A 115,343-nucleotide genomic window follows, 5' to 3' on the forward strand; every position below is an offset into this window, starting at 1 on the left:
GAACTGCCATCCTCCCGTCATAAGCCAATCAGTCCATGAGAAGAAAAAGCGCTTCTCACGGCCTGCTCGTCTTATGCTACTCGGATGGCTGCCTTTCTAAAGGTATTAGATAATTCTTAACGGGTTTCGATCTTCATTCTGCTTTTAACTTGGCTACTTATGAAAGGCACCGTTCTCCGCATTTGTTGGTCCAGCTGCGAACTGACACCTTCGGTCATAAGCCAATCACCATCAAAAGGCAAGAGCGGCCTTTTGATGCCGCTTTTCTTATGCCTTTCAGGTGTCTGCTTTTCAGGAGTATGTGAATAAATAAAAAAGCTAGGCAATCAGCCTAGCTCACATAAATTATATCGCTTAGAAAGGCACCGTTCTAAGCTTTTTGAGTTGTCCAGCTGCAAGCTGAGACCCTCGAGTCATAAGCCAATCAGTCCATGAGAAGAAAGAGCGCTTCTCACGGCCAGCTCGTCTTATGCTTTTCGGGTCTCTGCCTTCCTTTGGATTTTGGGATTGTTAATCTGTTTTCCGCATCATTGTGTGCACTAAAAGTAGTTTTTAGGAAGGCACCGCTTTCCGCATTTCAAGTTAACAGTTATCAATCTCCAGGTTCTCTACCGGCCACCATTCGAAGCCGTCTTTTTCGAGGAGCTGGTCGGCTACTTGCGGGCCGTCGGTTCCTGCTGCATAGTTAGGGAAGGTGGTTTCTTTTGTGTTTTCCCATACTTCTGAGATGGTATCTACAAACTTCCAGGATAGGGCAACTTCATCCCAGTGTGTAAAGTTCGTTGCGTCGCCTCTCATGCTATCGTAAAGAAGTTTTTCGTAAGCTTCAGGTGTGTTCATACGGTCAATGCTTTGGTTTGCAGTGCTGAGTTGTACTGGAGTGGTCTCCATTCCTGAGCCTGATTTTTTGGCATTGAGATGAAGGGTAACTCCTTCTTCCGGCTGAATGTGGATCACAAGAAGATTTGGAGTTAATTTTTCGTCCGTATCTTTATTGTAATAAAGGTTCATTGGGATGTCTTTGAATTGAACCACGATTTTTGTTGATTTGGAACCAAGTCTCTTTCCTGTTCTAATGTAGAACGGCACTCCAGCCCAGCGGAAGTTGTCGATGACAAGTTTTCCGGCGACGTAGGTCTCTGTGTTGGATTCTGGATCCACCATTGGCTCTGTGCGGTATGCAGGAACACCTTCGCCTTTAATGGTCCCTGCATCATATTGTCCTCTTACGAAATACTGGTCCACTTCCTCTAAGCTCATAGGGCGCAGAGATCTGAGTGCACGAACTTTTTCGCTGCGGATTTCTTCTGTATTTAATTTGATAGGGGGTTCCATAGCGAGCAAAGCAACCATCTGAAGCATATGGTTCTGCACCATATCTCTGAGTGCACCGCTTTTTTCGTAATAGCGGCCCCGTTCTTCCACTCCCAGGGTTTCACTTGAAGTTACCTGGATATTAGAAATATATCGATTATTCCACAGTGGTTCAAATAAAGCGTTGGCAAAACGGATGACTTGGATATTCTGTACCATTGCTTTACCAAGATAATGGTCAATACGATAGATTTCTTCTTCAGCGAAAGCCTGTCTCAATCTGTTATTCAATTCTTGAGCTGATTCAAAATCATGGCCGAATGGTTTTTCGATTACAAGCCTTTTGTATCCGGCCGTATCCGTTAATCCGTCTGATTTTAGATGATCGCCGATTGTCCCAAAAAATTCTGGAGCCATTGCAAGGTAAAACAAACGGTTGCCTTCAAGCCCGTACTGCTCATCAAGCTTGTTTGCGAGTTCCCTCAATTGTATGTATGAACTAGAATCAGTCACATCATGAGATTGGTAATAAAAATGGGATGCGAATTCGTCAAGCCCATCCTGCTCACCAGTGAATTCTACAATGGATTTCTTAACTGAATCCTGGAACTCATTAAGAGTTAACGATCTGCGCGCTACTCCTAAAACGGCAAAACGGTCAGTTAATCTTCCTTTTTTATATAAACGGTACAAGGAAGGGAAGAGCTTTCTATGGGCTAAATCTCCGGTTGCGCCGAATATCATAATTAATGCTGTTGGTGTATTATTTTCTGTCACAATAGGAACCTCACTTTTAATTAGACCTTTGGTTTAAAACTCCTATACAATTTTAATAATTGTGCTACCTTTAATCAAATATTATAACCTGCTTTTTCTATTCTTTTTCCTGTATGGGCAGTTTATGCTTCTGACACCTTCCTTTTTTTATCACAACCTGTGCTTAGTCCAATCATATTCTGACAGTTTTCATTACAGCAGAATATAAAGTAAAATAAATGAATACAAAGTAAGGGATTGGGGGCACCAGAGTTGGATTTTGTTTTTTTAGGAACAGGTGCAGGGGTTCCTGCAAAAGGAAGAAATGTGACGAGCATAGCTTTACAGCTTCTTGAAGAAAGAGGTGCTGTCTGGCTGTTTGACTGCGGAGAAGCGACACAGCACCAGATCCTCAGCACACCTGTAAAACCACGAAAGATAGAAAAAATATTTATTACCCATTTACATGGTGACCATATTTTTGGTCTGCCAGGATTTCTCGGAAGCAGGTCTTTCCAGGGCGGAACCACAGAGCTGATTGTTTATGGGCCTAAAGGCATTTCAGAGTTTATCCATACAAGCCTTAGAATGAGCGAAACGCACCTTAAATATCCTTTAAAGGTAATGGAAATAGAAGAGGGTCTTATTTTTGAAGATCATCAGTTTACCGTCGAAGCAAAACTGCTGGAGCATGCACTGCCTACATATGGCTTCCGCATCATTGAAAAAGACCGGCCGGGCATGTTAAAAGCGGAAAAATTAAAAGAGATGGGGATTTCCCCGGGGCCTGTATATCGAAAACTTAAACAGGGAGAGACCGTGCAATTAGAAGACGGAAGGATTCTAAACGGCGCAGATTATCTGGACGAGCCCCAAAAAGGCCGGATTATCACGATTCTTGGGGATACGAGATACTGTGAAAATGCTGCAATTTTAGCCCAGGATGCGGACTACCTCATACACGAGGCTACATTTTCAGCTGACGAAGAAAAGATGGCGCGCGATTATTGGCATTCGACAACGAGACAAGCGGCATTAACGGCCAAGAAAGCAGGCGCCGCCAACCTGATCCTGACGCATATTAGTTCAAGGTATACAGGAGATGCTGTTAAGCAGCTTCTGATAGAGGCGAAAGAAATATTTTTCAATACCATTGTAGCGGAGGATTTAATGAAGGTGAAAATTCCGCTGAACGGGAAAGGGGCGGAAGGAATTGAATAAAAAAATCTATCTTGTCCGCCATGCAAAGGCTGAAGGACAGCCCTTTGAATCGCCTCTAACCGAGCTTGGGAGAGTGCAGGGAGAAAAACTGGTTCAATTTTTTGACTCTATACCTATTGACCGTGTTATTTCGAGTCCTTTTACAAGAGCAATTGAAACGATTGATCCTCTAGCACGTGAAAGAGGGCTGAAGGTAGAAATTGACGACCGTCTATCCGAGCGGGTCCTCAGCTCAGCAATGGCTGATAATTGGCAGGAGCTCCTGAGGGCGAGCTTCTTGGATATGGAAAGCACCTTAGAAGGCGGCGAGTCTAACATCTCCGGCTTAAAAAGAGTACAATCTCTCCTAGAAGAAATAACAGCCTCAGACCATCAAACGATTGTCCTCGTCAGCCATGGCAATTTAAGCACTCTCCTGCTTCACCATTTTGATAAAAGGTATGGCTTTGAGGATTTAATGAAAATGTCAAATCCGGATGTTTTTGAAATCAGTATAAGTGCGGACTCAGCTGAAGTCAGGAGAATCTGGCAGGACTAGGTGCGTTTTACATGATCATAGAATGTGTTCCTTGTTTTTTCGACGAAACTAGTCCCTGAGGAGGAAACTGTCTGGATAAAACGAAGGTGATGGCTTATTTCAGTGCCTGCGGTGAGGATTCCCTTTGGCAGAAGTAACCAATGTCCTCGGTATCGAAGCTACAGAATCATATGAAAAGGGAGACCAAATTGAAAGCCCCGTTATTCCGGGTCGGAGGGCAGCAAACCTTCGATACAGAAAAGAAACAGATTGGACCTTAAGTACCGTTTACCAAGAGTCGTATGATAATAAACAGGCAGTTACAATTCATTCTGCAGCTGCTTATAGGGAGTCAGAGGAATTACAGAAGCTCAAGCAGAGATACTGTTTAGAATTTCTTATTATGGTGGTAATCCAAGTGGAAAATAACGAACAACCTGCAATGTACTTACAGAAAGATTTAACAGATTTTGCTAGATTAATTCAAGCCGAAATCCATTTTGATTTATATATATACAGTTAAGGAAAACGCTGTCAGAGCAACTATCAACAGCGTTTTCTAATGAAAATAGAGCTTGCCAGAGCATTTCTAAAGTCGTTAGAATTCTTGATGGGACCTTACTTAAGCCGCATGCTCTCTAAATGTATCTGTTCACTCAAGTTTTCTCCTAGTTGCTTGGATTGCCGGGAAGCTTCCTTGATACATGAAATAACTGCGTCATGAACCCCCAGCTGGTCAAGTACTTTTATTCCTGCTTCCGTTGTCCCGCCTGGGCTCGTCACTTCTTTCCTCAGCAGCTGAGGCGATTTTGAGGTAGACTGAAGCATTTCGGCTGCCCCGATCAGTGTTTGGATGGTCAGGTCTTTTGCCGTATGATCCTCAAGTCCGATTTCCCGTGCAGATGTCATCATAGCTTCAGCCAGATAATAAATATACGCCGGCCCGCTGCCAGAAAGGCCTGTAACTGCATCTAGCTGCTGTTCCTCTACGAGCGCAACAAGTCCGATTGTTTGAAACATATTCATTACCGCTGAAAGCTGCTGTTCGCTGACAAGTTCATTGATGGCCATCGCTGTGGCAGATTTTCCTATAGCTGCCGAGGTATTTGGCATGACTCTGATAATCGAAGTTTTCCTGCCTATAATTTTTTCGATACAGTCCATTGATACTCCCGCGGCGACAGAGATAATGAGTGTGTCATTGCTTATAAATGCTTTCGCTGCGGACAAAGCCGTAATTACATCCTTCGGTTTAACGGCAAGGATGACTGTTTTGGTACCTGCCAGAAGATCATTCATCTGCTGGACCGGGGTGATTCCATACTCCTGCTGCAAAAATGCCAGTCTATCGCAATCACTTTTATTAATCACATGTATATCCAGAGGATTTAAAATGCCCTTTGCTGTTATTCCAGAAATAATTGCTTCAGCCATAGAACCCCCGCCGATAAATGCAAGCTTATTCATTATAAATCCTCCTTTTTATTCGAAACGGTGTTCGTTCCTCTTTTATAATTTTCACAAACTTTGTTGTTATTGAACAAGGGGGGTGATTGGAACGTGTGGATCCTCGCTTTACGCGGGGCGGGCGCTGAGTCTCCTCGACTTTGCCTGTGGGGTCTCACCTGTCCCGCAGGAGCCTCGCTCGTTACGTTCCAATCAATCTGTTTAACAATAGGATTAGTTCAAAGTACTTATTAAAAAAATAACAATCTTTTAGAGCTTTTTGTAAAATAAGCTCTTTTAAACTTGCCTGTTGATTTCCACTGCAGGCACTCGCTTTCCGCGGGGCGGTCCGGGAGCCTCCTCGGCGTTCACGCCTGTGGGGTCTCCCTTGACCCGCTTTACCCGCAGGAGTCTCGCACCTTCCGCTACAATCAACACAGTGAAAATTAAAAATGAACTTTAACATAGTCATAAAATAAAAAAACCCTCCATCCTCATAAAAAGGACGAAAGGTTTGCTTCCGTGGTACCACCTTTGTTCATCTCCTCGAGCAGTCCGCTGAGTCGATGCACTTTGATCCGATAACGCCGGATGAAACGATAGGTTTTCCTAAAGGCTCATAAGGTAGGTTCAATGAAATAGGGGGACTATGAAGCCTTTCAGCCGGTGAGCTTCACTCTCTTTTGCCGTATTTCATTTACTGGTCTTATTCATTGCCGCAACAATGTTTAATTTTACATGTGATTATGCATGATAAACAGGCTCTCTGTCAATGTAAAGTTTTTTAAATAATGAAAAAAGTCAATCTTCGTTATAGGAATATAATGACAACCTTAAGCCGAAACGTTAAACTTATAGTATTAATTTTTTCTTTTTGAGAAGAAAATATACTTATATCTATATAAATATAATTCCTGAGGGAGACCGATTTATGCCTCAAAGTAAAACTGATATCATAAAACTTACACTTCCTACTCCATTTGCGGTTGGGGATGTGCATGCCTACTTATTAAAAGGTGACGTTCTTACTTTAATAGATACCGGAACCAAAACGGACAAATCCCGGCAGGCACTTGAACAGGGCTTGGAAATGCAGGGCTATCGGCTGAGTGATATCGAACAGATTCTGATCACACATCACCACCCGGATCATGCGGGGGGTGCCGATTTTCTCTCTCCTGACCTGCCATTCGTCGGCCATAAGAATAACCAGCGCTGGCTTACATTAAGCGATGAATTTCTTCAGGAGCATGATGAATTCTTTTATACACACTCTAAAATACTTGGAGTGCCTCCGGAGTATATCGGATTTATCAAATATCTGCGGCAGTCATTAAAATTTTCATCTAACAGAACTCTAACCGGTTATTTGCAAAACGGGGACGCTGTACCCGGGCACCCAGGCTGGCAGGTCGTTGAAACATTGGGACACGCCCAGAGCCATATTTCCCTTTATAGAGAAACGGACGGAAGGTTAATTGGGGGAGACCATCTGCTTGCAAAAATATCCCCGAATCCCTTAATAGAACCGCCTTTAGTAAAAGGGGAAGAGAGGGCGAAATCGCTCCTTCAATATAACCAGTCTATAAAAGAACTGTATGACCTCCCGATATCGCTAGTCTATCCGGGTCACGGAGAGAACATAACGGATGTACGGGATGTGATAAACAGAAACCTGAACCGTCAGCATGAAAGAGCGATGACTGTAAAGGGAATGATAAAAGAAAAACCTTCCACGGCCTTCGAACTTTGCAGCAGATTGTTCCCTAAAGTGTTCATGAAAGAACCAGGTCTTACGCTGTCCGAAACCATCGGTCAGCTCGACTATCTTCTGGACCGGGAAGATATCCGATTGGAAGAAACGGAAACGGGTATCCTATACACATTGAATAATCGCGCCGAGGGGTGAAATACATGACGGACGTTTTAAGAGATAAATACATAGCAGTCACTGGGGCATCCGGTGGGATTGGCAGAGAAATCGCAATAAAAGCTGCCCAAAGAGGAGCCCACCTTATTTTGATGGCCAGGAGTCAGGGAAAACTGGAACAGCTGAAGCAGGAAATTACTTCCCGTTATAGTGTGGAAGCCCATGTATACAAGCTGGATGTAGGCGATCTTAAACAGGTGGAACACACTTTTGCCAGGGTGCTGTCCGAGATTGGCCGAATTGATATCCTAGTAAATAATGCTGGATTTGGAGTGTTCAAGAACGCCCACGAAGTAGACCTGGAAGAAGCCAAAAATATGTTTGATGTAAATGTTTTAGGCCTTGCAGCGTGCACGAAGATGGTCCTGCCTTATATGAAAGCCCGAAAGTCGGGCCATATTATCAACATTGCATCACAGGCAGGAAAAATCGCTTCACCTAAATCAAGCATCTATTCAGCAACAAAACATGCAGTGTTAGGCTACACGAACAGTCTACGCATGGAACTCGTGGACGATCATATCTTTGTCACCAGCGTTAACCCGGGGCCGATTGCTACTAATTTTTTCGCCATTGCTGATGAATCCGGATCATACGTCAAAAACGTTCAGCGCTTTATGCTGAAACCAGACTTTGTTGCAGAGAAAGTAGTAGCCGCGATGCTTACCAAAAAGCGCGAAATCAATCTTCCCGGCTGGATGAACCTGGGCAGCATCTTTTTCTCCCTTTTTCCAAAAACTTTCGAGCGGGTAGGGAAGAGGTTTGTATTTAAGAAGTAAGTGGTTTGAAGGATGTGGTGTGGAGGCGGGTTCTGGGGGAATTGTTGAAGGAATCTCTATAGACATTGAGATAGGACTAATCCTGGTGGGAGCCTGATCTCTCGGGTAAGTATTAATCCTCAGGGAATGAGTATACTCGGGGATAAGCATACTTAACTTTCGGGGGATGAGTATAGCCTTAGGGAATGAGCATATCTCTCGGGGGATAGGCAACCCACGGGTGATAAGCATAACCCTCAAGTGATAAGCATAACCCTCTGGAAACAAGCATAACCATCTTTAGATAAGCATACAATCCTTGAAGATAAGCATAAACCCGAAGAACTTAAGCATAAACTCGACAAACCTAAGCATAAACTTAAAAAAGATAAGCATAAATTCGACAAACCTAAGCATACATGTAAAAAAGCCAGGCATTAACCTGGAGTTTACAACTAGAAGCCTGTATAGAGTGCGGGTTTCACACATTTTATTGTGCCAAGAGCCTATTTCATTATGAAAATAGGCTTATTTTCATGAAAAACCTGACTTTTTTACTGTTTTGACCTTCAAAAAGAATACGTAGTAGAATGCCAGTGCTTGGAGCTTGGTTTACGCTTCCCCTTCCAGCCTCTTTTCAGGAGCTCCTTGGCAATCAGCATATTAAAAAATCCATGGCCAACCAATACTATGCTGCCATGCTGCTCGGAATACCGGATCAGTATAGCTGCGGCTTCTGAGGCCCTTGTTTTTGCGTCAGCCAATGACTCGCACCGGTCTGAATATCCAGCAAACCATAAACATCTAAAAACCACAGCCCATATACTTGGATTCAGTTTTAATCTGAATACGGACTTTAGTGGAACGGGTAATTCTGTTTCCCGAAATAAAGAATCCGACATAGGTTTTACGGCGGGATTAAGGAATGCGGCAGAATGTCTGGATCTTTTTAACGTGCTGGTAAGGACCACATGGGCAGCTGCTATTTTTTCAATCGTTTCTAATGGGAAAAAGTCCGCTTGCAAGACACCATTATGATCATATTGTTCCACCCAGTTTCTAAACTCTTTATAAAGCATTGGCTTATTCTCCAGCCACATGGATTTACCATGTCTGACTAATGTAATTTTCATACCTTAACCTCTGTATAAAGTCTCTCATTCATTATTTTAAACAATTCTCTTAACAAAAGAAATATCTTCCATTAACCGGTTTTTTTATCTATAATTTAACAAAATATGAAAGGACGGGAATCCCCTCTATCCGGCGGTATTTGGAGATAAGGGTGCTAAGCCGGTTAAAAAATATGGTAGCACGAGCAATTGCCGAGCTTCTTGTGGGTACAGAGAGCCGGCAGCGGTCGTTTTGGCTCTCATGTGGAAGCTAGTTACAACAATCTGGAAGAACTCGCACTGCTAAAAGAAGGAGTGGAAATATGCAAGATATTAAAGTCAAGGGTTTCAGCTGGGCAGGGGATGAGGCCCCATTCTTAGACAATCCTCATGTTGTAGAGCATGAAGGATTTATGATCGGCCGCTATGGCGGCAATTTAAAAGCAGGCGGCACAAAAAATGAGGATGGCTGTCTCACCTGGAGCAGCTCACAGGGTAATTGGGAATTTGCAGCGATTCTCGATGGACATAACTCTTCTGAAAGTGTCCAGCTGGTTCTTGGGACACTGCAGCAGGAAAAGGAGCTGATCTTCCAGGCTCTGTCACAGCCTCTTAACAGATGCTTTAATGTACTCGAATCTGCTATTCTAAAAATCTTTCAGAATCCGGGATTTCTGAAAAGGTGCCGTACCGTCCGGGGAGAGACGAACTGCCTTTTAACGGCTAGAAAAGATAAATATCTCTGGTGGTTCTCTATTGGCGATAACCTTCTCTATTTGTTTCATCACGAATTGTCTGAATTTGGGCAGCATGAGCTGATACAGCGCAGCTTCTACGAGTGGGTCGGTTTTGTAAACACATTTGAACTTGAAGTTCCATGCTACTCAACAGGGAGAAAAGAGCTTAGAAAGGGGAAGAATCATATTCTGTTAGCAACAGACGGGCTGGTGGAATGTCCAGGTGAACCTTACCGGGACTCTAAGGCTGTAAAAGCTGTTTTTTCCCGTCATGCTTTTCCCAAAGATGGCATGCAGGAGCTCTTGGACACAGTACATAAAAATCAAGGCACGGATAGTGCTACGATTGTTTCCTGGTTTGCTGATATAGATCAGGCCGCATCTTATGCCAGCGATCAGTTTAAGATCAAGTCCGTTTAAAGTTGAACGGGCTTTTTTGTTTTTTCTAAAAGAGGTATTCCGCATATTACTCAGCTAATCGTCAATTAGCGTTTACCTTCACTATTTAATAAAGTCCACCCTCCTGTAAGGGGGGCTAGTCCTATAGTACTGATTTTTTCATCCATCCTGCCCTTTATGTTGAAAATTGTAAGTAAATTTCCATTGAATACGAACGTGTATTCGTTTAAGATTATGGGTATAATAACTTACGAACATATATTCTGGTATTTAGTGGAGGGAAAGTCATGGTCGATTACAGCACATTGCCTCAGCATTCTATATTGTGTGTAGATATGAAGAGCTTTTATGCAAGCTGCTCGGCCGTTATGCTCGGTCTTGATCCTCTCAATTGCTATCTTGCGGTAGTGGGCGATGTAGATCGTACGGGAAGCGTCGTGCTCGCGGCGTCTCCTAAGATGAAGACGGAATTTGGGATTAAAACCGGATCGAGGATGTTTGAAATTCCAAACGATCCCCGCATACATGTGGTAGAGCCGAAGATGGGCACTTATCTGCGGATTTCAACGGAAATAACCCGGCTTTTTCATCGGTATGTGCCCAAGGAAGCCATTCATACATACAGTGTCGATGAAAGCTTCTTAAAAGTCGATGGGGCTCTGCCGCTGTGGGGGGATGCTTATACCATCGCTAAAAAAATAAAGGATGAAATTGAGCGGGAGTTTCAGCTTCCATGTGCTGTAGGAATAGGGCCTAATCTGCTGCTGGCTAAGCTGTGCCTGGATCTTGAAGCAAAGAAGAAGGGGATTGCGGAGTGGAAGTATGAGGATGTGGAACGCAAGCTGTGGCCGCTCTCCCCGCTGAGCGAAATGTGGGGAATCGGCAGGCGGATGCAGAAAAATCTGAATGGGATGGGCATTTTTACAGTAGGCCAGCTCGCGAACTACAGCCTTGAAAAACTTGAAGCGAAGTTTGGAGTCATGGGCAATCAGCTTTACTATCATGCCTGGGGCGTCGATTTATCCGACATCGGAGCCCCGATCATGGAGGGGCAGATCAGCTTTGGGAAAAGCCAGATCCTTCTTAGGGATTATAAGGAGGAAAAGGAAATCAAACACGTGATCCTGGAAATGTGCGAGGAGGTTGCGAGGCGGGCGAGATCGCACCGGAAAGCAGGAAGGACGGTGAGCTTTGGGGTCGGATACAGCCAGGATGAGTTTGGCGGCGGGTTTCACCGGTCCCGGACCGTCGAGGAGCCGACCAACATTACCATGGATTTGTACCGGATCTGCCTTCAGCTTTTCAAAGAAAATTATTCCGGCAAAACAGTGAGGCAGATATCGATTGCACTTTCGAATATTGTAGACGATAAAGAAATGCAGCTGACGCTGTTTGATCCGAATCGCTGGAAGAAAAGGGAGCTTGGGTATACGGTGGATTCACTCCGAAGGAAGTTCGGGCCGAAATCGCTTCTTCGTGCGGTCTCCTATACTGAAGCAGGTACGGCCGTGTATCGCAGTAAGCTTCTCGGCGGACATAAAGCGTAAATTTAAGGAGGGAACCCAATGATTCGGGATCGGGGAAGAATAAAATGGACGTCGATGATGCTGCCTGAACATGTTAAACTGCTTCGTGACTGGGCGCACGAGGACACATATGAAGAACAGGCCGAGACGGACGAACAGCAGATGGAACAAATGAATATGGTTATCGGCGAAGCGATGGAGCAGGGGAAGGATGTAACGATTACTTACTATGCCAATCACCGCCACAATTTATTGATTGGCTCCATTCACTATTATAATGATTGGGAGAAAAAACTGCATGTGGTTGACCGGTTCAGCGACCCCCACTATTTGCGCCTGGCTGAGATTGTAGATGTCCAATTTGCGGATGAATAATAATCAGTGTCTGCCGGCTGATTAGACTGTCGAGGGATTTTTCCGGCATGCAGAAAGTCGCGGAGCGAGATAGAAGGAAGATCCCGGCGGGCTTTCTGCTGAAGAAGGCGGGAGCTTTTTTTGAAAAGAGAAGTGCCAGCCATGCTTCCTAATATGGCCATTAAGTCATTCGCGTACAGCTTATGGAGGACGGTGTAGACCAAGGGGCTGAATACCGCTTCGGCCATGATAAAATGTTTGAATTCAGAACGGGTCACCGCGTGGAACACAATCTTCCTGGATCTAAACTTCATATACCGGACGTCCTCTCTGCTGCAAAAGTTCATTCATAAAACATATGCCAGGTTCATCCCAAGATGACCTATATACAAAAAAAGAAGCTGAATGTTCAGCTTCGGTTGAAAGCTTATTCGCCCTCAGAGGGTTTTGGAGCGCGTACAGCCGACGTAAATTTTCCTTTGTGGGAAGCATCGCAGTAAGGAAGGTTACTTGACAGTCCACAGCGGCATAAAGAGAAGGCTGGTTTCGCTGGAAACGCATTTCCCTCTGCATCGATTAATTCAACATCACCCGTTACACGGAGCCCCCCGTTATCCATCACCTTAATTTGCACCTTTGACACAGGCAGCCACCCTTTCTGAAAAGTCATTTTAATTATATCCTACCGTAAGTCGTAAGAATTTTAAATCCTTTTCTTAGGTGTTACTATAATAGCAGGAGGGCAGGGTCCTCTCTAACATAAACCCTGAATAAAGGAGTCTTGAATATGCAGATTGAGTGGACTACGGAAGCACAAAATAAGCTGGCTGAAAAAATGAGGGGCAGATCCGGATTCCTTAAATTAAAGTATGATACAGAAGGATGCGGCTGTGTGGTAAGCGGAGTAACGGCTTTATGGCTGGAATCGGACCTTACAACGGGAGAAGAGGTAGTCATAACAAATGCAGGGCCGCTGTATATCGAAAAGTCCAAAACTATTTTCCTGGACGACAGGATGAAAATAAGCTATATCGAAGACAGTAATTGTTTCAGATTGGCAAGCCCAAGCCAAATTATCAATCCACGTTTAAATTTTTTTGATTATACCAGTTAAAACGAAAGGCCGGCTGCGCCATGCAGCCGGCCTTTCTACATTATAAAACAAATTCTTGAAGAAATTCGTCAATGGCTTGTTCATAGTCTTGTTTATTTTCATTATAGGATTGGGCATGAGCCCCTTTTCTGGCTATGAAAAGCCTTTTCGGTCCTTGTTTAGCTTGATACAGGTCTGTGCTCATCTCAGGGAGAATGAAGGTATCATCTGCACTATGAATGAAAAGGACGGGTTTTTTTATGTTTTCTACATACTTAATCGGAGACACTTCTTCTATGGAGTACCTGTCTCGCATTTTTAAAAAAAATCTGCCGATGGGAAGGACCATCCAGGGCGGAAGCGGTACCTCTGACCTTAAATTATGCTTAAGCTGTTCTGTGAAATCTGAAAAAGGACAGTCTGCAATATAAAAATCAGCTCGGTCTTCCATCATTCCTGCATAAAGAAGGGCTGTAACCGCACCCATTGATTCACCGTGTATTCCAACGATGATGTCCTCTCCTTCCCGTTTCCGTAATTCATTAATGACAGCGGCAAGGTCATATTTTTCATAATGGCCGTAACTGCTGGTAACGCCGCCGGATTCACCATGTCTCCGATGATCGTAGATGACGGCATTAAAGCCGCGTTTAACAAACATATTCATATATTTAATCGAGTTTATCTTGCTTTCTGTAATACCGTGGCAAAAAACCATCCACTTCCTGCTTTTGTGAGGATGAATCCATACACAATGTAGCGAATACCCGAATGAAGATGGTATAGAAAGAGCTGTTTTTGGAAGAGCTTCATATTCTGCCTGGATATACCTCTTGGCTTGAATTTCCCTCTCACGAATAAAGGCATCATCCTTCTTTTTCATGAACATTACACGGCTGGAGAAATAAAGGCCGATGCCAATTATATAAGAGAGAATGCTGAAAAGCGCCATCCACCATTTTTTTGTGTTTTTCATAAAGGCCTCCGGATGGAAAGAATTACTAGATATTTTACCATAGGTGAGCATACTAAAAGCAAATTCTATCTGAAAGCTATAAGAAACAGTGGCTGATGGTCCTTAAACCAATAGGAATGTACTCTTATTCCCCATATGGGCAAAGACTCTTTCGCGCAGGCCACTCTTAAATGGCTCAAATGATTTTTCTAAAAAATGAAGTTTGGCATTGCCATTAAAAAAGCTCCATATAATACTTTCAAATAGGGCAGATTCATCCCGTATTTGGTGCTTTAGGGCAATTAAATTTTATATGATACAATTGTTTTCCTTACGTGTACCATTCATTCCTAATGATGCAATAAAACAATTGGCGCAGGCCAGGCGGGTGCATCCTCATTCAAAAAATCATGATATACTAATGGAAGTTAGAGGGGGAGTTTCCATGAAGAAAAGACCAAAACACCAAAAACCAAATCAAACACATAAACGTAAAGAAATCGATGATATTAAAATGACACTCGGTGATTTTATTAATCAAGATATGCTGTCGAAGCTGAAGGAAGCACAAAATGAGCTGACAGAAAAAGAGCGGTTCACGAAAGAACAAGAAGAGCAGCGTAAGAAAGAAGAAAGAAGGCAGCGGGAGAAAAACAAGAGTTTTGAAGATCTGCTTAATGAAAGTACAGCCGACTGGCGCAAATTTAAATAACACGAGGCAAAGCATAAGCCGCCCTATATGGGCGGCTTATGCTTTCTATCCGTTCCTATGCTCCGTATAAATGTCCGCTTTACTGATGGCCTTAATCCCGCGTAATTCAGCCTCATTTAGGGGCTTTCCATTTGCGGCCTTAATATTTTCTTTAAGCTGTGCAGCTGTGCTCGCTCCCGGGATACAAGAAGCTACTGAGCTGTGTGCAAGAATATATTGTAAGGCGACTTCGTTCAGCGTCCGGTCCGGGAAGAGTTTGTTCAATTCATTCAGCGTCTGTTCAAGCTCTTCATAGCTGTAGTATAGATACCCGTCCTGCTTCACTTTTCCAGAAGCTTTTTCAAGCATCTTACTGGTTAAAAGTCCCTTGGCCACAGGCCCGCGGGCAATTAAGCTGATCTGCTTTTGATCATATAAGGGCATGAACTCCTCAGGGCGCCTGTCCAGAATGCTGTATTGCATCATATTCGAGACAAGGCCGGCCGCTTTTTCAACAAATCTGCCAATCACGTTAGGCCTGATGGATGAAATTCCATAGTAACGAATATAGCCTTCCTTTTTCAGTTCCTCAAAAGCCTCAATCGTTTCCTCGATATTGTCTTCAAGAGTTCCGCCGTGCAGCTGGTATAAATCAATATAATCTGTCTGAAGGCGCTGAAGGCTCATCTTTACTGCGCTCTTAATGTGGGTTTTTGAAGGATCCCACGTCCAGCCGTCTCGATTCTGATTCCATTTGTTGCCTACCTTTGTAGCAATAATGACTTTATCCCGGACAGGCTTTAGAGCTTTGCCGACAATTGATTCATTTTCACCCCTATCATATAAATCTGCCGTATCAAAATAATTAATTCCTTCATCTAATGCAGTTTGAATGATTTGGGCTGCGCTATTATAATCCGTTCCAAGTGACATACAGCCAAGCCCCAGTTTGCTCACGTATAAATCTGATGTGCCAATTCTGCGAGTTTCCACAATTCAACGCCCCTTTTTTCTATGCTTCACTGATATATACCCAATATTTTAGCCTACACCGCAAGAATCCTCAAATAATTGGGAAATATAGCAGGGGAGCCGACCTGAGGCTAAACAGTTCTATTTGATCCGCTTCAAGGGTGTTTTAGTTTCTGGCGTATGAAGCGAACTTATCCAATCTATCATTAAAGTATGGGTGCGTGAATATTCGAGTAGTTTTCGCTTTATTTCCCAGGCTTTGCCGGTCAGGATAATGCTCTTGTCTGCTACGTAAACCTTCATATGACTACCTCCAATCTAGTTATGTTAGAATGTATGAACAAGCGGTAGGTTAATAGAACATAGGAGTGTAAATGATCATGAAAAATTTAGAAGAGAAAACAATAGCCACTACTCAAATTTTTTCCGGAAGAATTGTGTCCCTTCAGGTGGATAAAGTAGAACTGCCTGATGGAAAAACGAGTACACGGGAAATAGTGAAACATCCTGGTGCAGTAGCCATTATTGCCATTACACCAGAAAATAAAATCGTTCTTGTGGAGCAGTATCGTAAGCCGATGGAAAGAACGTTAGTAGAAATTCCTGCCGGGAAGCTGGAAAAAGGGGAAGATCCACTGATCACTGCAGTCAGGGAGCTGGAAGAGGAAACCGGCTATGAGTGTGAAAAAATGGAGTATTTAACGGGCTTTTATACTTCGCCAGGGTTTGCGGATGAGCTCATACATGTTTACCTGGCGACGGGGTTAAATAAGAAGGAAAATGCGGCATCGCTGGATGAAGACGAGTTTGTTGAAATCCTGGAAGTAACCCGGGAGGAAATGGAACAGCTTATGAAGGAACAAAAAATATATGATGCCAAGACGGTTTATGCCCTTCAATATTTGCAGCTCGAGGCAGCAGCTCAAAGTAAATGAACACCTATTATGCAGATCTTCATATCCATATAGGGAGAACCAAGAGTGGACAGGCAGTCAAAATTACAGGAGCAAAATCCTTAACCCTGGCAACTATTCTAGAAACTGCTAATTACCGAAAAGGGCTTGATATAATAGGCATCATAGACTCCCATTCCCCTGAAGTGATAGAGGAAATGGAGGAAATGATAAACTCCGGTTCCTTAACGGAACTTAATGGCGGTGGTTTACAATACAGGGATCTAGTCTTGATCCCGGGCTCAGAGATTGAAATCTATGATGAAAATTGTAAAGGCCCCATTCATGTGCTTGCCTATTTTCCTGATTTGGATGCTATGAAACAGTTTTCTAGCTGGATGGAACAACATTTGAAAAATATTCGCTTAAGTTCTCAGCGAATATATGTGAATGCAGTAATTCTTCAGCAAAAGGTGAAGGAGCTGAGGGGGCTTTTTATTCCGGCCCATGTGTTTACCCCTTTTAAAAGTCTGTTTGGAAAAGGAGTTTCTAAAAGCCTGCAAGAGGTTTTTGATCCCGATTTAATAGATGGAATTGAACTGGGGTTAAGCTCTGATACATATATGGCCGAGGGAATGAAAGAGTTAAATCCTTATGTATTCTTAACTAATTCAGATGCCCATTCCCTGGGTAAGATTGCCAGAGAGTATCAGGCACTCGAATTAGCTGAACCGTCTTTTGAAGAGTTTTCTTTGGCACTTAAGGAACAAGAAGGCCGCAGGGTTGCAACGAACTATGGCTTAAACCCGCTCTTGGGAAAATACCATGAAACCGTTTGCTCGAAATGCCATGAAAAAGTCACGGCCCATAAGGAGAGTTGCAGCTGCGGGGGAACGGTGTTTATTAAAGGAGTGGCAAGCAGGATCGAGGAATTAAAAAGCTACTTCCCAAACCCCGTTCCGAGAAAGAGGCCGCCTTATATTCATCAAGTGCCCCTGGAGTTTATTCCGGGACTTGGACCTAAGCTGATGGAGAAGCTGCTGGATGCATTTGGCACAGAGATGGGAATTCTCCATAGAGCCGGCGCTGCGGATCTAAAGAATGTGGTGCCGGAAAAGATTGCGGAATATATAGACCTTGCCAGGAAAGGGCAGCTCCTCATAGAAGCCGGAGGCGGGGGACGTTATGGAAGGGTAAGGAACCTAAATCAACAACGAGAATAAAAAAAAGCGAAAAAGCGGTGCCATCCCTAAGAACGTTGAATTTGCTTCCCGCTAAAACCGGAGTTATGACCTGCGGTTGTGGGAAAGCTCGATTATCGGAACAGTGACCAGTGCGGTAGCTGTATCGAGCTTCGAATATGATTCTTGTAAGCGCATCCGGCTTAGGATAAGTAAATCTGCATCCCTGAAGGATCCTGAGTCCGTAAAGTCTCGAAGTATCCGCATGTCTTTAAGACAGCTTTATAGATAACTCCTCAGGGTTGTATGCCCGCTGGTTTAAATAATCGGGATTTTTAAAAGCCCTTTAATGTACGGATCATTTAACCGAATCAGGAGGGCGGGTAAACAATATGGTTAATAATTCTATTAAAGTCATTTTTACTATTTTTTTCATAAAAACCACAGCAGTTTCATTTTCAGGAGATTATCGAAGCCTGACGATTTGGGGCAGCTAAGAATATTTGCTGGTGCAGAATGGCGGTTATCAAACTGCTTAAGAAAATAATAAAAACGGAACAGAGGAAAGCGAAGGCTTTCTCTGTTCCGTTTTTACTGATTCTTGATTTTGGAGTAGACACATGTACCTCTAAGGCGCGTACCGTCGGCGCTCAATGAATGGTTTCGCATAATGCCATCTAAATGAAAACCCAGCTTTTCGGGGATTCTTCGGCTTGCTGTATTTTCAGGATCACAGCGGATTTCCACTCTCTTGGCACCATAAAATTCAAATGCAAATTGAGTCAGCGCTGCCGCTGCTTCAGTGATGTACCCTTTTTTGGCAAAGCGGGTATCGACCCAATAGCCAATTTCAAACTTCGGAATGTCCCAATCCATTCGGTGGAGTCCTGCGCTGCCAATAAATTGATCATCTTTTTTCCTGTAAATATGGAGGCGGATGTCTTCTCTTAAAATGAATCTTGCATAGGATTTTCTGATCCCTTCTTCAATCTCCTCCAAAGACATGGTTTTGTGCGCAAAGGGAAGCCACTGGCTGAGTTCGTTTTTAGAAGCTTGAATCGCTTCTAATACGTTTTGTCCATCACCGGCCTGACAGGGACGTATGTATAATCTCTCGGATTCAATCCTTTCAGGGAAATCTAGTAACATAGGATTCATGCCTCTTTATACCTCCTGAACCTGTAAATTGCTAGAAATTATATCACGGACCTGCATGGGAGGACAGATATTTTTTCATTTCAGCAGTCATATTTACAAGTTGGTTTTACATATAATCTATCAAGCCAATCGGGAGGAAGAGAAATGAAAAAAAAATCCGCAGTTACTTTTGCAGCAATTAATCATATCAAAGAACATTCCTCACTATACCTTTTTATTACTATTTTATTTTTAATGGGAGTTATATTTGGAGCCATTGTTGTTAATAGTTTAAGTTTCAGCCAGAAGGAAGACCTGTTCTATTATTTATCGCAGTTTTTTGGGCAAGTGAAGCAGGGAAGAGTGGATACTATTGACGGGATCTTTTGGCAGACGGTTAATCATAACGTAAAATATGTAGGTTTGATCTGGATCCTCGGTATTTCTATCATCGGTCTTCCTATCATTTTAATTTTATTGTTCCTAAAAGGAATGGTAGTTGGATTCACAGTAGGCTTTTTAGTCAATCAAATGGGTTTAAATGGGTTCCTGCTTGCTTTTGTTTCTATATTCCCTCAGAATATCATGATTATTCCAGTATTTATTCTCATTACAACGCTGGCTTTATCTCTGTCTATAAAAATGATCCGGAGATTATTCATGGGTCAGCTCAGAGATCCTTTGAAGCCTGTTATTATAAAGTACTTCCTGTCGTTTGCCTGTGCAGCAGCGGTCATTTTGGCAGCAGGAGCCGTTGAGACATATGTTTCCCCACAGCTGATGAAACACGTAGTCAGCCTTGTAGGCAGTAAATAATAATTATTAAATGATAATAATTACATTCTCTTGTTTATAATAATTATATTTTGACACTCCTCCCTCATTTGTTATAATAAGAAAGACAGCGGCGAGGGAGGGAGAAAGTTATGGAAAGCAGGATAGAACGAATAAAGAAACTGTTGCACTCGTCCAGTTATAAATTAACTCCTCAAAGAGAAGCTACCGTCCGGGTTTTGCTTGAAAACGAAGAGGATCATTTAAGTGCAGAAGATGTATACCTCCTAGTAAAAGAGAAATCGCCAGAAATTGGATTAGCAACTGTATATCGGACACTTGAATTATTAACTGAACTAAAGATTGTTGATAAAATTAATTTTGGTGACGGAGTATCCCGCTATGACCTGAGACAGGAAGGCGCGGCACATTTTCACCATCATTTAGTATGTATAGAATGCGGCGCTGTAGATGAAATCCAGGAAGATTTGCTGGGTGAGGTTGAGACAGTGGTTGAGCGTGACTGGAACTTTAAGATCAAGGATCACAGGCTGACATTTCATGGAATCTGCCATAGATGCCAGGCGAAAGTAGAAAAGGCCGAAGATTCCCAATCTGCTATAAACATAACCTTATAATTCAGATCAGCCTTTTCCTAGTCTTTGGAAAAGGTTTATTAGTATGAAAATGTTGTTTTAGGACACCGTTCTTAGGTATAAATCTTGTCCCTCTGGGCATAGATTGAATTAGGATCAAGAACGGAGGACCGTCCTATGAAGTATTCTGCTAATTTGATTTTTCATACGGCAAAGGTATTTATATTATTTGTAAGTTTTACGATGCTTTTTTATTTCGGCATGATCTGGCTGAATCAGGAATACAAAGATTACCATCGGTACGATGAACCAAAAGGGACAGCAGTAAAGGTATCAAGCTCAGTTCAATCTGCTGAAGGGAATTGGTTTGACCGGCTTCTGCTGTTCTATAAGAATGGGGAGTAAATGAATGCAGGACCAAATAAGAGACTTTCTTCATTTTCTAACAGTGGAAAAGGGGCTCTCACATAATACCATTATCTCCTATGAACGAGATTTAAAGTCTTATTTGAAATTCCTTATGAATGTTGAACAAATACAGGATTGGAACAGCTGTCAGCGGGTCAGCATCATTCATTTTTTGTCTCACCTGAAAGGACAGGGGAAATCCTCCAAAACACTTGCACGGCATATCGCGTCCATTCGTTCTTTTCACCAATTTCTGCTAAGGGAAAAGGCTGCGGACCATGATCCTTCTGTACATATAGAAAGCCCTCAGGCTGAAAGAAGTCTGCCAAAGGTGTTAAGCATGGAAGAAGTGGAGGCTCTCCTGGCAGCTCCCAAGACGGATAACCCATTGGGACTTAGGGATAAAGCAATGCTCGAAGTGTTATATGCGACCGGTATGCGTGTAAGCGAGCTTATCTCATTAGAACTAACAGACGTACATACAAATATGGGTTTTGTGAGATGTGTAGGGAAAGGAAACAAAGAAAGAATTATTCCAATAGGACAGGCTGCACTGCAGGCAATCGATGATTATCTTAATAAGGGCCGACATTTGCTTGTTAAAAAGAAAAACAAAAATGATTCATTATTTTTAAATCATCATGGCAGCAAGCTTACAAGGCAGGGCTATTGGAAAATTCTTAAAAAGCTTTCGCAGGAAGCAAAGATTGAAAAAGAACTTACACCGCATACTTTGAGACATTCGTTTGCTACACATCTTCTGATCAATGGAGCAGATCTTAGAGCTGTTCAGGAGATGCTTGGGCATGCTGATATTTCAACCACCCAGATTTATACGCATGTTACCAATGTCAGGCTTAAAGATGTATATACGAAATTCCATCCAAGAGCATAGAGCAAAGCAGCCAGAAAATTCTCTGGCTGCTTTCGTTTTGAGGACAGAAAAATGCGTTTCCTCTGAAAAAGGATGCCGAAAACTAGATTCCTATTTTTTAAACTTTTTCATTGTTAAATAGATATCCAATCGTATAAAATGAGGTTGTCAGACTTCTGACGTTATACATAATGTATTCGGTTAAATTACATTCCTGTGGGTATCATACAAGTAAAATACGTAAGTTGTAGATTTGGAGGAGATCGTATGAAACAAAATAAAACATTCAAACGGGTCTTTCTGGTTGTCATGGATTCCGTTGGAATTGGAGAAGCCCCGGATGCAAAAAAATTTGGCGATGAAGGATCCGATACGCTGGGACATATTGCGGAGCGCATGAACGGTCTGAACATGCCTGTGATGGCAGAGCTTGGACTCTCCAATATCAGACCCATCCAAGGTCTAGAAAAAGCGGAAAAACCTAAAGCTTTCTATACCAAGATGCAGGAAGCATCTAATGGAAAAGATACGATGACAGGTCATTGGGAAATTATGGGGCTTAATATACAGACTCCGTTTCAAGTGTTTCCTGAAGGCTTTCCAGCAGAGCTGATCCAGGAGCTGGAATCGAAAACAGGCAGGAAGGTCATTGGGAATAAACCTGCAAGCGGAACGGAAATTCTGGATGAACTGGGGAAAGAACATATGGATACAGGTGCGTTGATTGTGTACACTTCAGCGGATTCTGTATTGCAGATTGCAGCACATGAGGGAATTGTACCTCTGGATGAATTATATTCAATTTGTAAAATTGCGCGGGAAATGACTTTAAGAGATGAATATATGGTCGGAAGAGTCATAGCGAGACCGTTTATCGGTGAACCTGGTAATTTTAAAAGAACGCCTAACCGCCATGATTATGCCCTTAAGCCTTTCGGCCGCACAGTGATGAATGAATTGAAGGATGCAGGGCTGGATGTACTCTCTATTGGGAAAATAGCCGATATTTATGATGGAGAAGGAATTACAGAATCTTTCCGTACCACTTCTAATATGGATGGAATGGATAAATTAAACCAAACGCTGGGTATGGATTTCACTGGTCTTAGCTTCTTGAATCTGGTTGATTTTGATGCCGCTTTCGGCCATAGACGCGATCCGATGGGCTATGGGAAAGCGCTTGAAGAATTTGATGCCAGACTGCCTGAAGTGTTAGGGAAAATGAAAGACGATGACCTGCTTATCATCACGGCAGATCACGGGAATGATCCTGTACACCATGGAACAGACCATACACGTGAGTATGTTCCTTTGATTGTTCATTATAAGGGAATAAGAGAAGGGAAAGAGCTTTCTGTAAAAGAAACATTTGCTGACATTGGGGCAACCATTGCGGATAACTTTAACGTGAAAATGCCCGAGAATGGCAAGAGTTTCCTGGCAGAAATCCAGGGAGAGGAGATTTAAAACATGTATGAAAAGCTAAATGAGGCAGCTGGTTATTTAAAGCAAAAATTTCAGGATACACCTGAAATAGGCCTGATATTAGGTTCGGGACTTGGTGTTCTTGCCAATGAAATTGAAAATGAAGTGAAAATTCCATACGAGGAAATCCCGAATTTTCCAGTATCAACTGTTGAAGGGCATGCAGGACAGTTAGTGTATGGCGACTTAGCCGGGAAGAAAGTAATTGCCATGCAGGGCAGATTTCATTTTTATGAAGGATATACGATGGACCAGGTTACGTTCCCAGTCCGTGTCATGAAGCTCTTAGGGGTCGAAAAGATTATTGTTACAAATGCTGCCGGCGGAGTGAATGAAGGCTTTGAAGCAGGCGATTTGATGATAATTACCGATCATATCAATTTCACAGGTACGAATCCGCTGATCGGACCGAATGACAGCAAGTTTGGTGTTAGATTTCCGGACATGTCGGAAGCATACTCTAAAGAGTATCAGCATATAGCTAAAAAAGCTGCTGAAGGTCTGGGCATTTCTCTTAAGGAAGGTGTTTATATGGGTCTTTCAGGGCCGACATATGAAACTCCTGCTGAAGTAAGAATGGCCCGGATTCTTGGTGGAGATGCCGTAGGAATGTCAACGGTTCCAGAGGTTATTGTGGCACGCCATTCCGGGATCCCGGTACTGGGGATTTCATGCATCACCAATATGGCAGCCGGAATTCTAGATCAGCCTCTTTCCCATGATGAAGTAATAGAAACTACTGAAAAAGTAAAGGCTAGTTTCCTAAACCTAATCAAAGCGATCGTCAAGGAGCTTCCTTAATACAGTTCGGGCTGAATGATTCAGACATTAACATAAGGTCCGTATAAATAATTCGTTATGTTAAAGGTATGGTTGAATTAGTTGGAGAAAAGGACCGGGACTCGTGGGGAACATCCGGAACCTCGCATGCTAAATCGCAAAGAGGCTCACAAAGGGCCGCAAAAAGCGAAGGCCTGCGCTAAAAAACTGGCCAACTTAGCATAGCAAAATAACTAAAAGTGGTGATTTCCGTGAGAATGGTTGATTTAATTGAAAAAAAACGAGATGGCGGAGAGCTATCAGCCGAAGAAATACAGTTTATCATTAAGGGATATACAGATGGAAGCATTCCTGATTATCAAATGAGTGCCCTTTCCATGGCCATCTACTTTAAGGACATGACTCATCAAGAAAGAGCAGACCTAACGATGGCTATGGTTCAATCTGGTGATCAAATTGATTTATCCCCAATTAAAGGAATCAAAGTAGATAAACACAGTACCGGCGGTGTGGGGGATACCACCACGCTTGTCCTGGGTCCGCTTGTAGCATCACTTGGTGTTCCGGTTGCGAAAATGTCAGGCCGCGGCCTTGGTCACACTGGAGGCACAATTGATAAGCTGGAATCTGTTGCAGGATTCCATGTTGAAATAGAAAATCAGGAATTCATAGATTTGGTTAATAAAAACCAAATAGCTGTTATAGGGCAAAGCGGAAACCTTACTCCTGCAGACAAAAAACTATATGCACTTAGGGACGTTACGGCGACAGTTGACAGCATCCCGCTTATTGCCAGCTCCATTATGTCGAAGAAAATTGCTGCAGGTGCTGACGCGATTGTGTTAGATGTTAAAACAGGTGCCGGAGCTTTTATGAAAACGCTTGAAGATTCAAGATTCTTAGCAAGTGCAATGGTAAGCATCGGAAATAATACAGGCAGAAAAACGATGGCAGTTATCTCGGACATGAGCCAGCCTTTAGGGTTCGCAATCGGAAATGCGTTAGAAGTGAAAGAAGCGATCGATACGCTAAAAGGTGAAGGCCCCGAAGACTTAACCGAACTTTGCCTCACACTGGGCAGCCATATGGTTCTTCTTGCTGAGAAAGCGGATTCTTTGGAAGAGGCAAGAGAAAAACTAATCCAAACGATGAAGAATGGTTCAGGTCTGCAGACATTCAAGACGTTCCTTGAATCACAGGGCGGCGATTCTTCAGTAGTCGATCAGCCTGAGAAACTTCCGCAGGCTCAATTTAAAATAGAAGTAGAAGCACAGGAAGATGGTTACGTATCAGAAATGACTGCCGATGAAATTGGCACGGCAGCTATGCTTCTTGGAGCAGGAAGAGCTACAAAAGAATCAGAAATTGATCTGGCAGTAGGCCTTATGCTCAATAAAAAGATAGGTGACCGTGTTCAAAAAGGCGACTCTCTTGTTACCATTCATAGTAACTTTGAAGACGTCAGCCAGGTCAAAAGCCTGCTGCTTGAACATATAAAAGTAACGAAAAATCCTGTACAGAAACCAGTCCTTATTTATGAGGAAATAACAGGATAAAAAGAAAGCTCTTTCACACATTGGTGTGGGAGAGCTTTTTTCAGTGGGCGGCCAGATAGGTAAGGACTTGTAGTCCTAGCCATAATACAATGCTATCACTAGCAGTATCCTCACATAAAACTCCGGTTCTCTACATAAAACTTTGTTTCCCCACATAAAATATCGGTTACGCCACATAAAACATCGTTTTCCCCCCATAAAACACCGGTTCCCCCTCATAAAATTCCGTTTCCCCCCATAAAACTCCATTTACCCCTCATAAAGCTCCATTTACCCCTCTTAAACTCAGGAATTCAATTTTTAGAGTAGGCGAAGGGCCGTCATTAGAGAATGATCAATCACTTAAGCACTTATTCCGCAAAAAAATGGAGGCTGATCACCGTATTTTTCTAAGATTAATCTCTATCTCACAAAAATCGAAAATTCAAAAGGAAAGCGCTGATTAAGCAAGAAATAAGCCTATTAAAAATTAACTTTCTTATTCTTCCGCTTGTATAAATTTGGCTGAAATGGAAAAAATGAAGGCTGTTAGTTAAATTCAAGGTTCTCGGAAATTCCAATCGATAATAGGAGGGTATGGCATGAAACGCTTGTTAATTATAGGAATCCTTTTCTTCGTTTCATTTGGGCTTGCTGTGCCGAAGAGTTCTGCTGAAGGCTCTGCAGAACAATTGGCTGACAATGCAAGGTCCGCAATATTAATAGAACGTGATACTGGCAAAATTTTATACGATAAGGAATCTCACGTAAAACTGCCTCCAGCCAGTATGACAAAAATTATGACGATGCTCCTGATCATGGAAGCCATTGAAAATGGCAAGCTTTCCATGAATGAGAAAATTCGCACGAGTGAGTATGCAGCTTCAATGGGAGGTTCACAAATCTTCCTGGAACCTGGCGAAGAAATGACTGCCGAACAAATGCTGAAGGGCATAGCGATCGGATCAGGAAATGATGCTGCTGTGGCAATGGCGGAAAGAATAGCAGGATCCGTAGATGCCTTTGTAGATATGATGAACAATAAAGCTAAAGAACTGGGATTAACTCATACAAAGTTCCAAAACCCGACAGGCCTTCCTACTAAGGATCATTACAGCACTGCTTTTGATATGGCGATGATGGCTAAAGAACTATTGAAATACGACGGAAAAATAACGAAATTCACGGGGACTTACGAAGATTATCTCCGGGAAGATACAGATAAAAAATTCTGGCTGGTCAATACAAACAGACTGGTTAAATTCTATCCTGGCGTAGATGGTTTAAAAACGGGCTTTACGCAGGAAGCGAAATACTGCCTGACCGCTACAGCCAAGAAAAATAATATGCGTGTGATCGCAGTCATATTTGGAGCACCAACGCCAAAAGACCGTAATGCGCAGATTACCTCCATGCTGGATTATGCCTTTTCTCATTACCAAACATATCCCGTTTATAAAAGAGGAGAAAAGCTGACAGATGTGTTTGTAAGTAAAGGCAGCAGGAATAAAGTCGAAGGTGTTACAGGTGAACCGATTTCTATTCTGGCAAAAAAAGGGGAAACAAAAAAAGGGATCACCAAAAAGGTAGTCCTAAATAAAGATCTAAAGGCACCTGTATATAAGGGTGAACGAATTGGAACGCTGCTGGTGATGAAGGATGGCAAAACAGTATCCGAATCGGCAATTGTAGCAAATTCGAATGTTCAAAAGGCGAGCTGGTGGAAGAACTTCAAACAATCCTTCAGCATGTTTACCCGCAGTGAATAGATGAGTGTCTAAATTTAGGTTATTCGGGCTAATATACGGGAATTCACACTAGTTTTGTCACCCTTGAAGGAATATGCAAAGACTATCTAGAATTGACTCACTATAGGACAGAGAAGGAGGCTGTAAATAGTGAGTCTTTTCATTAACCAGGAAATAAAGGATAACATCCTGTGCATCCGATTGAGTGGAGAGCTTGACCACCATTCTGCAGAGGAGTTAAAAGAAAAAGCATCTGCAGCCATTGAGAAGCACGGAATCCAGCACATTATTTTAAATTTGGAAGAATTGAGTTTTATGGATAGTTCAGGTCTGGGTGTAGTAATGGGCCGATATAAACAAATCAAGCAGAAGCACGGCGAAATGATTGTTTGTGCTATATCTCCACCTGTAAAGAGGCTTTTTGATATGTCCGGATTATTTAAAATTATTAAACTGGAAGTATCAGAGGAAAATGCTTTACAAAGATTGGGGGCTGCTTAGATGAAAAATGAAATGAACTTACAATTTTCTGCTTTAAGCCAGAATGAATCCTTTGCCCGTGTTGCCGTGGCTGCTTTTATTGCCCAGCTCGACCCGACTATGGATGAATTAACAGAAATCAAAACGGTTGTTTCTGAAGCGGTAACGAATTCGATTATTCACGGATATGAGAGTGACCCTACCGGTGTAGTATTCATTTCCGTAACCATCGAAGAAGACAGCGTGGAGCTTACAATCCGCGACGAAGGCATTGGTATTGATGATGTCGAGGAGGCAAGACAGCCGCTATTCACAACAAAACCGGATCTGGAACGCTCAGGAATGGGCTTCACCATCATGGAAAACTTCATGGACGATATAAAAGTCATTTCACACAAGGGTGAGGGAACAATCATAAGATTAAAAAAGCAACTGACTAAAAGTAATGCTTTTTGCAATTAAGGAGACTTGTATATGGATGTGGAGGTCAAAAACGAAAAAAGCAGGGTGCATTTAAAGGATGATGAAGTCCGGGATTTGATCAAGCGCAGCCAGAGTGGAGACCAGGGAGCAAGGGAATTAATTGTCCAAAGTAATTTAAGGCTTGTATGGTCTGTGGTGCAGAGGTTTTTAAACAGAGGCTATGAACCAGATGATTTATTTCAAATTGGGTGCATCGGCTTGCTGAAATCAGTCGATAAATTTGATTTATCATTTGACGTAAAGTTTTCAACGTATGCCGTACCGATGATTATTGGAGAAATCCAGCGGTTCATCCGCGACGATGGAACCGTAAAGGTGAGCCGTTCCTTAAAGGAAATGGCCAATAAAATCCGCAGAGCTAAAGACGAACTTTCCAAGAACATTGGAAGGGTTCCGTCAGTGAATGAGCTCGCTGAATATTTAGAGCTTACCCCTGAAGAAATTATTATGGCTCAGGAGGCAAGCAGGGCACCGTCTTCCATCCATGAAACTGTATTCGAAAATGATGGGGATCCTATTACCCTGCTCGACCAGATCGCAGATGCTAATGAATCTAAGTGGTTTGACAAAATTGCCTTGAAGGAAGCCATCCTGGAGCTGGATGAACGCGAGAGGCTGATTGTCTACCTGAGATACTACAAGGACCAGACACAGTCTGAAGTAGCAACGAGACTGGGTATATCACAGGTCCAAGTATCGAGGCTGGAGAAAAAAATCTTGAAACAAATGAAAACCCGAATGGATGAGTGATCCATTACGGGTTTTTTTATTTTAAGACCCCACAGCTTTAAAAGAATCATGCCTGCCTTCAATAAAATCTTTCATGCATTTCAGGAATCGTGCATAAATCCCAAGAATCATTCATTAATCCCGAGAATCGTGCATATATCTCAAAAATCGTGCATAAATCTAAAAAGTCATGCATAAATCCAAAGAATCGTGCATACAACTCAAAAATCGTTTATAAATCCTCAACAAAGGACTCAAGCTGTATCCCTTCCAATTTATGGTGAATGAAGTTTTAGTATGTTCGTCTTAAAGCCAACCATACTAGATATATAAAGTATTAAATACAGGATGTGGCGGAAATGGACAATATCTTATACGTAAAGATGCGCCATCGTGTTGAGGTTGAGAATAAAAGAGAGATTAAGGTGAAGGATATTGCTGTCCTGGTTGGCCCGGAACGTATACTTAAGGAAGTAGAAGATATGACTGTATATCATATCATTCCAGAAGATCAAAATCTGGTTATTCTAGATTCTGCAAAACTGATAAAGGCCGTAATCGGTCAAAAGCCTGATATAGAAATTCAGTTGATTGGGCTGTCCCAAACGATTATAGAAGTCATTATAAAGAAGAGGAAGCATTCGGTTGGTTTATTTATCATTGTCTGGTTCCTGTTATTTGTGGGGGCTGCTATAGCCATAATGAATTTTCATGAGGATGTCAGCATGCAGGAAGTGCACCAGAAGCTGTACAAGCTCATAACCGGCAGGGATGTCAGAAAGCCGTTAATCATGCAGATTCCTTATTCATTCGGACTGGGAGCAGGTATGATTTTATTTTTTAATCATTTCTTTAAAAAGAAATTCAACGATGAACCAAGCCCGCTTGAAGTAGAAATTTTTAATTATCAGCAAGATCTGGATCAATATGTAATTATGCACGAAAACAAGGAGAATATTAAACATATTCATGATCATTAAGATTCTTTTTGCCATGGTGACTGGTCTCGCGGGCGGATTGGCGGTAGGTTCCGGATTTGTAGCATTTCTAACTGTCCTTGGCATTGTTCCCAGGTTAACACAACTGACCAAAACCATTCATAGAATCAGACATTATGAATGGGCAGTGGTCCTTGGAGCTGTTTTAGGCGGATGGGTCAGTCTCGCCGATACGATATTCTTCCTGCCCTCTATTCTGTTAATACCCATCGGTCTGGCCAGCGGGATTTTCAATGGAATGCTTGCAGCGGCACTTACTGAGGTTCTCAATGTTATGCCTTTATTGTCAAAACGGATTGGAGTCCAGGAGAAAATTGTGGTGCTGATGATGGCTCTTGTACTCGGCAAGGTAATTGGTTCGCTGTTTCAATGGATCTTCTTCGTGGATTTATAATGGTAAGCCACTCTTACGATATCAGAAAGGAAACTCTCCATGTCAGAAAAACGAAAAATTATCATCATAACGGACGGGGACGAATACGCAAAACGTTCCGTAGAGCGGGCAGCCAGCGAGGTTGGAGGCAGATGTATCTCTTTGTCGCACGGTAATCCGACCATGTTAACCGGTCCGGATATGATTCAACTTATTAAAATGGCCCCTTTTGATCCGGTTTTAGTCATGTTCGATGACAGCGGGCTGATCGGCGAAGGCTTTGGGGAATCAGCCATGAAATATATTGCTTCCCATAAGGACATCGAGGTCCTGGGTTTAATTGCCGTCGCCTCAAACACTAGACAAAATGAATGGACTCGAGTGGATGTCTGCATAGACCGGGACGGGAACCTGACTCCCTATGGGGTGGATAAAAATGGCGTACCGGAGCTTGAAATCGGAAAGCTTCATGGTGATACCGTTTACTGCATCGATCAATTGCATCTGCCTATAGTCGTTGGAGTTGGTGATATTGGAAAAATGGACGGCAGAGACTCTGCGGACATCGGGGCTCCCATTACGAAAAAAGCAGTAGAGCTGATTCTTGAACGAAGCGGTTTCAATACGGAGGAATATAATACGCCTTATATTGAAGAAGGAATGGAGGATCACAGAGAGAGAGAGCAATAAGAAGATTTAATCTTGATGTAACGAGAATATTATGTTAATTTTAGTTTAATAATTTAGTGAATTAAAGCACATATTAGAGTTTTGTGATTTTTGGAACCTTTATTTGGTACAAGGATATGATAAAGAAAAAGGGTCTGGCTCCCTTATATTCAAAACCGGGCCAGATCCTTTTTTAGATACAGTTATTGCCTCTAATAGCTTAGAAGGGAAGAGACATTCATGTATTATTACGGTACAAGCAGAGTAAATGAAAACAATTCATTAGAAATCGGCGGAGTGGACACATTACATTTAGTATCGAAATACGGTTCTCCTCTTTATGTATATGACGTAGCGCTGATCCGTGAAAGAGCAAGAGGCTTTAAAGAGACATTTGAGAAAATGGGGGTTTCCGCTCAGGTAGCTTATGCGAGTAAAGCATTCTCTTCTGTCGCAATGATCCAGCTTGTTGAAGAAGAAGGCCTTTCCCTGGATGTAGTTTCAGCTGGGGAGCTCTACACAGCTATAGCAGCGGGGTTCCCGAGGGAACGGATTCATTTTCATGGAAATAATAAAAGTATAGAAGAAATTCAGATGGCACTCCGAGAAGATATCGGCTGCATAGTCGTAGACAATTTCTCTGAACTTTACCTATTGGAAGAGATCTGCAGAGATTTGGATAAAACAGCAAAAATTTTACTTAGAGTGACTCCGGGGATTGAAGCACACACACATGATTATATTCTTACTGGACAAGAAGATTCAAAGTTCGGGTTTGACTTGATGAATGGCCAGGCCGAGGAAGCTCTAATGCACAGCCTTCAGTCAGATAGTTATGAGGTGCTTGGCATCCATTGTCATATAGGCTCTCAAATCTTTGAGACTACTGGATTTATCCTGGCGGCCAGAAAAATTATCGAGCAGATGAAAAAATGGTATAAAGAATTAAACTACCAGCCAAAAGTCCTCAATCTTGGCGGAGGTTTCGGAATCCGATATACAGAAGAAGACGATCCGCTTCCAGCCTCTGTATACGTAGAGAAAATTGTTACAGAAGTAAAAGAGCAAATCGATTCTTCCGAGCTGGATATGCCTGAAATATGGATTGAACCGGGACGTTCACTCGTTGGAGATGCCGGAACAACTTTATACAAGCTTGGGTCAGTAAAAGAAGTGCCCAATATCCGTAAGTATCTGGCCATTGATGGAGGCATGAGCGACAATATCCGTCCAGCCCTTTACGATGCCAAATATGAAGCGGTTATTGCGAACAGGCCGCTGGACAAACCGGAAGAAACGGTATCCATTGCGGGCAAATGCTGTGAGAGCGGTGATATGCTGATTTGGGACCTGCCTCTCCCAAAAGCAGAACGTGGAGAAATCCTGGCTGTCTTCTGTACAGGAGCGTATGGATATTCAATGGCCAATAATTATAATAGAATTCCAAGGCCTGCAGTAGTCTTTGTCGAAAATGGCGAAGAACAGCTTGTTATCGAGCGCGAGTCTCTGGAAGATCTAATCAAGCATGACAAGCCTCTTAAGCAGAAAGTAACGAAATAAAAACAAACATAATTACTCTATAAGGCAGCCTGTTTCCTCAAAAATGGAACTGGCTGCATAAAAAGACTGCTGCTGGTAGTCTTTTTTTGTCTCCAGCAATTTTATAAACGGTGCGGATAATCAAGGGATTTAACTTAGAACCGTTTAATGGCCTGCCGTCACCTTTATGAGGGTAAATGGGAATTTTCAAGAGGGAGAAATCCATTTTTAAGAGGGGTAAATTCAATTTTATGGGGAATCATAAAGGATACTAAAAGAAAATTTCATAAACGGCAAAAAACAAAAAAGCAGCCAAAACGGCTGCTTTTTTAAGAAAATAATGCTTTGATTGCGTCTATTAAACTAATGAAAAACTGTTTTAATTTGTCTAAGAATGATTGGCCTTCCTCGGAATGCAGGTAATTAGAGACCGCTTCTTTCGCCTTTCCTAATTCCTGGCCGACTCCTTTCCAGTCAATATTCAGGTCTTTTAGTTTCTGGAAAAGATCTAAAAGGCTTTGAATCTGCTGTTCAGTGAGTTTGATTCCAAGATCTTGGGCAGCCTGCTCAATGATGGAGCGTATATCTTCTTCAGTTTTAGGCGGATTTTTGGCCATCTCATCTTTAATTTTGGTAATAAGAGCGGATGCTTTCTCTTTACCGACCTGGTCGCCTAGTGTAGCGGTTTTAACCATTTCTTCATTTGCGGCTTGTTTTACATCTTCAGGAATCGTTTTGTCGGCTGTAACTTCATAAGCTTTAATGATTCCTGTCAATGCTGCAGTACCGGAAACCTCAAATGGAGCACTAATTTGGATGTCCGCGTCCTTAACCCCGGCAGTTGCGAGAGCATTGATGTACATGTCTTTCGTCACCCAAGTAATATTTTTTGTATTCACGTTCAGGCCCGAACTTTGTTTTCCCAATGTAATCGAAGAGGAAGAAAGCGCACGTGTGCCAATTAATCGTGCAGAGATATATTTTCCAAGATATTTATGCTCTTCTTCATTTGAAACCGTAACGATGTCTGCATCTTTTGGAGCATTGAATTCTGCAAGCAGCATGTTCTTCTGTTCTTCCGAGAGATCCTCACCCAGTGTAATAATTCTCTCTCCAGGTGCCGCATCGGCATACGCTTTTAAAGGTAAAAGGGCGATCAGTGACACAAAGAGGACAGCCCACCATTTTATATTTTTAATTTTCATTGTTTAAACCTCCTTATATTGTTAGACGGATAACAAGCAATCTATGATTCACATCCAACATATAAAACTAATCTTATAGTAGACTATCACTTTTTTCAAAAACCGAAAAGAAAAATATGAAAATGCTCATGATATGAAAACAGATGGAAAACCCAAAAAACAAGAAAATGTTGAATAAGAATATGAATTTTTGTATGATTATTAGGAGTTGGGAAGAAATTAGATAATAACACAATACGGTCTTAACATTAACGAGGGAGTATTACATGCTTATTAAGTACAAGAAAAATTTCGAAAAAATTGCCATGGGACTTCTTTCATTTATGCCAAATGAAAAGGATATTAAGAAATTGCAGGCTACAATGAAGATGTATGAAACAGATGAGAGTTCGCAGCTTTTTCTTTGGAAAGATGAAGATATTAAAGGACTCATCGGGATATCCGTTTTAAATGAGAACGAGATAGAAATTCTACATGTTTCCGTTAATCCGTCATTCCGGCATCAGGGAGTTGGGAAAAGTATGGTATCTGCCATCAGAAACCAGTTTCCGGATAAAAAGCTAGTTCCGAATGAGCTGACAGCAGCTTTTCTTGAAAAATGTGAAGCAGACCATCCAACGACATAAATATTGTTGGTATGACCCCGAAAATTAAATAGTCGTTAATAAAAGATCCCTGTCCCATTTCATTTAGACAGGGATGCTTTACTAATGTGAGTAATACTCGATTGGACAGCGTTTATTCTTTTGTATGTCTTAGCTGGAGCTGTTTCGTCCGTTCTTTAATCACATCAGAACGGTCGCGGGTTTTATGTCTATTGATTAATTCGTAATTATTTAGATCACTTTGGCTTATCCAGGTAAGCTTTCTCTCTTTACTCTCCTGCATACATAGGTCTAAAAGCGGTTTTTTAAGGGGGAGAGATATACTTTCATAGTCTTTTCCTTGCTCCAATCTGCTTTCCACCCGGGAAATTAACTCAATTAAGGCATTAAAATGGATACCAAGTGCATCCACCTGCATTTGTTGTTCCATTAGGATTCTTTTTGCTTTACTTAGAGACCTCGAAGCTCCTTTCACATTTTTTCTGCGGTAATGGTAGAGTGAAACAGCAAGCTGGATGAATCCAACCCACACCGGATTTCTTCGATTGGACGGCTCTTCTTTCCAATATTCCTCTAATATTTCATGGCATTCAAAATAATCACGCGTACAGTGAAACTCCAGTAAAAACTTTATAAATGCGTTTGGACTGTTCACCAAAGATCCCCCTTTTTTTGGATGAATGTTTACCTAGTGTAGCATAAGTGAGGATACGCTGGTTACCCAGCAGGAGTTATCTCTCTAAAATGAACCTGGCAATCATACAGAATGCTTAATCTTGTGTGTTATTTTATAGTTTTGTATTGGACAATAGCATGTAATCCTCTATACTATGAATAGCCTCTAATAGATATATGCACTTTTATAGAAAATCTGGTGAAATATAATGATTTATAATGTAAAAACAGAAGCTTTTGAAGGGCCTCTCGATTTGCTGCTTCACTTAATTAATAGACTAGAAATAGATATTTATGACATTCCGGTTGCGGATATCACCGATCAATATCTAAACTACATTCATGCCATGAAAGAGCTGGAGCTCGATGTGGCAAGTGAGTATCTTGTTATGGCCGCAACGCTTCTAGCCATTAAAAGTAAAATGCTGCTGCCTAAATATGAAGAACATCACTTTGAAGAAGATGCGTCCTTTGAGATGGAAAGTGATCCGCGTGATGAACTTGTGGAGAAGCTCCTGGAATACAGGGCGTTTAAAGATGCGGCCGACCAATTTAAACAGATGGAGCAGGACCGCGGTCTTGTGTTTACGAAACCGCCCAGTGATTTGTCCGAATTTGCAGCAAGTGCTGAAATGGAAAGAGAGCTGGATGTATCTCTCTATGACATGCTTGGGGCCTTGCAGAAATTGCTAAGAAGAAAAAAATTGCAAAAACCTGTATACGCAAAAATTGAAAAACAGGAAATCTCTATCGAAACCAGAATGAAAGATATTATGGTCTTTCTTCATAACAAAAAGGGGAGAATCAGCTTTTTCGAACTTTTCCCAGTACCTGAAAAGCCGCATATCGTGGTTACTTTTTTGTCCTTGCTTGAACTGATGAAGCAGAAGGATATCCAGGTTGAACAAGAAGATAATTTTTCTGAAATATTTGTTGCAGCTAAGGTAGGTGTAGATTCACTTGGAAGCTAAATCTAAAGGGGCGCTGGAGGCTCTTCTTTTTGCCGCAGGCGATGAAGGGCTTTCTGTAACCCAAGTATCAAAGGTTATGGAAATTTCTGAAGGGGAAGCTGCAGAAATGATAGAAAGCCTCGATAAAGACTATGAGTCAGAAGAAAGAGGCCTGCATATTATTCAGCTTGCCGGTGTGTACCAGCTTGCTACCAAAAAGGCTCATTCCGATTTATTAAAAAAGCTCGTGGAATCCCCAGGAACTCAAGGATTATCTCAGGCAGCCCTGGAAACCCTGGCTATCATTGCATACAAACAGCCGATAACAAGGGCAGAGATTGAAGATATAAGAGGTGTTAAAACCGAAAGGCCCATTCACACATTAGTCACTAAAGGCCTGATTAAAGATGTTGGCCGTGCTGAAGGAACAGGAAGGGCTATATTATATGGAACCTCAAAGGAATTCCTGGATTATTTCGGTTTGAATACAATTGAAGAATTACCAGAGCTTCAAAAATCGGAAGAAAATTTTGAAGAAGATGAAGCGGATTTATTTTTTGGCAGTGTAGAACCGAAGGAAGTATAACAAAACTTTCTGAATTATGATAAAATTACTATATCCCTGGACTCTCTCATATGAATACGGGAGAGTCCCTTTTTTGCAATTTATCCTGCTTCAGGGAAGGAGAAAGGAAATGCTGATCAAAAGCTGTAAGGGGTATGAATTAGAGAAAGAATTGCCAAATACATCTGAAGATTTCTTCAACAGGTCAGAGATTGCTTACCGGGAGAATGGAAAGGATAAAACACTGCATATCCTCTATTTACGCTTTTTTGAAGAAAAAATGAGCAGCATCTCCCCATTTGCAAGTGATCCCGTTTTTACTTCAAGGGGTCAGGAGATTTTTTTTCGGGATCTTGTCGGATTCATTTCTCTTATTAAAAATCCGGAGTACCGCGAAAGAAAAAGGGTATATATGAACAACGAAAAAGATTTTGCTTCTCTATTCAAGGATGTTGACTTTGATAAACTTCCGTCCGCATTCGAAGAAATGATAGATGGCGGATATGAATTGCGGTCACCTAAGGACTTCATTATGGTGCATAACTGAAGTCAAAAGATAGGCCAGCAGACGAGTGATAGCAGTCAGACGTCGGTTTAAAAACAGGTGAGTGATTCAAAAGTTAAGATGATACAACAATTAAATTCCAAACAGCCCGAGAGCAGCACGCTTCTCGTTTTGATACAAAGTCGTTAATTTTTTGAGGAGGTTACATAAATGGCAAACACGATCATTCAAACCCAGATGGAAGATGTTAAGAGGTTTCTAGAATCAACCGTTACCCAGGTGGAGGATTTTTTAAACTCAGCCACTCTTCAAACTCTTCAGGCAGAAACATCTGGAGATGAACTCTACTATAAGAGCCTGCTTTCAAATATCCGAAAATTAGCTGTATATAGCGAGGAAAATTTGGAGGCATGTAAAATTGTTCTTAATAATGATGTTTTCCATAAAGCAGCCGCAGAAAAGATTCTTTACAGAGTCTATCATCAGGTGATCGAAGAATTCTTTTCACCAAAAACAGATGCCTGGTATGAAGACAGCCGCTCAGCCTATACCGGCAGAAATTCGATAAAGCTGAGGGGAGAAGCGCCACAAAGCATTTCGACGCTGATGAAAACACTTGAGTCAGGTTTTCAGGCAGTTCGGGAAGAACTGGAATTCTACGAAACGGATTACCGGACAAAAATGATTCAATCGAATTAAGATTTAACAGCGTCATGTCTCCAGCAGCTTTATGATGGCCAGTTCCGGCCAAAATTAATCAAGAGCTTTCCTTACAAAAAGGTGAGCTCTTTTTGTGTTTTTATCAGCATAACCGGGCACTTCCTACACATACGATTACTAATGGAGGTGTACGAAAATGTCTCACTTATCTCAATATGCGGCGGATGTCTCTCTGTGGATCAAGGCTATTTTTGACAGTGAAGCAGGCAGGGCAGTGATATCCGATCCAGCTGTTTATGATTTAGCGAATAATGTTAAAGAATTAGCCATAAGACTTGAAGCCAGTGAACCTGCCCACGAAGATATCAAAGAACTTCAGCGTAGAGCGGATATGCTGTCTGTAAGATTAAAAGCCGTACAGAATCACAAAGTTTCTGTTCCAATCGGACAGCATAAGCTTCCTCCGCTCCCCTATGCGTATAATTCCCTGGAGCCGGTGATCAGTGAGGAAATCATGCGGCTGCATCATGATAAACACCACAAGGCATACGTAGACGGATTAAATAAGGCAGAGAAGATGATGGAACAGGCGAGAAGAACAAGTGATTTTTCCCTGCTGAAACATTGGGAAAAAGAAGCAGCCTTCCACGGTTCCGGCCACTATCTTCATACTATATTCTGGGAGATCATGAACCCAAAGGGAGGAGGCAGGCCTACCGGAGCGCTTCTGCGACAGATAGAAAAAGACTTCGGTTCTTTTGACGCATTTAAGAAGCATTTCAGTGAAGCGGCTAAACAAGTAGAGGGAGTCGGCTGGGCACTGCTTGTCTGGTCAGCCCGCTCTAGAAAATTAGAAATCTTACAATCCGAGTTTCATATGAATCTTACACAATGGGACACCATCCCCCTCCTCGTTCTGGATGTGTGGGAGCATGCCTATTATCTTCAATATAAAAATAACCGCCCTGAATATGTTGAAAACTGGTGGAAGGTTGTTTATTGGCCAAATGTGGAGTACAGGCTGGCCCGGGCAAAGCAGGTACAGTGGACTCCGTTTTAACATTAAAAGCGGAAAGCGGTGCCTTCTGGAAGGAAACAGATAAAAAGATCAATGAAGCAGACATTTTTTTAAGGGAGTTACCTTCATGGAAGGTAGAGACCCGACAAGCATAAGACGAGCAGGCTGTGAGAAGTGTTTTCCTTCTCATAGACTGATTGGCTTATGTCTCGAGGGTCTCAGCTTGGAGCTGGACAAACCCGAAAAGCGGAGAACGGTGCTTTTCATATAGTCTTTAATAGTAAGAACCATGATGATCCTAAACTAACCAAATACAATAACATTAAATGAAAAGCAGACACCTGAAAGGCATAAGACGAGCGGCAGCGAAAGGCCGCTTTTGCCTTTTGATGGCGATGGGCTTATGACCGAAGGTGTCAGTTCGCAGCTGGACAAACTTGAAAAGCGTAAAGCGGTGCCTTCCCGAAGAAAATTAATCAAAGATCAATGAAACAGACAAATATAGGATGAAGTAAAATACTGGGAAGGCAGAAACCCGATAAAGAAGACTTGCTGATTGGCGAACGTGAGTGAAGCCAGAAGCGTAGTCGCACTTATGCGTTAGCTAAGAATAAGACGAGGAGCCCTTGGGGAGTGCTGTTCTCCCCGAGGGATGCTTGGCTTATGTCTCGAGGGTCTCAGCTTGGAGCTGGACAAAGCCGAAAAGCGGGAAGCGGTGCCTTCCTAAAGGGAACTGATAACGAGCGAGATCAATGGAGCAGACATTTTTTTAATGAAGTAACCTTCATGGAAGGCAGAGACCCGATAAAGAAGACTTGCTGATTGGCGAACGTGAGTGAAGCCAGAAGCGTAGTCGCACTTATGCGTTAGCTAAGCATAAGACGAGGAGCCCTTGGGGAGTACTGTTTTCCCCGAGGCAGGTTTTTCTTGAAAAACAGCTATTTTATAAGAAGAATTACGGATTTTTACTGTTTTTTTATTTTGGCAGGTGAAAAGAGCACCGCTACCTTAAATTTTTATATCGTTTGATTAGCAATTAGAAGATTTTTTATTTTTCTGAAATGATTTATGCTTAAGTTTTCGGAGTTTATGCTTACCTTTTTGACACTTATGCTTAAGTTTTCCAACTTTATGATTATGTTTGGCGGTTTTATGCTGATTCTGGTGATATGTATGCTTATCCTAAGGAGCTTATGCTTACCCGTTGGGGCTTATGCTTATTCCATGTGGTTTATGCTTATACCAGCACGACAAGCATAATTAACAGACAGTTTTTCTTCCAGGGGACCTATAGGCTTTAACTTAGGTTCAGCATAGAGCTGGAAAATCACCATTCTTTTTTCCGTCATTTAAGCGCCTCTTTCAAATCGCCGGTCAGCATAATCATGCTGTCCTTTTTTTGTATCAATTTTTATAGGCTGGCTCTTCCCCTTTCACAGTGTAAGAGCGGAGCCCAGCATCAAGAATACCATCCCTGCATTTTGAAAGGTTGTCCGCGTATAGATATTCTCCTTCGGCGTTCGCTTATGTAATTGTCATAACCCTTGTCCTTCAGCATAAACTTGTACAAAACGTAAAAGGGGACGGTCGTTAACATGAGTGTTTTATATAAATCAGTTATTTTTGCTTTTATACTCGTTCTTATCTCCTCAACCTTTCCATCGGGAGCCAGAGGGGCCGGTGTGTCCGTCAGCGCGGAAAGTGCCGTGTTAATGGAACAGGAAAGCGGCAGGATCCTTTTTGAAAAAGACCCTCATGAGAAAAGGCGGATAGCCAGCATCACTAAGATTATGACCGCCTTGCTGGCCATTGAATCCGGAAAAATGAAGAAAGACGTCACTATAAGCAGTTTTGCGGCTGGTACTGAAGGGTCTTCATTGTATTTAAAGCCAGGCCAGAAGATGAAACTTGAGGACCTGGTATATGGACTAATGCTGCGGTCCGGCAATGATGCCGGGGTTGCTATAGCTGAATATGTGGGAGGAAGTGTGGAGGGCTTCGCTTATTTAATGAATAAAAAAGCGGAGGAACTAGGAATGGAGGATTCGAACTTTACGAATCCACATGGACTGGATAATACCCGGAACCATTATTCTTCTGCCTATGATATGGCACTGCTGACTAGGTACGCCATGAAGTTCAGTGAGTATAGGAAAATCACCGGGACCAAGGTCCATAAGGCGCCGAATCCAAATGAAAATTGGGATTATACCTGGAGAAATAAAAACAGACTTTTAACCCAGCTGTATAAGTACTGCACGGGCGGAAAGACAGGCTATACCAAACTGGCAAAACGGACACTGGTGACCACTGCGGAAAAAGACGGGTTGAAACTGATCGCCGTTACATTAAATGATGGAGACGACTGGGACGACCATAAGAATCTTTATGAACATGCTTTCTCTGATTACCAGCTCACTGAATTATTGGCTGAAGGCAGAATCGGAAAAATAAAAAATAAAGTATATCAAGGAAAGATATATGCTAAAAACGGTTTCCAATATCCGCTTACCGAAGAAGAATCCTCACAAATTACATCTAAGCTGAAATTATTAAAGCCGAAGGATGACTGGGAAAGTGGGAAAGATATCCCTGACATTGTCGGTAAAAAGGTCTTTTATCTAGATGGCGAAGAAATAGGGAGCCGCAATATTTTTTATGGGAAGTATCACGAAGAACTAAAGGAATCGTGGATTCAGACCTGGAAAAATGTCTTTCTGACTGCGATAGGCATCCGGCATGGTTAATTATATCTGGGTAGGCATGACGCTGATAGGCATCGTTTATGCTATGTTTAACGGAACCATGGAGCAGGTGAACGAAGCCGTTTTTAAAAGTGCGAAGGAAGCCGTTACTTTATGTATCGGTCTCATGAGTATCCTGGTCTTCTGGCTTGGAATCATGAAGGTAGCAGAAGATTCAAAGCTGCTGGAAAAGGTTTCGCTTATAACCAAACCAGTAGTGAAAAGGCTTTTCCCGGAAGTACCGAGCAGCCATCCTGCCATGGGCTATATTGTTTCCAATATTATGGCCAATATGTTTGGGCTGGGTAATGCAGCTACTCCGCTAGGGATCAAAGCTATGGAACAGCTGAAAAAGTTAAATGGCAATAAAACGTCGGCCAGCCGGTCTATGATTACATTTCTTGCTATCAATACTTCAAGTATTACATTAATCCCTACCACTGTGATAGCCATCCGGATGAACTATCATGCTTCTTCCCCTACAGACATTGTTTTTCCGACTTTAATCGCTACGTTCATTTCTGCAATAGGCGGGATATTAATTGATAGATACTTTTATTATCGAAGGAAGCGAAAAGGGAGGGAGTAAGCATGCAGTATCTTAATGTAATCTCCTTGTGGATGATTCCGGTTTTAATTGGATTTATTCTGCTTTATGCAACCTATAAAAAGGTGCCAGCATATGAGAGCTTTGTTGAGGGCGGCAAAGAAGGGATAGGCATGGCGTTTTCGATCATTCCGTTCCTTGTCGGAATGCTGGTGGCTATATCGATATTCCGCGCTTCAGGAGCACTCGATGCTTTTGTTAATTGGGTGAAACCGGTGTTTGACATGATCGGGGTCCCGTCTGAAATCCTGCCGCTTGCCATCATCAGGCCGATTTCCGGAAACGCAGCACTGGGAATGACAAGCGATCTTATCTCAGTATATGGCCCCGATTCCTTCATCGGCAGGCTGGCTGCAACCATTCAGGGCAGTACAGATACGACCTTTTATGTATTGACTGTTTATTTCGGAGCGGTCGGAATAAAAAGAATGGGTGACGCTTTGAAGGTTGGGCTCCTTGCAGATTTAGTCGGCATTACGGCAGCCATTATTGTCGTGGTCTACTTTTTTGGATATTAACAAAAGGCTATAGCTTATGCGGGCATTTTGTGATTAGAATTGGCACATGAAATATCCTGCGGGAAACGCTTGCTTGCAAGGGAGGCCGCGCAGTCTTAACGTCCTTTGGAGCCCCGGAAGGCCCGCATGTTATGTTGAGAGGCAGCATGCTCCTCATTTTATTGCTGCAATTAACTGGCATGGCTGAAAAGCTTATAAAAAGAGAACTAATCAAAGCGGATTCAATGACTTGTTCAGGTGGTGAATAAAGTCCCGGGAATCCGCTTTGTTTTTTTCGGTAAATATGTCATAATTGTGTATCGCTTGTTTTAGAGATTTTTGTCGAAGTATGATGTAAAGGGTGAATTATTAATGGAGCGTTTACAAAAAGTCATTGCTCATTCTGGTGTTGCTTCAAGAAGGCATGCCGAGCAGTTAATTTTAGATGGGAAAGTGAAGGTCAACGGAAAAATCGTAAGAGAATTAGGTACAAAAGTAGGCCCCAATGACGATGTCGAGGTTAATGAAGTTCCGCTGGTGAAGGAAGTCCCAGTTTATTTTCTGCACTATAAAGAAAGAGGTGTCATCTCTGCAGTCAGTGATGATAAAGGCAGGAAGACCGTAACAGATTATTTCCCGGAAGTGGAAGAACGCATTTATCCAATCGGCAGACTTGACTACGATACTTCCGGTCTGCTTCTGTTGACGAATGATGGAGAATTCGCCAACCTCCTTATGCACCCAAGAAATGAAGTGGAAAAGGTATATGTAGCGAAGATTAAAGGGATCTTGTTCAGAGAAAATGTTCGGAAGCTTGAACGAGGAATTAAACTTGAGGATGGGATGACTGCACCTGCAAAGATGAAAGTCCTATCTGCTGATAAAAAGAAAAATACCACCATCGTAGAAATAACTATTCACGAAGGTAAAAATCGCCAGGTGCGCAGAATGTTCGAAGCTGTGGGGCATCCCGTTATAAAGCTGAAACGCGAACGATATGCTTCTTTAGATCTCAGCGGCCTACAGCCTGGTGATTCGAGAGAACTGACTCCTCATGAAGTAAAGCAGCTGAGAACGCTTGCGCAGAGTCCGGGCAAAAAGTAAAACGTTGTCACAAACAATTCAAATAATTATAAAAAGCCGTTATAGGATAATGGTATAATTTTTTGGGAGCAATCTTTAACTAGGGGGGAAAGGTATGGCAAAAAAACAGCGGCTAGTTATGAGGACCGTGATTTTACTAGTACTCGCGGCAGCCTTGGTTTATGCATTATATGCCAACCTGACTAAAGCAGATCAAGACAAAGTTGAAATGAATTCAGAAGCGCCTAACTTTGTTTTGACTGATATGAATGGTACAAAACACAAGCTTTCAGATTATAAAGGGCAGGGTGTTGTCTTGAACTTCTGGGGAACATGGTGCAAACCTTGTGAAAAAGAAATGCCCTATATGGACAGCCAATACGAAGAATTTAAGGATAAGGGTGTTCAAATCCTTGCTGTGAATGTCGGCGAATCAAATTATTCAGTTGAACAATTTGTGGATAAGTATGCCCTTGATTTTCCTGTGCTCATTGACAAAAAAAGCGAAGTGCAAAATGCCTATAAGGTCGACCCGCTTCCAGTAACCTTCTTGATTAATAAAGAGGGCAAAGTAGTCGATCAAATGACCGGAAGTCTGACAGAAGCGGAAATACGCGGATTCATGAACAGAATTAAACCTTGACTAGGGAGTTTTACAAATGAAAGAAGTTAAATGCGAATGCGGCCACATAAACCCGGTGGGGACAGCATTATGTGAAGCATGCGGCAGAGTGGTTGGCGAAGAAGCCGAAAGCAGTAAGCTCCTGGATATGCGCTATGAAGCAAGCCCAAGACGGTCGCAACATTATAACAAAACATTCATAGATAAAATCTGGAGCTTTTTTTCTTCTGTAAAAGTAGGTGTCTGGCTCATCGTCATTACCCTGGTTGCATCGGCTCTCGGAACGATATTTCCTCAGGAAATGTACATCCCGCCAAACATTCCGGCAGCTGACTACTATAAGGATGAATATGGGTCTCTCGGTAAGCTGTATTATCAGCTTGGGTTTCATAACCTCTACAGTTCATGGTGGTATTTGATATTAATCGCCTCTATTGGAATCTCACTCGTTATCTGCAGCTTAGACCGTGTAATTCCGCTCTATAAAGCTTTAAAGAATCAAAGGACGGCTCCTCGTGAAGGCTTTCTGAAGAGGCAGCGCTTATTTGGCATAACAGAAACTAATAGAGACATAGACTTTGAGGGCATTCGAACAAAACTTAGGTCTAAAAGATATTCCGTTAAAGAAGAAAATGGGAGTATCCTTGCTGAGAAGAATCGTTTCTCCAGGTGGGGCCCATACGTAAATCATATAGGTCTTATTATTTTCTTATTTGGTGGTCTGCTGCGTTTTGTACCCGGCATGTATGTGGATGAAGTGGTATGGGTGCGTGAGGGAGAAACCATCGAGGTGCCCGGAACCAGCGGACAGTACTATGTGAAAAACGAAAAATTCATCCGCCAGCTCTATGATAAGCAAAAGGACGATCAGGTGTTTAATGATGCACTGAAAAAGAATCCTACTGTGATCAAGAACTTTCAAACAAATGCGGTGCTGTATGAAAAGAAGGGGAATACGCTTCCAGGAGAACAGCCCGAACTGAAAAAAGTCGAATCGCACAGCATTCAAGTAAACAAACCTATGAAATATGAAGATTTCGCCTTTTATCAGACAGATTACAAGCTGGATGAAATGCATGAAATGAAATTTAAATTGATCGATAAAAAGACTCAGGAAAGCTTTGGTAAGCTGACTGTCGATTTATACGACCCCAAAAAGAAATATGATTTAGGCAAAGGCTATTCAGTTGAGCTTTTAAACTATTTTCCTGATTTTGAGTTTGATGAAAATAGTGAGCCTATAACTAAATCGAGAATTCCAAACAATCCAGCTTTTGTCTTTAACATGATTACGCCGGATAAGCCAAAAGGCGAAGCAAGCTTTGTAGCCATCCAGCAGACAATCGAACCTACGGGGAACAATAAATACAAGCTGGCTTTTGATGGCATTGAGACTCAGAACGTATCGGGGCTTACCATTAGAAAAGATATGACTCTATGGTTTCTAGCCATCGGAGGAGCCATTTTCATGATAGGCGTCATTCAAGGTGCATACTGGAATCACCGCCGAATCTGGCTTCAGAAGAAAAATGGACAAGTATGGATCGCTGCCCATACGAATAAAAACTGGTTCGGCTTCAAAAGGGAAATCAGCTCTGTTCTAGAGGGAACTTCTCTGACAGAACCGGCCGATCAGCTTAACGAGAAGTCCTAAAGGGGGAGGCAGCAAAGTGGTTCAATTAAGCAGTAATCTTTTATACATTGCGTTCATTTTATATTTAATCGCCACCTTTTTCTTTGCAGGTTCAATAAAGATTAGAAAAGATAAAGAAGAAAAAAAGACGAACAGATGGTCTTTTATCGGTATTGTTATCACGCTGATAGGATTCGCTTCACAGGTTGGGTATTTTATCACCAGATGGATAGCTGGCGGGCATGCTCCTGTAAGTAATCTTTTCGAATTCACTACGTTCTTCGGAATGATGCTGGTTGCCGCTTTCATTATCATTTACTTTATCTATAAAACTTCGGTTCTAGGAGTCTTTACCCTCCCGGTAGCATTACTTGTGATCGCATATGCAAGCATGTTTCCAAGAGATATTACTCCACTAATCCCGGCTCTTCAAAGCGACTGGCTGCATATTCACGTCACAACGGCTGCAGCAGGAGAAGCCATTTTAGCAATCAGCTTTGCGGCGGGATTGATCTATTTGATTAAGTTTGTAGATCAAACGAAGAGCAGTAAACGGACTTTCTGGCTTGAGGCAACTTTATTCGGCCTGATTGCAACCCTTGGTTTCATTCTTGTATCTACCTCATTTTCCCTCTCGGACTATGAATCAAAATTCAATTGGGTTGACAAGAGAGGTCAGGAAGCGGAAGCCGTTTATCATATGCCTGCTCTCATCGGCCCGCATCAGTATGAAACACTAACAGATGGTTCCTTTCAGCCGCTGGCAGAGGTACCTGCTTTAATCAATGCGATGAAGCTCAATACATTTATCTGGTCCGTATTAGCCGGTATCATATTATACCTTCTTATCCGTTTGATTTTCAGAAAGCGTGTTGCTGCCTTACTTCAACCGCTTGTAAGAAAAATCGACCTGAATCTGGTTGATGAAATTGGCTACCGTTCTGTTTTAATCGGATTTCCCATTTTTACTCTTGGCGCCTTGATTTTTGCTATGATATGGGCTCAGATGGCCTGGACTAGATTCTGGGGCTGGGATCCTAAAGAAGTTTGGGCCTTAGTAACTTTTCTTTTTTACGCCGCTTTTCTGCATTTGCGGCTTTCTAAAGGCTGGCACGGAGAAAAATCAGCCTGGCTTGCTGTGATAGGGTTTGTTATTATCATGTTTAATCTGGTTGCCGTAAACCTAATTATCGCCGGCCTGCACTCTTATGCATAACAGACAACCCCGTTGAAATACGGGGTTTTTTATATAGGGATTTTTTGAACAGCAGCCCATTTTTGTGAAATGTAAGAAGCAATAATAAGGGGTAGAAGATATAATTAAAAATCTATTGGGAGATGTGTTATAGCTTCAAGGAGTACCGCTATCGCAAACAGACCGTTTTTCTACTATAATAAAAGAAACAGCACTTAGCAGGACTCTCATAATACATAATCTTGCTTTTTCAGGTGAAGGAGCATTTAAATAGGGGGCTTTAAAGTGGAAAAGGAATACCGAATCCTTGTTGTAGATGATGAAGAAAGAATACGGCGCTTGCTTAAAATGTATCTGGAAAGAGAAGGATACCTTATTGAAGAAGCTGCCGATGGCATAACTGCGTTAGATATGGCTATTGAAAAAGATTATGACCTCATCTTGCTGGATATCATGATGCCTGGCAAAGACGGGGTTGAAGTGTGCAGAGAGCTGAGGGAGAAAAAGTCAACCCCGATTATCATGCTGACTGCCAAGGGAGAAGAAATGAACCGCGTACAAGGGTTTGAAGCGGGAACAGACGATTATATCGTGAAGCCATTCAGTCCCCGTGAAGTGGTGCTGAGGGTGAAAGCACTGCTTAGAAGAGCTTCAAGCACAAGCTTCATTCAAACGGAAACGTCCACTAAGGATATTATCGTTTTTCGCCACTTAACGATTGATAATGACGCCCACCGTGTAACCGCTGATAACATGGAAGTGACTCTGACACCTAAAGAGTATGAACTCCTTTATTTTCTGGCCAAATCTCCTGATAAAGTATTTGACCGTGAGCAATTACTGAAGGAAGTATGGCATTACGAGTTTTTTGGAGACTTAAGGACAGTGGATACCCATGTGAAAAGACTGCGGGAAAAATTGAACAAGGTTTCAGAAAATGCCGCGAAAATGATTGTAACGGTATGGGGAGTAGGCTATAAATTCGAGGTAGTAAATGAATGATACTTTGGAGAAGTGTAGTAGGAAAGCTGTGGGTGACCATATTACTTTTAGTGTCCTTCGTATTGTTCATTCTCACTGTATTACTGTTGGAGTTCTTTCAAAATTATCATAAAAATGAGATAGAACAGCAGCTTTCGGCGACTGCGAGCAGGATTGTGACAATCCTCCATCAGCATGAAGATATGGACACAGCATTAAAAATTTCATCCGAGCTGATGGGTAAAGCAACAAAAGTAATTGTCATTGAGGATAAGACTCACGATTTTGCCTCCGAGAACATCAGCCGGCCATCAGCCATGATTTCTTTCATAAGAAACAATCCACAGCTGTCGAATGTGATAAAAGACCAAAAGCGCATTAATCAGCAGATGGAGCTTCCGGCAAGTACAGATGGACGATCATCGACAGGCATTATTGTAGGGGTGCCCGTCACACTGAACGGAGAAAAAGGGGCAGTATTTTTATTTCAATCCTTGGAGGCAATGGAAGCTACTGTACGTTCCACTACCAAGTTTATCTGGCTGGCTGCTGGTGTAGCGGCCATATTGACTACCATATTTGCCTTCTTCCTCTCGACCCGGATTACCGCTCCGCTCAGGAAAATGAGGGAAGCTGCCTTCGAAGTAGCACGGGGCAAATTTGATACCAAAGTGCCAATCCTGACTCATGATGAAATCGGAGAACTGGCAACGGCTTTTAACCAAATGGGGAAACAGCTCAAGTTTAACCTGAATGCCCTGAGCCAGGAAAAGGAAAGTCTTGCCAGTATACTAAGCAGTATGGCAGATGGAGTGATCACATTTAATCGAGACGGGACCATTTTGACCTCCAATCCTCCGGCGGAGCGCTTTCTTCAATACTGGTACAAAGAAAAAGGATTTATACAGGGAAGCCATGAAGCGGTACCTTCAGTCCTGATGAATCTTTTTGAGCAGTCTGAGGAATTTGAAAGCGAACAGGTAGGTGAAATAGCGCTTCAAAATCATTACTGGGTGCTGATTGTCAGTCCTCTCTATAATAATAAGTCGATCCGCGGAGCAGTTGCAGTCTTGAGAGATATGACAGAAGAACGCAGCTTAGAGAAGCTGCGGAAAGATTTCATTGCGAACGTCTCCCATGAACTCAGAACACCGATTGCCATGCTGCAGGGCTACAGTGAGGCAATCATCGATGATATTGGAACAGAAGAAGACAAGAAAGAGATGGCTCAGGTGATTTATGAAGAATCATTACGAATGGGCCGCCTGGTTAACGACCTTCTCGACCTCGCACGGATGGAAGCAGGCCACATATCCCTGAATTATGAAAAGGTCCATATTTCATCCTATCTGAAACGGGTCGCCCATAAGTTCCAGGGACTCGCAAAGGAAAAAAACATTTCGATAACTGTAGACATTACAGAAACCGAATCAGAGTATTCCTTTGATCCGGATAAAATAGAACAAGTTTTAACGAACCTGATAGACAATGCCATCAGGCATACACCTGAAGGCGGTTCTGTGAAAATCGTCCAAAGCAGCAATGCGAACAAAGGACTTCTCATAAAGGTCCAGGATTCCGGCTCGGGCATTCCAAAGGAAGACCTCCCATTCGTATTCGAACGCTTCTATAAAGCCGACAAAGCCCGTACCAGAGGCCGGTCAGGCACAGGACTGGGACTTGCCATTGCCCAAAACATCATCCGGTCCCACGACGGAAATATTACCGTCACCAGCGAACTCGGCAAAGGAACGACATTTTACATCAATATCCCACGAAAAATGCAAGAAATAAGTTAAAAAACACAGGAACCCTGCCGATAAATCTTGTTACCCGTGGAACACCGAAAAGCGGAAAGCGGTGCCTTTCACCTCAAAATTTTTTAAGGGCAGAATGTTGAAGGCTTCTTTTTAAGACAACCAATCAATATAGAAAGGCAGAGACCCGACAAGCATAAGACGAGGAGCCCTTGGGGAGTGGGGTTCTCCCCGAGGGATGCTTGGCTTATGACTCGAGGGTCTCAGCTTGGAGCTGGACAACAACGAAAAGCGCAGAACGGTGCCTTTCGCTAAATAATTGCTAAAGAGCAGAATGTAGAAGGTACCTTACAGAAACACACAAATGCTGTAGAAAGGCAGCCATCCGATAAAGAAGACTTGCTGATTGGCGAGCAATAGCGAAGACAGAAGCATAGTCGCCCTTATGCGAAAGCCAAGCATAAGGCGAGCAGTCCGTGGGAAGCGACCTTCTTCCCATGGACTGTTTGACTTATGACTCGAGGATGGCAGTTCGGAGCTGGACAACACCGAAAAGCGGAAAGCGGTGCCTTTCACCTCAAAATTCTTAAGGGCAGAATGTTGAAGGCATCTTTTTAATACAACGAATCTATATAGAAAGGCAGAGACCCGATAAAGAAGACTTGCTGATTGGCGAGCAACAGCGAGGACAGAAGCTTAGTTGCCCTTATGCGAAAGCGAAGCATAAGGGAGCCCTTGGGGAGTGGGGTTCTCCCCGAGGGATGCTTGGCTTATGACTCGAGGGTCTCAGCTTGGAGCTGGACAAAAACGAAAAGAGCAGAACGGTGCCTTTCGCTAAATAATTGCTAAAGAGCAGAATGTAAAAGGTACCTTTCAGAAACACACAAATGCTGTAGAAAGGCAGCCATCCGACAAGCATAAGGCGAGCAGTCCGTGGGAAGCGACCTTCTTCCTATGGACTGTTTGACTTATGACTCGAGGATGGCAGTTCGGAGCTGGACAACACGAAAAGCGGAAAGCGGTGCCTTTCACCGGAAATCTTACTAAAGGAAGAATGTAGAAGGTACCTTACAAACACGCAAAGGCATTTTTGGCAGCAGGATAAGCATATACCTCAGAAAATAAGCATAAACACTTGATGGTAATCATAAGGCAGAAAACATAAGCATTGAATGTCCTGAGATAATCATAAACTTTGAATACTTAAGCATAAAACACAAAAAGATAATCATAAATCTGCAAAAGATAAGCATAAACCTTCCAAAGATAAGCATAGAACTTCACATTTTATTAAAATTAAATTTAATTTGGTAAAAACTTCTTAAAAAACTGCTGTTTTCAGTTTTTCAAAGTTAATATTCCTCTGATAGGGCGCTTATGATAAAATTTTTGGCGTATCTGAGGAGGAACCTGTTGTTTTACGCAGAAATCATCCGCACCAGCATGAATTTCTATACCCTGCGATAGTACAGGTCCATTTGTTTACGAACAGGTTTATTCCCTTCCCAACCAATTTCCCGCAATTATATTTAAACTGCAGAGATCCAAAATCACCTTCCTTTTTTTACATAAAAATAATATAGTTATAATGTAACTTTTTATAAGTTATTTCCGACTAATCTAATAACGGAGGTGGGGAAAAGTGGACTCCGTTTTCCAAAGAATATATGAGAATCACCACCAGGATTTATTTCAGTTTTTATTCTATATGGTAAACAACCGCGAAACAGCAGAGGACCTTGTGCAGGAGGTTTATATCAGGGTTTATAAATCTTTTGAACAGTTCGAGGGGAAGAGCAGTGAGAAGACATGGCTCTATTCAATCGCGAGGAATACTGCTATCGATCACTTTAGGAAGCAAAAGAGCTGGAAGCAGAGATTGCTTGAAAACTTTGATTGGAGTAAGAACGAAATAAAGGATGAACAGCCTCTACCAGAGGAATTCCTCATGGAGAAGGAAGAACTCCGTTTTGTATATGAAAGTTTGGATCATTGTACAGTAGATCAGAAGACGGTTATTATCCTCAGGTACATACAGGATTTATCGATTACGGAAACGGCTTCCGTACTGGGATGGACTGAGAGTAAGGTGAAGACCACACAGCACCGAGCCCTGAAAAATTTAAAGAAGATTATCAACGAACAGTCGGAGAAAGGAGGGGTGAGAATTGAAAAGATATGAGATATCAGATCATGAAATCCAAGAAGCGTTTAAAATGCTTCCAAAGATTACAGACAACCGTGACAAGGAAGAGATCTTCCGAAATATAACCAGATCTTCTATTAAACGTAAAAAGACAATCAGGTGGATGCCTGCAGCTGCAAGTATAGCCGCGATTATTCTATTCTCGATATTAGCCTCCTCCTATATTCTCCCGGATCATTCCGCTGATGAAAAAAGATCAAGCAGCCAGGAGCTCGCAGGTGAAGTCAAGAAATTAGACACATCTGAAGGAGCCGAACAGGAAACCATAGACGATTCGGATAAACAGGATCAAAACAGCACCACAGAAAATAATTCCGGTGAAACAGAAGAGGCTTCTGAGGAACAAAAACCTGCTGACAAAGAAGGAACAACAGAGGAATCATCTGAAACTGTCCCGGAAAAGAAAGATGATGGTGTATCAAAAGCAGCATCATTAAGCAGCAGTCTGGCATTTTCTTCTGATACGGGCAAACAATCCTATATCACGCTGGCTGTGCCTGATAAGCAGATTCAGTACATTGTCCCGATTACGTTTGAGACGGAAAAAGTAGAAAAGCAGGAATTGCTGAATGAACTATTAGATAAGATGAATACGATTAACGAGGAAGACCTTGGCCTTATGGATTTTTATCCTTTAAATCTTAGCATTGCACTGGGGAAAGAAGAAGGGACTATAAACATAGACTTTACAGATAAAAATGATTTGAATAATCTGTATGAGTTCGGCCTGAAAACGGCATTAGAGGATACTTTTAGATATCAGGGCTTCCATAAAATTACGTTTTCTACTGAAGGAAAACCTGGGGTTGAGCTGCCTGAATCAGGTATGGTTCCCGAAATGACCATCGAGCAGACACCTAAACGCTCCTATCTCATATACCAGGCAGAAGAATCTAAGCCGAAATTCTTAGTACCAAACATTAATGCAGCTGGTCAGACAATCGAGGAAGCTATAAAGGAAATGCAGAATTTCCAGCCTGTAAATTCCGCCAGTCCTTCTATTCCAGGTGATATGAAAATAGACAAAGTAGCCGAACAAAGCGGCAGGCTGACGATAACCTTATCAAAAGAGACACCTCTCAAGGATGATGAGAGCAGCCTTTTAGCAATCGAGGCGATTCTGCTTACAGCGAAAGACTTTGGTTTATCTGCCGTTTTATTTGAAAATCCCGGGCTATCAAGCATTGGCCCATATGATTTAACGAAAGATCTAGAAATGCCTGCAGCCCCTAATAAAATTCAATAGCCAAGAACCTGATTGGATTCTCCAGTCAGGTTTTTTGTTTTTACTATGAATATTACTCAGATTTTACGTTTATGCTAATGAAATGTGTGTGGAAAAATTAGGCTGTTCTCGTGTTCTAAAACCGGACATACCACATAAATTGTATGGATATGTTTATTTTTAAGGAGGAAGCTATGCAAGATTACGGTAAACGCGTTCTGATTGCCCTGCTGGTTGCGCTATGTATCAGCCTGCTGTTTATTGGGGGGACATATTCTCAGGCAGCTGAACTCAAAAAGGAGCTGCCATCAGAGTTCATATGGCCGGCAAAGGGTGTCATATCTGACTATTTCGGAACTAGAGGGGGAGCTCATAAAGGGATCGATATTGCGGCTCCCTTAAATACCGAAATTACGGCTGCAGGAAGCGGCACGGTCAGTAAAGCTTATACCTCTGCTACATACGGGAATGTGATATTTATTAACCATGAAGGGCGATATGAAACAGTATACGCGCATTTGAATAGGATGCTGGTGAAAGAAGGAGACTTTGTACAAAAAGGCCAGTTAATAGGCAGAATGGGGACAACCGGTCAGTCTTCTGGTGTTCATCTTCATTTTGAGATTCATGAGCAAAAATGGACAGTCAATAAGGCGTTTGCGCTTGACCCTTTAGCAGCTCTTGAAAACAGCCATACCCCAGCGGCAGCCCAGCCGAAAGAAGCTACGGAGGGATCAATGGATTCATACGTTGTACAAGCTGGAGAAACGCTCTGGAGAATCGCCAAGCGGGCCAATATGAGTGTGGAGGAGCTTAAACAGTTAAATGGACTCGCCAGTGATCTGATCCATGCAGGGCAGGTACTCAAGGTTGCGCGATAAAAAGATTCTAATAATTATAAATAATCCGAGTGTTATAGCTGGAAATTTAATATTCCCCCCGTATAATTAAGAGATACAAAGGGGGACAAGATATGCTTACGGATTATCATAATCATTTAGAAACTGGAACATTAACGCTCGATTACCTGAAAAAATTTACAGATCGTGCAGCAAGCAGCGGGATTGATCACTTTGGGATTTCTGAACATGCTTATCATTTTAATGAAACGGCTGATATATTGCAGAATGATTGGGTGAATCCAAGAAGATATTATAAAATGGATGACTATGTTCAATTATTTCATCAGGCCTGGAGTTCGAGTATTGATGTAAAAATGTCCATTGAAATGGATTATACTCCAGGGAAACATGAAGAAATGAAAAGGTTCATCCAAGCTTATGATTTCGATTACATAATAGGTTCGATCCACTGGATTGGGAACTTTGGAATCGACTTAAAAGAATATATGCACGAGTGGGACAAAAGAGACGTCAATATCATATACAAAGCATATTTTGATCAAGTCGTCACTCTGGCAGAAAGTAATTTGTTTGATATTATCGGTCATATCGATCTCGTTAAGATTTTTAACTATGTACCTTCAGATGAGGAATTTCTGCTCGAACAGTATGACCGGGCTACAGAAGCACTAAAGAACTCTAAGACCTGTGTTGAAATAAGCACAGCCGGCCTCAGAAAGCCAGTTGGCAAGCTGTATCCGGATGAAAGGCTTTTGGAAATGTGCTTCCGCAAAGGGATCCCGATTGTATTTTCATCAGACGCTCATTTTCCGGAGCATGTTGGGGCAGATTTCGATCAAGCAGAAAAATTAGCAGCCGCAGCAGGATATACAAGCTTAATGACTTTTTCAAAGGGAGAAAGAAAATCAGTGCCTATGGGGAAAGGGAAATAATAAAAAACGGGATATAAAGCATTAAGCTTCATATCCCGTTTTTTTCTGTAATATTGGCTTGTTGTTTCCTTTTTAGCGGTTCATTGGATGGATTTCGCCTGGGGAGGTGCTCCATCGGCTTCCCCTGGAATCTCCCAGAAGGGAATAGTAACAAAGTGAATAGATCATTTATATCATTCCATGCGGATAAATATTCGCAGCATGGCACTATAAAATAATATGATGTAAAAATGAAATATCCTCTGAGCTTTCTAATGTAGTGATGATGCCTTCAGTCAGCGGTTTGTCGAAGGTTAAGATCATGATGGCCTCTCCGCCCGCCTCTTTCCGGCCTACCTGCATCGTTGCGATATTTACATCATGGTCTCCCAATACTTTACCGACGCGTCCGATAACCCCTGGCTTGTCTGTATGCTGAATGTAGAGTAAGTTTCCTTCAGGCTGAAAGTCAATATTAAATCCATTCAAACTTAGGATTCTAGGTCCGTACTGATCAATATACGCGCCTCTGATTTCAAAAATGCGATTTTCCGCTTTTACGGTCAAGCTGATTGCGTTTGCATAGCCATATGTATTTTCTGAAACCTTTTCCCCGATGGTGACTCCTCTTTCTTTTGCTACAAGAAGAGCATTTACCTCATTAACCGGTGAATCCACCATTCGTTTAAAGAAACCTGAAACGAGCGCCTTGGTTAGAAGGTTTTTGTCAAAGTCATCCGGAATGCCGGCATAAGTAACTGACAGTTCAAGTACAGCCCGCTTGGTCAGCTGAGAAGACAAATTTCCCATTTGTTTCACTAATAGATAATAAGGCTGAATCTTGTTGAATACCTCCTTAGAGATGGCAGGGAGATTGATTGAATTTGAGACAGGGTTCCCATTTAAATATTGAAGTACTTCCTGGGCAACCTGTGTGGCCACATTCAATTGAGCTTCCTTTGTGGATGCGCCAAGATGCGGCGTAATAATAATTTCATCGAGTTCTAAGAGCTTATTTCCAAAAGGAGGTTCTTCTGTAAAAACATCGAGAGCAGCACCGGCTACATGTTTTTCTAAAATAGCCTGGTACAGGGCATCTTCATCGATAATTCCACCCCTTGCACAGTTGAGCAGGTACACTCCCTTTTTACATTTTTTAATGTTCGTTTCATTGATTAATCCTTTTGTCTCCGGTGTCAGGGGAGTATGTACCGTAATAAAATCTGCGGATTTCATCAGCTCTTCTAGAGGTACCGCTTTGACATTCAACTGTTTTGCTCTTTCGGCAGAGAAAAAAGGGTCATACACATAAACATCCATGCCAAATGCTTTTGCCCGTTTGGCAATTTCGCCGCCAATACGGCCCATCCCGATGATCCCAAGATTTTTGCCGTATAGCTCAGTACCGATGAATTGAGTTCTTTTCCATTCCTTCTGCTTAAGAGAAGAATGAGCCTGCGGAATATTTCTGGCAAGCGATGCCATCATCGCAAACGTGTGCTCGGCAGTGGATATGGTATTGCCATCAGGGGCATTGACCACTACCACCCCATGCTTGGTAGCTGAATGAACGTCGATATTGTCGATCCCTACTCCAGCGCGTGCTACAATCTTTATATTGGGCATGGCGTTAAGAAGCTCATCGGTTACCTTTGTTTCGCTCCGCACCAACAGTGCGTCGATACTTTTAAGTTCATCGCCTGCTTCTGACACCGTTTTTTGGAGAAGTTCTATATTGGGAGCGTCCAGTAATGGGCCAAGCCCCTCTGGTTTAATTGCATCTGCTACTAACACTCGAAACAAAATAATCACCAGCCAATCTATTTATTGTAATGAATTTTCAGTCTATTCTATCCGACTAAAATACAACTGTCAATTTGACAAGGACGGTGTAAGCGCTTAAAACTTTTGTATTTTTTATATAATTGGTCACAAAAAACTTTTAAAATAAGGTATTTCAATGAATGATTTAAAAATGTAAAAAAAAATTTCGATTTGATGAAGTGCTGAAGAAAACCATGCAGGAGGCGGAGGGAAAAATGATGGGACAGGGAGATATAATATTTAAAAAACTTGGTCTGCATGAGAGAACAGATTATGCAAAGTATCTGCTGCTTGCTGATGAAGATGAAAACATTGTGAATGGATATCTGCTTGAAGGAGAAATGTTCTCTATCCGCATTCAAGGCAAGCTTGCGGGTGCTATCCTTTTCGTGTTTCAGGACGAAACAGTGGAACTGAAGAACATTGCTCTGCTGCCTGAAAGCAGAGGGAAAGGGATTGGAAAAGAAATAATGAGATTCTTCATACAGCATTATAGAAAAGAAGGCTATCTAAAAATGGAAGTGGGGACAGCAAACTCCAGCATTGGCAATATCGCATTTTATCAAAAAGCTGGATTTCGCATATCCAGGATTGTTAAAGATTTTTTCTTGCAATATGGGGAAAGGATATTTGAAAACGGGATACAGGCAGTGGATATGATCATGTTTGAACGGAAGTTATGAGAATGATTTATAGATCGTGTTGTAAGCTAATATCTTCACAGTAAGAGGTTTTTCATATATAATAATGATGTTATAAAATTAAATAGTCTATCTTCGGGGCAGGGTGTAATTCCCGACCGGCGGTGATGAGTCAAATGATTCTAAGCCCGCGAGCCTGCAGTTTGGGCAGGATTTGGTGAGAATCCAAAGCCGACAGTAAAGTCTGGATGGGAGAAGATGGAGGTTCTGAGACGTTCTCTAAAAAAGATTTTTAGAACGTTTATTTGAATTTGCCAACACTCCCTTCAGTTTTCAGCTGGGGGGTTTTTTTATGGCATTCAGTAAGAACCTTTCCTCTTTTGTTCACGATAGACAAAAAGAAGGAGAGAAGATCATGGTGAAGCATCAAAAGGTTAAAACATTAGTGGGGATTGGTATGTTCAGCAGCATTTCGTACATTTTAATGCTCATGAATTTTCCATTTCCAGGGTTCCTGAGCTTTTTGCTTGTGGACTTTAGTGATATCCCGGCACTCCTTGCGGCCGTAATTTTTGGGCCGGCTGCAGGAATTATGGTGGAATTGATAAAGAATGGGCTTGATTACATGATGACCGGTGCTGTAACAGGTGTACCGGTAGGGCAGATTGCTAACTTCGCAGCCGGAATATTGTTTGTTTTGCCAGCTTATTATATTTATAAAAAGATCAGCAATAAAAAAGGGATGGCAGCAGGATTATTGGCGGGCACGATCATTATGAGCCTTATCATGAGTGTTTTAAATTATTTTGTCTTTCTTCCGGCTTATACCATTTTCCTGGGAGCAGAGGCAATGTCTTCTGCACAAACTAAACAAATGGTCGTTTCATTCATTTTTCCTTTCAACCTTATAAAAGGGGTTCTCATGACAGTTGTTTTCATGCTGTTATTCGTACGATTAAATTCGTGGCTTGAGAAACAGATTTTATATAAAAATGTATAGATAAAAAGAACCCCGCGGCAGCGCCGGCGGGGTTTTATATATATTTACTATTCAAATTTAACTGGGTTACCATCAAATGGTTCGTCTGCGACTTTTATGGAATCTGTTGGACAGCCTTCGAAAGCGTCCATCATATCATCAAGAAGCACATCAGGAATCTCAACAATTCCTTCATTATCATCAAGTGTTACAAATGCAATGCCTTCATCATCATAATCATAAATATCTGGAGCTGCTGCTCCGCAAGCACCGCACGCAATACATGTTTCTTTATCAACGATTGTGTATTTTGCCATTAATATACCCTCCCAAATTAATACTATGTACTGTGTTTCCCTTTAATATACCAAAGAAAACATGGTTACTAAATTTCATTGTAAAACTGTTTATACAACTTTTCAAGGAGAAATGCAATTGTCAAGACCATATCCTATCAGGATTTCCCAGTTCGATCATTTTTTCAAAAAAGAAGACATGATATGACAATTTCATGACTTTTCTGCAGAAAATAATCCATGTTTCGCTTAGTATTTGTTAAAATTAAAGGAGCTATAAGTTAATTTTGTTTTTAAGAAACGGGTGAACGAAGGTGGACAGTTTTTTAGAAGCCCTTATTTTAACATGTCTCCAAAAGGTAAAAGGTGAAAGGTCCGTTTCGGGAACATACCATTTACTAAAAGGGAAAAAATCTTCCCAGACGATCCAGGACAGCCATCTGTTCGGCATAAGCAGGTTTTTTGGGATTTATCCGGTTATCAGCAGAGAAGAGCTGGACTCTTTCATTCAAAAGTTTACGGATAGAGGCTTTATCCAAAAGCTGCCTAATAATAATTATGCAGTAACAGGAACTGGCATGAGTGAGTTGGATGATTATTTAAAAAAATTCCCAATTCCTGTTCACTTGAATGGGTGGGCTATCCAAAATACCGCGGATGTTTTTTGGAGAAGACTTTCTCTGCTTATCCAAACTCTTTCGCATTTAGTTAGGAAAAAGAAGGGATTTTATCCAATCCAGAAAGATATAAGTGTTCAAAAATGGATCAAGCAATATATAAGTGCACAAAAATTGGACAGGCAGGAGTTATCAGCGGCGATATTGAGTGAAATACTGCCTCTGCTAGAGCAGCTCAGTACCCGCGAACGTGAGATTTTTGTATTGCGCCTCAGCAGCAGTATGAGAACGGGGCATACGTATGATCAAATCGCCCGGATGCTTGATCTGGATGAAACGTATGTATATTTTTTATTTGTGAGTGTTCTTCATTTTATGGTCAGCAGGATTAATTGGGAAAAGAACGTACATCCGCATCTTTCCATTCTGCTTGAAGGATCGGATCTTGCAGAAAAACCGTTAACCCAATCCACACACACGACCTATCAGTATATTTTGAACGGTATGGACAAGGAAGCGGTCGCGCGGATAAGGAACCTAAAAGTCAGTACTATTGAAGATCATATTGTGGAATTAGCGCTCACAGATGCCCGCTTTGATACATCTCCATACTTAAATAGTGAATTAGAAAAGGAAATTGCGTCAGTCGCCATCTCAAACCAAACACGTAAATTGAAAGAGATTAAAGAACATCTAACCGGCAGTGCAAGTTATTTTCAAATCCGGCTTGTGCTGGCTAGATACGGAGAAAAGATATGAATTTGGAAGGTTATCTTGAAAAATATTTTGGATATACGAATTTTCGGCCTGGCCAAAAAGAAACCATTATGCAGATTATGGACGGAAAACATACATTAAGCATGCTTCCGACAGGGACTGGAAAATCGCTATGCTATCAGCTCCCTGTATATATAATGAATAAACCGGCAGTGGTTGTATCGCCTCTGCTTTCACTAATGCAGGATCAGGCAGAACAAATAAGAGTCAGAGGAGAGAAAAGAGTAGTTTCCTTTAACTCCTTTCTGTCCTTTGAAGAAAAACGGTATGCGTTGAATCATCTGCACACCTATCGCTTCATATTTGTTTCCCCGGAAATGCTAAACTCAAAACAGCTGTTGGAAGGCTTGAAGAAGCTTGACATAGGGCTTTTTGTCGTCGATGAGGCACATTGCATATCACAATGGGGATATGACTTCCGGCCGGATTATTTAAATCTCGGCCCTGTTAGAAAAGAGCTTGGCTATCCTTTAACACTTGCCCTGACTGCCACAGCAACCCCTGCTGTGAGAAGTGATATTATCCGTGAATTGGGAGAAGATGGATTTACGGAAATACTCTCTTCAGTCGACAGAAGCAACATCGCGTTGAGAGTGGAAAAATGTTCAAGTTACGAAGAAAAGCAGGAAAGGCTCCTGACCCTGGTAAAAGATCTGCAGGGTCCCGGAATTGTTTATTTTTCAAGCAAAAAAACAGCTGAAACAGCAGCGTCCTTGCTCCAAAGGAATGGAACGGGCCGTACAGCATTTTATCATGGAGGATTAGAACAGGAACAAAGGATTCTGATTCAACAGCAATTTATTAAAGGCGAACTTGACTTGATATGCGCTACCAGTGCTTTTGGGATGGGAATTAATAAAGAAAATGTACGGTACGTTATACACTTCCAAATGCCGATGCAAATGGAGTCGTATGTTCAGGAAATAGGCCGTGCCGGCAGGGATGGTAAAGATAGTGCAGCCATTTTGCTTTATTTAGAGGGAGACGAGGGGCTGCAGCTTAACTTTATCGAAAATGAGCTGCCTTCAGGCAACCAGATTAGAGGCATTATGAGCTATTTGAGAAGCAAAAATCCCAGTAGCAGCGAAGAGCTGTCACAGATTATGCTTCATGAAGACCTAGCGGGGTTCTTTTCGTTAAATGAAATTCAGCTAAGAATTACTCAGCATTTGCTGCAATCTGTAAACGATATGGATGATTTTAATACTGTCCAAGCTGACATGATAGGGTTTGTTGAAAAAAGGAAGGAAGCTAAAATACAAAAGCTTCGCAGCCTATTGAACTGGGTCCATACAGATACTTGCAGAAGAACATTAATAACTCGTTATTTCCAGCAGGATATCCTGCAAAAACCAGAACAATGCTGTGATAATTGCGGAATGAATATTGGAGCCTATTACCAAACGGATATGCCCGATAATGTAGATGAATCCAGACTGGTTTTTGATTGGAAAGAAGAACTGATAGATATGCTGATTCCCGGAAGGAATGAGTGATGAAAAATAAACAGGCGGAAATAATCAAGACGCTTACGGATAAAGAATTAGTTTTCCACTTGCTGCTTACTCAATTCATTCTAGTGGTTCTATCCTTTCTGTTAGGAATCTTTCTCTTTGAGGATTGGGCAGAATTTAAGAGTCTGTTTATATTGGATGATAAACGAATTTGGACGATTGGTCTCCCTGCAGGTCTTCTCGTCGTCGCTCTGGATATATTCCTCATGAAAGTAATACCAAAACACTTATACGATGATGGCGGCATTAATGAAAGGGTATTTAAATGTCTTTCTATACCCATGTTAATCCTGGTTCCGCTCGTGATAGCCTTTTGCGAGGAGCTTTTGTTTAGAGGAGTCATCCAGACTCATACCGGACTGGCCTGGGCAAGTATAATTTTTGCCATGGTGCACTACCGGTACTTATTTAAGTGGTATCTATTAGTAAATATGGTTGTATTAAGCTTTTTTATCGGTTTTATTTACAGTTCAACTGGGAATTTAATGGTAAGTATAATGATGCATTTCATTATAGATTTCCTTCTGGGTCTTATCATTAGGTACAGGCATCTTTACCAAAGCAGTTTGTAACAACTTTGAAGCCGCCATGTTCAGACCCGTTAAAGAAGGCTTGCTTAGTCTAACTTAAGGGCAGACAGGCACAAGACGAGCAGGCTGCGAAGCGGCTTTCTTCTGAGGGACTGAACTTCTTGTGACCTTGAGGTCTAGGCGCTGCAGTTATACATCGCATGATGATGAAAAGAGGAATGAAAAATGGAGAGCAGGACAAGGTCCTATGAACATACAGAATCAGTGAGTATGCCGTTGAAGCATGCAGCCAATCCAGTACTTTCCAGGGCGGAATTGCATAGGAAGAAAAGAACCAAAAAAAAGAGGAAGATTAAATTTCCTCTTTTGAAATTGTTATCGTTAGTATTTATTTTGCTTCCAGTACTCATTTATAGTGGTTATCAATATTTTGGAAGTCAGGCCTCCAGCGCTGATTCAGACGAGAACGGTTTTGAAACAGTAGAAGTGTACAAAGATGAGAAATTAAGCGGAAGTGCACCTAAAGTGGAGCCTGAAAAAGATGTGTCCTCCTCAAGCCAGACAGAGGTAGAAGAGACACCTGCAAAACCGGAAAAAGTGGAGCAGGTTCCTACTATAGAAGCAGCAGCGTCTGCGGAGCCGGCAGAAACAGAGACTCCTTTAGCACCTAGTGAAACGGAATCACCATCACAAGCCCAGGCGGAGGAAACAGCCAATAATGAAAGTGATGAGTACCGCATAATTTACCATACGGTAAAACCGAAAGAAACAGTCTTCAGAATTTCTATGCAATATTACAAGTCCCAAGATGGGATTGCCTTGATCCGTGAGTGGAATGGGCTGACAGGAAATGAAATTTCGGCAGGGCAGAAGCTTAAAATACCTTTGAAAAAATAGGCTGTTTTCTAAAGGATTGTTGTTTTTTGATACCATTTATTGATTAATCAGGTTGATTGTAGTGGAAGGTGCGAGACTCCTGCGGGAGCAGCGGGACAGGTGAGACCCCACAGGCGGTACGCCGAGGAGGCTCACCGCACGCCCCGCGGAAAGCGAGCATCCTGTAATGGAAATCAACAATTATATTAAAAGCGACAAACTTTGCGAAAAGAGCCAAAAAATAAAGTAGAAAAACATCCTCATCCGAAATGGAAGAGGATGTTTTTATTCATATTCCATTTACACAAAAACTGGGAGCTGGAAATGGTGATGCAACATCTATGTACACAGACCCTGATAATTGTCTTCTAGTAATAGTTCGAGAGACATGCTCATAAAATTCTATAAGGAGAATTTGAGATAAGGAGCTGTTTATAATGGAACCGGCAATCGTTATGCTTGATGAAAAAACCGATCTTGCTACAAAACAGATGCTTCAGGCAGTTGTAAAAAGAAAACAAAAATTTCAACGATATAAATACAATCATATCCTGACACTTTGTGCATGTATGATGATCAGCCTTATGTTTTTACTCTATGTATATTGGTTTATTGCCAAGCCTTATTCCTATTCCTTTTTTGCGATGTTTTCTGCTTTTGTAAACAGCTCATTAAACTTCTTCTATTTGGCCGTAACCATCGGATTATACGGTTATATGATCGTTCTGAAGAAAAAGGTTGATAAAGCTGAGAAAGAGTTTCACGCACTAAGATGTGAGATTATCGACAAAAGCAAGGACTTATGGAAACCTGAACAGTCATGGAAAGGACGCCATACCGTGTATGAAATGATGAAAAAGAATTTTGATATTAATCTTTACCATGAAAATAAGTAGCCGCAGGCACGAAGATTCATGCAGCTTTGTTAAAGTTTAGTCTTGAATTACAATATGGAGATTTCGGTGCAGGCGGTAGATTTACCTTTCGGGAAAAGCGGCTGCCTGCAGCGGAAATGAACACAGTCACGTTAAAAAGAGTTAGTGATTTAAAGCAGTAAAGTTTTTTTGAAAAGGCTGTTTTCGCAAACTCTGTTGTTATTGAACAAGGGGGTTGATTTCCACTACAGGATGCTCGCTTTCCGCGGGGCGGGCGCTGAGCCTCCTCGGCTTCGCCTGTGGGGTCTCACCTGATCGAAGAGCGGAGGACGGTGCTTTTCAAGAAAATATCCATCAAAAGCTGAATGATGATCTTTTTTAATTAGAGGCAAAACACTAAAAGAAAAGCAGACACCTGAACGGCATAAGACGAGCGGCAGTGAAAGGCCGATTTTGCCTTTCAATGGCGATTGGCTTATGACCGAAGGTGTCAGTCCGGAGCTGGACAAAACCCGCAGCTCCCGCAGGAGTCTCGCACCTTACGTTCCAATCAACCCTGTTTAACAATTAGGCAGGTTCACAAACTTATAAAAACAACAATCTTTTAGAAAAGAGCCTTTGAAAAAGAGCCTGGTTTAAAAAGGTAAAGCTGCATTCTTGTGGAATATAAGTAATGAGACCTAATTATATATTCTATGAGGTGATTGTTATGTTTGTAAAAAGTATTATGATTCCAAAGCATAAGTGCTTCACCATCCAGGCAGGGCAATCTGTCGGAGCTGCGCTGGAAATGCTTGAGAATAATAAGGTGGATGCTCTGCCTGTTTTAGACGGAGAGGAATATGCAGGAATAATTACCCGGCATGATCTCTACGAGTATTTTTTTCAGGCAGAAAAAGCGAAGGAAGCTTTTTTAGCCGAAGTACCGGTGCTGGAGATTGCAAAGCGATATAAAGACCGGACGATCAAAGGAGATGAAATATTTGAGAATACCCTGCTGGCATTAAAGGATTTCCCGATCCTTCCGCTTGTAGGTGAAAAGAGTCAATTCCTTGGGATTGTAACAAGATTTGATGTTCTTGAACAATTTCAAAGTGCATTTGGGATGAACCGCCCGGGAGTGAGAATCGCATTTACATCCGTTGAAACTGAAGGGCGGATCGCTAAACTTGCAGACATTGCACACAGCTTCCACGAACATATTATTTCTCTTGTGACTTTTGATGATTCCGATAAACTGGTTAGAAGAATCGTTATGAAAGTGGAAAAAAATCCGAATATCCAAAAGTTTATGGATAAACTTGAAACTTCAGGTTTTAGAATCTTGAATGTAACAGAAGATTAACAGAGTTATTTTATGTTCCCCTCTCATAGATTTCATATGGGAGGGGATTTTCATGCTCGTACGATTGGTGCAGATTGTATCAGGATTTACGGCGGGGTATTTATGTATTAAATGGATCCATATACCAGAGCCCTTTATTCTTGGTGAATTCATTTCAGCTGTCATATTGGAGCCACATTTCTTTTTTGCTGCAACGGTAGCTTTTTTAGGATGTTTTTTAATACATGCCGGTCTTATTAGAGGCTTAGTTAGCCAGGCAGCTGCACTTGGAAGAAAGGAGAATATAAATAATCTAGACTTATTTCTATGCTGTCAGGCTGTCACGTCACTTGGCATCCTTTTTACCCTGCATAAAGTGCTTGCGGTTCTCCTTTTTAGTTTTTCCATGATTTATGGTATGATTTCAATAGATTTTTCGGAAAAGGGCAAAAATAAGCAATCTGGAAGCTAAGGAGCAATTATGGGAGTATATCTTATTTTATTGATAGTAATAGCGGGACTGCTGCTGTTATTGTATATGTGGAGGCAGGCTTTCCTTGACCAGGTGATTGAGTCTTCGCTGCATTTTGAAGACTTCCCTGCCAGCTTTGGAAAGGTCACTATTTTTTTTATTTCTGATATTCATAAAAGGTCCATTTCAGACGAAATTATTAATAAGGTCAAAGGCAGAGCGGACATAGTCGTACTGGGCGGAGATCTCACGGAAGGAAAAGTCCCTTTTTCAAGAATAGAAAGCAATCTAATCAAGCTTAAGGAAATAGGTCCGGTCTATTTTGTCTGGGGTAATAATGATTACGAAACAGATTATCATCTGTTGGATGCAACACTCCTAAAATATGGAGTTAAGATTCTTGATAACACGTCAGTACTATTTGAGTCAGAAGCGGGCGAAAAAATTTCCCTGCTGGGAATAGACTTTATGGACGGTGAACGTGACCGCCTCGATTTAGCCATTCAAGATGCACATGAGGATTCTTTTCGGATCCTCGTCAGCCACACACCTGCTATCCTTGGACAGATTGAGCCTGACAGTAATATCAGCTTATTATTGAGCGGACATACCCACGGCGGGCAAATCAGGTTTCTTGGGGTTGGCAGATACAAAAAAGGCAGAATAGCTAAGAAAAACAATACGACCTATCTGGTGAGCAATGGATATGGCACTAGCTTACTACCGTTGAGGCTTGGGGCAAAGCCGGAAACTCACTTAATTACTCTCTTACCACAAGGCTAGTTAAAGTATTGTTGATTTTGTACTATGTGGATAGAGGATAATGCGAAACTCCTGCGGCAGAAAAGGTCAATGGGGCCCCGCAGGATCTTTCAGCTCCGCCCGATCGAGGAAAGTGAGTGCCTGCAGTGGGCAAACCACAGCAATTCTTACGGATCTTTTAAAAAAAGAATGAGTAAACAGAGGAATAGCTTAAAGCTATTATTTTTTGGGGGATTTCTATGGTCAGGCAAGTACCTAAATACAACATCAAAGCTGCGTCAAATCTTCTGGGAATAAAATCTGGGACTCTGCGTGCCTGGGAAAGACGTTATCAGTTTATAGCACCTGTACGAAATGAATCGGGACATAGAATGTATACGGAAGAACATATCCGTATACTTAAATGGCTGGTATCTAAAGTAAACCAGGGATTCACCATCAGCCAGGCTGTAACATTATTGGAAAGCGAAGGGCAGCGTCTGGAAGAAGAAGCGGACACTACGGAAAGCAATAGGAATCTAAACCAGGAAAACTCCCTGGTTCAAGATCTAATGGCCAGTCTTCTCGCATTCAATGAAAATAAAGCGCATGAACTGATGGATCAGATATTTAGTCTGTATACAATCGAAAAGGCGATTATCGATGTATTGGGTAATGTGATTGTGCAGATAGGAGATTTATGGGAGCGCGGAAAAATCACCGTGGCTCATGAACACTTTGCAACCTCCATACTGCGTTCGAGAATCGGCTATATGATGCATGCCATTCCGCAAAACAGTGTGCTTCCTAAAGCAGCCGCTTTTTGTGCACCGGGTGAGCAGCATGAACTTGGATTGCTGATTTTCACTTTATTCTTAAGGCTGAAGGGATTCCAAGTAGTGTATCTAGGACAAAGCATGCCGTCAAAAGATCTTCAGACCGTCATTTCAATCATAGATCCAAAGCTTTTATTCCTTTCCTGTACGTTACAGGAAAATCTAGTCCCAGCCCTTCGATTGATAGATGAGCTGCAAAAACAATACCCGGATTTACAGATAGGGATTGGGGGGCGTGCTGTGCTTTCTTTGTCAGCCGCCCAGCATGAACGATATTCATCTTGCATCGTTGGAGAAAACAAAAAAGATTGGAACGGCTGGATTCAAGATAAGATTAGCAGCCTCTAGGAATGAAGCTGAGGCCCCGAGCCACAAAGCCAATACTCCTATTGAAGAAGGCGGCCAAAGCCGCCTGGTATTGTACTCGGCCTCTTGCTTAATTGCAGCTAAGCTTCAGCCTTCGATGTCGTTTGGGATCATTAGTCTTCTTACGACTCTAAAGCCTTTAAATTAGGTAACCCTTTCAATACGGCTTTGCTATATTGAGCATAATTAAGCCTGAGGCGGAAGGCTCCGCTTTCTTAAAAAGCTTGGGATATGCACCTGCTGATACGGTCTTCATATGATATAGAGAAGATGGGGGATTTCAGGAGGCATTTGCATGAAGCTTGAGCGGTTGTCCAGCAATAAAATTAAAATCTTTTTAACTTTTGACGACTTAATGGACCGCGGATTAACAACAGAGGATATTAAAGGGAATTCGCTTAAGGTTCATAAATTATTTTATAGTATGATTGAAGAAGCTTGTACGGAAATGGATTTTGATATGATCGGTTCTATTGGAGTGGAAATCTTCTCTCTAAAGGCTCAAGGCCTGATTGTAATTGTAACGAGAGAAGAGGATGAGGACCTGCTTGATGACTCTGACTCCATATTTGAATTAGACGTAAGGCTTGCTGATAATTTTCATATTTTCTATGAATTTAGAGAATTGGAGGATGTCATTCAGCTGTGTCGTCTTCTAAAGACATTCGGTCTTGATTCGGGTTCGCTCTTTTATTATGGAAAATGCTATTATCTGCTCCTTAAGGATGTTTCAGAAAATCTTCATGAAACAGTCATCTCAGTTGCTTCCGAGTATGGATGCCCTACTACGATGACTTTATGCCGGATTGTTGAGTATGGGAAAACAATTATAGAGGATTGTGCAGTAGAAACCATGAATCACTATTTTAAATAAAGTTTGAGAAAGCGAATTCTGACTCCTAATATGAATGCATATTTATGCAAAAGGCAGTTTACCGTTTGAACGGAAATTGCCTTTTTATTATGAAGCAGCTTTTAAGGAAGGATATGCAGTGAAAGTCAGTTAGATCATGGATTTGCAAGATTCCTTCATTAATATTCAAAGACTATCAAATGGGAAAAAGATAAGGAATGACAGCGTTTCCAAAACGGGTCAAGAAAACGCATTTTTCTTAATTTTTACCTTTGCATAAAGGTTTTTAAGGTGTATACTATGTCTGATAGAACGACCCTACCCGATTATAGAAATCTTAGGAGGATTCAAATGGTAGCCGAAAAAAGCAACGAAACTACAACTCAAGAAGATAAGCATGATGTGCTTAAATCGACTCAGACAGTAATTCATAAAGCACTTGATAAACTTGGATATCCTGAGGAAGTCTATGAACTTCTTAAAGAACCGATTAGAATGATGACTGTTAAAATTCCTGTCCGGATGGATGATGGATCTATAAAAATTTTCACTGGCTTTAGAGCTCAGCACAATGATGCAGTAGGACCAACTAAAGGCGGTATTCGTTTTCATCCAAATGTGACGGAACGAGAAGTAAAAGCGCTTTCTATCTGGATGAGCTTAAAGTGCGGTATCGTTGACTTGCCTTACGGCGGAGGCAAAGGCGGAATTATTTGTGATCCCAGAAATATGTCATTTCACGAGCTTGAGCGCCTGAGCCGTGGTTATGTAAGAGCTATCAGCCAGATTGTCGGGCCAACTAAAGATATACCCGCCCCAGACGTATTTACAAACTCTCAAATTATGGCTTGGATGATGGACGAGTACAGCCGGATTGATGAATTTAATTCACCTGGATTCATTACAGGGAAGCCGCTTGTACTGGGCGGTTCTCATGGCCGTGAGTCGGCTACAGCAAAAGGGGTTACAATTTGTATCAACGAAGCTGCCAGGAAAAAAGGAATTAATATAGAAGGAGCCCGCGTAGTCATTCAAGGATTCGGAAATGCAGGAAGCTTCCTTGCTAAATTCATGCACGATGCAGGAGCGAAAGTAATTGGAATTTCTGACGCTTACGGTGCACTTTATGATTCGAATGGCCTAGATATCGATTACCTGCTTGATCGTCGTGACAGTTTCGGAACCGTGACCAAACTATTCAAGAATACGATTTCCAATAAAGAACTGCTGGAATTAGAATGTGACATTTTAGTACCGGCTGCCATTGAAAATCAAATTACGGAAGAAAACGCACACAATATCCGTGCATCCATTGTAGTAGAGGCAGCTAATGGCCCAACTACCATCGAAGCTACCCAAATCCTAACTGATCGTGGTATTCTTCTAGTGCCTGACGTCCTTGCGTCTTCAGGGGGCGTAACCGTATCCTACTTTGAGTGGGTACAAAACAATCAGGGCTACTACTGGACAGAAGAAGAAGTCGAAGAAAGACTGGAAAAAATCCTCGTGAAATCATTTAACAACATCTACGACACTGCCCAAAGCAGACGAGTAGACATGAGACTGGCTGCCTACATGGTAGGAGTAAGAAAAATGGCCGAAGCCAGCAGATTCAGAGGCTGGATCTAAGAAAAGCAGAGAATGGTGCTTTTCGGAAGAATATGTATCTTAAAGGCTAAGCTTATCGCTTAGCCTTTTTTTCATTTACTAGATTTGGTCAATTTTGGTTCAGGCTATGAATCCTGCATATATTTTAAAAATCCTGCAAAAATGTAAATTATCCTGCATAAAGTCAAAAAAACCTGCAATAAATCAAAAAATCCTGCATACCACCCCCAACATCCTGCAAATGATCATAAAATCGCTAAGAGCTGTTCATTGAAACCTTACTCAAAATCTTCTATGATTGTATAGGAGAAATTGAAGTGCGAAACAAAACATAAGTAAATTAGCAGTTATGTTTATCATAGTTTGAAAAGAGGAGTGCCACTCATGCAGAATGAAGATGCAATTATTATTGGAGGAGGTCCCTGCGGTTTAGCTGCTGCAATTGCTCTTAAGGAAATAGGTAAGAATCCGTTAGTGATTGAAAAAGGGAATATAGTGAATTCGATTTATCATTATCCGACTCACCAGACGTTTTTTAGTACAAGTGAGAAGCTGGAAATCGGAGATGTAGCTTTTATTATTGAGGGCAGGAAGCCGGTCCGAAACCAGGCTCTTTCTTATTATAGAGAGGTTGTAAGGCGAAAGGAACTGCGGATTAATCCTTTTGAAAAAGCTGAAAGTCTAGAGAAGCGAAGTGATGGGGCGTTTGTGCTGAGGACGTCGCGAGGAACCTATCAAACGCCGTATGTGATTATGGCTACCGGCTATTATGATAATCCTAATTATATGAACATTCCCGGTGAAGAGCTCGATAAGGTGTTTCATTATTTTAAGGAGGCGCATGAGTTTTTTGACATGGATGTAGTGGTGATCGGCGGGAAAAATTCTAGCGTGGATGCGGCTCTTGAGTTAGTGAACGCGGGAGCACGCGTGACGGTCTTATATCGGGGAACGGAGTACTCTAAAAGCGTTAAACCATGGATTTTGCCGGAGTTTGATGCTTTGGTTCGAAACGGCACCATTACGATGGAATTTAATGCACATGTTCTAAACATTTCAGAAACAGCGGTTGAATACGAAGCCGGCGGCGAAACGAAATCGATTAAAAATGATTTCGTCTTTGCTATGACAGGCTACCATCCAGATCACAGTTTTTTACAATCAATCGGCATCAACATCGACAGTGAAACAGGAAGGCCCGTTCATAATCCTGAAACAATGGAGACTAATGTACAGGGCATTTATATTGCCGGTGTAATAGCAGCGGGTAATAACGCAAATGAGATTTTTATTGAAAATGGGCGGTTCCATGGCGGTCTGATTGCCGAACATATTCGCGGGATGGAAGTATAATTTTCCAATATCGTGAGGATAGGAGGATATAGCTGACCAGCGGTAATGGCCGCCGCTGCAGCTGAGCCATTCCCCCTTAGATCAGAATGGCCGCATGCTCTAAATTCAATACGTGTTTATACATATTGAAAATTAAATAGGTAAGGGGTGTTATAAGATGAAACATAAAATATCCATCATTACGACCGGCGGAACGATCGCCAGTAAAGAAATGGCTAAAGGCCTGCTTGATTCAGGTGTATTAAGCGGAGAAGAGCTGGCTGCTCTCTGCCAGATCCCGGAAGAGTTTGAAATAAAGATTGTGGATTTATTCCAAATTCCATCCATGCATATGAACTTTGAATCGATGCTTAAGGTAAAGGGAGCGATAGAAGATGAATTAGCAGACGAGAATGTTGCAGGAGTAGTCGTTACCCACGGAACAGACTCCTTGGAAGAAACGGCCTACTTTCTGGATCTGACCATTGATGACCCAAGGCCGATCGTCGTTACCGGTTCTCAGCGTTCTCCGCAGGAGGTCGGAACAGATGTATATTCGAATTTACGGAATTCTATATATACAGCGGCGAGCAGAAAACTGCATCAAGTCGGCGTAGTTGTTGTATTTAATGAGCGCATTTATTCGGCTAGATATGTTAAAAAGGTCCATGCTTCTAATCTGCAGGGATTTGAATCCTTTGGCTACGGTTATTTAGGCATTATCGACAATGATGTGGTTAACGTGTACCAGAAACCTGTCCATACCGAGTTCCATCATCTTAATAGAAAACTTCCAAGAGTGGATATAGTGAAATGCTATACCGGGGCTGATGGACTTTTTATAGATGCTGCGGCTTCTGCCGGTGCTAAGGGAATCGTCTTGGAGGGAGTTGGAAGAGGGCAGGTAACTCCTGAAATGGTTCAGTCTATACAGAAGGCCATTGACAAAGATATCACCATTGTTATGACAACAAGCGCAGAGGAAGGTAAAGTATATCCTGCTTATGGATATAAGGGGAGCGCTTATGACCTTCAGCAGAGGGGCGTCATTCTGGGTGAAGATTATGACAGCAAGAAAGCGCGGATTAAGCTGGCTGTATTGTGGGCTGGCCATGATAAAGTGGAGCAGGCATTATTCTGATTAGCTACACCCTTTTCTTAATGGGATAAGGTTTTATTTTGTTTTCAATTTAATGATAATCATGTTACGATGAATCTAAAATGTTAGAAATGAGGTCAGCCCATGCTGGTCATTTTAGCTGCCGGATTTGCACCGGGATTGGCTCTTCTCAGCTTCTTTTATTTAAAAGATTATTATGGAACAGAGCCATTATCCGTAGTCTCCAAAGCGTTTATTTTTGGGGCTGTGCTGGTGCTCCCCATTATGTTTCTGGAGTATATATTGAAAACTGAAAATATTATCATGAACCATTTTAGTACGGCATTTTTATCTGCCGGGTTAATAGAGGAATTCTTTAAATGGTTTATTCTATTTTATGTCATTTATAATCACGTGGAATTCGATGAGCCATACGATGGCATTGTGTACGGTGCTGCAGTTTCGCTCGGCTTTGCTACCTTAGAAAATATCTTCTATTTGATCGGGAATGGTGTAGACCAGGCCATCGGGCGCGCGCTTCTACCTGTTTCAAGTCATGCTTTATTTGGAGTCATTATGGGATATTACTTCGGGAGAGGCAAGTTTACTAATAAAAATAAACATGTGTATATCAGCCTTGCCTTTGTTGTGCCTTATTTACTGCATGGTATTTATGACTACATTCTGCTCACACAAGAATATTGGGGATATTGGATGCTTCCATTTATGGTGTTTTTATGGTGGTACGGTTTAAAAAAAGTCAAAATGGCAAGAGTCCTTTCTGATATTCATGCTTCTCAATTACTATAATCCTATAATCTCACCCTTTCAGTCATTTGAGAGGGTGAGATTTTTTTGTTCATAAAAAAACACTCTGTGAAAAAACTAAATGGAATAAAGATATCGAATATGAAGAAAATAGGTGTATTGGTAAAACAAGAACAGAAGGAGTGTTATAGGTGAAAGGAATGGCTTCAATCGTAAAAAAGGGCTTATTCATCTTCTTGGTTTCCTTCGCCGTAATATCGGGTGGCAGCAATGCGAAGGCCTTTACAAACCAAGTAATCCAGAGAGGGGCCGTTGGTGATGATGTTATTGAGCTCCAGGCTAGGCTGCAAAATATAGGCTATTACCGTGGAAGAATAGACGGCGTTTTTGGGTGGGGCACCTATTGGGCACTGAGAAATTTCCAAAAGGCTTACCGATTACCCATAGACGGGCTGGCAGGCACAACGACTAAAAATAAACTGGCTGATGCTTCAAACTTTAATCGTGCATTTGTACATGAACAGATCCGCAAAGGAAATGAGTTCACTTATTATGGAGGAACTCCTATCGAGAAGCAGATAAAAACAAAACCAGCCGGTGCGAAAAAACGGGCTCCTAAGAGTCCTGGCAGGAAGGTAAATAAAGCAGCGACCAATTCTCCAGCCGGATTTTCCCAGAACGATATTCAGCTGCTTGCTAATGCCGTGTACGGCGAATCAAGGGGAGAACCCTATATTGGACAGGTAGCAGTTGCGGCAGTAATTTTGAACAGGCTTGAAAGTCCTGTATTCCCGCATTCAGTTTCTGGAGTAATCTTTGAGCCTGGTGCATTTACGGCTGTTGCTGACGGCCAGATTTGGCTTACTCCAAACGAACGTGCAAAAGAAGCTGTTATTGACGCCATTAACGGCTGGGATCCAACTGGCAATGCACTGTATTATTTTAATCCTGATACCGCAACCAGTAAATGGATCTGGTCTAGGCCGCAAATCAAAAAAATCGGCAAGCATATTTTTTGCGAATAGAGGTGAACGGCAATGTTAAGAAGTATTTTAATAGTTGTGCTGGTATTAGCAGTAGCGGGAACAGGATACTGGGGCTACCAGGAGCATCAAGAGAAAAATGCAATCCTCGTGAACTCGGAAAATAATTACCAGAGGGCATTTCATGATCTTTCATATCAGGTAGACCTTCTCCATGATAAGATCGGTACAAGTCTGGCTATGAATTCCCGTAAATCTTTATCACCGGCGCTGGCAGATGTCTGGAGGATCTCTTCCGAAGCCAATATGGATGTAGGACAGCTTCCTTTAAGCCTTATGGCATTTAACAAGACCGAGGAGTTTTTATCAAACATCGGGAGCTTTAGTTACAAAACAGCAGTTAGGGATTTAGATAAAGAGCCATTAACAGATAAAGAATACAAGAACCTCCAAAGCTTATACAAACAGTCTAATATCATTCAAAACGAATTGAGGAAAGTCCAGTACCTGGTGCTGAAGAATAATCTTCGCTGGATGGATGTGGAGCTTGCACTCGCTTCCGGCGATGAACAGCAAGATAATACAATCATTGACGGTTTCAAAACGGTAGAAAATAAATCAGTCGGATACTCAGAAAAATCGGATTTCGATCCAACATTTACGAGTATGAATAAAAGAGAAAATAACTTCGAACATATTAAAGGTAAACAGATCAGTAAAAGAGAAGCTGCAGCTATCGCGAAAAAATATACAGGGCTGCAGGGCAATATTAAGACAAAAGTAGAGTCAAATGGAAAAGGATCCGATTTTGAATTTTACAGCGTGAGCCTAAGTGATAACCAAACAAAAAGCCAGGTAAATATGGATATCACAAAAAAAGGGGGATATCCAATCTGGCTGATCAATACGAGAGATGTGAATACCACAAAAATCAGCTTGAACAAAGCTTCTAATTCAGCTGCCAAATTCCTTAAAGATAACGGATTTTCCTCACTTGAATTATATGAGAGTGCACAATATGACAACGTTGGTGTATTTAATTTTGTTACGAATCAAGATGGTGTAAGAATATATCCCGACTCAATCCGGGTGAAAATCGCACTCGATAATGGAAAAGTAATAGGTTTCTCCGCAGACGATTATTTAAAGGGACACAGGGAACGGAAAATCGAGAAAGCGGACTTGTCTGTTCAAGAGGCTAAAGCCAACATAAATCCAAAGGTTCAAATAATGGAAGACCGTCTCGCCTATATTACAAACGATACAGGAGACGAAGTCCTCTGCAGGGAATTTCTTGGAGTCATTGGTGAAGACACGTATAGAATCTTCATAAATGCAAAGAGCGGGCAGGAGGAAAAAGTAGAAAAACTCCAAAATGCCGAACCAATCTATGAACAAATGATTTAAGAAAAGCGGAGGATGGTGCCTTTCAAAGGTAAGTTAGGTATAAGCAGAATGAAGATGAAACCCTCTAAGAACAATCTAATTCCTTAGAAAGGCAGGCATCCGATAAAGAAGACTTGCTGATTGGCAAGCGAGAGCGAAGACAGAAGCTTAGTCGCCCTTATGCGTTAGCCAAGCATAAGGCGAGCAGGCCGTGGGAGGTGCCCTTCCTCCCATGGACTGATTGGCTTATGACTCGAGGATGGCAGTCCGCAGCTGGAGAACAAGAAAAGCGGAGGACGGTGCCTTTCAGATAGACCCATTGCAGTCCTCGATGAAAGGCAAAAGGCATCACTTTCCTGCACCTGACCATGTGTAGTCGAATAAGGTTGATAAACAAAAAAACACTGTTCTCCTGAACGGTGATTTTTTTTGTTCGGATAGGTGTAAGGTCGGATTCTCCTTGCGCTTTTCCTCTGGGCCATGAGATAATAATAGTAAGATTTTACCTAAAATGTAAGACTTATATTATAATTTGGAAGTGTGAACAAACATGATGAAAATTGGCGATACACTGACATTCGAACCTAAACATTCTTTGCAGCCGGAAAAATACCAGGCTATGGTCGTCGAAATACAGGATAATAGTTTATTTATTGATTATCCCGTCAACCTTGAAACGAGAAAAACGGTTTTTCTCTTGGATGGAAGCCAAATGAAAGGCAGTTTTGTAGGAAAAGACAATAATGTCTATTTATTTGATACAGAAGTGATCGGAAGAAAGCTGGCCAATATCCCAATGATTCAGCTTCAATGCCCCACAAATGATGACTACATCAAAATACAGAGAAGGCAGTTTGTCCGGATTGATGCAGCGCTGGATGTAGCTGTCCATCCATTACATTTTGACTTTGAACCATTCATTGCAGTTACTTTGGATATAAGCGCCGGGGGTTTGTGCCTCGCACTTCCGCGTGGAGCTTTTATTCCCCCTTCGGCACCACTAATGGTTTGGCTGGCCTTAGACATGAAATCGGGTGAAATGCAATATTTAAAGATTGAGAGTAAATTGGTTAGGATCAATGAAACAGCCACAGGCACACGACATGCCTCCATTCAATTCAGCGGCCTTACGAGCAGTGAGAAGCAGTATATCCTCCGATACTGTTTTGAACGGCAGCTTGAAATGAAAAAGAAAGGTCTTTGAAATAATTCAGTCCGAATTGAATAATTTACATAGACTTCCTTATACTGTCTAGTATTCAGTACAAGGAGCGAAACATATGAAACGTTTTGAAGGAATTCTGATAAAACTAATTATGATCCAATTCGTTTTCCTGCTTTTTTTTCAAGTTTTTTTTCATAGGGAAGATTCCTTTCTTGAATTAAAAAAAATGGCTAAGTACGAAGGCGTGAATGAAAATAATTATGGAAAGGTCCTGGACGCCTTAACTCCAATGAAGTAAAGGTAAATAAAGTCTAACAGGCTGGCTGCACAGAGCAATGTGGAAGTCAGCCTTTTACATGTTTACTAAACCTCTGGACGGCTGGTTTAATACATAATAAAATATCACTTTATGGTAAAATAAAAAATGTAAAGATACGAACTAATTATCACACCATTGGTCAACGTTCTTAGGAGGAATTATGGAAAACAAATTATCAATTGCAATTGATGGGCCAGCAGCAGCTGGAAAGAGCACTGTTGCTAAAATTATTGCTGAGAATTTATCTTATATATATGTGGATACAGGTGCAATGTACCGAGCTTTGACTTACAAAGCTCTAAAAAACGATGTCGATGTGAATGACGAAAACGGCTTGCTAGGCTTACTTCTCGATACCGATATCGCACTTATACCCGGCGACAAGGGACAGTTGGTATATCTGGACGGGCATGACGTTTCAGAAGTGATTCGGACAAGCCAGGTAACTTCTTCTGTATCGGCAGCCTCAAAGCACAGGGGCGTAAGGGAGGAAATGGTAAGGAGGCAGCAGAAGCTTGGCGAGAATGGCGGAGTCGTAATGGACGGCCGGGATATCGGAACGTTTGTGCTGCCGCACGCAGAAATTAAGGTGTTTCTGATTGCCTCGGTTGATGAAAGAGCAGAAAGAAGGCATAAAGAAAATATCTTAAAAGGATTTCCTTCAGATTTGGAGAATTTAAAAAAAGAGATTGCGCTTAGAGATAAGCTTGATTCAGAACGAGAAATAGCTCCTCTGCAGAAAGCGGAAGATGCAATTGAAATAGACACAACTTCCTTGAATATCGAGCAGGTAGCCGGTGAAATTATGAAGTTGATTGAAGAGAGGAATTAAAAGAGTGAACCTTTATGCATTTGGGAAAGGACTTGTAAAAATCCTTCTAACCCCTTTATACCGTGTTGAAATTATAGGCAGAGAAAATTTTCCTGAAGACGGGGGAGTGCTGATTTGTTCTAATCACATTGATAATCTGGATCCTCCGGTTGTAGGGATGACGGCTCCAAGGCCCGTACATTTTATGGCAAAGGAGGAGCTTTTCAATGCCCCCCTTTTGAAAAGCATTCTGCCAAATGTTAATGCCTTCCCAGTGAAACGCGGCATGAGTGACCGGGAGGCCCTTCGCAAAGGCCTTTCCCTCTTAAAGGAAGAAAAAGTAGTAGGGCTGTTTCCAGAAGGGACCCGCAGTAAAACAGGTGAACTTGGAAAAGGGTTAGCTGGAGCAGGCTTTTTTGCCCTCAGGTCCAAGGCGCATATTGTTCCCTGTGCCATAATTGGTCCATACAAGCCCTTCAAAAAACTTAGAGTTGTTTACGGAGAACCCATTGACTTTATAAGTCTGCGTGAGAGCCGAGTCTCAGCTGATGAGGCGACAGAAGTCATCATGGAAAGTATTAAGCAGCTAATATCTCAGCATAAATAAATCAGATTGCTTGACAAAAAATCTGATTTGTAAGAATTTATTAAAAAAGGGGTCAATTTTGATTATGTTCTACCACGGCTTTCCCCGGAGATTTTATAAAAAAAACAAAATACTTTTCAGATTTTAGTTTGCTCAAGCGAACAATCGGGAATATCTCAATAGATAATATTTCTGATTTTCCGCTCTCATATAGATTGGGCTTATAAATTTTTCGAGGAAGAGCAGTCATGCGTTAAGGAGGAGTACATATGTCAGAAGAAATGAACGAGATTGAAGTAAACAACTATGAAGCTGGGGACAGGGTGACTGGAACCGTAACAAAGGTTGAAGAAAAACAAGTCATTATCGATGTAAAGAACAGTAAAACGGATGGTATTTTACCAATCAGCGAGCTTTCCAGCCTTCATGTCGAAAAAGCATCAGATGTGGTAAACGAAGGTGACGAGCTGGAACTTGAAGTTTTGAAGGTCGAGGAAGAGGCTTTAATTCTTTCAAAGCGAAAAGTCGATGCCCTTAACGCCTGGGATGAGTTAGAGAGAAAATTCGAGTCTCAGGAAGTCTTTGAATCAGAAGTAAAAGATGTTGTGAAAGGCGGACTTGTCGTAGACCTTGGAGTACGCGGATTCGTTCCAGCTTCACTTGTTGAAGATTATTTTGTCGAAGACTTCTCGGATTACAAGGGAAGAACCTTATCTTTCAAAATAGTTGAACTGGACAAAGAAAAAAATAGAATAATCCTTTCTCACCGCGCTGTAGTGCAGGATGAAAAAGGACAAAAGAAACAAGAGTTATTAGATTCCATTCAGCAGGATCAAGTACTCGAAGGAACCGTACAGCGTTTAACAGATTTCGGAGCCTTTGTTGATATCGGCGGAATCGATGGATTGGTACACATATCCCAATTATCACACGAACATGTTGAAAAACCTTCAGATGTGGTAAAAGAAGGCGACAAGGTTCAGGTCAAGGTGCTATCCGTAGACCGAGATAATGAACGCATTTCCTTATCAATCAAGGAAACTCTGCCAGGACCTTGGCAGCAGGTGTCGGAGAAAGCACAGCCAGGATCCGTACTGGAAGGAACCGTAAAACGCCTTGTTTCATATGGCGCTTTTGTTGAAGTGCTTCCAGGAGTTGAAGGATTGGTCCACATTTCTCAAATCTCTCATAAACATATCGGAACTCCACATGAAGTTCTGCAAGAGGGACAGCAGGTACAGGTGAAAGTACTGGATGTTAACGAAAATGACCAGCGCCTTTCATTAAGCATAAAAGACCTTCAGGAAAAAGAGTTTGAAGAAATTACAGACTACGATTTACCTGAAGAATCCAAAGGCTTCCAGCTTGGCGAAATGATTGGCGACAAATTAAAAAACCTGGGTAAATAATAAAAACGGCGAGCAGAGAACTGCTTGCCGTTTTTTTTTCTGCAGGTGGTTCCTTGGTACAGTTGGGGTTCTTGCTGACCCTTTGATTAGGCGGAGAGTGGCGTTTTACACTAGTAAATAAGGCGGAAGGAGTGAGGAAATATAGTTATGTTCGCATATTGGTTATAACACTTGTGGAGATTGATGCTTTTAATGAGTATCCGCTAATTTAAGTAGGTACTTTTTGTAAGACCATATCCATACACGCGACCTTCTAAGGGAAGTGAAGTTCATTGTGCGGGGCAAGTGGTTAAAGGACATCTACTAGGAGCAGTGCTTTTGCTGGACCGTTACCAGAGAGCGAGTCGAGTTCGCTCAAAAAACAGCACGTTTGCAGAGTTTTTTATCAATAAAACGTTAGGTTTCGTTAATTTTTATTAATATAGTGCATAATTTGTAGCTTTTGATGGTGGATTTACAGCCTAGAAAGTGATCAAAATCATAATTTATTGGTAATCGCGTACCAAGTAAAAATTTATGATTAGGTTTTCGAGGTTTATGCTTATAAAACGGAAGTTTATGCTTAAGTTTTTTAGGTTTATACTTATAAATTGGAAGTTTATGCTTAAGTTTTTTAGGTTTATGCTTATAAATTGGAAGTTTATGCTTATAGGCTGAAACCCTATGCTTATCTAAAGGGAGTTATGCTTACCTTTACTGAAATATGCTTAGTTAAGGGGGATTATGCTTAGCTTTACTGAAATATGCTCATCAAGAATGTATTATGCTTCCCTATGATATATGCCTATCTGTAAGGGAGGTTATCCTTAACTTTATTGAAATAGCTTAACCAATAAGTCGTTACCCAAAAAGCTGCTAAGCTTTAGCCAGAAGCCAAGAATCGTTATGACAGTGGCAGTCTTCTCTTACCAAAAAAACCAGTCCTTGCTGATCTCAACCGTAAACCAAATATATCTTTATAATGACTGAATGTCCAGTGAAGCATATAGCGTTTTCAAACTAATAGGTAACACCAGCCAGCAAAAACTAATAGTCCCGGCAAACCAAATCCTGCTCCCACCAAACTCCCAAATTACACAGTCTCACAACGATTAACAGAAAACATCTCTAAAATCTGGCTGTAGAGATGTTGCACAGGAATCAAAATTGTACAACTTCCCCGCCAGATCCTCTACACTTATACATCCAATCAGAGCCATTCATAAGCTCCCGCCTCTTACAAACATCAGCTCCCAGCACCCCCTCCCTGCAACATCAACTCCCAGAAACCCTCTTCCAATCTTCAAACTCCCAGCATCCAACCATTCCCTTGATCAAGCTCCCAGTCCCCGACCATCCCATCCTTCAAGCTCCCGTTCACGCCACACAGAATTCTGCTCCAATCCACCGTTTAAAATGTTGATTATTCAGACATAATGGTTTTTATAGGAGGAAGGATTGCGTATGGATGGAATGTTTTTTTTATGGATCTCATGGATGGGTGTTATTTATTGTTTTTTCTTTCTGGACAAATCGAGCCCTTATAGGGGATTTATCTTGGGTTCTTTATTTACTGCAATTATTCTTAGCCCATATGAGATTACATTCGGTGTAGCACCTGTTAATTGCGGCGGTCTCTGTTTAACGCTGCTGGCAGTATATACATTAAGGGGACTTGCGTTTCGCAGTCTGGCTTCTTTTGCCATTAGGGCCTTAGTGCTGTCATTTGCTTACGGGAGCATCAATCTTTTGTTTTTCCTTGATCCGGTATGGATTATTTGGGATCGGACATGGATGCTTGGGATACTGGCTGCCTATCTTACAATTCTGTTATTTTCTAATTGGAAAAAAAGGCTTTCTTCTTTGATATTAGGTTTGTTTTTTGGGGATATTATTCTTAATGTTTTGTATGGCAGTTTACATATGCCGCAGCAATTTGTTTCGGAACCATGGCTTGATTTAACTGCTCTTTCAGGAGTGTTCATAGTCATATGGTCCTGGATGGAAAAGGCTAGTAAGTCTCTTCATGCTATTTTCCAAAGCAAAAATATACCAAAGGAGAAACAGGGATAATATGGGTCATATTGAGTTCTTGTACCCCATTGTATTTGGGGTGGCCGTAGGGACTGCTTTACGGGTGTATATGCTTAAAACGGATTATAGGCAGTATCCCAGTTATTTGCATGGGAAAGTGATCCATCTGGCGCTTGGCTTTATTGCTGCAGGTCTGGGTACGATTATAGTTCCGGCATTGATAAAGGAAGAATACACGGCTATTACGTTTCTGACACTGGCGGCCTCACAGTTCAGGGAAGTAAGGAATATGGAACGAACCACTATGCAGCAGGTTGATTCTTTTGAATTGGTAGGCAGAGGAAATACGTATATTGAAGGAATTGCAGTAGCGTTTGAAGGAAGAAATTATTTAGTTATCTTAACCTCGTTTGTTACAACGGCAGCTTATTTATTTATCAATATACTGGCAGCTGTGATTGCCTCTATCATCTGTTTTTTTATATGCAGAGCGCTTATGTCAGGCAATAGGATGAAGGACATAGTGGAAATCAGTTATATTGAACCGCATTTTGACGGCGCGGGCTTATATGTGGACAATATTTATATTATGAATATCGGTCTGCCTGAGAGACAAAAAGAAGTGTTAAAGTATGGGATGGGCTTTATTCTTAAGCCAAAGAATTTTAATGCTATGATAACGATCGCCAATCTGGGGCAGCGGCAGGCCATCCTTTATGACGTTACAGTGGCCCTTGGCGTTTACCGGGATTCTGGCACACCTGCACTGGTACCCCTTGCCAAGCGGGATTTAGAGGACGGCAGGCTGGGCATTTTTGTGCTTCCACAGGTAAAAGAGGTAGAAAAGGCTATTAAGGTTATCTCGAATGTGCCAATATTAGAAAATGCCATTAGGGTTCCATCCAAAACTTTATCACAGGGAAAGCAGGAGCAGTGATCATATGGGAGTATCAATCGATAAGGCGATATTGGCAGTTATTACAACCAACCACAAACTAGTGCCCGCGGGAACCAACGTATTTCACTGTGGATCGCAGCAGGAAATGTTTGAGATAACAAAAAATCTTGAAGCCATCTTAGATGGTATTGCACATGCTTTAAAGGATGACCTGTTTATTATTGTGAAACATTAATGGCAGAACATTGTTGATTTGATAAATATTTGTTAATATAACATAGTTAAGGAGATTCCTTTAGCAGATGATAGGGAAAAAGCTCCTTGGAGGTAATCGTGCCTAATCCCTGTCAAATGCATCTTTGGCAGGGTCTATTTTTTAACTGGAAAAATGAATATTAAATTTTACATATACCATGCAGTGAGCCCATTTCATTTGGGGAATACGGAGGGGCCATTCTTTTTAGTTTGAAAGAGTTTGTTAATGGAAAAAAATTTAATAATTATTGAAATATACTAAGCACTAAAGCGGTGCATTTTGAAAGGATGTTTTACATGCCAAAACCTGTAGTGGCCATTGTAGGCCGGCCTAATGTCGGTAAATCTACAATTTTTAACCGCATTGTTGGTGAACGCATATCGATTGTAGAAGATGTTCCTGGAGTGACAAGGGATCGCATATACAGTTCCGGAGAGTGGCTGACCCATGACTTTAATATTATTGATACGGGCGGAATCGACATTGGAGATGAGCCTTTCTTAGAACAGATCCGCGCCCAGGCCGAAATTGCAATCGATGAAGCTGATGTAATCATCTTCATGACGAACGGCAGAGAAGGAGTTACGGCTGCTGATGAGGAAGTCGCCAAAATTCTATATAAATCCAAAAAGCCCGTTGTTCTTGCGGTTAATAAAGTGGACAACCCTGAAATGAGAAGCCAGATTTATGACTTTTATGCTTTGGGATTTGGCGAGCCATTCCCGATTTCCGGTTCACATGGACTTGGCCTCGGAGACCTTTTGGATGAAGTGGCGAAGAGCTTTCCTAAGTTTGAGGAAGATATATATGGTGAGGATGTTATCAAGTTCTCATTAATCGGAAGACCGAATGTTGGAAAATCTTCCTTGGTAAATGCACTTCTGGGTGAAGAACGCGTAATCGTCAGTGATATCGAAGGAACGACCCGTGATGCAATTGATTCTCCCTATAAATATAACGGCCAGGAATATGTGATCATTGATACTGCTGGTATGAGAAAAAAGGGTAAAGTATACGAAACCACAGAGAAATACAGTGTTCTCCGTGCGCTGCGCGCGATAGAGAGATCTGACGTCGTCCTTGTGGTGCTGAATGGTGAGGAAGGCATCAGGGAGCAGGATAAAAAAATTGCCGGCTATGCCCATGACTCTGGCCGTGCGGTCATAATCGTAGTAAATAAATGGGATGCAGTCGAAAAAGATGAAAAAACCATGAAAGAATTCGAAGAAAATATCAGGGCTCACTTTCAGTTCTTGGAATATGCCCCGGTTGTTTTCCTTTCAGCCAAAACAAGAAAAAGGATTCACACGCTGATCCCAGTTATCGACAAGGTGAGTGAAAGCCATTCCATGCGTGTAGAGACTAGCGTACTGAATGACGTGATTACAGACGCCGTTGCCATGAATCCAACTCCTACCCATAAGGGGAACCGCCTTAAAATTTTCTATACTACCCAGGTCGCTATAAAGCCGCCGACTTTTGTAGTGTTTGTTAATGATCCCGAACTGCTCCATTTCTCATATGAACGATTCTTGCAAAATCGGATCAGGGATGCATTTGGTTTTGAAGGGACACCGATAAAGATATATGCCCGTCAGAGGAAATAGGAGGGAATAAGTATGGAGAAGCAAAAGGTAGCCGTGATTGGTGCAGGAAGCTGGGGGACGGCCTTGGCAATGGTCCTGGCTGATAACGCGCATGAAGTACAGCTATGGAGCCACAAGTTTGAACAGGTTGAAGAAATTAACAGCAGCCATACAAATGATAAGTATCTGCCGGGTATTTCCCTGCCTGAGAATATTATCGGATACAGTTCTTTAGGAGAAGCTTTAGAAGGTGTTAAATATGTCATCCTCGCTGTTCCTACCAAGGCGATCCGGGATGTTTCTGCACAAATTCTAGCCGAGTTAAAACAGTCTGTTATCATGGTTCATGTCAGTAAGGGAATTGAACCTAACACTCTCCTTCGAATTACTGAAATGATTAAAGAAGAAATGCCTTCTTCCCTTCTTGAAGAGGTTGTGGTGCTTTCTGGGCCAAGTCATGCTGAAGAGGTCAGCTTGAGACAACCTACAACTGTTACCGTTTCTTCAGAAGATCTTTCTGCAGCTGAGAAGGTTCAGGATCTTTTTATAAATCAGAACTTCCGGGTATATACCAACCCTGATGTAATCGGGGTGGAGATAGGCGGAGCTTTGAAAAATATTATTGCATTGGCTGCCGGGATGACCGATGGCTTAGGATATGGAGATAACGCCAAGGCTGCTTTGATTACGCGCGGCCTGGCGGAAATAGCCAGGCTTGGTACAAAAATGGGAGCAAATCCACTGACTTTCTCGGGTCTAGCCGGAATCGGTGATTTAATCGTTACCTGTACAAGTGTCCATTCACGGAATTGGCGTGCCGGCAATATGCTCGGTAAAGGCCAGAAGCTGGATCAAGTGCTTGAAAACATGGGAATGGTCGTTGAAGGCGTACGTACAACAAAGGCCGCCTACCAGCTTGCTGAAAAATACGATGTTTCCATGCCGATCACGCATGCCCTGTATAACGTCCTCTTTAATAATGCAGATGTAGAGGATGCCGTGGATGAGCTGATGAACCGAATGAAGAAACATGAAATGGAAGATCTGGTCAATGTTTTAGACGAACGGATGAACGATTAGATAAATGGATGAGATAAATTAAATAAAATGGGCATTTGATGGTTCGAATGCCTTCATCTAAGCATACTATGCTACGAAACTAACTGGTGTAAAAAACCTAGTGCTTGGGTATTTAGTCAAAAAGACAGAAGATGAAGATATCATCTTCTGTTTTTTTACGTAGTTTGCATGGCAGGAAGGGCTGCTAAATCAGTGAGAAATGATACGGGACCATTTTCTATAATACCCAGGCTTCACACGGACCTTTTACTTACACGGATGAATAGTACATCAGTTCTGTAGTTAAAATCCATGTGTTAAGGGCTTTTTTAGATTAATAAATATCGAGTTGTTACCTTAGGAAGGCTCTAAAATCCTCTTTAAGAGTGGAATGGAGAGACTTAAGAGTGAAATGTGAAATTTAAGAGTGATAATCAGATTTTAAGAGCGGAAAAGCAGAGAATAAGTGTGAGATTCAGAATATAAGAGTGAGGATTAAAAATGTGCGACGTTACAAATGTCTCAAAGTTTGGGACCAAGCATTGTATTCAGTTGGAATTTTCACAAATGAAAACTCCACAATTGACGTTTTAAGGGGCAAAATTAAATTTTCAGAGACTTTTTGAAGGGCTGTTACAATTTGCGGAGTTTTCCATAATTTTAGAAGGGGGTTTTTACTATTTGCGGGGATCGGTTTTAATTCACCAACCTGATATCCTCCTTAAGCTCTATAGGGAACCAATTCCAAAGATGAACCAGCATATATATTAAACATTTCAACAGTTCTCATTTCACATCAGCGGGCGCAATTCCCTTTAGAGAAGCCGTTCCTGACGACCACACCTTTAAGAGTCCAAAAGTTAAGAAAATTATTTCAGTTAATGTAATTCGATTATCCCTATGTTATAATACTTCGGGATATTAGAAGATTTATAGAAGAAAATGTAGCGATATACATAAAAGGAGAGAGCGTCATGACCCCAGCATTGCAAAAGATGTGGATCTCTTTTGCCGGTATGTTTTTTTTGGCAATTTCCATTCTTATTATTTACTTGAGCCGTTATAAGTTAAAAGGTATTTTGAAAGTGGTTACTGCGGTTGTTGCGTATATATTAATGATTACAGGTGGATTGATTGTACTTCTGGTCGTATTAAGCGGGCCGACTAATGGATAGATTTTCGATGGAAGCAAAACGATATATAATCAAGCTTACATTCGCAGCCCTGTTTATCATGATAATCAGCCTTTTGTCCGGCTGTATGTATCCGGAGGAAGAGCTGACAAAGAGTCAAATTCCTTATAAAGACCAAATCCAATCTGTTCAAAGCGCAGTTGATCAATTTCAGAAGGATAATGGCGGCATCCTCCCTATCAAAACTAAGGAAGCCGACACTCCATATTACCAAAGATACCCGATTGATTTTAAAAAACTAATTCCTAAATATATGGCTGAACCGCCTGGCAATGCGTATGAAAGCGGTGGTGTGTTTCAATATGTGATTATAGACGAAGAGAAGGATCCGACGGTGAAGTTATTTGATGTAAGATTGGCTGACCAGGTTCAGGATGTGGTGATCCGTCTGAACGTATACCGTCAATCGCATGGGTATCCTCCTTTTAAGGAAATCCTTACTCCTCAGGTTTATACGCTGGATCATAAAAAGATGGGATATAAGGAGCCTCCGACAGTCATGAGCCCATATTCACAAAAACCGCTGCATCTGGTGATCGGCACAGACGGACGGATTTATGTCGATTATACTCCTGATCTTGTAAACGCACTCAAAGAAAAGGGAAGGGATTACAAACCTGGTACTGATATCAGGAGTATTCTGACGGAAGATTCCCTGTTTGCACCCGCCTATTCTCTGCCGTATACGATAGACTCGAAGACGAAAAAACCAATTTTTATGAATAAGTAAGAATAACCCCTGATCTGCAAAATATATTGTAGGAGAGGGGTTTTTTTATTAATCATTAAACGAGATTATGATTAATCGAAAAAATCTTGGAATAAAATAGATGGACAACATCATAGACATATAATGTCCAGTTTCAAATTGAAATGAATCTCTATATATAGGTATAAGATCGGGAGGGGATCTCTTGGAAAAGATTGATATTTTTAAGGATATTGCCGAACGCACAGGAGGAGACATATATCTAGGCGTTGTAGGTGCTGTCAGGACAGGTAAATCAACGTTTATTAAAAAGTTTATGGAATTGATTGTGCTTCCGAATATTCCTAATGAATCAGATAGGGCGCGTGCTCTGGATGAATTGCCGCAAAGTGCAGCTGGTAAAACTATCATGACGACCGAGCCGAAGTTCGTACCGAATCAGGCAGCTACCGTTCAGGTAGACGAAGGGCTGGAAGTGAATATCCGCCTCGTAGATTGTGTAGGTTATACGGTGCCAGGGGCTAAAGGGTATGAGGATGAAAACGGCCCTAGGATGATCCATACACCATGGTATGAAGAGCCGATCCCTTTCCATGAAGCTGCAGAAATTGGAACCAGAAAGGTCATCCAAGACCATTCTACGCTGGGGGTAGTTGTAACAACAGATGGCACAATCGGTGAAATACCCCGTGCGGATTATGTGGAAGCCGAAGAAAGAGTGGTTAATGAATTAAAAGAAGTAGGAAAACCATTTATCATGATTATCAACTCAGTGCAGCCGCACCACCCCGAAACAGACAGGCTGAGAATCCAGCTGCAGGAAAAGTACGATATTCCGGTTATTTGCATGAGTGTCGAAAGTATGAGAGAAACTGATGTCCTGAATGTACTGCGGGAAGCATTATATGAATTCCCTGTGCTTGAGGTGAATGTCAACCTGCCGAGCTGGGTAATGGTGCTTCGTGATAATCACTGGCTGAGAGAGAGCTATCAGGAAGCTGTCAGAGAAACAGTGAAGGATATTAAACGCCTGCGTGATGTAGACAGAGTGGTACATCAATTCACTGATTTCGAATTTATTGACCGTGCTTCCCTAGCCGGGATTGAGATGGGCCAGGGTGTAGCGGAAATTGATTTATTCGCACCAGATGAACTATACGATGAAATCCTGAAGGAAATCGTAGGTGTTGAAATAAGGGGCAAGGACCATCTTCTTGAATTGATGCAGGATTTCGCCCATGCAAAAGCGGAATATGACCAGATTTCAGATGCTCTGAAAATGGTGAAGCAGACCGGATATGGCATTGCAGCCCCATCACTTGCGGATATGAGCCTTGATGAACCTGAAATCATTCGCCAGGGATCAAGATTTGGAGTGAGATTAAAGGCGGTGGCTCCATCTATTCATATGATTAAGGTAGATGTTGAATCAGAATTTGCACCGATTATCGGAACAGAAAAACAAAGTGAAGAGCTGGTCAGATATCTCATGCAGGACTTTGAAGATAATCCTTTGTCCATCTGGAATTCGGATATCTTTGGCCGAAGCCTCAGCTCAATTGTCAGAGAAGGTATTCAGGCTAAACTGTCGTTGATGCCGGAAAATGCCAGATATAAATTGAAAGAAACACTAGAGAGAATTATAAATGAAGGTTCTGGCGGCCTTATTGCCATTATCCTCTAAATGAATGACCTTTTATCCTGCCCTGCCGGTTTGGCGGGTTTTTTGTTTTGCAGCCAATGTCTGCAGCCAGATTTCTGGAAGATTTCCGTGAAACTGTACATAAATTATTAATATATGCTCCCAAAAAAGAAAACATTCCCATTAATTGAGGAATTCGCTTGCTAAGGGTAAGTGATTATGATAATCTACATACAGAAAACGTTATAAACGTTGCCATTTCAACTGTTCTGGGCACTTTGGAAGGGATTTTCCCGTCTGAAGGTAAAGCTTTTTGCTTTCTTGGTTTGGAATGTGTTTAGACAGGATAATTGCGAAAAGCAATAATTCCTTTGGGAGGAGGTGAATGGCATGAACAAGACAGATTTGATTAATGCGGTTGCGGAAGCAAGCGAACTTTCTAAGAAAGATGCTACAAAAGCAGTTGATGCTGTTTTTGATTCAATTTTAGACGCGTTGAAAAATGGCGATAAAGTACAATTAATCGGTTTTGGTAACTTTGAAGTACGTGAACGTGCAGCTCGTAAAGGGCGCAACCCACAGACTGGCGAAGAAATCGAAATCGCTGAAAGCAAAGTTCCTGCATTCAAACCAGGAAAAGCGCTTAAAGACGCTGTTAAGTAATACATAGTAACTCAGTGAGGCTTACAGCCTTCCCTGAGCGAAAGGGAGGATCACGGGTACCCGTGATCCTTTTTGCTATTAAATTTATTTTTATGTTAAGATGGGATTATATTTTTACAAGGGAGCATTACATACGCTTTCGTGCTAACAGGAGGAAAAAGATGTCGGCAGTTAATCATGCTCAAATAGAAGAAGCTGTAAGAATGATTCTAGAAGCGGTCGGTGAAGATCCGTCTAGAGAAGGTCTTATGGATACCCCGAAGAGGGTAGCGAGAATGTATGAAGAGATATTTACGGGGATCAATCAGGATCCGGCCGAATATTTTGAAACGATTTTTGGAGAAGAACACGAGGAACTGGTTCTCGTTAAAGATATACCATTTTATTCTGTGTGTGAACATCACTTGGTGCCATTTTTCGGACATGCCCATGTGGCTTATATCCCTAGAAACGGCAGAGTGACGGGTCTGAGCAAGCTTGCAAGGGCTGTTGAAGCGGTTGCGAAAAGGCCGCAGCTCCAAGAAAGGATTACCTCCACAGTAGCAGATACAATTATGAATAAGCTTGAGCCTCATGGAGTGATGGTAGTCGTAGAGGCTGAGCATATGTGCATGACCATGAGAGGTATAAAAAAGCCTGGCTCTAAAACTGTAACCAGTGCTGTACGGGGAATTTTCAGAGAAGATGACCGTTCACGTGCCGAGGTGCTGTCACTCATTAAAAATTAAAGGCTGTCTTCTAAAAAATTGTTATTTGAAGATGAATTTTGTGACTGCAGCCTATTTGTTCAAACAGGGTGACCTTCGCTGGAGGTACGAGACTCCTACGGGACAGGTGAGACCCAACAGGCTTAAAGAAAGCCGAGGAGGCTCACCGCATACCCCGCGGAAAGCGGGCATGCCTTGCACTACAATCAACCTGCTTTTCATTAGCAGCAATGTCTGAAAAAACAGCAAATTAAATCACAGGTGAGGTGAGGTAGATGAAGGAACAATCAAATCCGGATTTTGTAGTGGTCAAGGCTATGGAAGATGGGGTTAGTGTAATTGGTCTAACAAGAGGAACTGATACCCGGTTTCATCATTCTGAAAAACTAGACTCGGGAGAGGTATTGCTGGCCCAGTTTACTGAGCACACATCTGCCATAAAAATTCGGGGGAATGCCCAAATTTTCACTCCATATGGAGAGGTCCACAGCGAGACCAAGCGGGTTAAAGATTGATGCTCGATCGAACATAAAGTTATACTCTAATAGGAAAACGAATAATCTGGCTCATAGTATGACCATCTACAAAGAGTCAGATTTTTATTTTGCTAAAACGTGAGATATAACAAGCTTTTCAGAAACCATTTTGCAGTTTTAATGATATATTATGTTATAATTAAGCTTGTTTTTAACGAGAATGAATACATAGAAATAGAGATATTGTTATGGGTATGATGATATGAAGAAAAATGACGGCAATAAGGGTGATGAAATGCTTAACCTTGAAAATAACACAACAGAACTAAAGAAGATTATAGAAGAAGCTATTAATCATCCTTATCTGCTTGAATATATAGATAAGCCCGAAATAGACCTGGTGAAGCTTGAATTTTTAATGGTTTTGTTCAATCAGACAGATATGACTGACAGGGAAAAAAAGCAGACTGTTTTAGCTGCGATGCTTGTGCAGATGGCACTCGATACACATGAAAAAGTAACATTATCCATCCCGGGAGAAGACACTTCTGATTTTTTAAAGAGCAGGCAATTAACAATCCTTGCAGGGGATTATTTCAGCGGACTATATTACAGCATTCTAGCGGGGCTTGAAAAGGTCGACTATATCAGCTGTCTTGCGGCAGGGATTAAGGATGTCAACGAAAATAAAATCAAGCTGTATCAGGCTGTCCATACCAATGCTGCCGAACTCATTGACAGCATAAAAGCTATTGAGGCTGCTTTAGTCTGCAAAGCAGCAGATGCTTGTGCCCAGCCATCTTATAAACAGCTTTTCTCTGATATACTTTTAATAAAAAGGCTTTATGACGAAAAAAACTATTGCAGCCAGGGATTAAAAACGATAGTACTGAACCAGATTGAAGACTATTTAGCTGCACATGAGCCATCCACAGATATACTTGGTTTTATAGACAGTCAAATTGCTTCTGTATTTTCAGGCCTGCAGCAGTCTTCTGTCAATCATGAAATTAAGACAAGATTTATTTCTAAATTTGACAAGCTGGCAAAAAAGCTGTAACGGCGCGGAGGAAGGGTAGACATGCAAGAATCCAAGGAACAAAGAGTTCACCACGTTTTTGAAAAAATTTATAAAAATTACGACCAGATGAATTCTGTCATCAGCTTTCAGCAGCATAAAAAATGGCGGAATACGACAATGAAGCAAATGGGGGTGAAACCCGGCGACACTGCTCTCGACCTTTGCTGCGGAACGGCGGACTGGACGATTGCCCTTGCGCAGGCTGCAGGGCCAAAAGGACGGGTAATTGGCTTGGATTTCAGTAAAAATATGCTGAAGGTCGGCCGCGAAAAAGTCCAGTCACTGAATCTTAAACAAGTCGAACTGATCCATGGGAATGCGATGGATCTTCCTTTTGAAGATAATAGCTTTGATTATGTCACAATAGGCTTCGGCCTTAGAAATGTGCCGGATTATATGACTGTTCTGACGGAAATGCACAGAGTACTGAAGCCGGGCGGCATGGCAGTCTGCCTTGAAACTTCCCAGCCGACTCTCCCTGTGTTTAAGCAGGCATACTTTTTTTACTTCAAATATTTGATGCCCCTGTTCGGAAAACTGTTTGCCAAGAGTTATGAGGAGTATTCATGGCTTCAGGAATCTGCCCGCGACTTTCCCGGTATGAAAGAGCTGGCTGACATGTTCAGGAGGGCGGGATTTTCAAATGTTGGTTTCAAGCCGCACACGGGTGGTGTAGCAGCTACTCATATGGGGATAAAGGGAAACAAAGAATAAGGAATTATAAAGCTGGGTGAAATAAGTGAAACTCAAAATGATGTATTCGTACTTGAATTCAGATATTCAATTGATTGAGAAGGAATTAGAAGCAACTATTCAGGCAGACTCACCTGTTTTAAGAGAAGCATCATTGCATCTCCTGAAAGCAGGAGGTAAAAGAATACGCCCAGTGTTTGTTTTATTGGCTGCAAAATTCGGCGATTACAATATTCATGTGATCAAACATGCGGCGGCGGCTCTGGAATTAATACATATGGCCTCATTAGTTCACGACGATGTAATTGATGACTCCGATCTTCGGCGTGGAGTGCCTACCATTAAATCCAAATGGGATAATAAGGTCGCCATGTATACAGGAGACTATATATTTGCGCGTTCATTGGAAATCATGGGGGAAATTAACAATCCTCTTGCCCACCAAATCCTAGCGAAAGCCATTGTAGAGGTATGTATCGGGGAAATTGAACAAATTAAAGATAAATACCGATTTGACCAAAATATAAAGGATTATTTTAGAAGAATTAAACGTAAGACAGCCCTTTTGATCGCTGTAAGCTGCCAGCTTGGGGCAGTGGCGGCAGGGGTGGAAGAAGCTGTACATAAAAAACTGTTTAAGTTCGGCTATTACGTGGGAATGTCTTATCAGATAATCGACGATATTCTGGATTTTACCTCTACTGAAAAGGCTCTGGGCAAACCAGCAGGAGGGGATCTGCGACAGGGGAATATCACCTTGCCTGTATTATTTGCCATGGAAGACTCAGGCTTGGAAAATGTAATCCGGAATGTTAATGAGCAGATATCCCAAAATGATTTAGAGCGGATTATTGAGTTAATCAAACACTCAGGTGCTATTGAAAAATCTATGGCTGTAAGTAATGTGTATTTGGAAAAGGCATTGCAGATTCTTAATGAATTACCTCCGGGAAAAAACCGTAAATCTTTAATAGATTTAGCCAAGTTCATAGGAAAAAGAAAGTTTTAATTATTATGGCAGTTGCGAAAATATTAAAATAATGGTAATATTTTCGTGAATTGCCTAAATGAAAAGGCATTCATCCTACGAACTGGGGGAAAAGTCATGGAAAAAACATTTTTAATGGTCAAGCCTGATGGGGTACAGCGTAATTTAATCGGGGAAATTGTTACACGTTTTGAAAGAAAGGGCTTTCACTTAGCGGGCGCTAAATTGATGGCGATTTCAACCAAACTTGCTGAAGAGCATTATGGTGAACATAAAGAACGTCCGTTTTTTGGAGAACTTGTAGACTTCATAACATCTGGTCCAGTATTTGCGATGGTTTGGCAGGGTGAAAATGTAATCGCTACCGCGAGACATATGATGGGGGCAACCAATCCGAGAGATGCCGTGCCTGGCACAATCCGCGGAGACTTTGGTTTAACCGTCGGCAAAAATGTAATTCACGGCTCCGACTCAACTGTAAGTGCAGAGCGCGAGATTGCGTTATTCTTTAAAGAAGATGAACTTGTCGATTATCCTAAACTTATAAATGAATGGATTTATTAATGAAGAAGGAGACTGGCTCAGCCGGTCTTTTTTTTAGGCTCTTTTTTAAAAGATTGTTGTTTTTTAATAAGTTTTTTTCATCACCTTTTGTTAAATCAGGTTGATTGGAGTGTAAGGTGCGAGACTCCTTGATCCAGCTACAAGCTGAGACCCTCGAGTCATAAGCCAATCCGTCTATGGAGAGAAAAGCACTCCCCACAGCCGGCTTGTCTTATGCTTGGCTGACGCATAAGTGCGACTAAGCTTCTGTCTTCACTGTCGTTCGCCAATCAGCAAGTCTTCTTTATCGGGTCTCTGCCTGCCACTTTGTTTGCAACTTTTATCTATTGGGATTAACACTGATCTTTTAATAATTATATGTTGGACAGGCACAGCTTTCCGCTTTTCTGTGCGGGAGCAGCGGGCATTGTCCGGCTCCAGCGCCTAGACCCTCGAGTCATAAGCCAATCGGTCCATGGAAAGGAAAACCGCTTTCCACGGCCCGCTTGTCTTATGCTTGGCTAACGCACGAAGCACAGGATGTGCGAGCCAGGCGGGGCCACAGGACGTGGCCGTTCAAGCGTGGTAAGTGCGACTATGGCCACTCAGCAAGTCTTCTTTATCGGTCTGAACAAGGCGCTTCCGCTTTTCTATCAGGTGAGACCCCGCAGGCGAAGACGAGGAGGCTCACCGCACGCCCCTAAGGTCCGCGAGCATCCTGGAACGGAAATCAACTTCTTGGACAATAGCAACAAAGTTAGCGAAAACAGCCTTTTTTTATGCATACCTGCATTCCTTGAAGCTTTAAGTTTTACAGCTTGAGCCGATATACTATTTATAGGTTTTAAGGCTGTTGATCCATTTAATATTTATATAGGAGAGTATGTTATGCAGCGGGATTATCTAGAGTTTATTAATAATGTGAAGAATCTTACAGGCATTGACCTTTCCTTGTATAAAGAAGCTCAAATGAAAAGAAGACTTATGTCTCTTTATGAAAAAAAAGGCTTTTTAACATTTTCGGATTTTTACAAAGGAATAACGAGCGATAAAAAAGTGCGCATGGAGTTCCTAGACAGGATGACCATCAATGTATCGGAGTTTTATAGAAATGCAAAAAGATGGGAAGTCCTTGAAACGAAAATACTTCCTGACCTTATTAAAAAGTCGCCTTCATTAAAAATATGGAGTGCCGCCTGTTCGACGGGTGAAGAACCTTATACGGTCGCTATGATTATGTCGAGGCTAGCTCCTTTATCCCGTGTGAAAATACTGGCAACTGATATTGACGAAAATGTACTGGCAAGAGCAAAACTCGGTGTTTATCCGGAAAGGTCCCTGAACGAGGTTCCGATATCCGTAAGAGAAAAATTTTTTTCGAAAGATGGAGATTATTATTCAGTGTCCGAAGAAATCAAAAACACCGTTCAATTTCAAAACCAGAATTTGCTTTCTGATGCTTTCGAATCTAACTTTGACCTGATCATCTGCCGAAATGTGCTGATTTACTTTACCGAAGAAGCAAAACAGATGATTTATGCTAAATTCAGTAAATCGTTAAAAAGCGGCGGTTTCTTGTTTGTGGGAAGCACCGAACAAATTTTCACACCTTCTGCCTTCGGATTCGAGGCAGCGGATACATTTTTTTATCAAAAGAAATAATTTTTTTATTGGCTGTGCTTAGTTGCACAGCCTTTTTAATTAAATTTAACTTCTAAATAATAAAGGTTATACTGTTAATGAATAATTACTTCTGTTATACTAATTTTAACGCTTTTAAGCATTAAAGGATTCTGTGTTTTTTCATTATACATATAAATTAGACTTGCCAGTCAATGGAGGCGGAAAGAATGAGATATTTAACTGCAGGAGAATCCCATGGGCCACAATTAACTACTATAATAGAAGGTCTGCCAGCAGGTATGCCGCTGCTTGGGGAAGATATTAATACAGATCTCGCCAGAAGGCAGAAGGGTCACGGCAGAGGAAGAAGAATGCAGATCGAGAAGGATACAGCTTTTATTGCCAGCGGTGTGCGGCACGGGCTTACATTGGGATCACCCCTGGCTTTGGTTGTTGAAAATAATGATTGGAAGCATTGGACTAAAATAATGGGCAGTGAACCCATTTCAGCTCAAGAGTCAGATGAAGTGAAGCGTAAAATCACCCGGCCGCGGCCTGGTCATGCTGACTTGAATGGCGGAATCAAATACGGGCATAGAGATTTAAGAAATGTTCTGGAACGCTCATCAGCAAGAGAGACAACGGTCAGGGTAGCAGCTGGAGCAGTCGCGAAGAAATTATTATCTCTGCTTGGAATCGAAATTGCTTCCCATGTAATTGAAATAGGAGGAATTACAGCTGTACGCCCTTCTTTACCAATTGAGGAAGTAAAAGAAAGATCTGAAGCCTCACCTGTCAGATGCCTGGATGAAGAGGCTGGCAGAAAGATGATGGAGGCGATTGATACTGCGAAAGCAAACGGAGACTCAATCGGCGGTATTGTTGAAGTGATTGTTGAGGGTATGCCGGCTGGTGTTGGAAGCTATGTGCATTATGACCGGAAGCTTGATGCAAAGATTGCAGCAGCGATCGTAAGTATCAATGCCTTTAAAGGTGTAGAAATCGGGATCGGCTTTGAAGCAGCGCATAGGCCGGGAAGTGAAGTTCATGATGAAATCGCTTGGGATCAGGAGCAGGGTTATTACCGGAAGTCTAACAATCTAGGAGGTTTTGAAGGTGGGATGACCACTGGAATGCCTATCATTGTTAGAGGTGTCATGAAGCCTATTCCGACTTTATATAAACCGCTTCAAAGTATTGATATTGATACAAAAGAACCGTTTTCTGCCAGTATTGAAAGATCAGACAGCTGTGCGGTACCAGCGGCAGCCGTAGTTGCAGAGGCAGCTGTTGCCTGGGAAATTGCAGCTGCTCTCATGGATCAATTCTCATCTGACCGCATGGATGTGCTGGTGCAGGCGATTGAAAGCCAAAGGGAATACGCGAGGGAGTTTTAAAATGGAAATCCTTACGATCGAGACTTCAAATAAAACGTATCCTGTTTATCTCGGCCAGGATGCATTAGCCCTGCTGCCTGGATATTTAAAGGAAAAATACCGTTCAGCCAGAAGTATACTCATCATTACAGATGAATCTGTCGGCGCACTCTATCTACAGAGATTAAAAAACGTGCTGGCTGATATTGAAAAAGAATTACATGTTTCTGTAGTCCCGAGCGGTGAAAAAGCCAAAACCTTTGATGTTTACTATAGCTGCTTAACACAGGCCTTAGAATTTGGCCTGAACAGGAAATCCTTAATTCTTGCTCTTGGCGGTGGTGCTGTTGGCGACCTTGCAGGTTTTGTCGCTGCAACCTACATGAGGGGAATTCCGTTTTTTCAAATCCCTACGACCATTCTTGCGCATGACAGTGCGGTGGGGGGAAAGGTTGCCATCAATCATGAAGCAGGAAAAAATATGATTGGGGCTTTTCATCAGCCTGAAGCTGTGTTTTTTGATTTAGACTTTATAGCTTCTCTTCCATTGAAAGAAGTCAGATCTGGTTTTGCGGAGATAATCAAGGAAGCACTTATAGTTGATCCGGAATTTTATTCATGGTTAACGGCCGGTATTCAAAGTCTTGAACACGTCGACATGCAGCAGCTTGCCTATGCAATAAAGATGGGCATTGGAGTTAAAGGGGCGATTGTGAAACAGGATGAAATGGAAAACGGAGTCCGGGCCTATTTGAATTTTGGCCATACCCTAGGGCATGCCATTGAAAACAGCCTGGGTTACGGCTCCATCACCCATGGTGAAGGAGTCATGATCGGAATGGTTTTTGCGCTGAAGCTATCCATCAGGTATTCAGGATTGAATTTTAATCTCACAACCTTTATTAATTGGGTGGATGCTTTAGGTTACAAAACCAAGATTCCTTCCAAACTGAATGCAGACGATTTACTCGCTGCCATGAAGAAGGATAAGAAAACCACAGGCAGGGATATTACTTTTGTCCTTCTTGATCAGGTAGGGAAACCTGTCATAAAAACTCTGAATGATGATGAAGTGTTAACCGAAATGCTGCCAATGTTTGAGAATAAAAGATAAGTGGGGGATAAAACATGATCCGTGGAATCAGAGGTGCAATAACAGTAGAGAGTAATGATGAGAATCTGATCTTAAAAGCAACTGAAAGACTGCTTGGCACCCTTATTAAGGATAATAGCATTGAACCAGATCATGTTGCGTCTGTGTTCATTTCTGTTACTGAGGACATAGATGCTGCCTTTCCAGCTAAGGGGCTCCGAACATTTGAAGGATGGACCTATGTTCCTGTTATGTGTATGAGAGAAATACCGGTGCCTGGAGCTCTGCCTCTGTGCATAAGGATCATGCTTCATGTGAACACAAAAATAGAGCAGCAAGATATCCGGCATGCCTACTTGGAGCGGGCCGAAATTCTTAGACCGGACCTTAACACACAAGAAGTTTCTAATTGAATTTTTACATAAGCAAGCAATTAATTTTACTAGGATACAGTCCATTAGTGAATTGGAACTCTGTTGATTTGCGGGTAAAAAAGCGAGTGCCTCTCGCTTCAATCAACAAGCAAGATTAACAGAGCTTATATTTTAATAAAGCGGAGTGGTAAAAATGAAATGGAAAGAAGCAATCCTGAATTTAAAACCTTATCAGCCTGGAAGATCTATAGAAGAAGTAAAAAAGGCTTATGGTTTAGAGCAGATTACTAAGCTTGCATCTAATGAAAATCCTTTCGGATGTTCTGAAAAAGCTAAAGATGTGATGAAAAATTACGGTAACTCACTGGCACTTTACCCCGATGGCTATGCTACTGTATTGAGGAGCGCCGTATCGGAGCACCTCGGAGTCCAAGAACAAGAGCTTATATTCGGCAATGGATCTGATGAGATTATACAGGTGATTTCCCGCAGTCTTTTATACCCTGGTGTGAATACTGTGATGGCGACCCCTACATTCCCGCAGTACAAGCATAATGCCGTGCTTGAGGGAGCGGAAATCAGAGAAGTGCCGCTGGTGGATGGCGAACATGATCTTGACTCGATGCTTGGAGCAATAGATGAAAATACCTCGGTAGTATGGGTATGTTCACCAAACAATCCAACCGGCCGCTATGTCCCTCAGAATGTTTTGGTAGATTTCCTGAACAAGGTCCCTGAGCAGGTGCTGGTAGTGCTGGATGAAGCCTATTATGAATATGTCGATGCACAGGATTATCCAGACACAATCAAACTGCTTGGACAATATAAAAATCTTATGGTCCTGCGCACATTTTCTAAGATTTACGGATTAGCAAGCTACAGAGTCGGCTATGGCGCAGCTCATTCAGAGCTTATCAGCCGTCTCGATCCTGCCCGGGAGCCCTTCAATACGAATACAATCGGCCAGTTTGCAGCAGCAGCTGCACTGGAAGATCAAGAATTTATAGCATACTGCCATGAAATGAATAAAAAAGGTCTGGCTCAATTTTATGATTTCTGTGAGAAAGAAGGACTGAAATATTATCCATCACAGGGTAATTTCATACTAATAGATGTAAAAGGCCCGGGAGACGAGGCTTTCCAATTCCTGATGGAAAAAGGTTATATCGTTCGATCTGGCAATGCTCTCGGCTTCCCGACAAGTATACGAGTTACCGTGGGCTCTCCTGAACAGAACGAGGGTGTCATCCGGCAGCTTACCGAGTTTTTAACTAGCAACAAATAATCCATGCAGGAATTTTGTCAATCTGGAGGAATGAAATGAAGGGAAATGTGTTTGTCATAGGGCTGGGTCTTATCGGCGGATCTGTTTCTCTGGCCATCCGAAATACACATCATGAAACGCTGATAACTGGCTATGATGTGGACCATAAAAATTTACGTCTGGCCAAGGTTCTGGGTTTAATAGATAACGAGGCTGAGACAATAAAGGAAGGGGCAGAAGCCGCTGACCTTATTATCATAGGCACCCCGGTAGTTCAGGCTGAATCCATCATTAAAGAATTAGCAATGCTGGATTTGAAAGATGATGTCATCATCACGGATGTCGGAAGTACAAAAAAAGGAATTACAACCATGGCTGCATGCCTGGAAGAAAAGGGATATACCTTTATTGGCGGGCATCCCATGGCGGGCTCCCATAAAAGCGGTGCAATTGCTGCAAAGCCGCATCTTTTTGAAAATGCCTTTTATTTATTAACTCCATACGAGGGAACGCCGGCAGGTCAGGTGGAAAACCTAAAAGATTGGCTTTCTGGTACTAAAGCTAATTTTTTAGTGATTACACCAGAATTACATGATCATTTAACAGGGGTAATCAGTCATTTCCCGCATATTATTGCAGCGGGGCTTGTTCACCAGGCAAAAAATTGCCATTCAGAGAAACAGCTTGTTTCAAGGCTTGCAGCCGGCGGATTTCGTGACGTTACAAGAATTGCTTCCAGCAGTCCGCAAATGTGGCGGGACATATTACTGCATAATAAAGATGTCATTCTGCAGCTTATGGAAGAATGGATAGCCCAGATGGAGCAGGTCAAGCACATGGTACAGGGACAGGAAGCTGACGAAATTTTTGACTATTTTGCCACAGCCAAACGATTCCGTGATGACCTGCCTGTCAAAGCGCAGGGTGCCATTCCTGCTTTTTATGATCTTTATATAGATGTACCCGATTATCCGGGGGTGATTTCAGAAATCACGGGATATCTGGCACAGGAAAATATAAGCATCACAAACATAAGAATTCTAGAAACAAGAGAAGAAATCTATGCTGCACTCGTTGTAAGTTTTCAGACAGAAAGCGACAGGAAGCTTGCGCGTGATTGTATACAAAAGCATACAAATTATGAAACAATTCTAACTTAATGTCGAGGGAGTTGCAGATGGTGAAAAATATGGATACACGTGTCTTACACTTAACCGGTGCAGCTGTAAAAGGTGAAGTCGATATTCCAGGAGATAAATCGATATCGCACCGTGCAGTAATGTTCGGAGCGGTGGCGAATGGAAAAACGACGATTAAAAATTTCCTGCCTGGTGCTGACTGTCTGAGCACTATTGCCTGTTTTAGCAGGCTGGGAGTAAGAATAGAAAGAGAAGGCAGCAGCGTAACAGTGTACGGAGAAGGATTTGACGGACTGAAGGAGCCCTCAGCATTGCTGGATACAGGAAACTCTGGAACAACAACCAGATTAATGCTGGGAATCCTGGCCGGACTGCCTTTTCATTCTGTATTAGCCGGTGACGAATCGATCGCAAAACGGCCTATGAGCAGAGTGGTCAATCCGCTCCGTGAAATGGGTGCGGCCATTGACGGCCGGAATCAAGGAGAATATACCCCCCTTGCAGTCAGGGGCCAGAGCATGAAAGGAATCCGCTATAACCTGCCTGTTGCGAGTGCGCAGGTTAAGTCTGCTATCCTGCTCGCCGGGCTTCAGGCTGATGGGGATACGATTGTCATTGAACCTGCAAAGACAAGGGACCATACAGAAAATATGATTCAGCAATTCGGAGGGACAGTAGAAGTTGATGGTAATTTTGTTAAGCTTTCGGGACCGCAAAGCTTACAGGCTGCCGATATTATGGTTCCAGGAGATATTTCCTCAGCTGCCTTTTTCCTTGCAGCCGGGGCAATAGCAAAAAAGAGCTCCATCATTCTAAAAAATGTAGGCTTGAATCCGACACGGACAGGAATTATTGAGGTATTAAAGCAAATGGGCGCAAATATGGAAATCATCCCGCATGAACATCAAACATTTGAGCCGGCTGGAGATATTGTTATTTCTTCCTCCGATCTTAAGGGTGTTGAAATAGGCGGTGATTTGATTCCGCGCCTGATTGATGAAATCCCAATCATAGCCCTACTTGCGACCCAGGCTGCTGGAAAAACAGTTATTAAGGATGCAGCCGAATTGAAAGTCAAGGAAACTAACCGGATTAATACAGTAGCAGAAGAATTATCCAAACTAGGCGCTAAGATCATTCCTACAGATGATGGGATGATAATTGAAGGAAAAGCAGCACTGCATGGTGCTGATGTACAGAGCTATGGGGACCATCGAATTGGAATGATGCTGGCGGTAGCCTCTTTAATCGCAGACGGTGAGGTCCGCCTCTCTGATGCTGGTGCAGTGGAGGTATCATACCCTCAGTTCTTCGAACATTTATATGCCTTGGCTCAGCACAGTTAAACTGCTGCCTCATGCTAAAGAAAGTCTGGCCATTTTACAAGGGCCAGACCTTTTTTATCATAATTTATTAAAATGAGCATAGCTTGTCATAAGACCATTGAGGAGGCTGGTTTAATGGCATTTGTTATGAATAATGTGACTCTCTACCAAAATAATACATATGAGCAAAAGGATTTCGCAGTCAAAAGTAACCGGATTTACACCGCCCATTGTCCTGTCAACAAGTTATGCTATATGAAAATGGATTTAGACCCATATATTATGACTCCCTCATTTACCATGCTTTCCTTTGATTTACCCGAAGAACCGGATTTGGATTACTATATTAATGAGTTTATACTCAAAGGGGCACATACCGTATTAACCGCGCCCTATGTCAGGTATGCCCATCAATTGGATACCGCTATACGTAATAGAAAGAAATCATTATCACGCTCGCCCCTGTCTTATATCATGGCTGTCAGAATTCCACTCAAATTATTGACACCTTCCTTTATGGTGCAATGTAAGAAAAGAAAAATACCGGCCGTATTCATTGAAATTTCTATAACAGACAACCTTGAACATATAGCCTGGGAATGGATCCGCTATGCTGCTTTTCCCTACAACCCTGTTCTTATCCCTATTTGCAATGACGAACCTGCCTGCTCGAAATGGACAAGAATCCTTGATAGTAAAAATATCAAACATCTTAGTCAATGCCCTGAGCCCGGGAAGCCTCTCGATGATGAAACTTTAAGAAAAATTGGAATTTATCCACAGAGAGGATATTTGCACACTGGCGGAGAATTAAGCTATAACCTCTTTCTAAAAAGCGGAGGAGAATCGTATGATGGTATTTTTTCCTGCGGGTATGATAGACTAGTTGTTACAGTTTTAGATGGTAAGATAATACGAGCAGGCAGCCGTCTGGACCTGGAAGGGGTCACTGGAGAGGAATTGATTGTAAAGGTCCCGGGTTTTTTTACCTCTTCCTAGCAGCGGCTGTACTTTGACTGTGAGGGAATGCAAATGGTTAGCATAGAAAGTATTTTAGAAAACTTAAAAGATGGTGAATTTGATCGAGTTTCAAAACATATAAATGAAATAAAATACAACGGCACTGAAGAAGAAATTCTTGAGTTAGCTGAAGGCTGTCTGCATTATGGATTTATTGAGGAAGCAAAAAGCCTGTATGAACACCTTCTAGAGATTTATCCAGAAGAAGGAGAACTTATGGTTTCAATCGCAGAAATACTCACTGAAATGGACAGGGAGGATGAAGCCATCCTTCTGCTTGAGAAAGTCAGCCAGAAAGATCCAGCCTATCCGAGTGCCCTTCTTCTCGAAGCGGATCTTTACCAAATGCAGGGGATGGATGAAGTAAGTGAAAGGAAGCTCCTGACAGCCAAAGAAATCCTTCCAGAAGAGATCATTATAGACTTTGCTCTGGGGGAGCTATATTACCAGCAGGCAAAGTTCTTCGAGGCCCTTCAAAGCTATAGAAAAGTGATACAGCAGGAAAAAGAGGTATCAGGAATTAATTTGTGCCAGAGAATCGCTGATACTTTAAGCTCCTTGGGGAAATTCGAAGAAGCGCTGCCGTATTTTGACAAAGCCCTGGAAGAGAAACTGGAAATTAATTTGTTGTTTGAATACGGGTTAACGGCATATCAAGCAGGCTATTACAATACTGCAGTCGAAAAGTTTTCAGAACTTAAGAATTTAGATCCTGAGTATCATACCCTATATTTATACCTCGCAAAATCATATGAACAGATGGGTGATCCGGATCAAGCGCTTTCCGCAGCTAAAGAAGGCATCAAACAGGATGAGTTTAATAAAGAACTATCCCATTTTGCCGGTAGGATGGCTCTAAAAAAGGGATTGGAAGAGGAAGCGGAATTCCACTTTAAAGATGCGTTGGCTTTAGATCCTGGCTTTATGGAGACAGCCCTTAATCTTTTGAAACTTTATCTTCATCAGGAGAAATATGAAGAAATCCTTGAAGTAATCAGTTCAGTTCAGCAATATGGCGAATACGATCCGCAATTTGACTGGATTCTTGCCGTTAGTCATAATAAGCTCGAAAATTTTGCGGAAGCAGGCCGTTTCTTTGCCGAAGCTTATCCAGTATTTGAAGATAATCAGGACTTTCTAGAAGAGTATGGATATTTTCTGATTGAGGAAGGAAAAAACAAGGAAGCTGTAGAAATATTTAATAGGCTCCTGAACATGCAGCCTTCAAATGAAGAATATATCATGACATTAGAGCGGCTGAATGACCGTTTGTAATAGTCCGAAAGACGCGGTGGCTTACGGGGATTTAAAGGTCTTACTCTGATTTTAAGGACATGTAAAAGTTCAATGTTTGATTTCACTCCGCTGATCTTAGCCGGTGCGAAACTGCCTGACGGGAAAAACAAGTCAAGGGGGACCCAGCAGGCTTAAACATGAGGGATGCACCCGAAACGCACCGCGGTAAGCGACTGCCGCTGGCTGTGATCAGATGATAAAAAAGAGCAGCTTATAAAAATATTAGGTACAGAGGAGGGACTCACATGCACACCCCTGTTTCTGTTGTAGAAAAGAAAGAATTTATCCGTTGGTTTTTAAATCATTACCAGTTAAAACGTAGAGAGTGTGTCTGGATCTTAAATTACCTGATCAGCCATGACCAGCTGATGAAAAAGGTTCATTTTGTAGAGCAGGCTAACTTGTGTCCGAGAGGATTAATCATGTCTACACATTGTGTAGAAGAAGCACCATTCAGGTTCTACAAATCTAATATAATGACGACTGATGCCGAAAAATCCTTTCATGATATCAGGCTGAACCGGGATGAGGATATTTTTATTCAGCTGAATTTCCGTTCCGCCTACTCTTCTTACCAGTATGCGGCTGTCCTGGAAGAAAATCCGTTCATGCCTAAGAACCAGTTTTCTAATGAAAAAGACAAGGTACTTGCCGAGCAGTTCCTGGAAAATTCCCTGGCAATCTTCCAGCGTGAGAAATTAATGAAATTGATAGATGACGCTCTTGACCAGCAGAACTTGGAAGAATTTCAAAAGCTGACAGCCCAGTTAAATCAGCTCAAAAAAATATAGCCATAAGGAACACCTGTCTTTTTAGCGGGTGTTCTTTTTATTTGACTGGAATATCACTATCAATAATGTACCCAGTTAAGAAAAATGGTAAGATAGACTAGAATACATAATGCAGCAGCGGGAGTGAGATGAGTGAAGCTGGTACCTAAAGACATGGAGATGTTTGAACAGGCAAGGGAACATATTGATACAATTATCGTTCCGTTAATAGGAGTGGACTTTGGATCAGATACGAAATCATACGCAAGAATGAATGAGTTCCTGACAATCCTCTCCTCAGAAATCGAAAGGCAGTTTAAAGGGAGGATCATCCTTATTCCACCTTTCACCTATATTGCATCATCTGAGGAAGAGGCAAAAAAGCAGGCAGCCCTAGACTGGAAGAGCAATTTTTTAAACGAAGGTTTCAAGCACGTTTTCTTTATAACGTGCGACAGTAATTGGAAGGCTGTTGAAAATGATTTTGAGCAGACTCTCATCTGGGTCCCGGCAATTCCGCTTGAGGGGCTTGATGATACGTATAAAAGACAGATGATGGATGAACAGGTAAGGCAGATTTCAACCATTTTTTCCCAGAGATGGCAGCGGGAAAAATAGGAAATTTTTGTGAACAAAGCTTTTTTGGCATTGCATATAAGAATTCCCAGATTATTGACCTATTGGAAATATTGATATATCATTGTAATGTCCTTGTTTTATAGTAATCTAATTTTTTTGGTCATAAAAGACCGAGTTTTTTAATAGAGGGGGGGAAAATGTATGAGCAAACATCGAGTTTCAAGACGTCAATTCCTGAACTATACTCTAACGGGTGTAGGCGGTTTCATGGCTGCCGGAATGTTAATGCCGATGCTTCGTTTTGCGGTTGATCCTGTATTGGAAGCGGCTGGGGGAGAAAATTATGTCGCTACAAAACAAAAAGTGGATGATCTGACCGGAAAACCGGTAAGACTTGACTTTTCATACAAGCAGAAAGATGCATGGTATGAATCTGAAGTAACGGATACTGCATGGGTGTATAAAAACGATGAAGGGAAAATTGTTGCCCTTTCCCCGGTTTGTAAGCACTTAGGCTGTACGGTGGACTGGAATACGAGTAAGGATCATCCTAATCAATTCTTCTGTCCATGCCATTTCGGCCGTTATACGAAAGACGGCATGAACGTAAAAGGAACACCACCTCTTAAGCCTTTGGATAGTTACGATTACAAAGTCAAAGATGGAATCCTTTATCTAGGGTCAGCAGTTCCGCATAAGGAGGCGTAATAATTGTTAAACAAGATATATGACTGGGTTGACGAGCGGTTAGATATTACGCCGCTATGGCGTGACATTGCAGATCACGAAGTTCCTGAGCATGTAAACCCTGCCCATCACTTCTCTGCATTTGTCTACTGCTTCGGGGGATTAACTTTCTTTGTTACGGTAATACAGATTCTATCCGGAATGTTTTTGACGATGTATTATGTACCAGACATCAAAAACGCCTGGCAGTCGGTATATTACCTGCAAAATGAAGTGGCATTCGGACAAATTGTCCGCGGTATGCACCACTGGGGTGCAAGTTTAGTAATCGTTATGATGTTTTTACATACTTTGCGTGTTTTCTTCCAGGGTGCTTATAAAAAGCCGCGTGAATTAAACTGGATAGTAGGGGTATTAATTTTCTTTGTCATGCTAGGCCTAGGATTTACAGGTTATTTGCTGCCGTGGGATATGAAAGCGCTGTTTGCGACAAAAGTAGGTCTGCAGATTGCTGACTCTATTCCTGTAATTGGACCTTATGCCAAAACATTGCTTTCAGGACATCCAACCATTGTAGGAGCTCAGACGCTGACTCGTTTCTTTGCGATTCACGTATTCTTCCTTCCAGGCGCATTACTTGGTTTAATGGGTGCCCACTTCTTAATGATTCGCAAGCAGGGTATTTCAGGACCATTGTAAAAAAGCGACAAGCCTAATTTATCTATTAATCAACCATTTTTTGGGGGAGGGGGACTCACATGCATCGCGGAAAAGGTATGAAGTTCGTTGGAGACTCACGTGTTTCTGCCGTACGAAAACCAAATATTCCGAAAGATTATTCGGAGTATCCAGGAAAAACAGAAGCTTTTTGGCCAAACTTCCTTTTGAAGGAATGGATGGTTGGAGCCGTTTTCCTTGTAGGCTATTTATGTTTAACAGTAGCGCATCCATCTCCGCTTGAGAGAATTGCGGACCCTACTGATACTGGATATATTCCATTGCCTGACTGGTATTTCTTGTTCTTATATCAATTGCTTAAATATACGTACGCTTCAGGTCCATATAATACAATCGGTGCGTTAGTTATGCCAGGTCTTGCATTTGGTGGTTTACTGCTTGCACCATTCCTTGACAGAAGCCCACACCGCCGTCCGTCTAAACGACCGCTGGCAACCGGGTTCATGCTATTAGGATTGGCTTCAATTATTTACTTAACTTGGTTCTCGGTAGCTACACATGACTGGGAAAAAGCTAAAGAACAGGGTAAGATTGTAGCTAAGGCTGAAATTGATACAAAAGATCCAGGCTATGCTGTTTATCAGAAGCAAAGCTGTATCGGATGCCATGGTAAAGAGCTGACTGGCGGAGCTGGTCCATCTCTAGTAGGAACAGGATTGAAGCCAGAAGAAATTGCAAAGATCGCCAAAGAAGGTAAAGGAGCAATGCCTCCGAACGCTTACAAAGGCAATGATGAAGATTTAAAGAAACTTACTGAGTTTATCTCTAAGTTAAAGGCGGAGTAAATTCAGTCAAAGCTGGCATGCTATATGCCAGCTTTTTTTATAGACATGAGTATAGAAGGGGACGTCTTTTCCAGCCGCCGCTGTCTGTAAAATGTAACTCTTTCATTTGCTGTTACCTTAAGTCCGGGTAATTTTGTCAAACAGCTTGGAAAATGGTATAAATATTTTTATCGTTATATTTTGAATTTTTTACAGGAAGTAGGATTTTCATGGCATTTATTTATTCAATATTGGCAAATAGAAGCTTCTTATGGCTGCTTTTAGTTATTAATATATTTGGAACTGTATATGGATATTACTGGTATGGGTACCAGCTGGAGGCAACACCGGCTATTTTTCTTCCATTTGTGCCGGACAGCCCTACCGCTACTTTGTTTTTTGTCCTGGCGTTAATAGGATTTCTACTAAGGAAAAACTGGGGGCTGTTTGAAGCACTGGCGGTAATGACTTTATTCAAGTATGGAATCTGGGCGGTTGTAATGAACCTCCTGACTCTGATGATAACCGGAGAGCTCCACTGGACGGGATATATGCTGATGGCTTCACATGCGGCAATGGCTGTTCAAGGACTCCTCTATGCTCCATTTTATAGGATTAAAAAATGGCATTTTGCTGTAGCAGCCATATGGACCCTCCATAACGAAATGATCGACTATGTATTTTATCAAATGCCAAACTATGGAGATTTAATAAGATATATCCAGGAAATAGGCTATTTCACGTTCTGGTTAAGTATCGCTTCGATCGCAGCTGCCTATTTTACTGCTTATCGATCTTCAAGACGGACATACAAAATATAGCCGGGTTCCAGGTTCTACTCTTGTCCCACCTTTCATACACTTCTATTAGTATGAGAGGGGGGACAAATTTGTTTAAAGTGAATTTATTACTAGTTATATTATTACTACTTATCCCGGTACAGCCAGGACATGCACAAAGCGGAACCCTGGAACAACTCGATAGGATTGCTGATGAAGCCCTCCAGCTTGTAAAAAGCGATAGACTTTCAGAAACGAACCAGATGCTTGAGTACTTCTCCAAACAATTCCTGACACTTACTGCTCATGACCATAAATTTAGTATGGACGAGCTTAGAATTATTACAGCCGCCCATAATGATGCACTTAAAGCAGTCGGTTCCGATTCGATGACCCTAAATGAGAAAATTTCAAATGTCACAAAATTCCGTCTCGTCGTGGATGCCATTTCTTCACAGCATCAGCCGATGTGGACCGAAATGGAAGGGCAGATCATGGAAACCTTTAAAACTACCCAGCAGGCTGTAAAATCAAGAAATCTCGAACAATTCGATGAAAGCTTCAATAAGCTTTTATCTCAATACAATCTGATTCATCCCAGTTTAAAAGTGGACATTGCCCCTGAGAAAATCCAAAAACTGGATGCTAAATTCGAATTTATCAATCAGTACCGCCCCAGCCTGCTTTCCGAAAAAGAGAGTGAGCAAGAATTAACCGCTCTCCAATCCGATCTCAAATCAATATTTGAAGAAATGAAGGAGGATGAAGCGGACCCGTCTCTCTGGTGGGTCATGATCTCCACAGGAAGTATTATCATTATGACATTATCCTACGTAGGCTGGAGAAAGTACAAAGGAAATAAAGAATCTGTGAATACACGCAAAGAGCAGAATGATTGACACACCCAGGAGGCAAAATTAAAATAGAAGAAACCATTCATCATGAAGGGGGAACAGCATGTTAATCTATTTTATCTTAATTATCCTAGTTCCTTTGTATGCGCAATTTAAAGTCAAGAGTACTTATAAAAAATATTCACAGGTCGCAAACTCGTCTGGAAGGACAGGGGCCCAGGTAGCAAGGGAAATCCTTGACAGCCACGGACTGTATAATGTAGGTGTTGAAGAAACTAGAGGAGTACTTAGTGACCACTACGATCCAAGATCAAAGACCGTCCGTCTTTCAAGCTCCAACTATCATGGATACTCTATCGCTGGTGCAGCCATCGCAGCGCACGAGGTGGGTCATGCAATCCAGGACCAGCAGAGATATGCATTCCTAAGATTCCGGCATGCATTAGTCCCTGTTGCCAATATAGGCTCTAACTTTTCCTGGATTCTCATTCTTGCCGGTGTACTTGCCAACCTGTCCGGACTCCTTCTCCTTGGAATCGGCTTTATGGCTTTAGCCGTGTTGTTTCAGATCGTGACACTGCCTGTTGAATTCAATGCATCCAATAGAGCCATGGACGAAGTGGTCTCTCTCGGAATCATAAGAAATAACGAAGAACGAGAAACAAGGAAGGTCTTAAATGCTGCCGCTTTAACCTATGTTGCAGCCGCCGCCGTAGCCGTACTGGAACTCGTCCGTTTAGTGTTCATTTATACAGGCATGACAAGAGATGAATAAGAAAAAGAGCTGTCAGTTAAATGACAGCTCAGGCTGTCGAGAGAGTCTCGGCGGCCTTATTTCTTTTCTGTATACGCGTGCACGGTCCGCCCAGCGCGATAGCAGGTTTCTTACACAGTATAGATTGGCTGGCACTGTCTGGTCTTCAGCCCGAAAAATGATTTAAGCGCTACCATTAAAAATGAGAATTCCCGCTCGGCAATCTGCATATTGGTGTGGTGCTGCTTCCGTCACAATTAATAAAAACCTCATCCAAAAAGCCTTTTTTTCCAGAACTGTTGAGTCAAGCTGAAAAGTATCAAGATTAGGGTTCCATCATCAAGTAATGCTTGTTTTTTGGTTAAAAAAGGACCTCATTTTTTCCCCGGCTATGCTGCAGTCCTGCGGCATCAATTACCCTCGAGAAGTGAAACACTCCATTAAAGAAACACTATACTAACTATAATCTTAAACAGAATTGAAAACTGTCCATTAAAATGTAAAATGGTAGATTCTCATTCCTAAGGACCAGTGTAAAGAAAGTATTTTTTTCTCCACAAGCTGAGCTGTCAATTTTTATGACAGCTTTTTTCTGTGCCGGAAGACTTTTGGCCGAGATATGCTTCAGAATGGCTTCGGTAAAACCTTAATGAGTGCAAGGATAAAAAGCAATTGAAGGGATTATCATGTATGCATAGAAGAGGAGATCAAGAAAGCTTTACGGATTATGGCTCTGTTTGGTTTCTATACAGGTCTGTAAAAGACATTGAAAGAATAGATTCTGAAAACTAAGATTGAAAATTAGTTTTGAAATAGAATTCCAGGAAAAACAGAGGGCCGTGCCTGATCTGAGTGTATTCGAGCTGTAAGAGAATCCAATTACAAAGTGCAAGACGCCTGTGTTCTTCGGGAAAAGTTCTGCGCTGCCCATAATAAAACGCGGCCCGCCTGCCGAACCGCGCATCAAACTATAACATCATCTTTCGATCGGATTTTTATTCTCATCATGTGTAAATCCTTCACCCAGTACGTCGTGGACGACTGTAACAGAGACGAAGGCATGGGGGTCGACAGAGGTTATCGCATTTTTTAACCGGACAAGTTCGGTTCTTGCGACAACGCAATAAAGTACTTCCCGATCGGTTTTCGTAAAGGATCCGTAGCCTTTGAGCATGGTGACTCCCCGGTCCATATCCTTCATGATTTTGTCAGCAATTTCCTGGTTCTTGTCACTGATAACCATGGCTCCTCTGGCGGAATAGGCACCTTCCTGCATAAAATCGATCACTCTGGCGCCGATAAAGACAGCGACCAAAGTATACATGGCTTCCTTATAGTCCAGATATACAATCAAGGAAATGGTAATGACCACTGCGTCAAAAATAAACATGGTCCGCCCGATGCTCCAGCCAAAATATCTGTCAACGATTCTGGCTATAATATCTACTCCGCCCGTCGTTCCGCCAAAACGGAAGATGATGCCGAGGCCGATTCCGATGAAGCCTCCTGCGAATAAAGCGGCGAGCATAAGATCGTGATGAAGCGGGAAGCTCAATTGATAGACTTCAAATAATTTCAGCCAGGCTGAAAGGCCGACAGTACCAATAATGGTATACAGGAAAGTTGTCTTGCCTAAAAACCTCCAGCCGGCGAAGAACACCGGAATATTCAAAACAAGATTGGAGATCGAAAGGTTCACACCAAAGACTTGATACAAAAGCAGGGTGATTCCTGTAAAGCCGCCTTCAGCGAGGTTGTTTTGCATATTAAAATGAACAAGGCCGAAAGCAAAAATCCCAGACCCCAGCAGGATAAAAATAATATTTTTTACTTTTAAGCCGTAAACCATCTGAAAAGAGACCCCCAACTGATACATTAGTAAAATTTGCCGTGACCATATTATAGCGGAATACCAAAAGAGGGGCAACTTATCGGCGGCGCAAAAAGTTGTCATAAAGGTAACTTTTAGCTAACATGTAAGAAGAAAGTATGAAGGGTGATTACTGTGAAGAATGAGAAAACTGTAAAAGATCTTCAGCGAGAAGTTGATGAATATATCAGCCAGTTTAAAGAAGGATATTTCAGTCCTTTGGCAATGATGGCCAGAATGACAGAAGAACTGGGAGAACTAGCTAGGGAAGTCAACCATTATTACGGAGAGAAACCCAAAAAAACCAGTGAAAGCGAAAAAGCAATTGATGAAGAAGTGGGCGATATGCTGTTTGTCCTGATCTGCTTTGCTAACTCTCTAGGAATCGATTTACAGGATGCACATGACAGGGTAATGACCAAATTTAATACAAGAGATAAAGATAGATGGACTCGGATTGGAGAAGGTGAAGAACATGGAGACAATTAAGATAATTATTGCAGGCCCCAGGGGAAGAATGGGCCTTGAAGCAGTTAAATTGGTACATAATACGGAAAACTTTGAGCTTGCGGCTGTATTAGACCGCAGGAATAACGGCATGAATCTAAGCGGCCTTGCCGGCTTTGAAGGAATGGAGGCACCGATTTATACGGATCTTGATGAATGCTTTTCGTCCGTAAAGGCCGACGTTTTAATTGATCTGACTACACCGGAGTTTGGGATGGCCCATGCTGAAAAAGCGCTGGAATACGGCATCCGCCCAGTGGTTGGGACAACTGGTTTTACTAACGAGGACTTACTGAGATTGGAAAGCCTGACTGAAGAAAAGGGACTTGGGTGCATAATAGCGCCTAACTTTGCCATTGGGGCCATTTTAATGATGAAATTTGCGCAGATGGCCGGAAAATATTTTAAGGATATTGAAATTATTGAAATGCACCACGACCAGAAGCTGGATGCTCCCTCAGGAACAGCTGTTAAAACAGCTCAGCTGATTTCAGAGGTAAGGGAAGACAAAACACAGGGGCATCCATCTGAAAAAGAAACGATACCTGGTGCGAGAGGCGCGGATATGAATGGAATGCGCATCCATAGTGTAAGACTTCCAGGGCTTGTTGCCCATCAACAGGTGATGTTTGGCATGGAGGGTCAGCTCTTGACGATCAGGCACGATTCGTTCAACCGCGCTTCATTTATGTCAGGTGTTAGATTAGCTGTAGAAGAAGTGATGAAAATAGATGTGCTCGTATATGGATTAGAGAACGTAATAGAATAGGGTGGAATGATGAAAATTGCACTGATTGCCCATGATAAAAAGAAAGAAGATATGATACGATTTGCCACGGCATACAAGGATATTTTCAGTAAGCATGAGTTATTTGCAACGGGTACGACTGGACTTAGAATTCAGGAAGCGACGGGACTAAGTATCCACCGATTCCAGTCGGGTCCGCTCGGGGGAGATCAGGAAATCGGAGCACGAATTGCTAGAAATGAAATGGATTTAGTTCTTTTCTTTAGAGACCCTCTAACTTCACAGCCCCACGAACCTGATGTTTCAGCCTTAATCCGGCTTTGTGATGTGTATTCAATCCCGCTGGCGACAAATATGGGAACTGCTGAAGTTCTTGTGCGCGGATTGAAAAGAGGAGATATAGAGTGGAGAAAGATTGAACGGGACCAGGGGTGAGATAGATTGTTATTAGAACAGGCAGATATACTTGCATTTGGCGCCCATGCTGATGATATAGAAATTGGCATGGGCGGTACTGCAGCCCAACTTGCCTCACATGGAAAAAAAGTAGTTTTTTGTGACTTGACCCAAGCTGAATTGTCTTCCAATGGCAATGTTGAATTAAGGAAAAAGGAAGCGGCTGAAGCAGCTGGAATTCTTGGTGTGCAGCAAAGGATTACACTTGACCTTCCAGACCGGGGGTTGTTTATGACTAGTGAACATATCGATAAAGTGGTCTCGGTAATTAGAAGGTTCCGTCCTAAAACGGTGTTTGCCCCATATTACCGCGACCGGCATCCTGATCATGGAAATTGTGCAAGGCTGGTAGAAGAAGCCTGCTTCTCGGCAGGGGTAAAAAAATACATAGATTCATCGGATGGAGAGCCGCATAAGGTAAGCTCTGTTTATTTTTATATGATTAATGGTTTTCATAAACCATCTTTTACAGTGGATATTTCTGAAACAATAAATCAGAAACTGGCAAGTCTGAGAGCCTATCAGAGCCAATTTGATAAAACGGAAGCTTCAGTGGATACGCCGCTTGTGAATGGATATATCGAAACGGTAGAAGCAAGGGAAAGACTTTTTGGACAAGAGTCGGGAGCCGCCTTTGCTGAAGGGTTTATTTCGAAGAACCCTATATTGGTGCCAGCTGCTTTGTTAGGAGAATAAATTATGAAACTTAAAATAGGCATTACCTGCTACCCAACGGTAGGAGGCTCAGGAGCGGTTGCTACTGAGCTTGGCAAACTGCTTGCGGAGAGAGGCCATGAAATCCATTTTATATCCTCAAGCATGCCCTTTAGGCTAAAGCGCAGGTATCCAAATATCTATTATCA

General features: G+C 41.9%; 121 protein-coding genes, 1 pseudogene and 1 riboswitch (1 of these 123 running past the window's edge). Of the genes and pseudogenes, 107 read left to right on the top strand and 15 right to left on the bottom strand.

What is annotated here, in order from left to right:
* Nucleotides 1-582: 582 nt before the first annotated feature.
* Complete coding sequence (gene zwf / locus CUU66_RS18610; RefSeq protein ID WP_219622803.1) at nt 583-2,058, bottom strand: glucose-6-phosphate dehydrogenase; 1,476 nt, start codon at nt 2,056-2,058, stop codon at nt 583-585.
* A gap of 285 nt (nt 2,059-2,343) precedes the next feature.
* Between zwf and rnz the strand changes: the two genes are divergently transcribed.
* From rnz to CUU66_RS18625, 3 genes and pseudogenes are all read left to right on the top strand, one after another.
* Nucleotides 2,344-3,291, top strand: a complete 948-nt coding sequence (gene rnz / locus CUU66_RS18615) for a ribonuclease Z (protein WP_101644910.1) — start codon at nt 2,344-2,346, stop codon at nt 3,289-3,291.
* Nucleotides 3,284-3,829 (top strand): histidine phosphatase family protein, encoded by a 546-nt coding sequence (locus tag CUU66_RS18620; protein ID WP_101644911.1) that lies wholly within the window; start codon nt 3,284-3,286, stop codon nt 3,827-3,829. The genes rnz and CUU66_RS18620 overlap by 8 nt, the downstream gene beginning before the upstream one ends.
* A gap of 89 nt (nt 3,830-3,918) precedes the next feature.
* A pseudogene (locus tag CUU66_RS18625) lies at nt 3,919-4,331 on the top strand (DUF4279 domain-containing protein).
* Between the two features lie 95 nt (nt 4,332-4,426).
* Here CUU66_RS18625 and proC read toward each other — a convergent pair.
* Nucleotides 4,427-5,275, bottom strand: a complete 849-nt coding sequence (gene proC, locus CUU66_RS18630) for a pyrroline-5-carboxylate reductase (protein ID WP_101644912.1) — start codon at nt 5,273-5,275, stop codon at nt 4,427-4,429.
* 910 nt (nt 5,276-6,185) lie between these two features.
* Between proC and CUU66_RS18640 the strand changes: the two genes are divergently transcribed.
* Both CUU66_RS18640 and CUU66_RS18645 read left to right on the top strand, forming a co-directional pair.
* Nucleotides 6,186-7,163 (top strand): MBL fold metallo-hydrolase, encoded by a 978-nt coding sequence (locus CUU66_RS18640; protein WP_101644913.1) that lies wholly within the window; start codon nt 6,186-6,188, stop codon nt 7,161-7,163.
* 5 nt (nt 7,164-7,168) lie between these two features.
* Complete coding sequence (locus CUU66_RS18645; protein WP_101644914.1) at nt 7,169-7,963, top strand: SDR family NAD(P)-dependent oxidoreductase; 795 nt, start codon at nt 7,169-7,171, stop codon at nt 7,961-7,963.
* Between the two features lie 548 nt (nt 7,964-8,511).
* Here CUU66_RS18645 and CUU66_RS18650 read toward each other — a convergent pair.
* Nucleotides 8,512-9,075, bottom strand: a complete 564-nt coding sequence (locus CUU66_RS18650; protein ID WP_101644915.1) for a histidine phosphatase family protein — start codon at nt 9,073-9,075, stop codon at nt 8,512-8,514.
* A 302-nt stretch (nt 9,076-9,377) separates the two neighbouring features.
* Between CUU66_RS18650 and CUU66_RS18655 the strand changes: the two genes are divergently transcribed.
* The 3 genes from CUU66_RS18655 to CUU66_RS18665 all read left to right on the top strand — a co-directional run bounded on the left by CUU66_RS18655 (nt 9,378) and on the right by CUU66_RS18665 (nt 12,091).
* Nucleotides 9,378-10,211, top strand: a complete 834-nt coding sequence (locus tag CUU66_RS18655) for a protein phosphatase 2C domain-containing protein (protein WP_101644916.1) — start codon at nt 9,378-9,380, stop codon at nt 10,209-10,211.
* A 266-nt stretch (nt 10,212-10,477) separates the two neighbouring features.
* Nucleotides 10,478-11,737, top strand: a complete 1,260-nt coding sequence (locus CUU66_RS18660; protein WP_101644917.1) for a Y-family DNA polymerase — start codon at nt 10,478-10,480, stop codon at nt 11,735-11,737.
* An 18-nt stretch (nt 11,738-11,755) separates the two neighbouring features.
* Nucleotides 11,756-12,091 carry a YolD-like family protein gene (locus CUU66_RS18665; RefSeq protein ID WP_101644918.1) on the top strand — a complete coding sequence of 112 codons (336 nt, stop codon included), beginning with the start codon at nt 11,756-11,758 and terminating at the stop codon, nt 12,089-12,091.
* Here CUU66_RS18665 and CUU66_RS23825 read toward each other — a convergent pair.
* Entirely contained in the window at nt 12,043-12,384 is a 342-nt protein-coding gene (locus tag CUU66_RS23825) for a hypothetical protein (RefSeq protein WP_142383752.1), read from the bottom strand. The genes CUU66_RS18665 and CUU66_RS23825 overlap by 49 nt on opposite strands.
* 113 nt (nt 12,385-12,497) lie before the next feature.
* Nucleotides 12,498-12,740 (bottom strand): CDGSH iron-sulfur domain-containing protein, encoded by a 243-nt coding sequence (locus CUU66_RS18670; protein ID WP_101644919.1) that lies wholly within the window; start codon nt 12,738-12,740, stop codon nt 12,498-12,500.
* Between the two features lie 117 nt (nt 12,741-12,857).
* Here CUU66_RS18670 and CUU66_RS18675 point away from each other — a divergent pair, with 117 nt between their 5' ends.
* Nucleotides 12,858-13,184 (top strand): iron-sulfur cluster biosynthesis family protein, encoded by a 327-nt coding sequence (locus CUU66_RS18675; protein ID WP_101644920.1) that lies wholly within the window; start codon nt 12,858-12,860, stop codon nt 13,182-13,184.
* Nucleotides 13,185-13,224: 40 nt separating this feature from the next.
* On the opposite strand, the gene CUU66_RS18680 is transcribed toward CUU66_RS18675, so the two are convergent.
* On the bottom strand, nt 13,225-14,139 hold the full coding sequence (locus CUU66_RS18680; protein WP_101644921.1) for an alpha/beta hydrolase: 915 nt from the start codon (nt 14,137-14,139) through the stop codon (nt 13,225-13,227).
* Between the two features lie 424 nt (nt 14,140-14,563).
* Between CUU66_RS18680 and CUU66_RS18685 the strand changes: the two genes are divergently transcribed.
* Nucleotides 14,564-14,830 (top strand): YqkE family protein, encoded by a 267-nt coding sequence (locus CUU66_RS18685; protein WP_101644922.1) that lies wholly within the window; start codon nt 14,564-14,566, stop codon nt 14,828-14,830.
* Nucleotides 14,831-14,875: 45 nt separating this feature from the next.
* Here CUU66_RS18685 and CUU66_RS18690 read toward each other — a convergent pair whose 3' ends face one another.
* Nucleotides 14,876-15,802, bottom strand: a complete 927-nt coding sequence (locus CUU66_RS18690) for an aldo/keto reductase (RefSeq protein ID WP_101644923.1) — start codon at nt 15,800-15,802, stop codon at nt 14,876-14,878.
* Between the two features lie 120 nt (nt 15,803-15,922).
* The gene (gene mciZ, locus CUU66_RS18695) at nt 15,923-16,084 is read right to left on the bottom strand and encodes a Z-ring formation inhibitor MciZ (protein WP_101644924.1); all 162 of its coding nucleotides are present in this window, start codon (nt 16,082-16,084) and stop codon (nt 15,923-15,925) included.
* Between the two features lie 77 nt (nt 16,085-16,161).
* On the opposite strand from mciZ, the gene CUU66_RS18700 reads away from it, so the two are divergent.
* Both CUU66_RS18700 and CUU66_RS18705 read left to right on the top strand, forming a co-directional pair.
* Nucleotides 16,162-16,716 (top strand): NUDIX hydrolase, encoded by a 555-nt coding sequence (locus CUU66_RS18700; protein WP_180955352.1) that lies wholly within the window; start codon nt 16,162-16,164, stop codon nt 16,714-16,716.
* Nucleotides 16,713-17,897, top strand: a complete 1,185-nt coding sequence (locus CUU66_RS18705; protein WP_101644925.1) for an endonuclease Q family protein — start codon at nt 16,713-16,715, stop codon at nt 17,895-17,897. The genes CUU66_RS18700 and CUU66_RS18705 overlap by 4 nt, the downstream gene beginning before the upstream one ends.
* Before the next feature lie 549 nt (nt 17,898-18,446).
* On the opposite strand, the gene CUU66_RS18710 is transcribed toward CUU66_RS18705, so the two are convergent.
* Nucleotides 18,447-19,013 (bottom strand): GNAT family N-acetyltransferase, encoded by a 567-nt coding sequence (locus tag CUU66_RS18710; protein ID WP_101644926.1) that lies wholly within the window; start codon nt 19,011-19,013, stop codon nt 18,447-18,449.
* 144 nt (nt 19,014-19,157) lie between these two features.
* Here CUU66_RS18710 and spoIIM point away from each other — a divergent pair, with 144 nt between their 5' ends.
* The 15 genes from spoIIM to lysA all read left to right on the top strand — a co-directional run bounded on the left by spoIIM (nt 19,158) and on the right by lysA (nt 32,484).
* The gene (spoIIM, locus tag CUU66_RS18715) at nt 19,158-19,808 is read left to right on the top strand and encodes a stage II sporulation protein M (protein ID WP_101644927.1); all 651 of its coding nucleotides are present in this window, start codon (nt 19,158-19,160) and stop codon (nt 19,806-19,808) included.
* Nucleotides 19,809-19,918: 110 nt separating this feature from the next.
* On the top strand, nt 19,919-20,404 hold the full coding sequence (gene fur / locus CUU66_RS18720; protein WP_101644928.1) for a ferric iron uptake transcriptional regulator: 486 nt from the start codon (nt 19,919-19,921) through the stop codon (nt 20,402-20,404).
* A 135-nt stretch (nt 20,405-20,539) separates the two neighbouring features.
* Nucleotides 20,540-20,767: a YqzK family protein gene (locus tag CUU66_RS18725; RefSeq protein ID WP_101644929.1), complete on the top strand. Its 228-nt coding sequence runs from the start codon at nt 20,540-20,542 to the stop codon at nt 20,765-20,767.
* 4 nt (nt 20,768-20,771) lie between these two features.
* Nucleotides 20,772-21,665: a site-specific tyrosine recombinase XerD gene (gene xerD, locus CUU66_RS18730; protein ID WP_101644930.1), complete on the top strand. Its 894-nt coding sequence runs from the start codon at nt 20,772-20,774 to the stop codon at nt 21,663-21,665.
* Between the two features lie 246 nt (nt 21,666-21,911).
* Nucleotides 21,912-23,111 carry a phosphopentomutase gene (deoB, locus tag CUU66_RS18735; protein ID WP_101644931.1) on the top strand — a complete coding sequence of 400 codons (1,200 nt, stop codon included), beginning with the start codon at nt 21,912-21,914 and terminating at the stop codon, nt 23,109-23,111.
* 3 nt (nt 23,112-23,114) lie between these two features.
* Nucleotides 23,115-23,930 (top strand): purine-nucleoside phosphorylase, encoded by an 816-nt coding sequence (locus CUU66_RS18740; protein ID WP_101644932.1) that lies wholly within the window; start codon nt 23,115-23,117, stop codon nt 23,928-23,930.
* A gap of 230 nt (nt 23,931-24,160) precedes the next feature.
* Nucleotides 24,161-25,465, top strand: coding sequence for a pyrimidine-nucleoside phosphorylase (locus CUU66_RS18745; RefSeq protein ID WP_101644933.1), 1,305 nt, complete (start codon nt 24,161-24,163; stop codon nt 25,463-25,465).
* A gap of 581 nt (nt 25,466-26,046) precedes the next feature.
* The gene (locus tag CUU66_RS18750; protein WP_101644934.1) at nt 26,047-27,213 is read left to right on the top strand and encodes a D-alanyl-D-alanine carboxypeptidase family protein; all 1,167 of its coding nucleotides are present in this window, start codon (nt 26,047-26,049) and stop codon (nt 27,211-27,213) included.
* A 129-nt stretch (nt 27,214-27,342) separates the two neighbouring features.
* A complete protein-coding gene (gene spoIIAA, locus CUU66_RS18755) occupies nt 27,343-27,693 on the top strand; it encodes an anti-sigma F factor antagonist (RefSeq protein ID WP_101644935.1) in 351 nt (116 codons plus the stop codon).
* A complete protein-coding gene (spoIIAB, locus tag CUU66_RS18760) occupies nt 27,694-28,134 on the top strand; it encodes an anti-sigma F factor (protein ID WP_101644936.1) in 441 nt (146 codons plus the stop codon).
* A 12-nt stretch (nt 28,135-28,146) separates the two neighbouring features.
* Nucleotides 28,147-28,905 (top strand): RNA polymerase sporulation sigma factor SigF, encoded by a 759-nt coding sequence (sigF, locus tag CUU66_RS18765; protein ID WP_101644937.1) that lies wholly within the window; start codon nt 28,147-28,149, stop codon nt 28,903-28,905.
* Between the two features lie 338 nt (nt 28,906-29,243).
* Nucleotides 29,244-29,864 (top strand): stage V sporulation protein AA, encoded by a 621-nt coding sequence (locus CUU66_RS18770; RefSeq protein ID WP_101644938.1) that lies wholly within the window; start codon nt 29,244-29,246, stop codon nt 29,862-29,864.
* Nucleotides 29,854-30,276, top strand: a complete 423-nt coding sequence (locus CUU66_RS18775; RefSeq protein ID WP_101644939.1) for a stage V sporulation protein AB — start codon at nt 29,854-29,856, stop codon at nt 30,274-30,276. The genes CUU66_RS18770 and CUU66_RS18775 overlap by 11 nt, the downstream gene beginning before the upstream one ends.
* A 39-nt stretch (nt 30,277-30,315) precedes the next feature.
* Nucleotides 30,316-30,945 carry a stage V sporulation protein AE gene (locus CUU66_RS18780; RefSeq protein WP_101644940.1) on the top strand — a complete coding sequence of 210 codons (630 nt, stop codon included), beginning with the start codon at nt 30,316-30,318 and terminating at the stop codon, nt 30,943-30,945.
* Nucleotides 30,946-31,164: 219 nt separating this feature from the next.
* Nucleotides 31,165-32,484 carry a diaminopimelate decarboxylase gene (gene lysA, locus CUU66_RS18785; protein WP_101644941.1) on the top strand — a complete coding sequence of 440 codons (1,320 nt, stop codon included), beginning with the start codon at nt 31,165-31,167 and terminating at the stop codon, nt 32,482-32,484.
* Between the two features lie 308 nt (nt 32,485-32,792).
* Here lysA and CUU66_RS18790 read toward each other — a convergent pair whose 3' ends face one another.
* Nucleotides 32,793-33,668, bottom strand: a complete 876-nt coding sequence (locus CUU66_RS18790) for a DUF1002 domain-containing protein (protein WP_101644942.1) — start codon at nt 33,666-33,668, stop codon at nt 32,793-32,795.
* 266 nt (nt 33,669-33,934) lie between these two features.
* On the opposite strand from CUU66_RS18790, the gene CUU66_RS18795 reads away from it, so the two are divergent.
* Nucleotides 33,935-34,294, top strand: a complete 360-nt coding sequence (locus CUU66_RS18795) for a GNAT family N-acetyltransferase (protein WP_101644943.1) — start codon at nt 33,935-33,937, stop codon at nt 34,292-34,294.
* A 112-nt stretch (nt 34,295-34,406) separates the two neighbouring features.
* On the opposite strand, the gene CUU66_RS18800 is transcribed toward CUU66_RS18795, so the two are convergent.
* On the bottom strand, nt 34,407-34,928 hold the full coding sequence (locus tag CUU66_RS18800; protein ID WP_101644944.1) for a DUF309 domain-containing protein: 522 nt from the start codon (nt 34,926-34,928) through the stop codon (nt 34,407-34,409).
* A gap of 229 nt (nt 34,929-35,157) precedes the next feature.
* Here CUU66_RS18800 and CUU66_RS18805 point away from each other — a divergent pair, with 229 nt between their 5' ends.
* The 6 genes from CUU66_RS18805 to CUU66_RS24375 all read left to right on the top strand — a co-directional run bounded on the left by CUU66_RS18805 (nt 35,158) and on the right by CUU66_RS24375 (nt 39,468).
* Nucleotides 35,158-35,919, top strand: coding sequence for a segregation/condensation protein A (locus CUU66_RS18805; protein ID WP_101644945.1), 762 nt, complete (start codon nt 35,158-35,160; stop codon nt 35,917-35,919).
* The gene (gene scpB, locus CUU66_RS18810; RefSeq protein ID WP_101644946.1) at nt 35,909-36,484 is read left to right on the top strand and encodes an SMC-Scp complex subunit ScpB; all 576 of its coding nucleotides are present in this window, start codon (nt 35,909-35,911) and stop codon (nt 36,482-36,484) included. Before CUU66_RS18805 ends, scpB begins: the two co-directional genes overlap by 11 nt.
* A 109-nt stretch (nt 36,485-36,593) precedes the next feature.
* Complete coding sequence (locus CUU66_RS18815) at nt 36,594-37,010, top strand: hypothetical protein (RefSeq protein ID WP_101645084.1); 417 nt, start codon at nt 36,594-36,596, stop codon at nt 37,008-37,010.
* Nucleotides 37,011-37,178: 168 nt separating this feature from the next.
* Entirely contained in the window at nt 37,179-37,667 is a 489-nt protein-coding gene (locus CUU66_RS18820) for a DUF3907 family protein (protein ID WP_101644947.1), read from the top strand.
* 157 nt (nt 37,668-37,824) lie between these two features.
* On the top strand, nt 37,825-38,688 hold the full coding sequence (locus CUU66_RS18825; protein ID WP_101644948.1) for a superoxide dismutase: 864 nt from the start codon (nt 37,825-37,827) through the stop codon (nt 38,686-38,688).
* Nucleotides 38,689-39,309: 621 nt separating this feature from the next.
* On the top strand, nt 39,310-39,468 hold the full coding sequence (locus CUU66_RS24375; RefSeq protein WP_180955353.1) for a hypothetical protein: 159 nt from the start codon (nt 39,310-39,312) through the stop codon (nt 39,466-39,468).
* 395 nt (nt 39,469-39,863) lie between these two features.
* Here the strand turns inward: CUU66_RS24375 and CUU66_RS25045 are convergent, their stop codons facing one another.
* Complete coding sequence (locus CUU66_RS25045) at nt 39,864-39,995, bottom strand: hypothetical protein (protein ID WP_257968065.1); 132 nt, start codon at nt 39,993-39,995, stop codon at nt 39,864-39,866.
* Nucleotides 39,996-40,241: 246 nt separating this feature from the next.
* Between CUU66_RS25045 and CUU66_RS18835 the strand changes: the two genes are divergently transcribed.
* The 13 genes from CUU66_RS18835 to CUU66_RS18895 all read left to right on the top strand — a co-directional run bounded on the left by CUU66_RS18835 (nt 40,242) and on the right by CUU66_RS18895 (nt 54,991).
* The gene (locus tag CUU66_RS18835; protein WP_101644950.1) at nt 40,242-41,393 is read left to right on the top strand and encodes a D-alanyl-D-alanine carboxypeptidase family protein; all 1,152 of its coding nucleotides are present in this window, start codon (nt 40,242-40,244) and stop codon (nt 41,391-41,393) included.
* The gene (locus tag CUU66_RS18840) at nt 41,386-41,979 is read left to right on the top strand and encodes a nucleoside recognition domain-containing protein (RefSeq protein WP_101644951.1); all 594 of its coding nucleotides are present in this window, start codon (nt 41,386-41,388) and stop codon (nt 41,977-41,979) included. Before CUU66_RS18835 ends, CUU66_RS18840 begins: the two co-directional genes overlap by 8 nt.
* Before the next feature lie 2 nt (nt 41,980-41,981).
* Complete coding sequence (locus CUU66_RS18845; protein ID WP_101644952.1) at nt 41,982-42,515, top strand: spore maturation protein; 534 nt, start codon at nt 41,982-41,984, stop codon at nt 42,513-42,515.
* A gap of 351 nt (nt 42,516-42,866) precedes the next feature.
* Nucleotides 42,867-43,598 (top strand): pseudouridine synthase, encoded by a 732-nt coding sequence (locus tag CUU66_RS18850; RefSeq protein ID WP_101644953.1) that lies wholly within the window; start codon nt 42,867-42,869, stop codon nt 43,596-43,598.
* Nucleotides 43,599-43,692: 94 nt separating this feature from the next.
* Nucleotides 43,693-44,220, top strand: coding sequence for a thiol-disulfide oxidoreductase ResA (gene resA, locus CUU66_RS18855; protein WP_101644954.1), 528 nt, complete (start codon nt 43,693-43,695; stop codon nt 44,218-44,220).
* Between the two features lie 16 nt (nt 44,221-44,236).
* Nucleotides 44,237-45,853 (top strand): cytochrome c biogenesis protein ResB, encoded by a 1,617-nt coding sequence (gene resB / locus CUU66_RS18860; protein ID WP_101644955.1) that lies wholly within the window; start codon nt 44,237-44,239, stop codon nt 45,851-45,853.
* A gap of 16 nt (nt 45,854-45,869) precedes the next feature.
* Nucleotides 45,870-47,048, top strand: coding sequence for a c-type cytochrome biogenesis protein CcsB (gene ccsB / locus CUU66_RS18865; RefSeq protein ID WP_101644956.1), 1,179 nt, complete (start codon nt 45,870-45,872; stop codon nt 47,046-47,048).
* A gap of 264 nt (nt 47,049-47,312) precedes the next feature.
* Nucleotides 47,313-48,029 carry a response regulator transcription factor gene (locus tag CUU66_RS18870; protein WP_101644957.1) on the top strand — a complete coding sequence of 239 codons (717 nt, stop codon included), beginning with the start codon at nt 47,313-47,315 and terminating at the stop codon, nt 48,027-48,029.
* On the top strand, nt 48,026-49,807 hold the full coding sequence (locus tag CUU66_RS18875; RefSeq protein WP_101644958.1) for an ATP-binding protein: 1,782 nt from the start codon (nt 48,026-48,028) through the stop codon (nt 49,805-49,807). Before CUU66_RS18870 ends, CUU66_RS18875 begins: the two co-directional genes overlap by 4 nt.
* Nucleotides 49,808-51,407: 1,600 nt before the next feature.
* A complete protein-coding gene (gene sigX / locus CUU66_RS18880; RefSeq protein ID WP_101644959.1) occupies nt 51,408-51,947 on the top strand; it encodes an RNA polymerase sigma factor SigX in 540 nt (179 codons plus the stop codon).
* Complete coding sequence (locus CUU66_RS18885) at nt 51,934-53,217, top strand: GerMN domain-containing protein (RefSeq protein WP_101644960.1); 1,284 nt, start codon at nt 51,934-51,936, stop codon at nt 53,215-53,217. Before sigX ends, CUU66_RS18885 begins: the two co-directional genes overlap by 14 nt.
* A 173-nt stretch (nt 53,218-53,390) precedes the next feature.
* Complete coding sequence (locus CUU66_RS18890) at nt 53,391-54,077, top strand: peptidoglycan DD-metalloendopeptidase family protein (RefSeq protein ID WP_101644961.1); 687 nt, start codon at nt 53,391-53,393, stop codon at nt 54,075-54,077.
* 92 nt (nt 54,078-54,169) lie between these two features.
* Nucleotides 54,170-54,991, top strand: a complete 822-nt coding sequence (locus tag CUU66_RS18895) for a histidinol-phosphatase (RefSeq protein ID WP_101644962.1) — start codon at nt 54,170-54,172, stop codon at nt 54,989-54,991.
* Nucleotides 54,992-55,198: 207 nt separating this feature from the next.
* Here CUU66_RS18895 and serA read toward each other — a convergent pair whose 3' ends face one another.
* Complete coding sequence (serA, locus tag CUU66_RS18900) at nt 55,199-56,773, bottom strand: phosphoglycerate dehydrogenase (protein WP_101644963.1); 1,575 nt, start codon at nt 56,771-56,773, stop codon at nt 55,199-55,201.
* Between the two features lie 236 nt (nt 56,774-57,009).
* Between serA and CUU66_RS18905 the strand changes: the two genes are divergently transcribed.
* Together CUU66_RS18905 and CUU66_RS18910 are read left to right on the top strand one after the other, a co-directional pair.
* The gene (locus CUU66_RS18905; RefSeq protein ID WP_308302519.1) at nt 57,010-57,477 is read left to right on the top strand and encodes a GNAT family N-acetyltransferase; all 468 of its coding nucleotides are present in this window, start codon (nt 57,010-57,012) and stop codon (nt 57,475-57,477) included.
* A gap of 85 nt (nt 57,478-57,562) precedes the next feature.
* Nucleotides 57,563-57,699: riboswitch (FMN riboswitch) on the top strand.
* 151 nt (nt 57,700-57,850) lie between these two features.
* Nucleotides 57,851-58,435 carry an ECF transporter S component gene (locus CUU66_RS18910; RefSeq protein ID WP_180955361.1) on the top strand — a complete coding sequence of 195 codons (585 nt, stop codon included), beginning with the start codon at nt 57,851-57,853 and terminating at the stop codon, nt 58,433-58,435.
* A gap of 47 nt (nt 58,436-58,482) precedes the next feature.
* Here CUU66_RS18910 and CUU66_RS18915 read toward each other — a convergent pair whose 3' ends face one another.
* Nucleotides 58,483-58,731 carry a ferredoxin gene (locus CUU66_RS18915; protein ID WP_101644964.1) on the bottom strand — a complete coding sequence of 83 codons (249 nt, stop codon included), beginning with the start codon at nt 58,729-58,731 and terminating at the stop codon, nt 58,483-58,485.
* A gap of 293 nt (nt 58,732-59,024) precedes the next feature.
* Here CUU66_RS18915 and CUU66_RS18920 point away from each other — a divergent pair, with 293 nt between their 5' ends.
* The 53 genes from CUU66_RS18920 (at nt 59,025) to CUU66_RS19190 (ending at nt 110,920) form a co-directional block, all read left to right on the top strand.
* Nucleotides 59,025-60,086 (top strand): helix-turn-helix domain-containing protein, encoded by a 1,062-nt coding sequence (locus CUU66_RS18920; protein WP_101644965.1) that lies wholly within the window; start codon nt 59,025-59,027, stop codon nt 60,084-60,086.
* The gene (locus tag CUU66_RS18925; protein WP_101644966.1) at nt 60,083-61,600 is read left to right on the top strand and encodes a RecQ family ATP-dependent DNA helicase; all 1,518 of its coding nucleotides are present in this window, start codon (nt 60,083-60,085) and stop codon (nt 61,598-61,600) included. The genes CUU66_RS18920 and CUU66_RS18925 overlap by 4 nt, the downstream gene beginning before the upstream one ends.
* The gene (locus tag CUU66_RS18930) at nt 61,600-62,190 is read left to right on the top strand and encodes a CPBP family intramembrane glutamic endopeptidase (protein ID WP_101644967.1); all 591 of its coding nucleotides are present in this window, start codon (nt 61,600-61,602) and stop codon (nt 62,188-62,190) included. Before CUU66_RS18925 ends, CUU66_RS18930 begins: the two co-directional genes overlap by 1 nt.
* A 183-nt stretch (nt 62,191-62,373) precedes the next feature.
* Nucleotides 62,374-63,045, top strand: a complete 672-nt coding sequence (locus CUU66_RS18935; protein ID WP_101644968.1) for a LysM peptidoglycan-binding domain-containing protein — start codon at nt 62,374-62,376, stop codon at nt 63,043-63,045.
* A 416-nt stretch (nt 63,046-63,461) separates the two neighbouring features.
* A complete protein-coding gene (locus CUU66_RS18940; protein ID WP_101644969.1) occupies nt 63,462-63,920 on the top strand; it encodes a YpbF family protein in 459 nt (152 codons plus the stop codon).
* A gap of 688 nt (nt 63,921-64,608) precedes the next feature.
* Nucleotides 64,609-65,244 carry a CBS domain-containing protein gene (locus CUU66_RS18950; protein ID WP_101644971.1) on the top strand — a complete coding sequence of 212 codons (636 nt, stop codon included), beginning with the start codon at nt 64,609-64,611 and terminating at the stop codon, nt 65,242-65,244.
* Between the two features lie 52 nt (nt 65,245-65,296).
* Nucleotides 65,297-65,695 carry a hypothetical protein gene (locus CUU66_RS18955; protein WP_101644972.1) on the top strand — a complete coding sequence of 133 codons (399 nt, stop codon included), beginning with the start codon at nt 65,297-65,299 and terminating at the stop codon, nt 65,693-65,695.
* Nucleotides 65,696-65,704: 9 nt separating this feature from the next.
* Entirely contained in the window at nt 65,705-66,478 is a 774-nt protein-coding gene (locus CUU66_RS18960) for a metallophosphoesterase (RefSeq protein WP_101644973.1), read from the top strand.
* A 218-nt stretch (nt 66,479-66,696) separates the two neighbouring features.
* The gene (locus CUU66_RS18965; RefSeq protein WP_101644974.1) at nt 66,697-67,620 is read left to right on the top strand and encodes a MerR family transcriptional regulator; all 924 of its coding nucleotides are present in this window, start codon (nt 66,697-66,699) and stop codon (nt 67,618-67,620) included.
* Nucleotides 67,621-67,933: 313 nt separating this feature from the next.
* Nucleotides 67,934-68,512 (top strand): adaptor protein MecA, encoded by a 579-nt coding sequence (locus CUU66_RS18970; protein ID WP_101644975.1) that lies wholly within the window; start codon nt 67,934-67,936, stop codon nt 68,510-68,512.
* 330 nt (nt 68,513-68,842) lie between these two features.
* Nucleotides 68,843-70,120 carry a Glu/Leu/Phe/Val family dehydrogenase gene (locus CUU66_RS18975; RefSeq protein WP_101644976.1) on the top strand — a complete coding sequence of 426 codons (1,278 nt, stop codon included), beginning with the start codon at nt 68,843-68,845 and terminating at the stop codon, nt 70,118-70,120.
* 363 nt (nt 70,121-70,483) lie between these two features.
* The gene (locus CUU66_RS18980) at nt 70,484-71,452 is read left to right on the top strand and encodes a YpdA family putative bacillithiol disulfide reductase (RefSeq protein WP_101644977.1); all 969 of its coding nucleotides are present in this window, start codon (nt 70,484-70,486) and stop codon (nt 71,450-71,452) included.
* Between the two features lie 157 nt (nt 71,453-71,609).
* The gene (locus CUU66_RS18985; RefSeq protein ID WP_101644978.1) at nt 71,610-72,572 is read left to right on the top strand and encodes an asparaginase; all 963 of its coding nucleotides are present in this window, start codon (nt 71,610-71,612) and stop codon (nt 72,570-72,572) included.
* 102 nt (nt 72,573-72,674) lie between these two features.
* Complete coding sequence (gene prsW / locus CUU66_RS18990) at nt 72,675-73,340, top strand: glutamic-type intramembrane protease PrsW (protein ID WP_101644979.1); 666 nt, start codon at nt 72,675-72,677, stop codon at nt 73,338-73,340.
* A gap of 158 nt (nt 73,341-73,498) precedes the next feature.
* A complete protein-coding gene (gene sleB / locus CUU66_RS18995) occupies nt 73,499-74,323 on the top strand; it encodes a spore cortex-lytic enzyme (RefSeq protein WP_101645087.1) in 825 nt (274 codons plus the stop codon).
* A gap of 12 nt (nt 74,324-74,335) precedes the next feature.
* The gene (gene ypeB, locus CUU66_RS19000; RefSeq protein ID WP_101644980.1) at nt 74,336-75,688 is read left to right on the top strand and encodes a germination protein YpeB; all 1,353 of its coding nucleotides are present in this window, start codon (nt 74,336-74,338) and stop codon (nt 75,686-75,688) included.
* Between the two features lie 529 nt (nt 75,689-76,217).
* Nucleotides 76,218-76,871 (top strand): flagellar brake protein, encoded by a 654-nt coding sequence (locus CUU66_RS19005; RefSeq protein ID WP_101644981.1) that lies wholly within the window; start codon nt 76,218-76,220, stop codon nt 76,869-76,871.
* 76 nt (nt 76,872-76,947) lie between these two features.
* Nucleotides 76,948-77,130 carry a DUF5359 family protein gene (locus CUU66_RS19010; RefSeq protein WP_101644982.1) on the top strand — a complete coding sequence of 61 codons (183 nt, stop codon included), beginning with the start codon at nt 76,948-76,950 and terminating at the stop codon, nt 77,128-77,130.
* Nucleotides 77,131-77,311: 181 nt separating this feature from the next.
* Complete coding sequence (cmk, locus tag CUU66_RS19015; RefSeq protein WP_101644983.1) at nt 77,312-77,983, top strand: (d)CMP kinase; 672 nt, start codon at nt 77,312-77,314, stop codon at nt 77,981-77,983.
* Between the two features lie 4 nt (nt 77,984-77,987).
* Entirely contained in the window at nt 77,988-78,569 is a 582-nt protein-coding gene (locus CUU66_RS19020) for a lysophospholipid acyltransferase family protein (RefSeq protein WP_101644984.1), read from the top strand.
* Between the two features lie 248 nt (nt 78,570-78,817).
* On the top strand, nt 78,818-79,957 hold the full coding sequence (gene rpsA / locus CUU66_RS19025; protein WP_101644985.1) for a 30S ribosomal protein S1: 1,140 nt from the start codon (nt 78,818-78,820) through the stop codon (nt 79,955-79,957).
* Nucleotides 79,958-81,409: 1,452 nt separating this feature from the next.
* Nucleotides 81,410-82,009 carry a YphA family membrane protein gene (locus CUU66_RS19030; RefSeq protein ID WP_441339245.1) on the top strand — a complete coding sequence of 200 codons (600 nt, stop codon included), beginning with the start codon at nt 81,410-81,412 and terminating at the stop codon, nt 82,007-82,009.
* A gap of 1 nt (nt 82,010) precedes the next feature.
* Nucleotides 82,011-82,907, top strand: coding sequence for a YIEGIA family protein (locus CUU66_RS19035; RefSeq protein WP_101644987.1), 897 nt, complete (start codon nt 82,011-82,013; stop codon nt 82,905-82,907).
* 4 nt (nt 82,908-82,911) lie between these two features.
* Nucleotides 82,912-83,103 carry a capping complex subunit for YIEGIA gene (locus CUU66_RS19040; protein WP_101644988.1) on the top strand — a complete coding sequence of 64 codons (192 nt, stop codon included), beginning with the start codon at nt 82,912-82,914 and terminating at the stop codon, nt 83,101-83,103.
* Between the two features lie 317 nt (nt 83,104-83,420).
* Nucleotides 83,421-84,731, top strand: coding sequence for a ribosome biogenesis GTPase Der (der, locus tag CUU66_RS19045; RefSeq protein WP_101644989.1), 1,311 nt, complete (start codon nt 83,421-83,423; stop codon nt 84,729-84,731).
* Nucleotides 84,732-84,743: 12 nt separating this feature from the next.
* Complete coding sequence (locus CUU66_RS19050) at nt 84,744-85,790, top strand: NAD(P)H-dependent glycerol-3-phosphate dehydrogenase (protein ID WP_101644990.1); 1,047 nt, start codon at nt 84,744-84,746, stop codon at nt 85,788-85,790.
* A 953-nt stretch (nt 85,791-86,743) separates the two neighbouring features.
* Entirely contained in the window at nt 86,744-86,944 is a 201-nt protein-coding gene (locus tag CUU66_RS19055; RefSeq protein WP_101644991.1) for a DUF2768 domain-containing protein, read from the top strand.
* Nucleotides 86,937-87,692 carry a hypothetical protein gene (locus CUU66_RS19060; protein WP_374703013.1) on the top strand — a complete coding sequence of 252 codons (756 nt, stop codon included), beginning with the start codon at nt 86,937-86,939 and terminating at the stop codon, nt 87,690-87,692. The genes CUU66_RS19055 and CUU66_RS19060 overlap by 8 nt, the downstream gene beginning before the upstream one ends.
* Nucleotides 87,693-87,876: 184 nt before the next feature.
* The gene (gene spoIVA / locus CUU66_RS19065) at nt 87,877-89,355 is read left to right on the top strand and encodes a stage IV sporulation protein A (RefSeq protein ID WP_101644992.1); all 1,479 of its coding nucleotides are present in this window, start codon (nt 87,877-87,879) and stop codon (nt 89,353-89,355) included.
* Nucleotides 89,356-89,703: 348 nt separating this feature from the next.
* Entirely contained in the window at nt 89,704-89,976 is a 273-nt protein-coding gene (locus tag CUU66_RS19070) for an HU family DNA-binding protein (RefSeq protein WP_035323343.1), read from the top strand.
* Between the two features lie 161 nt (nt 89,977-90,137).
* Nucleotides 90,138-90,704, top strand: a complete 567-nt coding sequence (gene folE / locus CUU66_RS19075) for a GTP cyclohydrolase I FolE (protein ID WP_219622800.1) — start codon at nt 90,138-90,140, stop codon at nt 90,702-90,704.
* Nucleotides 90,705-90,958: 254 nt separating this feature from the next.
* Complete coding sequence (gene mtrB / locus CUU66_RS19080) at nt 90,959-91,198, top strand: trp RNA-binding attenuation protein MtrB (protein ID WP_101644993.1); 240 nt, start codon at nt 90,959-90,961, stop codon at nt 91,196-91,198.
* 223 nt (nt 91,199-91,421) lie between these two features.
* Nucleotides 91,422-92,219: a heptaprenyl diphosphate synthase component 1 gene (locus tag CUU66_RS19085; protein WP_101644994.1), complete on the top strand. Its 798-nt coding sequence runs from the start codon at nt 91,422-91,424 to the stop codon at nt 92,217-92,219.
* 21 nt (nt 92,220-92,240) lie between these two features.
* Complete coding sequence (locus CUU66_RS19090) at nt 92,241-92,954, top strand: demethylmenaquinone methyltransferase (protein WP_101644995.1); 714 nt, start codon at nt 92,241-92,243, stop codon at nt 92,952-92,954.
* 25 nt (nt 92,955-92,979) lie between these two features.
* Nucleotides 92,980-93,942: a heptaprenyl diphosphate synthase component II gene (gene hepT / locus CUU66_RS19095; RefSeq protein ID WP_101644996.1), complete on the top strand. Its 963-nt coding sequence runs from the start codon at nt 92,980-92,982 to the stop codon at nt 93,940-93,942.
* Between the two features lie 96 nt (nt 93,943-94,038).
* Nucleotides 94,039-94,485, top strand: coding sequence for a nucleoside-diphosphate kinase (ndk, locus tag CUU66_RS19100; RefSeq protein WP_101644997.1), 447 nt, complete (start codon nt 94,039-94,041; stop codon nt 94,483-94,485).
* 867 nt (nt 94,486-95,352) lie between these two features.
* Entirely contained in the window at nt 95,353-96,126 is a 774-nt protein-coding gene (locus tag CUU66_RS19110) for a CheR family methyltransferase (protein ID WP_101644999.1), read from the top strand.
* 188 nt (nt 96,127-96,314) lie between these two features.
* A complete protein-coding gene (gene aroC / locus CUU66_RS19115) occupies nt 96,315-97,484 on the top strand; it encodes a chorismate synthase (protein WP_101645000.1) in 1,170 nt (389 codons plus the stop codon).
* Nucleotide 97,485: 1 nt separating this feature from the next.
* The gene (aroB, locus tag CUU66_RS19120; RefSeq protein ID WP_101645001.1) at nt 97,486-98,577 is read left to right on the top strand and encodes a 3-dehydroquinate synthase; all 1,092 of its coding nucleotides are present in this window, start codon (nt 97,486-97,488) and stop codon (nt 98,575-98,577) included.
* Nucleotides 98,578-98,591: 14 nt separating this feature from the next.
* A complete protein-coding gene (aroH, locus tag CUU66_RS19125) occupies nt 98,592-98,969 on the top strand; it encodes a chorismate mutase (protein WP_101645002.1) in 378 nt (125 codons plus the stop codon).
* Between the two features lie 154 nt (nt 98,970-99,123).
* Nucleotides 99,124-100,215, top strand: coding sequence for a histidinol-phosphate transaminase (hisC, locus tag CUU66_RS19130; protein ID WP_101645003.1), 1,092 nt, complete (start codon nt 99,124-99,126; stop codon nt 100,213-100,215).
* A 35-nt stretch (nt 100,216-100,250) separates the two neighbouring features.
* The gene (locus tag CUU66_RS19135) at nt 100,251-101,354 is read left to right on the top strand and encodes a prephenate dehydrogenase (protein ID WP_101645004.1); all 1,104 of its coding nucleotides are present in this window, start codon (nt 100,251-100,253) and stop codon (nt 101,352-101,354) included.
* Nucleotides 101,355-101,383: 29 nt separating this feature from the next.
* Entirely contained in the window at nt 101,384-102,679 is a 1,296-nt protein-coding gene (gene aroA, locus CUU66_RS19140; protein WP_101645090.1) for a 3-phosphoshikimate 1-carboxyvinyltransferase, read from the top strand.
* Between the two features lie 114 nt (nt 102,680-102,793).
* Nucleotides 102,794-103,657, top strand: coding sequence for a hypothetical protein (locus tag CUU66_RS19145; protein WP_101645005.1), 864 nt, complete (start codon nt 102,794-102,796; stop codon nt 103,655-103,657).
* A 33-nt stretch (nt 103,658-103,690) separates the two neighbouring features.
* Complete coding sequence (locus CUU66_RS19150; RefSeq protein ID WP_101645006.1) at nt 103,691-104,953, top strand: tetratricopeptide repeat protein; 1,263 nt, start codon at nt 103,691-103,693, stop codon at nt 104,951-104,953.
* Between the two features lie 266 nt (nt 104,954-105,219).
* Nucleotides 105,220-105,765: a ReoY family proteolytic degradation factor gene (locus tag CUU66_RS19155; protein WP_101645007.1), complete on the top strand. Its 546-nt coding sequence runs from the start codon at nt 105,220-105,222 to the stop codon at nt 105,763-105,765.
* Between the two features lie 132 nt (nt 105,766-105,897).
* Nucleotides 105,898-106,362: a YpiF family protein gene (locus tag CUU66_RS19160; protein WP_101645008.1), complete on the top strand. Its 465-nt coding sequence runs from the start codon at nt 105,898-105,900 to the stop codon at nt 106,360-106,362.
* A 162-nt stretch (nt 106,363-106,524) separates the two neighbouring features.
* The gene (locus CUU66_RS19165) at nt 106,525-107,031 is read left to right on the top strand and encodes a ubiquinol-cytochrome c reductase iron-sulfur subunit (protein WP_101645009.1); all 507 of its coding nucleotides are present in this window, start codon (nt 106,525-106,527) and stop codon (nt 107,029-107,031) included.
* A 3-nt stretch (nt 107,032-107,034) separates the two neighbouring features.
* Nucleotides 107,035-107,709: a menaquinol-cytochrome c reductase cytochrome b subunit gene (qcrB, locus tag CUU66_RS19170; protein ID WP_101645010.1), complete on the top strand. Its 675-nt coding sequence runs from the start codon at nt 107,035-107,037 to the stop codon at nt 107,707-107,709.
* 59 nt (nt 107,710-107,768) lie between these two features.
* Nucleotides 107,769-108,533: a menaquinol-cytochrome c reductase cytochrome b/c subunit gene (locus CUU66_RS19175; RefSeq protein WP_101645011.1), complete on the top strand. Its 765-nt coding sequence runs from the start codon at nt 107,769-107,771 to the stop codon at nt 108,531-108,533.
* 209 nt (nt 108,534-108,742) lie between these two features.
* Nucleotides 108,743-109,333 (top strand): DUF1405 domain-containing protein, encoded by a 591-nt coding sequence (locus CUU66_RS19180; RefSeq protein WP_101645012.1) that lies wholly within the window; start codon nt 108,743-108,745, stop codon nt 109,331-109,333.
* A 77-nt stretch (nt 109,334-109,410) separates the two neighbouring features.
* Entirely contained in the window at nt 109,411-110,190 is a 780-nt protein-coding gene (gene ypjB, locus CUU66_RS19185) for a sporulation protein YpjB (protein ID WP_257968069.1), read from the top strand.
* A 58-nt stretch (nt 110,191-110,248) separates the two neighbouring features.
* Nucleotides 110,249-110,920, top strand: coding sequence for a zinc metallopeptidase (locus CUU66_RS19190; protein WP_101645013.1), 672 nt, complete (start codon nt 110,249-110,251; stop codon nt 110,918-110,920).
* 955 nt (nt 110,921-111,875) lie between these two features.
* Here CUU66_RS19190 and CUU66_RS19195 read toward each other — a convergent pair.
* The gene (locus CUU66_RS19195) at nt 111,876-112,748 is read right to left on the bottom strand and encodes a YitT family protein (protein ID WP_101645014.1); all 873 of its coding nucleotides are present in this window, start codon (nt 112,746-112,748) and stop codon (nt 111,876-111,878) included.
* Between the two features lie 156 nt (nt 112,749-112,904).
* On the opposite strand from CUU66_RS19195, the gene CUU66_RS19200 reads away from it, so the two are divergent.
* The 5 genes in view from CUU66_RS19200 to bshA are tightly spaced (at most 9 nt apart) and all read left to right on the top strand, a layout consistent with a single transcriptional unit that may run on beyond the window.
* Nucleotides 112,905-113,258: a nucleotide pyrophosphohydrolase gene (locus tag CUU66_RS19200; RefSeq protein WP_101645015.1), complete on the top strand. Its 354-nt coding sequence runs from the start codon at nt 112,905-112,907 to the stop codon at nt 113,256-113,258.
* On the top strand, nt 113,245-114,045 hold the full coding sequence (gene dapB / locus CUU66_RS19205; RefSeq protein ID WP_101645016.1) for a 4-hydroxy-tetrahydrodipicolinate reductase: 801 nt from the start codon (nt 113,245-113,247) through the stop codon (nt 114,043-114,045). The genes CUU66_RS19200 and dapB overlap by 14 nt, the downstream gene beginning before the upstream one ends.
* Before the next feature lie 9 nt (nt 114,046-114,054).
* The gene (gene mgsA / locus CUU66_RS19210; protein WP_101645017.1) at nt 114,055-114,459 is read left to right on the top strand and encodes a methylglyoxal synthase; all 405 of its coding nucleotides are present in this window, start codon (nt 114,055-114,057) and stop codon (nt 114,457-114,459) included.
* Nucleotides 114,460-114,465: 6 nt separating this feature from the next.
* On the top strand, nt 114,466-115,176 hold the full coding sequence (gene bshB1, locus CUU66_RS19215) for a bacillithiol biosynthesis deacetylase BshB1 (protein ID WP_101645018.1): 711 nt from the start codon (nt 114,466-114,468) through the stop codon (nt 115,174-115,176).
* Between the two features lie 3 nt (nt 115,177-115,179).
* Nucleotides 115,180-115,343, top strand: partial view of an N-acetyl-alpha-D-glucosaminyl L-malate synthase BshA gene (gene bshA, locus CUU66_RS19220; protein WP_101645019.1) — the beginning only. It continues 976 nt past the right edge of the window; the window shows 164 of its 1,140 coding nt (coding positions 1-164); it begins with the start codon at nt 115,180-115,182; its stop codon lies off the right edge, out of view.

Origin of the sequence: Peribacillus deserti (genome assembly GCF_002863585.1) — a bacterium.
Taxonomy (GTDB): Bacteria; Bacillota; Bacilli; order Bacillales; family DSM-1321; genus Paraperibacillus; species Paraperibacillus deserti_A.

Coding starts and splice junctions, on each gene's coding strand:
- zwf (WP_219622803.1), bottom strand. CDS start 2,058: ATGATATTCGGCGCAACCGGAGATTTAGCCCATAGAAAGCTCTTCCCT.
- proC (WP_101644912.1), bottom strand. CDS start 5,275: ATGAATAAGCTTGCATTTATCGGCGGGGGTTCTATGGCTGAAGCAATT.
- CUU66_RS18640 (WP_101644913.1), top strand. CDS start 6,186: ATGCCTCAAAGTAAAACTGATATCATAAAACTTACACTTCCTACTCCA.
- CUU66_RS18645 (WP_101644914.1), top strand. CDS start 7,169: ATGACGGACGTTTTAAGAGATAAATACATAGCAGTCACTGGGGCATCC.
- CUU66_RS18650 (WP_101644915.1), bottom strand. CDS start 9,075: ATGAAAATTACATTAGTCAGACATGGTAAATCCATGTGGCTGGAGAAT.
- CUU66_RS18655 (WP_101644916.1), top strand. CDS start 9,378: ATGCAAGATATTAAAGTCAAGGGTTTCAGCTGGGCAGGGGATGAGGCC.
- CUU66_RS18660 (WP_101644917.1), top strand. CDS start 10,478: ATGGTCGATTACAGCACATTGCCTCAGCATTCTATATTGTGTGTAGAT.
- CUU66_RS18665 (WP_101644918.1), top strand. CDS start 11,756: ATGATTCGGGATCGGGGAAGAATAAAATGGACGTCGATGATGCTGCCT.
- CUU66_RS23825 (WP_142383752.1), bottom strand. CDS start 12,384: ATGAAGTTTAGATCCAGGAAGATTGTGTTCCACGCGGTGACCCGTTCT.
- CUU66_RS18670 (WP_101644919.1), bottom strand. CDS start 12,740: ATGACTTTTCAGAAAGGGTGGCTGCCTGTGTCAAAGGTGCAAATTAAG.
- CUU66_RS18675 (WP_101644920.1), top strand. CDS start 12,858: ATGCAGATTGAGTGGACTACGGAAGCACAAAATAAGCTGGCTGAAAAA.
- CUU66_RS18680 (WP_101644921.1), bottom strand. CDS start 14,139: ATGAAAAACACAAAAAAATGGTGGATGGCGCTTTTCAGCATTCTCTCT.
- CUU66_RS18685 (WP_101644922.1), top strand. CDS start 14,564: ATGAAGAAAAGACCAAAACACCAAAAACCAAATCAAACACATAAACGT.
- mciZ (WP_101644924.1), bottom strand. CDS start 16,084: ATGAAGGTTTACGTAGCAGACAAGAGCATTATCCTGACCGGCAAAGCC.
- CUU66_RS18700 (WP_180955352.1), top strand. CDS start 16,162: ATGAAAAATTTAGAAGAGAAAACAATAGCCACTACTCAAATTTTTTCC.
- CUU66_RS18705 (WP_101644925.1), top strand. CDS start 16,713: ATGAACACCTATTATGCAGATCTTCATATCCATATAGGGAGAACCAAG.
- CUU66_RS18710 (WP_101644926.1), bottom strand. CDS start 19,013: ATGAATCCTATGTTACTAGATTTCCCTGAAAGGATTGAATCCGAGAGA.
- spoIIM (WP_101644927.1), top strand. CDS start 19,158: ATGAAAAAAAAATCCGCAGTTACTTTTGCAGCAATTAATCATATCAAA.
- fur (WP_101644928.1), top strand. CDS start 19,919: ATGGAAAGCAGGATAGAACGAATAAAGAAACTGTTGCACTCGTCCAGT.
- CUU66_RS18725 (WP_101644929.1), top strand. CDS start 20,540: ATGAAGTATTCTGCTAATTTGATTTTTCATACGGCAAAGGTATTTATA.
- xerD (WP_101644930.1), top strand. CDS start 20,772: ATGCAGGACCAAATAAGAGACTTTCTTCATTTTCTAACAGTGGAAAAG.
- deoB (WP_101644931.1), top strand. CDS start 21,912: ATGAAACAAAATAAAACATTCAAACGGGTCTTTCTGGTTGTCATGGAT.
- CUU66_RS18740 (WP_101644932.1), top strand. CDS start 23,115: ATGTATGAAAAGCTAAATGAGGCAGCTGGTTATTTAAAGCAAAAATTT.
- CUU66_RS18750 (WP_101644934.1), top strand. CDS start 26,047: ATGAAACGCTTGTTAATTATAGGAATCCTTTTCTTCGTTTCATTTGGG.
- spoIIAB (WP_101644936.1), top strand. CDS start 27,694: ATGAAAAATGAAATGAACTTACAATTTTCTGCTTTAAGCCAGAATGAA.
- sigF (WP_101644937.1), top strand. CDS start 28,147: ATGGATGTGGAGGTCAAAAACGAAAAAAGCAGGGTGCATTTAAAGGAT.
- CUU66_RS18770 (WP_101644938.1), top strand. CDS start 29,244: ATGGACAATATCTTATACGTAAAGATGCGCCATCGTGTTGAGGTTGAG.
- CUU66_RS18775 (WP_101644939.1), top strand. CDS start 29,854: ATGATCATTAAGATTCTTTTTGCCATGGTGACTGGTCTCGCGGGCGGA.
- CUU66_RS18780 (WP_101644940.1), top strand. CDS start 30,316: ATGTCAGAAAAACGAAAAATTATCATCATAACGGACGGGGACGAATAC.
- lysA (WP_101644941.1), top strand. CDS start 31,165: ATGTATTATTACGGTACAAGCAGAGTAAATGAAAACAATTCATTAGAA.
- CUU66_RS18790 (WP_101644942.1), bottom strand. CDS start 33,668: ATGAAAATTAAAAATATAAAATGGTGGGCTGTCCTCTTTGTGTCACTG.
- CUU66_RS18795 (WP_101644943.1), top strand. CDS start 33,935: ATGCTTATTAAGTACAAGAAAAATTTCGAAAAAATTGCCATGGGACTT.
- CUU66_RS18805 (WP_101644945.1), top strand. CDS start 35,158: ATGATTTATAATGTAAAAACAGAAGCTTTTGAAGGGCCTCTCGATTTG.
- CUU66_RS18815 (WP_101645084.1), top strand. CDS start 36,594: ATGCTGATCAAAAGCTGTAAGGGGTATGAATTAGAGAAAGAATTGCCA.
- CUU66_RS18820 (WP_101644947.1), top strand. CDS start 37,179: ATGGCAAACACGATCATTCAAACCCAGATGGAAGATGTTAAGAGGTTT.
- CUU66_RS18825 (WP_101644948.1), top strand. CDS start 37,825: ATGTCTCACTTATCTCAATATGCGGCGGATGTCTCTCTGTGGATCAAG.
- CUU66_RS24375 (WP_180955353.1), top strand. CDS start 39,310: ATGTCTCGAGGGTCTCAGCTTGGAGCTGGACAAAGCCGAAAAGCGGGA.
- CUU66_RS25045 (WP_257968065.1), bottom strand. CDS start 39,995: ATGACGGAAAAAAGAATGGTGATTTTCCAGCTCTATGCTGAACCTAAG.
- CUU66_RS18835 (WP_101644950.1), top strand. CDS start 40,242: ATGAGTGTTTTATATAAATCAGTTATTTTTGCTTTTATACTCGTTCTT.
- CUU66_RS18840 (WP_101644951.1), top strand. CDS start 41,386: ATGGTTAATTATATCTGGGTAGGCATGACGCTGATAGGCATCGTTTAT.
- CUU66_RS18845 (WP_101644952.1), top strand. CDS start 41,982: ATGCAGTATCTTAATGTAATCTCCTTGTGGATGATTCCGGTTTTAATT.
- CUU66_RS18850 (WP_101644953.1), top strand. CDS start 42,867: ATGGAGCGTTTACAAAAAGTCATTGCTCATTCTGGTGTTGCTTCAAGA.
- resA (WP_101644954.1), top strand. CDS start 43,693: ATGGCAAAAAAACAGCGGCTAGTTATGAGGACCGTGATTTTACTAGTA.
- resB (WP_101644955.1), top strand. CDS start 44,237: ATGAAAGAAGTTAAATGCGAATGCGGCCACATAAACCCGGTGGGGACA.
- CUU66_RS18875 (WP_101644958.1), top strand. CDS start 48,026: ATGATACTTTGGAGAAGTGTAGTAGGAAAGCTGTGGGTGACCATATTA.
- CUU66_RS18890 (WP_101644961.1), top strand. CDS start 53,391: ATGCAAGATTACGGTAAACGCGTTCTGATTGCCCTGCTGGTTGCGCTA.
- CUU66_RS18895 (WP_101644962.1), top strand. CDS start 54,170: ATGCTTACGGATTATCATAATCATTTAGAAACTGGAACATTAACGCTC.
- CUU66_RS18905 (WP_308302519.1), top strand. CDS start 57,010: ATGATGGGACAGGGAGATATAATATTTAAAAAACTTGGTCTGCATGAG.
- CUU66_RS18910 (WP_180955361.1), top strand. CDS start 57,851: ATGGTGAAGCATCAAAAGGTTAAAACATTAGTGGGGATTGGTATGTTC.
- CUU66_RS18915 (WP_101644964.1), bottom strand. CDS start 58,731: ATGGCAAAATACACAATCGTTGATAAAGAAACATGTATTGCGTGCGGT.
- CUU66_RS18925 (WP_101644966.1), top strand. CDS start 60,083: ATGAATTTGGAAGGTTATCTTGAAAAATATTTTGGATATACGAATTTT.
- CUU66_RS18930 (WP_101644967.1), top strand. CDS start 61,600: ATGAAAAATAAACAGGCGGAAATAATCAAGACGCTTACGGATAAAGAA.
- CUU66_RS18935 (WP_101644968.1), top strand. CDS start 62,374: ATGGAGAGCAGGACAAGGTCCTATGAACATACAGAATCAGTGAGTATG.
- CUU66_RS18940 (WP_101644969.1), top strand. CDS start 63,462: ATGGAACCGGCAATCGTTATGCTTGATGAAAAAACCGATCTTGCTACA.
- CUU66_RS18950 (WP_101644971.1), top strand. CDS start 64,609: ATGTTTGTAAAAAGTATTATGATTCCAAAGCATAAGTGCTTCACCATC.
- CUU66_RS18955 (WP_101644972.1), top strand. CDS start 65,297: ATGCTCGTACGATTGGTGCAGATTGTATCAGGATTTACGGCGGGGTAT.
- CUU66_RS18960 (WP_101644973.1), top strand. CDS start 65,705: ATGGGAGTATATCTTATTTTATTGATAGTAATAGCGGGACTGCTGCTG.
- CUU66_RS18965 (WP_101644974.1), top strand. CDS start 66,697: ATGGTCAGGCAAGTACCTAAATACAACATCAAAGCTGCGTCAAATCTT.
- CUU66_RS18970 (WP_101644975.1), top strand. CDS start 67,934: ATGAAGCTTGAGCGGTTGTCCAGCAATAAAATTAAAATCTTTTTAACT.
- CUU66_RS18975 (WP_101644976.1), top strand. CDS start 68,843: ATGGTAGCCGAAAAAAGCAACGAAACTACAACTCAAGAAGATAAGCAT.
- CUU66_RS18980 (WP_101644977.1), top strand. CDS start 70,484: ATGCAGAATGAAGATGCAATTATTATTGGAGGAGGTCCCTGCGGTTTA.
- CUU66_RS18985 (WP_101644978.1), top strand. CDS start 71,610: ATGAAACATAAAATATCCATCATTACGACCGGCGGAACGATCGCCAGT.
- prsW (WP_101644979.1), top strand. CDS start 72,675: ATGCTGGTCATTTTAGCTGCCGGATTTGCACCGGGATTGGCTCTTCTC.
- sleB (WP_101645087.1), top strand. CDS start 73,499: ATGGCTTCAATCGTAAAAAAGGGCTTATTCATCTTCTTGGTTTCCTTC.
- ypeB (WP_101644980.1), top strand. CDS start 74,336: ATGTTAAGAAGTATTTTAATAGTTGTGCTGGTATTAGCAGTAGCGGGA.
- CUU66_RS19005 (WP_101644981.1), top strand. CDS start 76,218: ATGATGAAAATTGGCGATACACTGACATTCGAACCTAAACATTCTTTG.
- CUU66_RS19010 (WP_101644982.1), top strand. CDS start 76,948: ATGAAACGTTTTGAAGGAATTCTGATAAAACTAATTATGATCCAATTC.
- cmk (WP_101644983.1), top strand. CDS start 77,312: ATGGAAAACAAATTATCAATTGCAATTGATGGGCCAGCAGCAGCTGGA.
- rpsA (WP_101644985.1), top strand. CDS start 78,818: ATGTCAGAAGAAATGAACGAGATTGAAGTAAACAACTATGAAGCTGGG.
- CUU66_RS19030 (WP_441339245.1), top strand. CDS start 81,410: ATGTTTTTTTTATGGATCTCATGGATGGGTGTTATTTATTGTTTTTTC.
- CUU66_RS19035 (WP_101644987.1), top strand. CDS start 82,011: ATGGGTCATATTGAGTTCTTGTACCCCATTGTATTTGGGGTGGCCGTA.
- CUU66_RS19040 (WP_101644988.1), top strand. CDS start 82,912: ATGGGAGTATCAATCGATAAGGCGATATTGGCAGTTATTACAACCAAC.
- der (WP_101644989.1), top strand. CDS start 83,421: ATGCCAAAACCTGTAGTGGCCATTGTAGGCCGGCCTAATGTCGGTAAA.
- CUU66_RS19050 (WP_101644990.1), top strand. CDS start 84,744: ATGGAGAAGCAAAAGGTAGCCGTGATTGGTGCAGGAAGCTGGGGGACG.
- CUU66_RS19055 (WP_101644991.1), top strand. CDS start 86,744: ATGACCCCAGCATTGCAAAAGATGTGGATCTCTTTTGCCGGTATGTTT.
- CUU66_RS19060 (WP_374703013.1), top strand. CDS start 86,937: ATGGATAGATTTTCGATGGAAGCAAAACGATATATAATCAAGCTTACA.
- CUU66_RS19070 (WP_035323343.1), top strand. CDS start 89,704: ATGAACAAGACAGATTTGATTAATGCGGTTGCGGAAGCAAGCGAACTT.
- folE (WP_219622800.1), top strand. CDS start 90,138: ATGTCGGCAGTTAATCATGCTCAAATAGAAGAAGCTGTAAGAATGATT.
- mtrB (WP_101644993.1), top strand. CDS start 90,959: ATGAAGGAACAATCAAATCCGGATTTTGTAGTGGTCAAGGCTATGGAA.
- CUU66_RS19085 (WP_101644994.1), top strand. CDS start 91,422: ATGAAGAAAAATGACGGCAATAAGGGTGATGAAATGCTTAACCTTGAA.
- CUU66_RS19090 (WP_101644995.1), top strand. CDS start 92,241: ATGCAAGAATCCAAGGAACAAAGAGTTCACCACGTTTTTGAAAAAATT.
- ndk (WP_101644997.1), top strand. CDS start 94,039: ATGGAAAAAACATTTTTAATGGTCAAGCCTGATGGGGTACAGCGTAAT.
- CUU66_RS19110 (WP_101644999.1), top strand. CDS start 95,353: ATGCAGCGGGATTATCTAGAGTTTATTAATAATGTGAAGAATCTTACA.
- aroC (WP_101645000.1), top strand. CDS start 96,315: ATGAGATATTTAACTGCAGGAGAATCCCATGGGCCACAATTAACTACT.
- aroB (WP_101645001.1), top strand. CDS start 97,486: ATGGAAATCCTTACGATCGAGACTTCAAATAAAACGTATCCTGTTTAT.
- aroH (WP_101645002.1), top strand. CDS start 98,592: ATGATCCGTGGAATCAGAGGTGCAATAACAGTAGAGAGTAATGATGAG.
- hisC (WP_101645003.1), top strand. CDS start 99,124: ATGAAATGGAAAGAAGCAATCCTGAATTTAAAACCTTATCAGCCTGGA.
- CUU66_RS19135 (WP_101645004.1), top strand. CDS start 100,251: ATGAAGGGAAATGTGTTTGTCATAGGGCTGGGTCTTATCGGCGGATCT.
- aroA (WP_101645090.1), top strand. CDS start 101,384: ATGGATACACGTGTCTTACACTTAACCGGTGCAGCTGTAAAAGGTGAA.
- CUU66_RS19145 (WP_101645005.1), top strand. CDS start 102,794: ATGGCATTTGTTATGAATAATGTGACTCTCTACCAAAATAATACATAT.
- CUU66_RS19150 (WP_101645006.1), top strand. CDS start 103,691: ATGGTTAGCATAGAAAGTATTTTAGAAAACTTAAAAGATGGTGAATTT.
- CUU66_RS19155 (WP_101645007.1), top strand. CDS start 105,220: ATGCACACCCCTGTTTCTGTTGTAGAAAAGAAAGAATTTATCCGTTGG.
- CUU66_RS19165 (WP_101645009.1), top strand. CDS start 106,525: ATGAGCAAACATCGAGTTTCAAGACGTCAATTCCTGAACTATACTCTA.
- CUU66_RS19175 (WP_101645011.1), top strand. CDS start 107,769: ATGCATCGCGGAAAAGGTATGAAGTTCGTTGGAGACTCACGTGTTTCT.
- CUU66_RS19180 (WP_101645012.1), top strand. CDS start 108,743: ATGGCATTTATTTATTCAATATTGGCAAATAGAAGCTTCTTATGGCTG.
- CUU66_RS19190 (WP_101645013.1), top strand. CDS start 110,249: ATGTTAATCTATTTTATCTTAATTATCCTAGTTCCTTTGTATGCGCAA.
- CUU66_RS19195 (WP_101645014.1), bottom strand. CDS start 112,748: ATGGTTTACGGCTTAAAAGTAAAAAATATTATTTTTATCCTGCTGGGG.
- dapB (WP_101645016.1), top strand. CDS start 113,245: ATGGAGACAATTAAGATAATTATTGCAGGCCCCAGGGGAAGAATGGGC.
- mgsA (WP_101645017.1), top strand. CDS start 114,055: ATGAAAATTGCACTGATTGCCCATGATAAAAAGAAAGAAGATATGATA.